The following is a 114,293-nucleotide window of genomic DNA, read 5'->3' as shown; positions in this document are numbered from 1 at the left end:
AGCGACGGCGTGTACCGGACCCGCCGGCCCGCCCTGGCCGTGGTCCTGGCGCTGCTCGCGGTGATCTTCGAGGTGCCGGCGGTACGGTTGCTTCTCGACGGCGCGCTCGGCGATCCGGTCCTGCCGGCGGCGGTGCTCTCCGGGACCTTCCTGGTGCTGGGGTTGCCGATCTTCGCCACTGGCCTGTACGGCCTCGCCACCAGCGCCGCCGCCCTGGCCGACCCGGCCCGGGCCTGGCTGCGCCCGCCGACCGGCTATCTCAGCATCGGCCTGGTGCTCTTCGTCGCGGCGGCACTCGCCGCCGGCTGACGCCTGCCGGACGGGACACCGGCGGGCTCCGCAGGACACCGACAACTGCTCGGTGGCCCGTCGCGTTGACGGCCGGTGGCAACCGGTGGCAGGTCGGTGGCAAAGGAACGGCCGGCGGCAAGGGACGACCGGCCGTAAGGGGACGGCCGGTGGCATCGAGACGGCCGGGTGGCCATCGAGACAGCCGGTGGCATCGGGACAGCCGGTGGCATCGAATCGAGACAGCCGGTGCCGACGGGCCGGGCGGCGAGCGACCGGCCAGGTGGTGAGCAACCCGACAGGCCGGGGCGCAACGGGAAGGCCGGCCGGGACGGGACTCCGCCGACAACCGACGGACACCGGAGGACCGCCCGGCTACGGGCAGGTCGGGTTGACCGGATGGGCGGGTCGGGTTGACCGGATCTGCCGGTGGACGGTGGTGGGTGGGGGTTTGTGTGCTGCTGGGCGCAGCGGGGCGTACACTTGGCGATTGGCGACCGCCTCGCGCGGTCGACCTCGCGTGCCCTCTCCACGGTCCGTCCGTGGGGCGACGGCCCCCTGGTCCCGATTCCCGTCGGGTCCGCCATGGCCGGCGATCAGGCGCCAGGACGCCAGGCCGCCGGCCCGGCGTGACAACCAGGGACAACTGAGGAGCACCCCACCATGGCCGTAGTGACCATGCGCCAGCTGCTGGAGAGCGGTGTCCACTTCGGGCACCAGACCCGGCGCTGGAACCCGAAGATGAAGCGCTTCATCTTCACGGAGCGTAACGGCATCTACATCATCGACCTGCGGCAGACTCTCGACTACATCGAGAAGGCCTACGAGTTCGTCCGCGGGACCGTCGCCGAGGGCGGCAGCATCCTCTTCGTGGGTACGAAGAAGCAGGCCCAGGAGGCGATTGCCGAGCAGGCGACCCGGGTCGGCCAGCCGTTCGTGAACCACCGCTGGCTGGGCGGCATGCTGACCAACTTCCAGACGGTCTACAAGCGGCTCCAGCGGATGAAGGAGCTGGAGGCCCTCGGCGACCTGTCGGGGACCGCGCAGGGCTACACCAAGAAGGAGACCCTGCAGCTCTCCCGCGAGAAGGACAAGCTGACCCGCACCCTCGGTGGCCTGCGGGACATGCAGAAGGTCCCGGCCGCGATCTGGGTGGTCGACACCAAGAAGGAGCACATCGCCGTCGACGAGGCCCGCAAGCTGGGCATCCCGGTGATCGCCGTGCTCGACACCAACTGCGACCCGGACGAGGTCGACTTCCCGATCCCGGGTAACGACGACGCGATCCGCTCCGCCGAGTTGCTGACCAAGGTCATCGCGGCGGCCGTCGGTGACGGTCTGATCGCCCGTTCCGGCAAGCGCCGTGGCACCGACGAGAAGCCCGAGCCGGGTGTGGTCGGCGCCGACGAGCCGCTCGCCGAGTGGGAGCGCGAGCTGATCGAGGACACCGAGAAGAAGGCGGCCGGCGAGGCGGAGCAGAAGGCTGGCGAGGCGGAGCAGAAGGCCGGCGAGCCGGCGGGCGTCGCCGCCGAGTGACCGCTGTGTCGGGTGCCGCCGGCTGGTCGTCGCAGCCGGCGGGCCCGATCCGGTACGAGGCAGGGCGGACCCCGACGGGTTGGTCCGCAGAAGACCACGAATCAGCCGCGTTACACACCGAAGAGAGAGTCATGTCCAACTTCACCGCCGCGGACGTCAAGAAGCTCCGGGACCTCACCGGCGCCGGCATGATGGACTGCAAGAAGGCCCTCACCGAGGCCGAGGGCGACTTCGACAAGGCTGTCGAGGTCCTGCGCGTCAAGGGCGTCAAGGACGTCGGCAAGCGGGCCGGCCGGACGGCCGCCAACGGCCTGGTGGCGCACTCCGGCAAGGCCCTGCTCGAACTCAACTGCGAGACGGACTTCGTCGCCAAGAACGCCGACTTCATCGCGTTCGCCCAGCTCCTCGTGGAGCACGGCGCGCAGGCCGGGGTCGCCGACGCCGAAGCGCTGCTCAGCAGCACGCTGCCGGACGGGCGGACCGTCGCGGACGCCGTACAGGAGCAGTCCGCCAAGATCGGCGAGAAGCTGGTGCTGAACCGCTTCGCCGCGGTGGACGGGACCGCCGCGGTCTACCTGCACCGCAAGGCGCAGGACCTGCCGCCGCAGGTCGGCGTGCTGGTGGAGTACACCGGCAAGGCCGACGAGGCGGGCGACGCCGACGCGCGTGCTGTCGCCATGCAGATCGCCGCGATGCGTCCGAAGTACCTGACCCGGGACGAGGTGCCGGCCGAGACCGTCGCCTCCGAGCGGCGCATCGCCGAGCAGACCGCCCGCGAGGAGGGGAAGCCGGAGGCCGCCCTGCCGAAGATCATCGAGGGTCGGGTCAACGCGTTCTTCAAGGACTACGTCCTGATCGAGCAGGCCTCGGTCGCCGACAACAAGAAGTCGGTCAAGCAGGTGCTGGCCGAGGCCGGCATCGAGGTGACCCGGTTCGTCCGGTTCGAGGTCGGCCAGGCCTGAGCCGTCGCCACGGGCCCGGATCGCCGCGACCCGGGCCCGCGGCGGAGTCGACACGGACGGGAGGCCGCAGGTGTACGTGACGGACACCGCGGCCTCCTCGTCACGTAGGGTCAGCAGCGGCAGGTTGGCTGAACTGGGCGCCGGCACACCGGCGCGGGAAAGGCGGGTCGGATGACGCAGGTTGTGAGTGACCGGACCCTGGCGGCGGACGATCCGACAGCACCGCCGCCCGGGCGGGCCCGCCGGGTGGTACTCAAGCTTTCCGGTGAGGTTTTCGGCGGTGGGGCGATCGGCGTCGATCCGGACGTCGTCCAGGCCATCGCCCGGCAGATCGCAACCGTGGTACGCCGGGGCGTGCAGGTCTCGGTCGTGGTGGGCGGCGGGAACTTCTTCCGTGGTGCCGAGTTGCAGAAGCGCGGCATGGACCGGGCCCGGGCCGACTACATGGGGATGCTCGGCACCGTGATGAACTGCCTCGCGCTCCAGGACTTCCTGGAGAAGGAGGGGATCGAGACCCGGGTGCAGAGTGCGATCACGATGGCCCAGGTGGCCGAGCCCTACATCCCGCTGCGGGCCATCCGGCACCTGGAGAAGGGCCGCGTGGTGATCTTCGGCGCGGGTGCCGGCATGCCGTACTTCTCCACCGACACCGTCGCCGCGCAGCGGGCCCTGGAGATCCGCGCCGACGTGGTGCTGATGAGCAAGAACGGGGTGGACGGCGTCTACACCGCCGATCCGCGTACCGACCCGGACGCCAGCAAGCTCGACAAGATCACCTTCTCCGAGGTGCTGCGTCGCGGCCTCCGGGTCGCCGACGCTGCCGCGTTCAGCCTCTGCGAGGAGAATGGCCTGCCGATGCTGGTGTTCGGCGCCGAGGGTGACGACACCATCATCCGGGCGGTGACCGGCGAGCCGATCGGCACATTGATCACGACGTGAGTCGGGCAGGGTCCCGGGCCGACGGGTGGGGGCCGGGTGGAGTATTCGGGAGCAGTAGCAGCAGAGGGAGGCGAAGGAGCAGGTGATCGACGACACCCTCCTCGAGGCCGAGGAGAAGATGGAGCGCGCGGTCGAGCACGCCAAGGAGGAGTTTGGCGCCATCCGTACCGGGCGGGCCACTCCGGCGATGTTCTCCAAGATCATAATTGACTACTACGGCAGTCCGACCCCGCTGACCCAGATGGCCTCCGTCGGGGTGCCCGAGCCGCGGATGGCGATCATCAAGCCGTACGACGCGTCGCAGCTGCACGCCATGGAGAAGGCGATCCGCGACTCCGACCTCGGCGTGAACCCCAACAACGAGGGCAACCAGCTACGCATCATGCTGCCGCAGATGACCGAGGAGCGGCGCCGGGACATGATCAAGGTGGCCCGGCACAAGGGCGAGGAAGCCAAGGTGGCGATCCGGAACATCCGTCGCCGTGGCAAGGAGGAACTCGACCGCATCGTCAAGGACGGCGAGGCGGGCGAGGACGACGGCCGGCGGGCCGAGAAGGAACTCGACGACCTCACCCACAGGTACGTCTCGCACGTCGACGAGTTGGTGAAACACAAGGAAACCGAGTTGCTCGAGGTCTGATGTCCCACGTCGACCCCTACGGCGGTACCACGGAGCCGCGTGGCCGGCAGCGGCCGGATCAACCACGTGGCCCGGAGTGGTCCCGTGGCCCGGGGTACCAGGACGGTCCCTCGGGCCGACAGCGGCCGGCCGGCGACGACGACGCCTGGGCTCGGGCGCGGCACGGCGGTGCCGCGCCCGACGCCTATTCGGCCCCGGACGCCTATTCGGCCCCGACGGACTCGTACCCGGTCGCCGCGGACTCCTATCCGGCCGCTTCGGCGGCGTACCCGTCCCCGGCGGAGACGCACCCGGCGGACGCGTACCGGGACGCACCGAACGGTTACCCGGGTACGGCGGCCGACGGCTTCTCCGGTCTCGACCGGCGGCCGGGCGGGACGACCGCGCAACGCAACGGCCAGCCCGCCGGGGACGTACCGGATCCGACGGCACAGTGGCGTTCTCCCGAGCCGGCCGGCGGTCCGGCGGGTCCCGAGGAGGACGCGGCGGCGTACCGCGATCGGCTCGACCACCCCGGCGGCGCGGCGGTCGGGGCCGGTGCCGAGCCGGCGGCGGACGCCCCGACCAACCCGGTCGGCTGGCCGCTCGTCGACCCGGATCCGCAACCGGGTCCCGATCCGGCGCCGCCGGCCCGCCCCGGCCGCGGCCGACGCCGGGCGACCCGGGCCGGCAAGCCGGCCGGGCAGTCCCGGGCCGGCCGGAACCTGCCGGCCGCCATCGGCGTCGGGCTCGGGCTCGGCGCGGCGATCGTCGTGCCGCTCTTCCTGCTCCGACCGGCGTTCCTGGTCGTGGTCGCCCTGGCGGTCAGCGTCGGCATCTGGGAGATGACCCGGGCGGTACGCCCCGCCGGGATGCGCCCGCCGCTCGTGCCGCTGATCGCCGGCGGACTCCTGATGGTCGGGCTGGCCTGGTGGGCCGGGCCGGACGCGCTCAGCCTGGGACTGCTGGTGACCGTGCTGGCCACCATGGTGTGGCGGCTCGGGGACGGGCCGGCCGGCTACCAGCGGGACATGACCGCCGCCGCCCTGATCGCTGTCTACGTGCCGTTCCTCGGCGGGTTCGCGGCGCTGCTCGCGGCCGAACCGGTCGACGGTGACCTGCGGGTGCTCGCCACCCTCGCCGCGGTGGTCCTCTCCGACACCGGCGGGTACGCCGCCGGGGTGGCCTTCGGCAAGCATCCGATGGCACCGTCGGTGAGCCCGAAGAAGTCCTGGGAGGGCTTTGCCGGCTCGGTACTGGCGGCCGCAGTCGGCAGCTCGCTGCTGCTGGCGTACCTGCTCGACGTGGAGTTCTGGTGGGGCGCCCTCTTCGGGGTGGCGGTCTCGATCGCGGCCGTCCTCGGCGACCTCGCCGAATCCATGATCAAGAGAGATCTCAAGATCAAGGACATGAGCAACCTGCTGCCGGGGCACGGTGGCCTGATGGACCGGCTGGACTCGGTCCTCTTCGCGGTGCCCACCGCCTACCTGCTGCTGGCGATCTTCGCCCCGGCCGGCTGAGAGGTGAGATGAGTCCGCACAACCGCGAGCCGCGTGCCTGGTCACGGCTTCGGCACCTCCGGCCAGGTGCGTTGTCGCGCCGACGTGGGAGACTGGACAGGCCATGACGAGCCTGCCCTTGATCCAGATCACGCCGGACGAATCGACCGGGTCACCAGCGCGTCGCGCGGCGATGCCGCCCCGACACCTCGCCGACCTCGACCTGCCCGCACGGCAGGCCGCCGTCACCGAGCTGGGTGAGCCGGCGTTCCGGGCCCGGCAGATCTCCACGCACTACTTCGGTCGGCTCGTCAGGGATCCGGCGCGGATGACCGACCTGCCGGCCGCCGCCCGGGACCGGATCGCTGCCGACCTGCTGCCGAGCCTGCTCACCCCGGTACGCGAGGTCGCCACCGACGACGGCGCGACCCGCAAGGCGTTGTGGCGGCTGCACGACGGGTCACTGGTGGAGAGCGTGCTGATGGGTTACCCGGACCGGGTGACCGTCTGCATCTCCAGTCAGGCCGGCTGCGGCATGGCCTGCCCGTTCTGCGCCACCGGTCAGGCCGGGCTGACCCGCAACCTCTCCACCGCCGAGATCGTCGACCAGGCCGTGTACCTCGCCGGGGTCGCCGCGTCCGGCGCCATTGCCGGGTCCCCGTCCCGGCTGTCCCACGTGGTCTTCATGGGCATGGGCGAGCCGCTGGCCAACTACACGCGGGTGGTCTCCGCCGTCCGGCGGTTGACCGCTCCGGCCCCGGAGGGGCTCGGTCTCTCGCAGCGGCACGTCACCGTCTCCACGGTCGGCCTGGTACCGGCGATGCGTCGGCTGGCAGACGAGGGACTCTCGGTGACTCTTGCGTTGTCGCTGCATGCGCCCGATGATGAGCTGCGCGACGAACTGGTTCCGGTCAACCAGCGGTGGAAGGTTGCCGAGGTGCTGGACGCCGCGTGGCACTACGCGGAGCGTACGGGGCGTCGCGTGTCCATTGAATACGCGATGATTCGAGATGTGAACGACCAGCCGTGGCGTGCCGACCTCCTCGGTCGGCTGCTGGCCGGTCGACTGACCCACGTGAACCTGATCCCGCTCAACCCGACTCCGGGGAGCCGCTGGGACGCGAGCCCGAAGCCGGTAGAGCGGGAGTTCGTCCGGCGGCTGCGCGCAGCCGGTGTCTCGACGACCGTTCGGGACACCCGGGGGCGCGAAATCGACGGTGCGTGCGGCCAGCTGGCCGCCGCGGCGGTGACGCGGTGAGCGACCGGGTCAACAGGCTTAGTAGTGCCGCTTGCGGCGCCGACGCGTGTGACGGGGCGGCGGCGTGAGCGAGCGAAGCGAGCGAGCGAACCAGGAGACATAGTGGCGAGTCAGGGTCAGCGTTTCCGGCGCAAGGCGCTCCGGCGGGGCTACAAGGTCGATGAGGTGGACACGTTCCTGGATCGTGTCGAGGCCACGCTCGCCGGTGAGCCGCTGGGCGCGCCCGTCGCCTCCCAGGAAGTGCACGACGTCGTCTTCCGGGTGCGCTTCGGCGGGTACGACGAGTGGCAGGTGGACCTGCACCTCGACCGGGTGGAGCGGCAGATCGCCGAGCTGGAGGAACGCGGCGGCGGTCGGGGCGGGAACCCGAGGCTGGCCGACCGGGGCGCACCCGACCGGATGGGTCCGCCCGACCGGATGGATCGCATGGGCCCCCCGGATCGGATGGGACCGCCCGACCGGATGGGTCCGCCGATGCGCGACGACCGGGGCCTTCCGCCCGGTCAGCTTCCGGCGCGGCCGATGCCGGCCCAGGCCGGTGCACCCAACGACCCCTACGGCCAGTACGACGAGCCCACCGGCACCTTCGGTGGCGGCTTCGGCGGCCAGCGGGGCGGCTTCGACCCGCAGCGCGGCGGAATGGAACCGCAGCGGGGTGGGATGGAACCTCAGCGCGGCGGGATGGAACCTCAGCGCGGTGGTTTCGACCCGCAGCGGGGTGGCTTCGAGCCTCAGCGCGGTGGTTTCGACCCGCAGCGGGGTGGCTTCGAGCCTCAGCGCGGTGGTTTCGACCCGCAGCGTGGCGGTTTCGACCCGCAGCGAGGTGGCTTCGACCCGCAGCGAGGCGGGATGGAACCGCAGCGCGGCGGGATGGAACCGCCCCAGCGGGGTGGGTTCGACCCCGAGCGTGGCGGACCGCCGGAGCCGCAGCGTGGCGGTTTCGAGCCTCAGCGCGGCGGGTTCGACCCGCAGCGCGGCGCGGCGGCGCCACTTCCGCCGCGTACGCCCAGCGGGCCGGGCGGACCGGGCGGTCCGCCCGGGGGATTCGGCGCGAACGAGCGCTTCGACGGGTTCGACGCGGGCCGGCCCAGCCGGGCGGACATGACGGCCGAGATCCGGATGCCGGACCGGGATCCTCGCGGCCCCGGACGCGGGATGGGCGACGCCCTCCCGCCGATGCCTGCCCCGGCCGGCGGGCCGCCGATGGGTGGGCCGCCGATGGGAGGCCCACCGGCGGGCGGCCCGGGGCTCGGCGGTCCGCCGTTGATGGGGCCGCCCGGAAGCGAGATGGCCCGGATCGACCACATCCGGCGCTCGTTCCAGGTCCGCCGCTTCGGCAGCGGCTACGACCCGGACCAGGTCGACCGGTTGTTCGAGGGGATCCTCGGCAGCATGGCGGGGCGGGGGCCGATGCCGGTCAACCCGTCCGACCTCGACACCACCCGGTTCGGACTGGTTCCCGGCGGCTACTTCGAGGCCGAGGTCGACGCCGCGCTCAAGGAGGTCAAGGACCTGCTGCTCGGCCAGTGACCCGAACCGGTCCGCCGCGCCGCCGACGCCCATCCGGCCCCGTCACGGGGCCGGATGACGGCTGCCATCTCGACTCGGCCTTACCGGCCCTGTCCCCGACCTGGCCCCACCGGCCGGGGGTGCGCACGAACGCCGGGACGCCGAAGCGCGCCGGGGGTGCCGCCCGGCGCCGCGTCGAGGGGCGGAAACGCTGTGGGTGAGGTCAGGAGCGCAGGCCGTTGCGACGCAGGATCACGTCACCGACGACCGCGAGCACCAGCACGGCGGCGATCGAACCGAGCCAGATCTTCGCGATGCCGCTGACCTCGTTGTTGTTGAACATCATCAGCACCAGCGCCGCGGCGGAGATGATCGCGCCGATCTGGCCCGCCCTGCGGTTTCCGGGCTTGCGTTGGTCGGGTGACGTCACCGGCTCGCTTCCAGCCACTTTCCGGTCCTTCCTCACGATCGGATGCTGGTAAGTCTGGCATGTGCCGCCCGGCGTACGGCGCCAGGGCCGGGGCTTCGGTCGCAGGCCGGCTCCGCCGCGGACCGGGCTGCGCTCCGTCGGGGGCCGCACCCCGGCTGGTCCCGCCCGGGGACGGCAGTCCGGCCGGTTCTGCCGCGTCGGTGGTGCGGGGGCGGACCACCCGGGCGAGGGGACGGGGCTCCGAGCGCCGCCGAAGGCCGCGCTCGGGGCGAACGGGGGCGCAACCCGGCGTCGCGGGTCGGCCGGTACGGGGCCTCCGGTAGCGTTTGGGGGTACGCCTTTGATCGCCTGTGGCGAGGGACGGGATTGGCTATGTGGAGGGGGACTGTGCGGTGCGTTTGACCGGTACGGGGCACGCGAGCATGCGGATCGACACCGGTGCGGGCAGCATCCTGTGCGACCCGTGGGTCAACCCGGCCTACTTCGCCTCATGGTTCCCTTTCCCGGACAATTCACAGCTCGACTGGGAGACCCTCGGCGACGTCGACTACCTCTACGTCTCCCACCTGCACCGGGACCACTTCGACGCGGCGCACCTCAAGCGCTTCATCTCGAAGAAGGCGACCGTGCTGCTGCCGGAGTACCCGACCTCGGAGCTGGAGGACGAGCTGCGGGAACTCGGCTTCACCAGCTTCCTGCGGACGAAGAGTGACGAGGTCGTCGAGTTGGACGGCGGCCTCAAGGTGATGATCCAGGCGCTGACCAGCCCCACCGACGGCCCGATCGGCGACTCCTCGCTCTGGGTGGAGTACGACGGCGTACGGCTGCTGAACCAGAACGACGCCCGCCCGACCGACCTCGGCGTCTTCGCCGAACTGGGGCACGTGCACGCGCACCTGCTCCAGTTCTCCGGCGCGATCTGGTACCCGATGGTCTACGAGCTGCCCAGCGCGGCGAAGACCGCGTTCGGCAAGCAGAAGCGGGACCGGCAGATGGACCGGACCATCCGCTACATCGACGACCTCAAGGCGTCCTGGGTCTTCCCGATCGCCGGCCCGCCGTGCTTCCTCGACGACGAGCTGTGGCAGCTCAACGACATCCACGGCGACGAGGGGAACATCTTCCCCGACCAGCAGGTCTTCCTCGACCACTACAACGGGCTCGGCTACGACAACGGGGTGATCCTGCTCCCCGGCAGCGTCTCCGAGATCGGCACGGACAGCGTGCACACCACCCACCCGGTGCCGGACGTGCGGGAGTTCTTCGCGCGCAAGGAGGAGCACCTGCGGGAGTACCAGGAGCGGGCGCGGCCGGTGATCGAGGCGGCGAAGGCGTCCTGGCGGCACCCGGAGATCGACGTACTGGCCGAGATGAAGCGCCGGATCGAGCCGCTGCTGGACGAGTCGATCTATCTCGCCAAGGGTGTCGGCGGACCGGTCCGGTTCGACCTGGTCGGCTACGACGGTGAGTCGGTCGAATCGATCCTGGTGGACTTCCCGGGTAAGGAGGTCCGGCCGTACGCGGACGAGAAGGTGCGCTACCGGTTCCGTACCGAGCGGGCGCTGGTCGAGCACCTGCTGCACATCGAGGAGGTGGACTGGGTCAACTCGCTCTTCCTCTCCTGCCGCTTCTCGGCGGCCCGGATCGGCCAGTACAACGAGTTCGTCTACGCCTTCTTCAAGTGCCTCTCCGAGGAGCGCCTCCAGTACGCCGAGGGCTGGTACGACGAGCACGAGCGGGCCACCGACGCCGAGGACATCACCCTGGGCGACTGGGTGGTGCAGCGGCGCTGCCCGCACCTGAAGGCGGACCTGACCCGGTTCGGCATCGTCGAGGACAACCAGCTCACCTGCCAGTTGCACGGCTGGCGCTTCGACCTGGCCAGCGGGCGCTGCCTGACCAGCGTCGGGCACTCGATCCGGGCGCACCGGGTCGACGACTGAGTCAGGTGTTAACAGGGGGCCCTTCTACAACGGAAAGCGATATGCGGGGGCCCTTCCTTACGCCGGGCCGAGTCGGCCGAGGTCGGTGAGGATGCGGCGGGCGGCGTTGTGGCCGGCGGCGCCGATCACGCTGCCGGCGGGGTGGCACCCCGCACCGCCGGCGTAGAGCCCGTCGACGCCGGTCGCGTACGGCACCCGGTCGGTGAACGAGACGGTGTTGTCGACGTGGTGGATGTGCCCGCCTGTGATCCCGAAGTGCGCCTCGATGCCGGGTGGGGTCAGTGGCACCGCGTCGGCGACCAGTTCGCTGGTGCCGGGGGCGTACCGGTCGCAGATCTCCAGCAGCCGGGTCACGTACCCGGGCAGCAGCTCGTCCCAGGAGCCGCCGGTCGGGGCGTACGGGACGGACTGCACGAAGAGCGCCGACGAGTGGTGTCCGGCCGGGTCGGACAGCGTCGGGTCGACCGTGGTGTGCAAATACCACTCGATGGTCGGCTCGTCCGGCAGCCGCCCGGCCTGGACATCCGCCCACATGCCGCGCAGCGCCGTCATCGGCGAGTCGCCGGCCGAGCTGGCTGAGCCGGCCGGGCCGGGCAGCAGCGCTGCCGAGCCGGGCAGCAGGTGGATGGTGGCGCCGAACGGGCTCGGCGCCCCCTCGGGCAGGCAGGAGAAGTCCGGCAGCCCGGCGAGTGCCAGGTTGACCTTGAGGGTGGTGCCGGTGCGCCGGACCGCCGCCATCCGCTCGGTGAGCGCGGCCGGCAGCGCGCCGTCGGGCAGCAGCTCCATCAGCCGGTACGGGTCACCGGCGCCGAGCACCACCTCGGCGGCGACCGTCCGCCCGTCGTCGAGTACGACCCCGCTGGCCGCGCCGCCGTCCAGGGTGATCGCGGCGACCGGGGTACCGGTGCACAGTTTCGCCCCGGCGGACCGGGCGGCGTCGGCGAAGGTACGGCTGACGGTGCCCATCCCACCGGCCACGATCATCCAGGTGCCGCCCGCCCCGGGCAGCCGGCACATGTTGTGGGCCAGGAAGTTGTAGCCGGTACCCGGGTCGTCCGGACCGGCGTTCAGTCCGGAGAGGCCGTCGGTGACCGCGTACATCGAGACCAGCAGCTCGGAGCGGAAGTCGAACCGGGCGAGGTAGTCGGCGACCGAGCCGCGTACCAGGTCGACGAAGACCTGGCGCAGCGCGGGCCGGACGTAGCGGTCGGCGGTCTCCGGCACCGACAGCGGCTCGGCCAGCCAGGCCGGCGCCAGGTCGTCGCGGAGCGCGGCGAGTTCGGCCTGCATCGCGTCGTCGGCCGTCACGTCGGCGCGGGAGAAGAACCGTTCCATCTGCTGCCGGGTCGTCTCCCGGTCGGCACCGAACAGCAGGTACGGCGAACCGGGGCCGCCCGGGGTGGGCAGGAAGTAGTGCGGGTCGCGGCGCAGCACCGGCAGCTTCACGTCGAGCAGCCGGATCAGCTCCGGCGGCATCAGGCCGAGCAGGTACGAGCCGGTGGAGTGCCGCAGCTCGGGGACCTTCGGGAACGGGTTCTCGGTGCGGGCGGCTCCGCCGAGCGTGTCGGCGGCCTCCAGCACCAGCACGTCGAGGCCGGCCCGGGCCAGCAGGATCGCGGAAACCAGGCCGTTGTGGCCGGCGCCGACGATCACGACGTCGGCCCGGGAGGGAAGCTCGGCGGTCATGCTCGGGAAGCCTAGTTCGATCGGGCCGCCCCCGGTGCGGCTTGGCGGGTGCCGGTGTGGGGTCTCCGGACCGGGGAAGTACCGCTGTTGCAATAGTGAATGATGTTCACCCGATCGAGGGCGTCGGTACGACCGAGACCCGGCCAGCTGACAGGGGAGCAGGCGATGTTCGCGTGGTGGGGTAGGGCGGTGGTCCGACTCCGGTGGGCGGTGCTCGCGGCCGGCCTGGTGCTGGTCGCGGTGGGCGTGACCTGGGGGACCGGGGTGTTCGGCTCGCTGACCGGCGGGGGCTTCGAGGACCCGGACAGCGAATCGGTCCGCACCGAGGAGCGGATCACCGCCGAACTCGGCAATCAGGGCGCCGACCTGCTCGTCCTCTACTCCAGCCCGACCAGCACCGTCGACCAGCCGGCGTTCCGGGAGCCGGTCACCGCCACCCTCGACCGGCTCCGCCAGCATCCCGAGGTCGCCAGCGTGACAAGCTGGTACGAGACCCAGGCCCCGGCTCTGCTCGCCACCGACCGGCACGCCACGTACGCCGCCGTGCAGTTGCGGGCGACCGACCCGGACGCGCAGGCCGAGGCGTACCAGGAACTGCGGCCGACCCTGGACGCGCCCGGCGTCACCACCGAGGCCGGCGGCACGGTGGCCTTCCTGGCCGAGGCGAACGAGCAGACCAAGAAGGACATCACCCGGGCGGAGACGCTCTCCCTGCCGGTCCTGCTGGTGCTGCTCATCCTGATCTTCCGTGGGCTGGCCGCCGCCGCGACGCCGCTGCTGGTCGGCGGGGTGGCGATCCTCGGCGCCTTCGTGGCAGTCCGGCTGATCGGCATGGTCACCGACGTCTCCATCTTCGCCATCAACGTCATCACGCTGATCGGCCTCGGCATGGCCGTCGACTACGCGCTCTTCATCGTCAGCCGGTTCCGGGAGGAACTCGCCGCCGGCCGTACGAGCCCGGAGGCGATCCGGCGCACCATGAGTACCGCCGGCCGGACCGTCATGGTCTCCGGGCTCACCATCGCGACCGCGCTGGCCAGCCTGCTCATCTTTCCGCAGGCGTTCCTCCGCTCGATGGGGCTGGGTGGCATCGCCGCCGTGCTGGTCGCGATGCTCGCCGCGCTGACCGTGCTGCCGGCCCTGCTCGCGGTGCTCGGACCGCGGATCAACTCCCTGGCCGTACGCCTGCCGTGGCGGCGCCGACCGGACCGAGCCGACCCGGCCGGTACGGCGGGCGTCGGCGGTTCCGGCGCGTGGGCCAGGCTGGCCCGCAGCGTGATGCGTCGACCGGTGCTCTATCTGCTGGGTGTGGTCGCGGTGCTGGCGGTCCTCGCCGTCCCCTCGGTACGGATGCAGGCCGGCGGTTTCGACGAGCGGATCCTGCCGGCCGACGCGGTGCCCCGGGTGGTGGCCGAGCGGATCGCGTCGGAATTCCCGGGCGGCAGCGTCGGCCCGGTCGAGGTACTCGTCTCCGGCGCCTCCGCCGCCGACACCCAGCGGTTCGCCGACGAGTTGACCCGGGTCTCCGGGGTGACCGGCGTGCAGGCGACCGCGAACCGGGGCGACTCCACGCTGCTCTCGGTGACCTATCCCGGCGAGCCGACCGGCCCGGTGGCGGAGCGGGTGGTCCGGCTGGTCCGGGACCTCCCGCCGCCGGCCGGCGCGGAGGTGCTCGTCGGCGGGCGGCCCGCGTTCGACGTGGACCTGTTGGAGAGTCTCACCTCGCGGCTGCCGCTGATGGCTGCGATCATGGCGTCGGCAACCCTGGTGCTGCTCTTTCTCGCCTTCGGATCGGTGCTGCTGCCGATCAAGGCGGTGCTGATGAACCTGATCTCGATCGGCGCGTCGTTCGGAGTGGTGGTCTGGATCTTCCAGGACGGGCACCTCGCCGACTGGCTCGACTTCACCCCGACCGGCTTCATCGAGCCGAGCAACCCGATCCTGATGCTGGCGGTGCTCTTCGGACTCGCCACCGACTACGAGGTCTTCCTGCTCTCCCGGGTACGCGAGGAGTGGGATCGGACCGGTGACAACACCGCCTCGGTGGCCGCCGGGCTCCAGCACACCGGCCGGATCATCACCGCCGCCGCGTTGCTGCTCATCGTCGTGGTCGCCGGCTTCGCCACCGGCGGCGTGGTCTTCGTCAAGCTGATCGGCATCGGGATGATCGTGGCGATCGTGGTCGACGCGACGCTGGTGCGGGCGCTGCTGGTACCGGCCACGATGCGGCTGCTGGGCCGGTGGAACTGGTGGGCGCCGGGCCCGCTGGCCGGGGTCTACCGCCGGTTCGGCATCCGCGAGTCGGCGGCGGGCCTCTCCGGCGGCCATTGACGGATGAGCCCGCTGGCCATGACGGATGGACAGGAGTCCTCGGTGCTCTATCAGGCCGCTGACGGCAGCAAGTTGCCCTTGCTGGTCTTCGAGCCGGACGACGGCACACGGCCGCGTGCTGGCATCGTCCTGTTCCATGGCGGCGCCTTGCGCGAGGGATCGGCCGACGGGCTCGCCCCGCACTGCCGGAAGTTGGCGCTGCGCGGAATCTTCGCGGTGTCAGCCGGGTATCGGCTGCTCGGTCGTGGCGCTGTCAGCATCGACGACTGCATCGCTGATGTTCGGCGCGCGGTCGGGCAGTTCCGCCGGCTGGCAGCGGTGCGCGGGCTCGAAGCGCCGCACCTGGCCTCGGGTGGCAGTTCAGCCGGTGCCCATCTCGCGATCGTCGCGGCGATGACCCCGGAGGCGTTCGCCACGGCACCGGAGCCCGGCATCGCAGCCGTGGTGGGCCTCAATCCCGCGGGTTCGAACCTGCGCTCCTGTGAGCCGGAAATGCAGCGCCGCCTCGAACAGCAGGTCGGCATCGCGGCGGGCAGATTGGTCGACTACTCGCTGATCGAGTTCGTGCGGCCGGGGAATCCGCCGATGCAGATCCACCACGGCACCCGCGACGAGGTCGAGCCGATCGACTCTGTGCGGCAGTTCCGGGACGCGATGGTGCGCTCCGGCAACGAGTGCACGCTACTCGAATACGAGGATGCCGAACACGGATTCCACTACCCCGGCGACAGCGGGCATTTCGACGACGTCATCGACGCCACGGCGCTGTTCCTCCTCGACCGGATCGCAACGAAGTGAACGGCAGAATTGCCCGCTCAGCCACCTTCACGATCAAGCTCCACCTCACACATCAGGTCCCGGGGTTTCGAGTTCTCCCTCGGGGGTACCAGCGCGAAGCCGAAGTTTGTGCCACTTGGCGGCTGATCCGGCGGGGAGGATCGAGTGTCAGCGCTACCGCCCGACGATCCGGCACGCGAACTCGTCCATGTGCGGCCCGATGATTCCGGCCTCGCGCACCTCGCCATCGCCGGTGGCACCTACACCGTGCTGGTGCGTGGCGACCAGACCGCCGGACGGTACTGCCTGATCGACATGCGGGTGCCACCGGGCGGTGGACCGCCGCCGCACCGCCACGACTTCGAGGAGATGTTCACCGTGCTCGACGGCGCGGTGGAGTTCACGTTCCGCGAGGAGAAGATCGTCGCGCGGGCGGGCGAGACGGTCAACGTACCGGCCAACGCGCCGCACTTCTTCCGCAACGCCACCGACCAGCCCGCCCGCCTGCTCTGCATGTGCAGCCCCGCCGGCCAGGACGAGTACTTCCGCAAGGTGGGTGACCCGGTCGACGGGCCCACTGCCGCGCCGCCGCTACTGAGTGCGGAGGAACAGGACGAGCGCCGACAGCGTGCGGCTCGGCTGGCCGCCGACTACCGGACGGAATTGCTGGTCTCGTGATGGTCTTCCTGCTCGGTGCTGTGCACCACGCCGATGCGAGCCCCTGAGCGCCAGGCAGGACAGGCGCTAGCATCGCCTCCGTGATCGAGGACTTCGCCGACCGGCTCCTGCGTGACGTGGCCCGCCTCGATCCTTGCACCGCAGTGGTCGAGGCCGGCGAACAGGAGGTCGACGGGCTCACCGACTACAGTCCGGACGGCCACCAGGCCCGCGCCGATCTCGCCACCCGCGCCCTGCGTGAGCTGGAGAGCCTGCCCGCGACGAGTCCGCTGCACGCTCACCTCGTCGAACGGCTGCGCGCCCGCATCGCCTTCCACGACGCCGGGGAGGACCTGCGCGAACTGCATGCGGCGGCGACCGGTCCGCTCCAGCTCATCCGCCAGTCCGTCGAGGCTGCGGTGCCCGCCCGCGACGCCGAGGGTGCGGACCACGAGGATGGCTGGGCCCGGGTAGGCGCGCGTCAGGCCGCGATCCCCGCGGCCCTGGACGGGTACGCCCGCAGCCTCCTGCTCGCCGCCGAGCGTGGTCACCTGCCGACGCGACGCCAGGTGGAACTCGTGTCGCAGCGCTGCCGCAACTGGGTCGACGACGACGTTGCCCTGGTGGAGCGCTACGGCGGCGGGCGGCAGCGGGCGTCGTTGCAGGCAGCGGCGCAGGGCGCGCGGGAGGCGTACCAGAGACTTGCCGCGATGCTGACCGCGGACCTGGCACCGCTGGCGCGCAGCGAGGAGGCTTTCGGGCCGCAGCGGTACCCACTCTGGGTACGGACCTTCCTCGCTGTCGAGCCGGATCTGCGCGAACTCCACGACTGGGGCTGGGACGAGTTCACCGCGATCGAGGCGGAGCTGGTCGCGGAGGCGAAGGCCCTGGGCGGGAGCGTGCCTGCGGTGCTCGACCGGCTCGAGAGCCCCGACGCGCCGGGCACGCTGCACAGCCGGGCCGAGTTCGGTGCGTGGCTGCAGGAACTGCTGGAGGCCACCATCGAGCAGCTGCACGGCGTGCACTTCGACATCCCCGCGCCGCTGCGGCGCATCGAGTCCCGGATGACCGTGTCCGGCGGCACCGCCTACATCGGACCGTCGCAGGATCTGACGCGGCCAGGCCGCGTCTGGTGGTTCCTCCCCGAGGGCCAGGCCAGCTTCCCCACCTGGTACGCCTACAGCACCGCGTACCACGAGGGCGTTCCCGGCCACCACCTCCAGATCGGCTACGAGGCGTGCCAGGGCGGCCTCGGGCAGCGGCTGAACCTGCTCGGCGGGCTCTCCGGCTGCCGGGAGGGCTGGGCTCTGTACGCCGAGCGGTTCATGGACGAACTCGGGTTCTACGGGCAGCCGGGTGCACGATTGGGGTACCTGTTCATGCAGCTGCTGCGGGCGGCGCGGGTCGTGCTCGACATCGGCCTGCACCTGCGGCTGCCGGTGCCGTTTGGCGACGGGGCACCGTGGACGCCGGATGCCGCGCTGCACCTGCTGCGGGACCGATGCCATCAGGGGCCGTACGCGTCCCTGGAGCTTGCGCGTTATCTGGGCAGGCCAGGACAGGCGTTGACCTACAAGGTAGGCGAGCGGGTGTGGCTGGAAGGCCGCTCGTCCTTTCCCGGCGACCGCCGGGCATTCCACGGTCGGGCGATGGAACTCGGCTCGCTGGGACTGGACCGGCTGCGGGGGGCGTTGACCGGGTGACCGCGCGGGGCGTTGACCGGGCGACGGCGCGCCAGTCGCCCAGGGGGTGAAGCAGATCCGTGGCGGGCGCAGGTTCGGTGCTCAGTCTCCGGCCAGGGTGATACGCAGTGCGACGAGATTCCCTGCGGCATCCCGGTCCGCATGTGCGGGGAACAACCCGTCACCCCAACTGGTCATGGCGAACAAGATCTGTGCGTCGCCGATCGTGATGGTGCCGGTCTCGTTGTCGCTGGCTCGGACCTGCCGCATCACCTGCCAGTGGTGGGAGTGGGGACGGAAGTCGAGCGCCATTCGCCGGGCGGGCTCGGCGTTCTTCCACGCTTCGATGGTCATCGCGCGGCGCAGTGCGGATCGGACGGGGAGGTCTGTCCAGCCGTAGCTGCCCCCGTCCCCGTCGGTGGTCAGGGGGTCGGCGCCGAACTCGGCGGAGGCGTTTCCCCGGCGGCTCGGACCGGACGGCGGACGGCGGATCGTACTCGACCTCGCTCCTGCGGCAGTGGAGGTTGTCGCAGTCGCGGGCTCTCAGACCTCTTTCAGCAGAGCCGGCAGTTTGCGCATGTCATCGAAGATCACCGTGGCGGCGCCCTCAGGTTGGCGGGCCGGAGTCAGTCCACCCGCATAGCCCAGGCAGCGCATGCCGGCGGCGCGGGCCCCCTGCATGCCGTACAGGCTGTCCTCGACCACGACGCACGCCGCAGGCGGTACACCCATGGTTGCCGCCGCGTGCAGGAACAGGTCGGGGGCGGGCTTGCCGCGGGCGACCTCGGTCGCACTGAAGATACGGCCCTCGAAGCGGCGATACAGTCCAGTGCGGCCCAGGGTGTGCCGCATCTTCTCGTGCGTACCACTGGAGGCCACGCACGTCGCCTGGCTGATCGCGTCGAGCGCGTCGGTGATCCCTTCGACCGGGGTCAGTCCGGCGTCGACCTCCTGGCGGTGCGCCAACTCAAACCGCTCCGCCCAGGTCGCGGCCACATCGTGCCCGAGGCGGGCGGCGATCAACTCCTGGATGGACGCGCTGGACCGGCCGATGAACCGCTCGACCACGTCCGCCTCCGTAAGTGGCCAGCCCAGGTCCGCGCCCATCGAGACATGGACGCGGACCGCGATGCGCTCGCTGTCGACCAGCACTCCGTCGCAGTCGAAGATGACAAGCTCGATCGGATCGATCATCCGCGGAGACTAGCCGGGGTGGATGGCGGACCCGGCGGCGCCCGCCTGTCCACGGAGGGGCGGGATCGCTGTCGCCACGGAGGTGACGGGCGGTCTGCTGGTCGGTTCGTCACTAACCGTAGTCGCCGATCGCGGTGCTGCCGAATAAGGCGGCCACACCGCGGTCCCAGCGGCACCGACAGGACCGGACGCCTAGCATCGTCCCGATGAGCACTCCCGGAATGCGACCCAACGACGTCCGCACCGACGAGGCCCGCGCCGCAGAGGCCCTGCGCCTGCTTTCCGGCACGCCGGTCGGACTCGACGTCGCCGTCAAGGCACTCAGCCGCGGCAGCGGTGTCTACGCCTGGTGGGCCGCTCCTTCGACCCTTCCCGACCTCCCCGGACCGCCGAACGGGAAGGTCCCGTCGCTACGGCTGCTCTACCTCGGCCGGGCGACCAGCCTGCGGGGCCGGATCCTGCGCAACCATCTCCGGCGCTCGGGCAGTTCGACGCTGCGTCGCACCCTGGCCGGGCTCCTCGTGTCCGAGGGCTACCGGACGACCTGGACCGACCGCGTTGTCCTGGTCCCCGAGGACGAGGCCCGGCTGACCGCGTGGATGTACGCGCACCTGCGTCTCACCTGGGCCGAGGACGCGGAGCCGGCGACCATCGAGGCCGAACTCGTCCGGCGCCTGCACCCACCACTCAACGTGCATGGTGTCGACCCCGAACACGTCCAGGCGGCCGTGGTCGCCGCGAAGAACGCCTACAACACCAGCAGCCGCCCGGCCGAGCCCGATCCGGCGCCGTCGCCGGCGCCGATTGTCCGGCGCGATTAGGTACCGATACGGTGCCCGTGTCGAATGGAGTGCGCCCCAGTCTCGGCGGGAAGCCGGGGTAGCCCAGGTCATGCCGGAGCCGCTGGTCCGCGTAAGCGCTGGGGCCCGCGCACGGCCTACCGTTCTCCGTGTCGGGTGGTCAGATCGCGTACGTGGCCGGCGGGAACGGTGCGCTGCCGTTGAACCCGGGCAGTGTGGCGATCACCGGCAGGCCGAGCCGGTGATCGGCCGGTACGGACCACCGAGGGGTGTCGCCGATCTCGGCGGCGATGGTGGGCGCCGGGAAGAAGTCGTAGAACGGGTCCGGCAGGTCGCTGTCGTCGAAATGGTCCTCGGGCCGGCCGGGCAGCCCGTTGGCGTCCATCCACTCTTGCTCGAACGCCAGCGGCTCGCCGGTGCAACCCTCGGCGTCATTGAGGTCGAAGGTGCGCACGGTCGCGCCGTCCCGGGCGACCAGCCACGTTGACCCGCCGTCCCGTTCGCCGTGGTAGAACGCGTGGGCCTCGCCGAACTCGGCACTCAACCGCTCGACCGTGGCGCGGGCCTCGGCCGGGCGGCCGGGGTGGTCCGGCAGTTCGTAGAAGACGTCGCACCAAGGCCCGGTGATCGTCGTCCATCCGTCGCTCGCCGGACTGACGTAGACCAGTGGTTGCCCTTCACGGCAGTGCTCGATCGTTTCCAGGACGGTGCTGGCGAGTTCGAAGGTCACCGGGCGAGCGTCGTGCAGGCCGATCGACGCCATCACGGCGGCCTGGTCGTCGCTGCGGACGGACCACCACCGCAGCCAGCAACCGGAGAGCAGTCTCGGGTCGTCCTGGTGCAGGCGGACGCGGACCAGTCGCTCGACGAGGGCTACGTCAGCCGGGTCGAGGCCGGGTTCGCCGGCCACGCGGGCGAGGGCTTGGAGCGCGTCGGCGCGGAGCCTGCCCGGGCCGTGCCGGCGTATCTCGGCCAGCGCTTTCCCTGTCGCGGGATCGTTCCGATCGAACCTCCACAGCACGTCGGTGCGCTCGTCCTGGCTGGCCGCCCGCAACTGCTCCAGCAACGCGCGCACATCACCGGTCATGACCGGGAATGTACGGCAAACGTGTGCTTCCGCAGGTGCCGCTGCCGGCCCGCCCCGTGGTCCCGGCATCCGGCGTCGGCCCGTCGACCGCAGGGCTCCGCCCGGCCTTGTCGGCCACCGTGAGAAGAACCACGACGAGGATCAGCAGCCCGGCAACCGCGCCGAAGTGGTTCTGCAGCGCCAGCACCCACGGCGGTTCCGGCGGCGGGAACTCCGGCGTCACCGCAAAGGAGAAGACCGCTTTCCACGACCCCCACGCGAATAGGAAACCGGAAGCCAGCCACGACAGCAGTAGGGGCGCCCGGCCGGTGTGCCGGGTCAACGTCCATGCGCCCCACGCGGCGCCCAACGCCCACACTCCGCTGTTCGCGGTGAGCAGGTGCCACTGCCCGTCGCGGCTGTCAAGCGTCGCCTCATTCAGGCCGAGCGTCCCGCCCAACGCCCAGCACAGTTGCGGCAGGCCGAGAGCAACGCAGAGCCCCGCCGCCAAGCGGGCCACGGTGACCCGCACGCCCGGCCGCTCAGCGCCACCCCTGCGCGAGAACGCCGCCGGCCACCGCCGTGCGGCGTAGACCGGAGCGGCGATCGCCACGCCGAGCGCGAACCCGGCGAACGACACCGACAGCAGACCGACTTCCCAGGCGGCCATCGGCGCTTCCGCAGCCGGGTCGCCGGTGCCCATGTTCACCAGCGCGAGAATCGGGATGAGCGGGATCATCGGCACCAGGAGACCCATCCCGATCCAGCCAGGCAGCAGCATCAGCCAGGCTGGCACGCGTACGCCCCATCGCTGCGCCAGCGCGAGGCCGAGCAGCATGGCCAGCCCCGACATCGCCACCGTCAACCCGTTGACGACCGCCCAATCCAAGTGGCTCCACGCACCTTCGTGCAGTCCTCCGCCACGCAGCCCGTCGATCGTCCAGAAGATCTTCATGACGAAGTACGGCGTCATCGCGAACACCGCGCCGTACGCGGCCACGCGCCCCACCCGCGACCAGGAACTCTCCGTCGTCGTGTCCGGGACGTGGGCGACCCGCGACACCTCGGCTGAACGCGATCCTCGTGTTTCGGCGGTCACCGCCAGCGGCGGCCCGGCACCGTCGAGCCGTTCATCTCTCTGCACCTCGCTCACGGTAGATCCGCGCGCGCCAGGCCCCTTCCCCCGGCGATGGGAGCGCCCTCCCGCTCAACGGTGACCCGGTGACCCGGCGGCCCGACTGGTCGAGTGAGGCCGTCGAGCGGCGGCTGCCGGTGCACGTTCGTGCCGTGACCCGAGCGCCACCCGGATGGCCAGCTGAGGCGCGCGCGGTCGTCCACCCAAGCCGATGAACGGATCTCTGATCCTCACTCCGCACCGCGTTCGGCGAGCTGCTTGAGGGTGAGTAGCTGCCGTCGGGCCATGACGAGGTCTCCGACGGACAACCCGAGAGCGACCACAGGGTTTGTCCGCATCACGACCTTGAGCAGCAGGCGTGTGGTGTCGTCCTCGTCGGGTGCCAGGACGTAGGACATGAAGGCATTCATGATCTTCCCCGTCAGTTGCTTCCCGGGCTCGACCGAGACGATTCTGCCCCACTTCCGTCCACCGGCGGTGGTGAACGCCTCTCCCACTCGGGGTTCGGGCAGGCCGACCAGTTGCCGAGGTGAGCGGCGGCCGAGATTGTCGAGCCAGTCATAGGAGTAGGGCGCCAGCCGCACCTGGGCGATCCACGGCCATACCACTGTGGCAGGCGCGTTCACTCGTACCCCTCGCCATGCCCGCAGTGTGGGTGAGAGGACGAAGTCGTCGCACGGATAGGCACGCAGGACGTCGCTCTCGGTTACGCCCCACCGGTCACCGAGCATGTCTCCGCCCTCCGGCCTGGCCCAGCACCAGCGTGGTGCGCAGGTCGAGTACGACGGTGCCGCCGAAGTCCTCGACCAGCCGGCCGAGGGCGGTCAGGGCGCGCTGTTGCTGCTCCGGTGCGCGGGACAGGTACGGCCCGAAGGTACGCACCAGGCCGAGATAACGGTCCTTGTCGAGTGGCAGGTCCCGCCGGAAGACCTCCTTGCGGACGTCGACGAACTGCCCGTGGTCGACGACGTCCTGGTGGAACCAGTCCGCGGGTCGCTCCGACGCGGTGGGGTCGATGGAGTGCAGCGCGGATCGGATCGCCGCCCGTTGGGCGGGGTCGGCGTAGTCGTAGCGATGCCCAAAGATCGCCAGTGTGCCGCCGGGCGCGAGTGCCCGCCGAGCGTACGTGTTGCGGGTGGCCGGGTTCAGCCAGTGCCACGCCATGGCGCAGGCCAGTACGCCGGCCCCGCCGGCGGGAGGCAGCCACCTTTCGAAGGTGCTGGCCTCGATGCGAACGTCGGGAAAGCGCGTGGCCAGCAACGCCGCCATCCGCGGATCGGGCTCGACGCAGGTCAAGGGTGCGCCGATCCGGGCGAGCACTTCGGTTCCCTTGCCGGTGCCGGCGCCGATCTCGACCACGGACGCTGGCGTGCTGCCGTGGTAGGTGACGATCTCGTCGGCGATCTCGGGCGGGTAGCCCGGCCGGGCGGTCTCGTACTGGTCGGCTACCGACCCGAAGACGTCCACCATCTCACTCCTCTCGGTCAGGGTCGATGTGCGCTGCCACCGCCCGGGCCCGGTGCCGGGATCCGGCCGCCAACAACGTCGCCTCCGCGCCCCGCAGGGAGTCGATCGCGGCCTGGCTGCCCTCGCTCAGGTCCATTCCCAACGCCTGCAGCATCACCACCAACGCGCCGAGCGCGAGCGTGCCCCGCAACTCCTGCGGTCCCGCCGTGGACAGCTGCTCGACCTCGTCCAGAACCCCGCCGACCACAGCCCGGCAGCGCGCTGCGACCGCCTCGTCGGAGCGGGCCGCCGCACAGGCCTGCAACCACATTCCGGTGACGACGCCGTCGGCGATCAGCGTCCGGAAGCCGGCGCGCATCGCGGGCAGCGGATCGTCCCGATTCTGGGTCGCCGCCTCTTGGAGCACCTGCCGGATACGGACCTCCATCCCATCCACACAGGCCAGGAAGAAGTCGCGCTTGCTGCCGAACAGTCGGAAGACGTACGGCTGTGACACACCCATCTGGTCGGCCACCTTCTGTACCGACGCCGTGGTCAGTCCGTGGTCGGCGAAGACCCGCATGCCGATGTCGACCGCGTCCGCACGTCGCCGCGGTGCCGTGCTGCGCTGCGTACCCATGCCCGCAGCCTTACACTAGTAACCACTTACAAACAAGACGCGTGCGTGACGTACCGGCCATCCCCGTGCCACTCCTGATCGGGTGCGCACATCCGCCGCTGCCCGTGCCGACGTGTGCTGACGTGCTGTGAGCGCCGGTTGGAAACAGTGAAACAGGAGGTCGCCGCCGTGATCCCGCTACTGATCCTGTTCGGCCTCCTGTTCGGGCGCTGGTGGCGGTTGTCACTGATCGCCGCCGGTCTGGGATGGCCGGTCCTCTTGGTCGCAAGCGACGTGCTGAGCGTCGGGCCGGGCCTGCTCGGCGCGTCCGGGCTCGCCATAGCGAACACCGGTCTCGGCGTGTCGGTTCATCAGGGCATCCTGCTCATGGTCCGGCAACGACGAGGTTCTTCTTCGCCGGATCCGAGCGCATGACCGGTGCGTCCGGCGGTGACTACAGGCGGGAACAACCGGAGTGACGCTCAGCCCGTGCTAGGGGCCGCAAATGGCTGGCCGACCCGGTAGCGGGTAACTAGCATCCGGGCACGTGACGATCTACGAGACCGAGCGGCTGGTGGTCCGGGACTGGACCCTGGAGCCGGACGACCTGGCCCGGGTCTTCGACACGTACTCCCGGCCGGCAGTGGTGCGGTTCCTCGGCGCGCCCACTCTCCCGCTCCGCGAGCCGGCCGACGCCGCCGAGACGGTACGCCGGTGGCACGCCCGCAACGCCGAGTTCGACGCTGGGTACGGCATCTGGGCGATGCAGCGCCGGGACGACGGCCTGGTGGTCGGCACGGTGATGTTGAAGCCGCTGCCCGGACGCGACGAGACGAAGCTGACCGACGACATCGAGGTCGGCTGGCACCTGCACCCCGACTCGTGGGGGCACGGCTACGCCACCGAGGCGGGCCGGGGCGCGGTCGAGCGGGGTTTCGCCGCTGGCGTTCCGGAGATCTACGCCGTGGTCTCCCCGGGCAACGAGGCGTCGATGGCGGTCGCCCGGCGGATCGGCCTGACCCCGATCGGCCGGCGCACCGACTGGTACGGCGGCGAGGAGTTGGAGACCTTCCGGATCAGCCGGCCGTGACCGGTTCCGGCTGAGGGCTCCGGGTCTGCGGGGGAGCGGTCGGAGTCAGGTTCGGCGTGGCCGGTCCAGCCGAGGCACCGGGCGAACAGGGCTGCCGGATCGGGGCCGGGGTGCGGGTTGAGCCGGTACAGGTCGGCGGTGGCGGCAAAGAGCGCCGCACCGAGGTACACATGCAGCCCGACCCGGTCGTCGCGGTAGTCCGCCAGCAGCGTCAGCCGTGCCACCGCACACGGCCATGGTCGGCCGCAGATCCGGCATATCCACAGTGGACGTGGCGGCAGATGCGGCCGGGGTGACGGCGGGCTGGTCGCCGGGTTCATTCCGGGAACTGCTCTGGCTGGGCCGACGCCTGGCCGACGCCGGCCTGGTGAGGCTCCGACGTCGGTGACGTTCCGGACCCGATCGGACTTCGCGATCGGTCCCCGGTTCGTCGGGCGCTCGCGGGGACGCGAGGGCGGCAGGTCCGCGCCGATCCGAGGCCCAGAGGGGTACGTCCGAGGCTCCGACGGGTGCGTTCGAGGCCCCGACGGGTACGGCGGGACCGGCGGTGGCGGGTTGAACCGGTCCGGGCACGGCCACCGGTCACCACAACGGCAGTGCCGCCACCAGAGGCGGCGCCAGTTCCGCCGGTGCACCGGGGCGTACCGGACGGGTTGGGGTTGGCATCGGAACGGTGACCACATCGGCGTGGCCGGGCTCTCCCAGGACGGCCTGGCACACCGGATCAACTTCTCCTCGGCGCTGGTGGCGAAGATCGAGCTGTGTCAGCGCCGCCCGACCCGTGAGTTCGCCAAGCGCTGCGACGGCGTACTCGGCACCGGTGGCCTGCTGGAACGCCTCCAGGCGGTGCTCGGCCCGGGGCCGGTGATGCCGTGGTTCCGGCACTTCGTGATCGCCGAGCAGGAGGCCACCGACATCCGCTGCTTCCAACTGTCGGTGGTGCCGGGTCTGTTGCGGACCGAGGCGTACGCCCGGGCGCTGCTGGCCAGCGGCGGGCTGCTCACCGCCGAACAGGTGGAGGAGCAGGTGGCGACGAGGCTGGCCCGGCAGGAGATCCTGACCCGGCCGGACCCGCCGATGTTCACCGCCGTGATGGACGAACGGGTGCTGCACCAACCGGTCGGCGGCGCCGAGGTGATGCGCGACCCGCTCGACGGACGGTTCGTCGAGCGGGTCGAGGACGTCAAGACCGTCCAGCAGTTCTGGGACTCGGTCCGGGCCGAGGCACTGTCCCACCAGCAGTCGATCGAGATGATCCGGGAAGTGGCGGAGTCATGGAACTGAACGGTGCCCCCTGGCGCAAGAGCAGCCGCAGCAACGGCCACGGCGGCGAGTGCGTGGAGGTGGCGGGGAACCTGCCGGGCGTGGTCGGGGTGCGGGACAGCAAGGACCCGGCCGGTCCGGTGCTGGCCTTCTCGCCGCCGGCCTGGCGCTCCTTCGTGCGTACCCTCCGGGCCCGCTGACCGGGTGATCACGGCGTGATGCCGCCGAGTCAGCTCGGTGACTCGGCGGCATCACCACCGCTACAGGTATGTCCGCTGGACCAGCCGGGTTCTACGGCGCGCGGATCTCAGGAGTCGACGCCGGCCTGGGCCTTGCTGCACGCGGTGTCGGCCTGGCGCAGTGCCGAGCTGAGCCTGCTTTCGTTTCTGTCCCGGGCAGCGTCGAACATGTCCTGTGCCCGCCGCATGCACGGCAGCAGGACGTCGCGTTCCTTGGTGACGTCGGACAGGTTCTCCTTGGTGGTGTTCAGTTCCGTGCTGAGATCGCTGACCTTCTGCTCGGTCTCGGCGATCTTCTTGTCCCGCTGCGTCACGGTGTCGCGCTGCTCCTGTAGCTGGTTGTTGAGGTCGGATCGGGTCTCGCGCAGTTCGCCGCGCTCGTTGAGGTACAGGCCGAAACCGACACCGCCGAGGGCGAGGAGCAGGACCGACAGGATCGCCAGAAGCAGGGTGGTACGCCCGCCGAGCGCGGGTGGCGGCCCCGGCGCGTTGGCCGGCGCCTGGGTCTCCGCGGCTGCCATGCCGGGGGCGTACGGCAGAGCCGGGGCATACGGCTGCTGGGCGGGAAAGGCCTGCGTCGGCGGTGCGGACGTGGGCGGGCCGGACGTGGGCGGCGCGGAGGTCGGCGGTGCCGACGCGGGCGGTGCCGACGACGCGGCCGGGGCCGGGGGTGGGAGTGGGGCCGTGGGCGCCTGCGGGTAGGCGGTGACCGGGTAGGGCTGGTGGGGCGCGGCTGGAGGGCGGTACTGGGTGTCCTCCGGCCCGTACGACGGGTAAGACATGGGATCCTCCGCAGTTTGATCAGCAGACGTGGAAGGTTGCGCAGGCGGTCTGGATCGGAATGGCGAGCCCGATGCCCTCCGCGTCCCGGGCCTTCGCGTCCGCGATCCCCACGACCTCCCTGAGCGTGTTGACGACGGGGCCCCCGGAGTTGCCGGGGTTGACGGGCGCATCGAACTGGATCATCGACCCGGGTCCGTCGGTGCGGTCACGAACCGCGCTGACCACGCCGGTCGTGACGGTGTGGCTGAGGCCGAGCGGCGCACCGACGACCAGGACGTTCTCGCCGGGATCCGGATCCTCGCCGGCAGCGGGCAGGCCGGTGAACACGGTGTCGACCCTCAGCAGGGCGATGTCCCGGGACTGATCGACGTCAGCGATCAGGGCGGTGTACCGCTTGCCGTCCCGCTCGAGCCTCACCGATTTGCCGTTCCGCGACCAGACCGCTTCGATCACGTGGAAGGCGGTCAACACGTTGGTGCGGCCGGTCGCGCTGGCCTTCCCGACGGCGAACGCGCTGCCGGTGAAATCGTCCGCGATCACCTGGAAGACGCTGGGCAACACGGCGGCCGCGACTCCCTGCGGGTCGAAGGCCTTCTGGTTCTGCTTCTCGATCGCGGCGAGCCGCCCGTCCAAACTGTCCAGTCGCTGGTCGGTCCCGTCCGCCGCATCCCCCGCGTCGCGTTGCGCCCTGGCCACGTCGCTCCGCAACTGGTCGATCTGTCCCGCCTGCACGACGACAGTTGCCGTGAGCGCGATCAGGAGGGCGGTCGCTCCCACCGCGCCGGCCCAGCGCAGCCCGCTCGCCCAACGGAACCGCTCCGACGGCCGGGGCGGAACCGGGGCGGCCGGGTACGGCACTCCTCCCACCATGGCACCCCCATTTGGTTACACACCGCTTTGCCTGCGTCATGCAGCGTATCGATCGTGGTGGGTGGGTGGTGGTGGTTGTTCGACCCCCACCGGTACCCGAAACGTGGCATCGCGGCGCTACCGTGAGCCCTGTGCCGGGCGCGGTCGAACAGAGGCTTCTTCGTCAGGGGCTCAGCTACGCACTCGGTCTTCGCATCGTCGTGACCGGTCTGTCCGGTGCGGCCTACCTCGCGCTCGCTCCGGTGCCTGAGCGGGCGGTTGCCGTGGCGGTGGTGGTCGCCTTCAACGGCTGGAGCCTCTGCTACGCCGCCGCCATGCTGCGGGGCTCTCGGTCGGTCCGGCGCTGGCTGCCGCTCGCCGACGTCGCGGCGGTCTGCGGAGCCTGCCTGACGCAGTCCTGGACCGTCACCTCCGACCCGCGCGGAGGTGCGACATGGCTCTTCGTCGCCGTGAACCTGGTCGTCGTCACCTACCCCTGGCAGGTCGACTGGCGGCTGCTCGCCGGGGGCACGCTCACGATCGTGACCGCCTACTACGTCGGCGCGACGATGGCCGATCCGGGCGGCTGGCTGGTCGACGCGTCGATCGGGCCATGGACGGCCGCGGAGGCAGCGCTCTCGTGGGGGCTCTACCGATTCGTCCGGCGTGGTGCCCGCGCCGCGGACCGGACGATCGCACGTGCCGCGGAGCTGCGGCACGCCGCCGCGATCGCGGCGGCGCGGCGGCGCGACGAGCGGGAGTACCTCGCGGCACTGCACGACACCGCGGCCGCCACGCTGTTGATGGTGGGCAGCGGTGTGGTCGACCGGACCGAGCCGTGGCTCGTCGAGCAGGCACGCCGCGACCTGCGGGAACTACAGCGCTCCGAGGATGTGCTCCACGGCGAGGCAGACCTGGTCCCGATGCTGCACGAGGTCGCCGACAACGCTCTGGCGCACATCGCCTGGCAGACTCCCGATTCCCTGCCACTGCCGGCCGCGGACGCCGTCGCGCTCAGCCGCGGCGTGCGCGAGGCGTTGACCAACGTCGTCAGGCACGCGGGAACTGACCGGGCCGAGATCCGGGTGGAGTACGACACCGAGCAGGTCACCGTGCAGATCATCGACAGCGGCCTCGGCTTCGACCCGACCCGCGTCGGTAGCCAGCGGTACGGGCTGACCCGATCGCTGGTGGAACGGATGATCAGGATCGGCGGTGCGGCGCGCATCCAGAGCCGTACCGGGCACGGCACCACCGTCACCCTCAGCTGTCCCCGTACCGTCCCCGAGGTCAGCGGCAACGACCAGGAGATCATCGCCACCTCGTTCCAGCGCGGGCTGCGCTGGGCCGTCGTCGTCATGAGCCTGGCGATCCTCCTGTTTCTCGATCTGCCGCGACTGCTGTCCAGCCGCGAGGCGTACGCCGTGCTCTGGCCCCAGATCGTCACCTGGGCCGGCCTGGTCGCGGTGACCCTGGCCGTGGCAGTCGCCACCTGGCGCGACCGCCCGCTCGCCCGGTGGCGCCCGCCACTGCTCGTGTTGGTCTTCGCGCTCTCCGCCCTGGCGACCGCGTCGGTGCGGCCGGAGTACCTGCTCGGCGCCGCGCACTGGTCGGAGGGGGACGCGGGCTGGCAGGTCGTACTGCTCATGATGGACACCCGGATTCCCGCCTTCGTCGCTGTGCTCGCCGCCCATTACCTCATGACGTTCGGGCAGGCCGCCGTCGCCGGCCAGGCTGCCCTGAGTGTCGCCGGCGCGGTCAGCGCGACCTGGGCCGTGCTCGCCTTCCAGCTCGCGATCGCGATGATCGCCGCCGTTCTGCGGGGGATGGCGACCTCGTCCGCCCAGGCGCTGCGGGCCGCCGAACGGGTGCGGACCTCGGAGGCGGTGGCCCGGCACCTGCACGCGGACCGGACCAGCAGGCTCTCCGGGCTGGGGGCCGGCACCGTACCCCTGCTGGCGGGCCTGGCCTCCGGCGAGCTGGATCCGGGCGACGAGTCCGTGCGCAGGATGTGCGCGGCCGAGGCCGCCCGGATGCGCCGGCTGATCGCCGCCGAGGACACCGCCGCCGACTCGTTGGCGCACGAGCTACGGGCCTGCATCGAGCTGGCCGAGCGCAACGGCGTCGCGGTCTCCTTCGCGGAGTGCGGCGACCGCCCCGAACTGCCACCACTGGTCTGCCAGCGACTCATCGAGCCGGCCATAGCCGCCCTCGCCACCGCTCGCGGCAAGGCCCGGCTCACGGTCGCCAGCACCCGCGAGTCGGTGACCGTCAGCGTCGTCGCCACCTGCCCGCCCCCGCCACCGATGCTCGACGGCGGCGGGGTCCGGCAGTCCATCACGGTCGTCGGAGATCGCCTGTGGATTCAGGCCGCCTGGCAGGGAGAACGATGATCACTGCGGTAGTCGTCGACGACCACCCCGTCGTCATCGCCGGGGTGCGCGCCTGGTGTGCCCTGGCTGAACCGCCCATCGACGTCGTCGCCGCCGGTCCGACCGTCTCCGTCGCCTGGCTCGACCCGGGTGACAGGGCCGACGTCGTCGTCCTGGACCTCCAGCTCGACATCACCGGCCCCGCATATGGTGACCTCAAGAGACTCGTCGACGCGGGTCGCCAGGTCGTCGTCTACAGCATGCGGAGCGACCGCGACAGCGTCCTCGCCGCCCTCGACATCGGCGCCTTCACCTATCTCACCAAGGCCGAGGGCGATGAGCACCTGGTGGCCGCCATCACGGCCGCCGCGGCCGGGACCCCGTACACCCCACCCGCCCTTGCCGGTGCCTTCGGCACCGACGAGCGTCCCCACCGCCCACGGCTCTCTCCCCGCGAGCAGCAGGTGCTGATCGAGTGGTTCCACTCCGAGTCGAAGGAGATGGTCGCCCGCCGCCTCAACCTCACCGTCCATCGGGTCAACTCCTGCCTCGAACGGGTACGCATCAAGTACGCCAACCTCGGCCGCGAGGCACCGACGAAGGCCGCCCTCGTCGCCCGGGCACTACAGGACGGCCTGATCACCACCGACGAGCTCTGACCCGAACGTGATCGGCCCCGTCGTCCGACGAAGCCGGCGGCGGCACCTCGGGGGTGAAGGGTCGAGGCTCCCGGCGGAGGCTCGGAGCCGGTCAGGGAGAATGGCGGGGTGAGTTCTCCCCGCGAGATCGTCCTGCTCGGTTCGACCGGCTCGATCGGTACCCAGGCGATCGACATTGTCCGGCGCAACCCGGACCGCTTCCGGGTGGTCGCGCTCGGCGCCGGTGGCGGCAACGTCGCCCAGCTCGCCGCCCAGGCGCTGGAACTCGGGGTGGAGGCGGTCGGGGTCGCCAAGGCCTCCGCCGCGCAGGACCTGCAACTCGCCTTCTACGCCGAGGCCGGCAAGCGCGGCTGGGCCAGCGGCGACTTCAAGCTTCCCAAGATCGTCGCCGGTCCGGCCGCGATGACCGAGCTGGCCGAGTGGCCGTGTGACATCGTGCTCAACGGCGTCGTCGGCTCGCTGGGGCTGGCGCCCACCCTGGCGGCGCTGCGCGCCGGGCGCACCCTCGCGCTGGCCAACAAGGAGTCGCTGGTGGCCGGGGGGCCGGTGGTCCGCGCCGCCCTCCAGCGACCGGACCAGATCGTGCCGGTCGACTCCGAGCACTCGGCGCTGGCCCAGTGCCTGCGCGGCGGCGGCCGGGCCGAGGTGCGCCGGCTGATCCTCACCGCCAGCGGCGGCCCGTTCCGGGGCCGGGCACGGGACGAGCTGACCGCCGTCACCCCCGAGCAGGCGCTCGCGCACCCCACCTGGAACATGGGACCGGTCGTCACGATCAACTGCGCCAACCTGGTGAACAAGGCGCTGGAGGTTATCGAGACCCACGAGCTGTTCGGCGTGCCGTACGACCGGATCGACGTGGTGGTGCACCCCCAGTCGATCATCCACTCGATGGTCGAGTTCGTCGACGGCTCGACGCTGGCCCAGGCCAGCCCGCCGGACATGCGGCTGCCGATCGCGCTCGCCCTCGGCTGGCCGGACCGGGTCGCCGGGGCCGCCCCGGCGGTCGACTGGACGGCGGCGCAGAGCTGGCTCTTCGAGCCGCTGGACGAGGCGGCGTTCCCGGCGGTACGCCTGGCGAAGCAGGCCGGTGCGGCCGGCCGCTGCCGCCCGGCGATCTACAACGCGGCGAACGAGGAGTGCGTCGCCGCCTTCCTCGCCGGCCGGTTACCGTTCCTCGGCATCGTCGACACGCTGGAGCGGGTGTTGGAGGCGGCCCCGGATTTTGCCGAACCGGGTAACGTCGAGGAGGTGCTCGCCGCCGAGTCCTGGGCGCGGGCGCACGCCCAGGAGATCATCGCGGAAGCGGTGGAAGGAGCCTGATGCTGTATCTGCTCGGGGTGGTGGCGTTCGCCCTGGGGATCCTGATCTCGGTGAGCCTGCACGAGGCCGGGCACATGCTCGTGGCCAAGCGGTTCGGGATGAAGGTCACCCGCTACTTCGTCGGCTTCGGCCCCACCGTCTGGTCTTTCCGACGCGGTGAGACCGAGTACGGCCTCAAGGCGATCCCGCTGGGCGGCTTCTGCAAGATCGTCGGCATGACGCCGCAGGACGACGACGTCGACCCGGCGGACGAGCCCCGGGTGATGTGGCGGTACCCGCTCTGGAAGCGGACCGCGGTGATGGCCGCCGGCTCGGTGGCGCACTTCACTCTCGCCATCGTCACCCTCTGGTTCGCCGCCATCTTCATGGGACTGCCCAACCCCGACTACCCGACCAGCACCGCCGAGATCCGCAACGAGCCGGCCCGGATCGAGCTTGCGCCCTGCGTGGTCCAGGAGAACGCGGCCCGGGCCTGCCAGCCCGGCGACCCGGCGAGCCCGGCGGCCCAGGCCAGCCTGCGCGACGGCGACGTGATCACCGGCATCGGCACCATCCCGGTGGCCAACTGGGGCCAGATGCTGGACGCCATCCGGGCGACCAAGCCCGGCCCCGTCGAGGTGACCTACCTGCGGGACGGCGCGACCCAGACCGCCCAGGTCAACCTGGCCGAGGTGCAGCGCCCGCCGCAGGACCAGGCGGACGGCCCGGTGGGCCCGGTCGCGGCCCTCGGTGTCGGACTCGGCACCCCGCCGACGATCACCTACAGCCCGATCGGTGCCTTCGGCGCCACCGCCGACTTCACCGGCGACATGGCGGTCAACACCGTCAAGGCGCTCCAGCGGATCCCGCAGAAGGTCCCGGCCCTCTGGGCGTCGATCACCGGTGAGGAGCGGGACATCGACACCCCGATCAGCGTGGTCGGGGCTAGCCGGCTCGGCGGCGAGGCGGTCCAGCACGGACTCTGGGAGGTCTTCGTCCTCCTCTTCATCTCGCTGAACTTCTTCATCGGCGTCTTCAACCTGCTCCCGCTGCTGCCGATGGACGGCGGGCACATCGCCATCGCCTGGTTCGAACGGGTCCGGTCCTGGCTCTTCGCCCGGCTCGGCAAGCCCGACCCCGGGCGGGTCGACTACTTCAAGCTGATGCCCGTAACGTACGCTTTGATCCTGATCGGCGGCGCGTTCACGCTGCTCACCATCACCGCCGACGTGGTCAATCCGATAACCCTGATCCAGAGGTGAAGACAGAGTGACCGCCGTCAGCCTCGGCATGCCCGCCGTACCGCCGCCACCGCTGGCGACCCGGCGTGCCAGCCGGCAGATCAAGGTCGGTTCGGTGCTGGTCGGCGGCGGCGCACCGGTCTCGGTGCAGTCGATGACCACCACGCTGACCGCCGACGTCAACTCGACGCTCCAGCAGATCGCCGAGCTGACCGCCTCCGGCTGCCAGATCGTCCGGGTGGCGGTGCCGTCCCAGGACGACGTGGAGGCGCTGCCGGCGATCGCCAAGAAGTCGCAGATCCCGGTGATCGCCGACATCCACTTCCAGCCGAAGTACGTCTTCGCGGCGATCGACGCCGGCTGCGCGGCGGTCCGGGTGAACCCGGGCAACATCCGGCAGTTCGACGACAAGGTCAAGGAGATCGCGGCGGCGGCCTCGGCGGCCGGGATCCCGATCCGGATCGGGGTCAACGCCGGCTCGCTGGACAAGCGCCTGCTGGCCAAGTACGGCAAGGCCACCGCCGAGGCGCTGGTCGAGTCGGCGCTCTGGGAGTGCTCGCTCTTCGAGGAGCACGGCTTCCAGGACATCAAGATCTCGGTCAAGCACAACGACCCGGTGGTGATGATCCGGGCGTACCGGCAGTTGGCCGAGCGGTGCGACTATCCGCTGCACCTCGGGGTGACCGAGGCGGGTCCGGCGTTCCAGGGCACCGTCAAGTCGGCGGTCGCCTTCGGGGCGCTGCTCGCGGAGGGGATCGGCGACACCATCCGGGTCTCGCTCTCCGCGCCGCCGGTCGAGGAGATCAAGGTCGGCGCCGCCATCCTGGAGTCGCTGGGGCTGCGCGAGCGCGGCCTGGAGATCGTCTCGTGTCCGTCCTGCGGCCGGGCCCAGGTCGACGTCTACAAGCTGGCCGAGGAGGTCACCGCCGGCCTGGAAGGGCTGCCGGTGCCGTTGCGGGTGGCGGTGATGGGCTGTGTGGTCAACGGTCCCGGTGAGGCGCGGGAAGCGGATCTCGGGGTGGCCTCCGGCAACGGCAAGGGGCAGATCTTCGTCAAGGGCCAGGTCATCAAGACGGTGCCCGAGGGTCAGATCGTGGAGACCCTGATCGAGGAGGCCGTCCGGCTCGCCGACGAGATGGGTGCCGAACTGCCCGAGGAACTGCGCGACCTGGTCGCCAAGCCCATCGTGACGGTGCACTGACCGTCGATGAGCCCGTCGTGACGGTGCACTGACCGTCGATGAGCCCGTCGTGACGGTGCGCTGACCGTCGCGCTCGGCCGGGCGCGGCGTAGCACCGCCGGCCCGGCCGAGCGTCGGCTTACTCTGCCGACTCCGAATCCGACTCGGCGAGGATCGCGTAGAGCTTGCGCCGGGTCTCGTCGAGCACCTGCGCGGCCCGTTCGCGCTGGTCGTCGGTGCCGGTCATCATCACCTGGCGCAGCGCGTTCATCGCCTGGAAGCCGGCTTCCCGGATGTCGTGCCAACTGTTGATGGTGTCCTGGGCGAACTCGGCCCACGGCGGCTGCGCGGCCGCCTGGGTGGCCTCCGCCTGCCCGGCCTCGGTGAGCCCGAAGCGGCGTCGGCCGCCGCTCGACTCGGTGCTGGCCGCGATCAGGCCCTCGTCCTCCAGCAGTTGCAGGGTCGGGTAGATCGACCCCGGGCTCGGCCGCCAGGCGCCGCCGGTACGCGAGTCCAGCTCCTGGATCATCTCGTAGCCGTGCATCGGCCGCTCGGTCAGCAGGGCGAGTACGGCGGCACGGACGTTCGGCCGCCGTCCCCGGCCACCGCCGCGTCCCCGGCCGCCACCCCGGCCATGGCCGTGGCCGCCACCGTGACCGTAGCCGCCGGGCGGGAAGCCGAAGCCGCGCATCCGGGCCTCGTGCATCGCGTGGAACCCTCGGTGAAAACCCACGTGGGCCTCCTTGAGACTGTCGTTGATAGCTCAACGATATATCGGGAAACTATCGACGACAACACGTCCGCAGATCCGAACGATTCCTCCGGGAGACCCGGATCACACTGCCGGCGCCGGCCCAGGGGCCGACGCCGGCAGGAGTACCGCTACGGACGACGGGCGGTCAGGACGCCGTACAGGTGGGTGTGGGCAGGCTGTTGGTGCCGTTCCAGGTGCCGAGGAACCCGAAGGTGGTGCTCGCCCCGGCCCCGAGCGCCCCGTTGTGCGCGGCGTTGGTCGCGGTCACCGCCGTACCGCTGCTGGTCACGGTCGCCTCCCAGGACTGGCTGACCGTCTGCCCGTTGGCGTACGTCCAGTTGACCCGCCAGCCGGTGATCGCGGCCGAACCGGCGGTGACCCGTACGCTGGCCTGGAAGCCGCCGGTCCACTGGCCGGTGACGCTGTAGGCAGCCGTACACGTCCGGCCGGTGGCCGGCGGGGTGGTGGCCGGCGGGGTCGGCGGCCTGGTGGTCGGCGGAGTGGTCGGGTTGGTCCCGCCCGATCCCCAGCCGCCGGTGGTGTCCAGCCACGCCGCCCGCTGGAACATCCAGTCCCGCATGAACTGCACCTGTCCCTGCCAGGTCGGCGAGGTCGGCGTGATGAACGGGCCGACCATCCGGGTGCTGAGGTTCGGCCAGCGTTGGAAGTTCCGCTGCGCGGCGGCGGTCAGCGGGGCGGTCAACCGGTCGATCCGGGCCTGGAGCTGGGCGTTGGACAGCACCCCCTGGCGGAGCTGCTGCCAGCGGACCTTGACCCGGTTGACGAAGGCCGGATCCTGGAGCAGCCGCTGGAACCAGTCGTTCGCGCTCGGGGTACGGGTCTGCTGGTGCTGCCAGCCGGCGATCTGGTCGTTCTGGAAGAAGCCGCCCACCCCGAAGGTCAGGTCGAAGTCCCAGAGCGGACCGGCGACGATCTTGCTGTCCCGGTCCTTGTGGAAGTACGCGCTCCGCAGGTAGGCGTCCATCCCCCGGCCGAACTCGTTGATGATGAGCTGGTCGACGAAGGAGTCGACGTCGATGAAGGACGAATAGCCGGTCACCGGATCGGCGAACCCGGGACTGCGCATCAGATCGTGGAACTGCTGGATGTGCTGGCGCAGCCACTCAGCCTGCGCGGGTTGCAGCGGATCGGGGTCGACCACCTCCAGGTAGTGCCAGCAGGTCGCGTCCGCACCCTGGCAGGGCAGGGTCGGCTCCTCCGCCGCCATCCACTCGAACTTGAAGATGTATCCGCCGGTCAGCTTCGGCAGCGTGACGTCGTCCTCGTCGAGCTGCTTCAGGTCGAGCCGGTTCTTCGAGTTCTTGATGGTCTCGACGATCAGGTAGACCCCGAGGTAGTCGTTCGCGGCGACCGGGTTCGCGTCGGTGTTCACGTACACCTCGGCGAAGGCGTAGCGCGGGGCGTACAGGCCCATGTCCTGGCCCAGGCCGTGCATGAAGGCGTCCCGGATCAGCGCCTTGTCGCTGTACGGGCCGCGCAGCACCCAGTCGGAGTCGGCCGGCATGCCAAGCAGCGGCAGGTCGGCGTCGTCGTCGGCGTTGTCCCGCAACTCCAGCCGGTACGGCGTCTTCGGGAACATCGCGCTGGACTGTCCGCGCAGGTGGAAGCCGCCCCGGCTGACCAGGCTGGGTGCGGCGGAGAGCGAGGTCGTCCCGTTCACCGGGGAGAACTGCATGACGGCGGTGTCGATGTAGTCCCGCCCCGGTGCGCCCCGCCCGTACGCGTCGAGCAGCAGCACCGGCAGGTCGTGCGCGGTGTTCACCGCGCGGGCGACGTACATGGCGGTGCCGGGCGCACCGGTCGGGGCGCCGTTCAGGTACGCCTGGGCCCGCACCTGGGTGGTACGGGTGAACCGCAGTGCGGTGCCGGAGTAGACCGGCGAACTGGCACTGGGCGGTTGGCCGTCGGTGGTGTACCGAACCTCCGCCCCGCTCACCGTGCTGCCCAGGGTGACCGTGACCTCGCCCTGGAAGGTGCCGCTCGGCACCGAGAACGTGATGTCGCCTGTCGGGTCCGCCTGAGCCTCCGCCGCCGCGTCGGTACTGCTGTCCGCCGGTCCGGCGGCGGCCCCGCCGCCGCTCTGCGTCGCCGCGTCGTGCGCGACCGACACCGGACGGTCGGAGCCGTCACCCCGATCCGGAGCGGGTCCTGCCGCCGGGCCCATCGCCGCGGCGACCAGGACCCCCGCCAGGTAGTAACTGAGTGTGCGCATCTTCCCTACTCCGTTCCAGAGCTGTTCGCGGGACGGACCGCACTCGCCACGAGGCTGAGGCCGGACCGGTCGACGTCGAGGTGAGACCGGTGGCCGTCGGTGGCCCCGATGAAGGTGAAGTGGCGGCGCAGGGTGCGGCGCCAGGGTGCGGACGGCAGGTCCGGCCGGAGCGCGGCCAGCCCGGTGGCGTACTTGGAGATCCGCGCCGGCCGGTGGCCCCGGGCCCAGAGCAGCCGGTCCACGCAGGACGCGGTCGACCCCGTCTTGGTCTCCACCACCGCGAGTCCCGGCAACCGGAGCGGCCCGTCGTCGCTCTCCCAGGTCAGCTCGGTGTCGATGGTCACCCGGCTCACCGTGGCGGCCAGGAAGAGGGTGCTGCGCCGGTACCTGGTGACGAGGACGGGGGCGAAGACTCCGTCGCCGACCTCGATGGACTCCCTCGCGAGTACGCCGTCCACGAACTGCCGGCCGGGGGAGAGGGTCGTCTCGTGGTCCGCCCGGTACGGCAGCCGGTCCTTCACGGTGTTGCCCCGGGGACCCTGCGTCTTGACCTCCAGCCAGCACTCCGCCGAGTCGAGATAGGTCCGGGTGCGCACCTTGAACCGGCGACGCCGACGCTGGGCGGTGAGCAGATAGCTGGTCAGTTCCGGGGTGTCGAAGTAGACCGACCGGTACTCGAAGGAGCGGCGTCCGTCGATCTCCAGGGCCATGGTGTCCGGACCCACCTGCGCGACGACGGCCCGCGCCTCGCTGACCGGCAGCACGTACTTGCGGTCCACCCGGGTCTGCAACGCGGCGCGTTCGGTGAGTTCGTCCAGCCCGATCGGTTCCAGGTGCGCGGGCAGGGCGCAGTCGACGGCGGTGCTGGTCATCGGGGCACCCCACCGGTGGAGACCGTGACGTTGCGGACCGCCCGCTGCACCGACGGGTGCGAGTAGCGCACGTCGACCAGGGTGGTGTCGTTGACCAGGTCGAGACGCTGGACGCTGGCCGAGTGCACCCGGGCGCCGAGCTTCTGTTCGAGGTAGGCGACCAGTGCGACGTGGTCGGTGAAGGCCGAGTCGAGGAACATGCTCTGCCGCTGGTAGCTGCGGAACAGCCGGGGATGGTCGCCGACGAACATCACCACCAGGATCAGGGTCATCATGGCCGGTACCTGCCAGGCCGGACCGCCGCCGAGGGCGGAGAGGATGCCGAGGGCCAGCGCCGAGAAGTAGTACGCCACCTCGTGCTGGTCGAGCTCGGTGGAACGGAGCCGGATGATGGAGAGCACCCCGAAGAGCGCCAGACCGAGACCCAGGCCGGTGCCGGCGCTGCTGGTGCCGAGCGAACTCGCCACCGCCATCACCCCGATGTTGACGCCGAGGTACGCGGCGACCAGGTCTCGGCGCCGGTGGCGTGGAAAGTAGAGCCCGAACACGAGCAGGGTCACTGCGACGATATCCGCCGCAAAGAGGGCGAGTTGGGGCATGGGTCCTGTCCTCCTGGTTACATCCGGTGGCCGGTGGGTAAACGGACGCCGACTACCAGATTACATTGAAGGACATCGATCCTGAGTCATGCCTGTCGCTAACAGCTTGTAACAGGTTTTATTTACGGCTGCCAATCTTATGCGGGTGCTGTCGATCGGCCGGGGGGGGTTGGGTGGGGTGGGGGGGGGGGGGGGGGGGGGGGCCCGCGGGGGGGGGGGGCGCCCCCCCCCCCCCCCCCGCGGCTGTGGCACACCGGCCGGTATGCCACCTCGGGCGGTTCAGCCCCGGGTCACACCGAACCGAAAACCGCCAGGCCCGGCAGCGCCCGGTCGCCGTAGTCGAAGAGCGCCTGGTTCTCCCAGCCGTTGCCTGAGGAGGGGTTGGTCGGATCCCAGCCGTTGCCGGGCACCGCCGTCCAGGTGGGCTCCCAGTAGAAGACGCCCAGGCCCCGACCGTTCGGCACCGACCGGACGACGTTGAAGACCGCCCGCAGCGCGTCGGCCTGGCCCTGCGGGGTGGCCGGGTACCCGCCGGCGGACTGCAACGAGGAGTTGAAGATGTTCGGCTCGCTGTCGTCGGCGTTCAGGGTGAAGCCGTACGCGGTCTCGGCGACCACCACCGGCCGGCCGTACCGGGAGGCGAGGTCGTTCAGGTTCGCCTGGAGACTGCCCAGCGAGCCGTGCCAGTAGAGGTAGTGCGACACCCCGATCACGTCGAACGGCACGCCCCGGGAGGTGGCCTGGTCGAACCACCACCGGTGCTGCGAGTTGTTGCCGCCCTCGGCCAGGTGCAGCATCACCTGGGTCGAGCTGTTCACCGCCTTCACCGCGTTGCTGCCGGCGGTGAGCAGGGTGGCCAGGTTCGCCCAGTTGTTGCTGCGCCCGTCCGGCCAGAGCATGCCGTCGTTGATCTCGTTGCCGACCTGCACCATGTCGGCCGTCGTACCCTGCGCCTTGAGGGCGTTCAGCACGTCGTACGTGTGGTTGTAGACCGCGTCCCGGAGCTGGTTGAAGTTGTAGCCGCTCCAGGCGGCGGGCTTGTTCTGCTTGCCCGGGTCGGCCCAGCTGTCCGAGTAGTGGAAGTCGACCAGCAGCCGCATCCCCTGCGCCTTGATCCGGCTGGCCATGGTCAGCACCCGGGCCTTGTTGTTGTAGCCGTCGGCCGGGTTGACCCAGACCTTCAGCCGGGCGTAGTTGACCCCGCCCGCGGTGAGCAGTTGCAACGGGTCCCGCTGGGTGCCGGCCGCGTCCCGGTAGACGCCGCCCCGGTCCTGGCTCTTGAGCAGGGTGGAGATGTCGACACCGCGGATCGGGACGGCCGCGCCCGGATTGGTGCCGCCGCCGGTGAACTCGACGTCGTCGACGTTGATCCAGTTACCGGCCTGGGCGTCGGAGACCACCGCGACCGTGCACTGCCCACCGGTCACCTGGGCGGTCACCGACACCTGGGTCCAGCTCGACGCGGTCGGGATGCTGGCCCGCTGCTCGGCGCCACCGCAGCCGCGCAGCGCCAGGTACGCGGCGACCTGGCCGCCGCCGGAGCGGACCCAGGCCCGCAACGTGTACGCCCCGGCGGCCAGCCCGGTGAGCTGCTGGTAGGTCTCCACCCGGTAGGCGCCGGAGGCCCAGTGCGACAGGCGGTAGTTGCCGGACCGCCCGCCGGCCTCGGTGAAGCTGGCACTCTGCTGTCCCGAGCTGGACGACTCGGACCAGCCCGTCGGGCTCTGGCTGGCGCCGGAGGACTCGAAGCCCGGGTTGGTGACGGTGGCGGCGGCGCGGACCGCACTCGGTGCGGGGCCGGCGACCAGGCCGGCGGCGAGCAGTACGGCGCCGAGAGCGGCGGCGGCCGTACGGAGCGGATGGGACGGACCGCTCATGGGGGTTCCTTCCGTCGAGGGGGATGGGTGGCCGGCGTACCCGCGCTGGTACGCCGGCCAGCCAGGTCGGCCGTCGTCCCCTCCTCCGGCACGCCGGCCCACCTGGAGCTATCGGGCGGCGCCGCCGAGTACCCGCAGTCCGGGCAGGGCCCGTCCGGAGTAGTCGAAGAGCGCCTGGTTCTCCCAGCCGTCCCCGGAGGTCGGGTCGGCCGGATCCCAGCCGGCCCCGTCGACCGCGGTCCAGGTCGGTTCCCAGTAGAAGATCCCGAGCGCACCGGGTACGGCGGAGACGGTGGTGACCATGTCGCGGATCGCCTCGGCCTGACCCGCCGGGGTGGCCGGATAGCCGGCGACCTGTTGCAGCGAGGCGTTGAAGATGTTGGCCTCGTGGTCCTGCTCGGCCAGCGTGAAGCCGTACCCGGTCTCCACCACCATCACCGGCTTGCCGTACCGGGCGGTCAGGTCGAGGAGGTTGGCCTGGAGCGAGCCGAGCGGGCCGTGCCAGTACGTGTAGTGCGAGACGGCGATGAGGTCGAACGGCACGCCCCGGCTGACCGCGTTGTCGAACCACCACCGGTGGCCGCCGTTGTCGCCGCCCTCGGCCAGGTGCAGCGCGACCCTGCTGCGCGGCGAGGCGTCGGTGACCGCGGTACTGGCGGCGGTGAGCAGCGCGGCCAGCCCGTCCCAGTTGTCCCAACGCCCGTCCGGCCAGAGCATCCCGCCGTTGATCTCGTTGCCGACCTGCACCATGTCGGCCGGGGTGCCCTGCCGGCGCAGGCTCGCCACCACGTCGTAGGTGTGGTCGTAGAGCGCCTGCCGGAGCTGGTCGAAGGGGAGTTCGGCCCAGGCGGCCGGCTTGAACTGCTTGCCCGGGTCGGCCCAGGTGTCGGAGTAGTGGAAGTCGACCAGCAGGCCCATGCCGAGCGCTTTGGCCCGGCGCGCCTTGGCCAGTACGTCCGCCTTGTCGCTGAAGCCGTCGGCCGGGTCGACCCAGACCTTCACCCGGGCGTAGTTGACGCCGTTGTCGGCGAGGATGCGCAGCGCGTCGCCGGGCCGTCCGCCGCGGTCGCGGTAGACCGCGCCGTGGTGCTCGTTCTTGGTCAGGTGCGAGACGTCGGCTCCGGCGATCCGCAGCGCGGGGGCGCCGGCCGGCCGGGTGGCCGGGCGCAGCGTGAGGTCGTCGAAGTGTGCCCAGTCCCCGGCGTTGCCGTCCGAGACCAACTCGACGGTGCAGTGCCCGGAGCCGACCCTCGTGGTCAGCGCGACCTCGACCCACCACTGCGGGCCGGTCCGGGGCAGTTCGACCCGTCGGGTCGGCCCACCGCAGCCGCTGAGCGCCACGTACGCGTCCCGCTGGCCGCCGCTGGCGCGTACCGCCACCCGCAGGGTGTGGTCGCCGGGGCGCAGCCCGGTGAGTCGCTGGACGGTCGCCACCCGGTACGGGTGGTCGGCCGAGTGGGTGAGCCGGTTCCCGCCGGACCGGCCGCCCGGCTCGACGTAGCTGGCGGACCGCTGACCGCGCTCGGACCAGCCGGCGGGTGAGCCGTCCGGGCCGGCGGTCTCGAAACCGGGGTTCCGCAGGTCGGCGGCCAAGCCCCCGGCGGTCACGGTGCCGGTCGACACCGGGATCCCGCCGTCGGTCCCGGCGACCGCCGGCGTCGGCTGGGCCACGACGACGGCGGCGACCAGCGCGACGGCCCCGGACCCGAGTCTTCTCTGCTGCATCGACAAACGCTCCTCGGTGGACTCGTGCAAGGCGCCCGGGCGGAGCCGCCAGGGCACCAACCTCGCCCACCGGCAGCGGATCTGGGAGCGCTCACAACTCGAATCGGACCGGTGCTAGCTGCGATAACGCTTGAGCCAGGCGTTTGGTGAGCGAATGGTGCTGTGAGCGCTCACAGAACCATCCGCGTCCGACGATGTCAAGAGGTCCCCGCCGTTCGGCGCCGTCACCCGGGTCGGGGCCCGCTTCGGCCGGTCAGGTGGTGCGCAGCACCCGTACGCCGCCGGCCGGCAGCCGGAGCACGCCATCGTGGACGGTGCCGTCGACCAGGTCGGTGCCGGTGGCCGGCAGCTCCGCGTCCCGGTCGGCGTGGTTGACCGCGATCAGGAACCGGCTGCCGTCCGCACCCGCCCGCCGGACCAGCTCGACCCCGTCCGGCACCCCGTCCGGCGGGACCAGGCCCGCGTCCCGGTACGCCGCCCGGAGCACCGGGCCCAGCCCGGCCGCGTCCAGCCGGGTGGAGACGTACCAGGCGTGGCCGGCACCGAGGGAGTGCCGGGTGACGGCGGGACCACCCGCGGCCGGGCCGTCCAGATAGCGCAGCACCGGCTCCGCCCCGTGCGGCACCACCGCCTCGGCCCAGACGTCCCCGGTCAGCGGGGCGCCCCCGGCCCCGGGACCGTCCCCGGTGGCCGGACCGAGGCGCAGCGTCTCGCCGGAGCGCAGCGGCAGGAACTCCTCGACGGTCAGGCCGAGCAGGTCCCGCAGCGCCCCCGGATAACCCCCCGGATGTACGGCGTCGTCGGCGTCCGCGATCCCGGAGAAGTACGAGACCAGCAGCGTGCCGCCCCCGGCGACGTACCGGCGCAGGTTCTCGGCGGCGGCCGGGGTGGTCAGGTACAGGCTCGGCACCACGACCAGCCGGTAGTCGTCCAGCGGCCGTTCCGGATGGGCGAAGTCGACGGTGAGCCGGTCCCGCCAGAGTCGTTCGTAGTACGCCGCCATCCGCTCCCGGTAGTCGAGGTCGACCGAGGGGCGCCAGTCCAGCTCGACGGCCCACCAGGACTCCCAGTCCCAGAGCACCGCGACGTCGGCGACCACCCGGGTCCCGCGCAGCGGTTCGAGGGCGGGCAGCTCGGCGCCGAGCGCCACCACCTCGCGCCAGATCCGGGTCTCGGTGCCGCCGTGCGGCAGCATCGCGGAGTGGAACTTCTCCGCACCGAACCGGGCGGCCCGCCACTGGAAGAAGAGCACCGACTCGGCGCCCCGGGCCAGGTGGATCAGGCTGTTGCGGCGCAGCTCGCCGGGGCGTTTGGCGATGTTGCGCGGCTGCCAGTTCACCGCCGAGGTGGAGTGTTCCATCAGCAGCCAGGGCCGGCCCCGGGCCACCGCCCGGGTCAGGTCGGCGCACATCGCCAGCTCGATGTGGTTGTCCGGCTCCTCGGCCCGCAGGTAGTGGTCGTTGGAGACCACGTCCACCTCGTCGGCCCAGCGCCAGTAGTCGATGGTCTTGCAGTTGGCCAGCATGAAGTTGGTGGTCACCGGTACGCCGGGGCAGAGGCGGTGCAGGATGTCCCGTTCCCGGCGGAAGTTGGCCAGGTGCGCGTCGGAGGAGAAGCGCAGGAAGTCGAGCTGCTGGGCCGGGTTGACCGCGGTGGGCGCGGCGAGCGGCGGCTCGATCTCGGCCCAGTCGCCGTACCGCTGGCCCCAGAAGGTGGTGCCCCAGGCGTCGTTGAGGCGGGTCAGGTCGCCGTACCGGTCGCGCAGCCAGTCCCGGAACGAGGCCGCCGAGGTGGCGCAGTAGCAGAGTGCGTTGACCCCGCCGTACTCGTTGTGCGAGTGCCACAGCACCAGCGCCGGGTGCTCGGCGTAGCGCCGGGCCAGCGCCTCGGTGATCCGGGCGCTCGCCTGGGCGTACGCGGGTGAGCTGGGGCAGAAGGACTGCCGCGCTCCGCCGCCCAGCGGTACGCCGTGCCGGTCGACCAACCGGGCCTCCGGGTGGCGCCGGCGGAACCAGGCCGGGGGTACGGCGGTAGGGGTGGCCAGGTCGACGGCGATCCCGCCGGCGTGCAGCCGGTCGAGGAGCCGGTCGAGCCAGCCGAAGTCGAAGCTGCCCTCGGCGGGCTCCAGCAGAGCCCAGGAGAAGATCCCGACGCTGACCAGGTTCACCCCGGCGGTACGCATCAGCTCGACGTCCTCGACCCAGACGTGCTCCGGCCACTGCTCGGGGTTGTAGTCGCCGCCGTACGCCAGCCGGTCGAGCCGGGGCAGCGGCCCGGCCTGTGCGTTCGTCGCGGTTACCACCAGATGCGGGGTCTGACTCATGCGGGATCTCCGAACTGTGCGCGCTCCCAACGGTAGTGCGCATGATTGCACACGGATCTACAAGGAGAACAAGCCTTAATGAGTCCCTTGACATGATCGATCGCGGGTTCAAGACTGTGAGCGCTCCCAGTTGTTTCTGTCCGATCAACAGCAGATGACACAGCGAAAACTGTGAGGTTGAGATGACCCGTTCGCTCGGCGCGAAGGTCCTGGCGTTGGTGCTCGGCGCCAGTCTCCTCGCCGCCTGCACCTCGAACTCGGACGACGAACCGGAGGCCAGCGGGCCGGTCGAGCTTTCCTTCTGGTCCTGGGCTCCCAAGATCGAGACGCTCGTCGACCGGTGGAACGCCGACAACCCGGACATCAAGGTGACGCTGAGCCGGCAGGCCGGGGGCGCGGACATCATCACCAAGCTGCTCACCGCGGCCAAGGCGGGCAACCCGCCGGACCTGGCCCAGGTGGAATACCAGGCCCTGCCGACGCTGGTCAGCAACGACGTGCTCGCCGACATCGCCGAGCAGGCCAAACCGCTGAAGGACAGGTTCGCCGAGGGCACCTGGCAGCAGGTCACCCTCGGCACCGACGCCGTCTACGCGATCCCGCAGGACGCCGCGCCGATGATGCTCTACTACCGCACCGACCTGTTCCGGCAGTTCGGCCTGACCGTGCCGAAGACCTGGGAGGAGTTCGCCCAGACCGCGCGTACGCTGCGGAGCAAGAGCAGCAAACACCACCTGACCACGTTCTCCGCCACCGACCCCGGATGGTTTGCCGGCCTCGCCCAGCAGGCCGGAGCCTCCTGGTGGGGGATCGACGGCGAGTCCTGGCGGGTCACCGTCAACGACGCGGCGACGAAGAAGGTCGCGGACTACTGGAGCGGCCTGGTCGCCGAGGGTGTCGTCGACGGCAGGCCGATGTACACCCCGGAGTGGAACAAGTCGCTCAACGACGGCACCCTGCTGGCCTGGCCGGGAGCGGTCTGGGGACCCGGCGTGCTGAGCGGCAACGCGCCGGACACCAAGGGCAAGTGGGCGATGGCCCCGCTGCCACAGTGGAGTGCCGGCGAGAACAAGACCGGCAACTGGGGCGGCTCCTCCACCGGGGTGACCGCCGCGTCGAAGCACAAGGCGGCGGCGGTCAAGTTCGCGAGCTGGCTGAACACCGACCCGGCCGCCACCACCCTGCTGGTCCGGGAGTGCGCGGTCTACCCGGCGGCCCGGGACGCCCAGGCCGGCCCGGCCCTGGCCCAACCGCCGGACTTCTTCGCCGGACAGGCCGACTTCTACCCGGTGGCCAAGCAGATCGCCGAGACCGCCGCCGGGGTCACCTGGGGGCCGAACGTGAACGTCACCTACCAGACCTACCAGGACGAGTTCGCCAAGGCGATCACGGCGCGGGCACCGTTCAGCACCGCCGTCGAGGCGATGCAGGCGGCGACGGTGGCCGACATGCGCAAGAACGGCTTCACCGTCGCCGGCTGACCGGAGGGCACCGGCTCGTTCGTCGGGCCGGTGCGGTGCAATGACGACAACCGGCCGACCGAACGGAGCGTCGATGTCCACGGCCACCACCCGGGTCGGCCGCCGGGGAAGGCGTACGGCAGCCCCGTACGCCTTCCTCGCCCCGGCGGTGATCCTCTTCGTCCTCTTCGTCATCCTGCCGATCGGCTACGCGGGATACCTGAGCCTGCGAAAGGTGCAGGTGAGCGGCCTCGGGCTCGGCAGGGGCGCCCGGCGGGAGATCTTCGCCGGCCTGGAGAACTACCGCGAGGCGATCGGCGACCCGGAACTCTGGTCCGGCGGGTTGCGGGTGCTCGGCTACGGGGCACTGCTGGTGCCGACCATGCTCGGCCTGGCCCTGCTCTTCGCCCTGCTGCTGGACCGGCCCCGGGTCCGCTTCGGCCGGTTCTCCCGGACCGCCATCTTCCTCCCGTACGCGGTACCGGCGATCATCGCCAGCCTGCTCTGGGGGTTCCTCTACCTGCCGGCGACCAGCCCGGTCAACGACCTGCTGGCCTGGGTCGGGCTGCCCGAACCGGACCTGCTCGGCCGGGACTCCGTCTTCTTCGCGGTGGTCAACATCGCGCTCTGGGGCGGCGTCGGCTTCAACATGATCGTGCTGTACACCGCGCTCCGGGCGATCCCGCTGGAGCTGTACGAGTCGGCCCGGCTCGACGGCTGCTCCGAGGTGCAGATCGCGCTGCGGATCAAGATTCCGCTGCTGGTACCGGCGCTCGTGATGACCACGGTGTTCAGCATGATCGCCACCCTTCAGGTCTTCATCGAACCGATGGCGCTCCGCCCGCTGACCAACTCGATCTCGTCCACCTGGACGCCGCTGATGAAGGTCTACCGGGACGCCTTCGCCACCGACGACCCGTACGCCGCCGCAGCCACCTCGGTGCTGATCGCGGCCGTCACCCTGGTGCTCTCCTTCGGCTTCCTGCGGCTGGTGCAGAACCGGGCATTCGGACAGGAGCGCTGAGATGGCGACCAGAACCGCCGAGATCGTCACCCCGGGCCGGGCGCCCGCCACCCCGAGCGGACCGGCCGACGGGCCGGACCGGTCCCGCTGGTCGCAACTGGTGCCCACCGCCGTACTGCTGATCGGGGCGGTGTACTGCCTGCTGCCGGTGGTCTGGGTGCTGGTGGCGTCGACGAAGAGCGGGTCGACGCTCTTCACCAGTTTCACCTTCGCCCCGAGCACCTCGATGCTGGCGAACCTGACCGACCTGTCGACGTACGCGGACGGGATCTTCTGGCGGTGGATGCTCAACACCGCGTTCTACGCCGGGGTCGGCGGGGTGCTCTCCGCGCTGGTCTCCGGGCTGACCGGCTACACGCTGGCCAAGTACCGGTTCGCCGGCCGGTCGACGGTGTTCAACGTACTGCTCGCCGGAGTGCTGGTGCCGGGGATCATCCTGGCCGTCCCGCAGTACCTGCTGCTGGCGAAGGTCGGGCTCACCGACACGTACTGGTCGGTGCTGCTGCCGAGCATCGTCAGCCCGTACGGCATCTACCTGGCCCGGATCTACGCCGCCTCGGCGGTGCCGGACTCGGTGATCGAGGCTGCCCGGGTGGACGGCGCGAGCGAGTTCGGGATCTTCCGCCGGGTGGCGATGCCGATGATGGTGCCCGGACTGATCACCGTGTTCCTCTTCCAGTTCGTGGCCATCTGGAACAACTTCCTGCTGCCGTTCATCATGCTCGCCGACGACGACCGGTTCCCGGTCACGCTCGGGCTCTACACGTTGCTCAACCGGGGCTCGACCGAACCCGCGCTGTACCGGCTGGTGATCATCGGATCGCTGCTGTCGATCATTCCGCTGGTGGCCCTCTTCCTCTCCTTGCAGCGGTACTGGCGGGTGGACCTGATCTCCGGCTCGGTCAAGGCGTAGGCGAGGTGTGTCACAAGCTCCGGTGCCGCCGCCGGCTGCCGACCCGGGGACAATGACAGCGTGACCGCGCCCGACCGCAGCCGTAGCCGTACCCGCCGGACGAGGCCCCGCCCGACCATGGACGACGTGGCGGCGGTGGCCGGCGTCTCCCGGGGCACCGTCTCCCGGGTGCTCAACGGCGGGCACAACGTCAGCGGCCCGGCGCTGGAAGCCGTCCGGCGGGCGATCCGCAAGACCGGGTACGTGCTCAACCAGCACGCCCGGAGCCTGGTCACCCAGCGGTCGGACTCGGTCGCCTTCATCCTCTCCGAGCCGCAGGACCGGCTCTTCGAGGACCCGAACTTCAACATCCTGCTCCGGTGCTGCACCCAGGAGCTGGCCGAGCACGACATCACCCTGCTGCTGACGATCGCCGGTACCCAGGAGGACCGCAAGCGGGTCGGCCGGTACGTCACCGCCGGGCACGTGGACGGCGCGCTGGTGATCTCCAGCCACGCCGGCAGCCCGCTGCTGGACGAACTCGACTCCCGGGGCCTGCCCTTCGTCGCCGTCGGCCGCCCGCTCGGCCGGGACCGCGACGTCAGCTACGTCGCCGCCGACGACCGGGGCGGCGCCCGGCAGATGGTCAGCTACCTGCGCTCGCGGGGGCACCGGAGCATCGGCACCATCACCGGCCCGCTGGACACCTCCGGCGGGGTGGACCGGCTCGCCGGCTACCACGACGTGCTGGGCGAGGTCGACCCCCGGCTGGTGGTGACCGGCGACTACACGCACGACGCCGGCGAGGCGGCGATGGAGCGGCTGCTGCGCCAGGTTCCGGAGCTGGACGCCGTCTTCGTCAGCTCCGACCTGATGGCCACCGGCGCGATGGCCGCGCTGCGCCGGGCCGGCAAGCGGATCCCGGACGACGTCGCGGTCGGCGGCTTCGACGACTCCAAGGTCGCCACCACCTCCGTACCGCGACTGACCACCATCCGGCAGCCGTGGGCCCGGATCAGCGCCGAGATGGTCCGGCTGCTCCTCGGGCACCTGGCCGGCGACTCGCACGCGGCGGTCATCCTCCCCACCGAGCTGGTGATCCGGGAGTCCGCGTAACGGGCGGGATGTCCGGACCCGCCCGGGGCCGGCGCGGTGATCCGGCCCGTCCCCCGGCCGATGATCTGGCACGCTGGTAGGCGTGCTGATGGTGCCGGTACGCCAGCTCGGAGAGGCCGAACGCGGCGCGGTGGAGCGGATCCTCGACCTCGACCCCTACGCCGCCGCGCAGGTGGCCGAGCGGGTCGCCGCGAACGGCCTGTCCTGGTGGCGGGCGGACGGTCGGGTGCTCGGCTACGGCACCCGGGACAACCTCGAGTCGCTCTGCTGGCTGGGCGGCCAGGTCACCCCGGTCTGCGCCGGCCGGCCCGCGATCGCCGCCTTCGCCGAGGCGCTCGGTGCCGAGGAGCGCACCTGCTCGTCGATCGTCGGCCGGGCGGACGGGGTGCTCGGGCTCTGGGAGCGGCTCTCCGGCCGGTGGGGACCGGCCCGGGACGTACGCCCGAACCAGCCGCTGCTGGCGACCGGGACGGCGCCGCAGGTGGCGCCCGACCCGGACGTGCACCCGGTGCGGGCGGGTGAGATCGACGCGCTCTTTCCGGCGGCGGTGGCGATGTACACCGAGGAGGTGGGCGTGTCGCCGCTGGCCGAGGATGGCGGGCGGGCCTACCGGCAGCGGGTGGCCGAACTGGTCCGGGCCCGCCGGGCGTACGCCCGGATCGTCGACGGTCAGGTGATCTTCAAGGCCGAGCTGGCGGTCGTCACCCGGCGCACCGCGCAGATCCAGGGGGTCTGGGTCGACCCGGCCTGGCGGGGGCGGGGGATCGGCGTCGCCGCCATGGCCGCGGTGGTCCGGGACGCGCTGGCCCGGGTCGCCCCCACGGTGAGCCTCTACGTCAACGACTACAACGCCCCGGCCCGCCGGGTCTACGAGCGCTGCGGGTTCCGCTCGGTAGGCACCTTCGCCACCGTGCTCTTCTGACGCTGGTCACCAGGCCCGAAGGTACTGGTCCGGGGTGTGCACGGCGGCGCCGAGCCGGTCCGCCGCCCGGCGCGGCCAGTACGGGTCGCGCAGCAGCTCCCGGCCGAGCAGCACCAGATCGGCGTCGCCGCTCGCGACGATCGCCTCGGCGTGTTCCGGCTCGCTGATCAACCCGACCGCCCCGGTCCGCACCCCGGCATCCCGGCGCACCTGCGCGGCGAGCGGCACCTGGTAACCGGGGCCGAGCGGGATCTCGGCGTCGGGCACGTTGCCGCCGGAGGAGCAGTCCACCAGGTCGGCGCCGGCCTCGACGAGCAGCTTGGCCAGCAGCACGCTGTCGGCCGGGGTCCAGCCGCCCGGCACCCAGTCGGTGGCCGAGATCCGGACCAGCACCGGTACGTCCTCGCCGACGGCCGCCCGGACCGTACGCGTCACCTCCAGGGCGAGCCGGCTGCGCCCGGCAAGGTCGCCGCCGTACGGGTCGGTGCGGGTGTTGACCAGCGGGGAGAGGAACTCGTGCAGCAGGTAGCCGTGCGCGGCGTGGATCTCGACCGCCCGGAAACCGGCGTCCAGGGCCCGCGCGGCGGCCCGCCCGAACGCCTCGACCACCCGGTCGATCCCGGCCCGGTCCAGGGCGGCCGGGGTCCGGTACGCCGGGACGAACGGCTCGGTGCCCGGACCGACCGGGGTCCAGCCGCCCTCCTCGTCCGGCACCCCGCCCTTCAGCTTCGACCAGGGCCAGTAGGTCGACGCCTTGCGGCCGGCGTGCGCGAGCTGCACCGCCGGCACCGCACCCGCCCCGGCGACGAACGACGTGATCGGCCGCCAGGCGTCGACATGGGCGTCCGACCAGAGCCCGGTGTCCCGGGGGCTGATCCGGCCCTCGGGTACGACCGCGGTCGCCTCGCTGATCACCAACCCGACCCCGCCCACCGCCCGGGAACCGAGGTGGACCCGGTGCCAGTCGGTGGGCAGCCCGTCCGGCCCCGCCGAGTACTGGCACATCGGGGACATCACGATCCGGTTCGGCAGCGTCACACCGCGCAGCGTCAACGGGCTGAACAGCTCACTCATCCTCGCCTCTCTCCTTGCTGCCCGTCCGGGGCGCCGGAAACGGATCGTGGCCCCCCACCGCCTGCCAAGGGCGGGTGGGGGACCACGATCACCGTAACGTCAGGCCGGTTGCGGGGCCGGGTCCCGGTCCCGGACCGGCTGTTCGGCCGGAGGCTCCTCGTCGAGGATCTCCCGCCGGCCGGCCGAGTCGTACGCGGCCCGGTCCAGTACGCCCTCCCGGGCGGCGACCACGGTCGGCACCAGTGCCTGCCCGGCGACGTTGGTGGCGGTGCGGATCATGTCCAGGATCGGGTCGATGGCGAGCAGCAGACCCGCCCCGGCCAGCGGCAGGCCCAGCGTGCTCAGGGTCAGGGTGAGCATCACCAGCGCGCCGGTCAGCCCGGCGGTGGCGGCCGAGCCGACCACCGAGACGAAGGCGATCAGCAGGTAGTCCAGCGGGCTCAGGCTGACCCCGAAGACCTGGGCGACGAAGATCGCGGCGAGCGCCGGGTAGATCGCGGCGCAACCGTCCATCTTGGTGGTCGCGCCGAACGGCACCGCGAACGAGGCGTACTCGCGGGGCACGCCGATCTGCTCCACCGAGCGCTGGGTCACCGGCATGGTGCCGACCGACGAGCGGGAGACGAAGGCCAGCTCGATCGCCGGCCAGGTGCCGGCGTAGAAACGCAGCGGGTTCAGCCTGCCGGCGACGAGCAGCACCAGCGGGTAGACCACCAGCAGCACGATCGCGCAGCCGACGTAGACCGCGGTGGTGAACTTGGCCAGCGGCGCCAGCAGGTCCCACCCGTACGCCTCGACGGCGTGGCCGATCAGGCCCAGCGTGCCGATCGGGGCGAGCCGGATCAGCCACCACAGCGCCTTCTGGGTGATCGCCAGCAGTGCCCGGTTGAAGTTGACGAACGGTTCGGCGGCGGCGCCGACCAGCAGCGACGCGATCCCGGCGACGACGGCCAGGAAGACGATCTGGAGCACGTTGTTCTCGACGAAGGCACCGACCGGGTTCTCCGGGATGATGCCGGTGAGGAAGTCGGTCCACGAGCCGGTCCGCTCGGGCGCCTTGGCCCCGGCGACGTCCAGGGTGACGCCCCGGCCGGGGTCGACCAGCAGGCCGAGCCCGATGCCGACGCCGACCGCGATCAGCGCGGTGATGCCGAACCAGAGCAGGGTCTTCAGCGCCAGCCGGGCGGCGTTCGCCACCCCGCGCAGGCTGACCACGCTGACCACCAGGGCGGTGAAGACCAGTGGGGGTACGGCGAGCCGCAGCAGCTGGACGAAGATGCTGCCGATCTGGTCGAGGGTGGTGCCGAGCCAGGAGAGATCGGCGGCCCGGGCCAGGTAGCCCAGCGCGATGCCGAGAACCAGGCCGGCGAGGATCTGTGCCGAGAAGGGAATTTTGCGAAGAGCCGATGTCATAGGGAAGTCCCAGGGGTCTGGATCCGGCGGGGCGGTCGACGGCCGGGTACGCCGGATTGGCGGTCTGTAGGTCGGCGGAGAACGCGTCAGCCGCGACAGCAGCCGCTGGCCTGTAGTCGGAGGTCGACATACAGGCGCACGGTCAGGAACCAGACATTGGTCATCGTCAGGAGACGATACGACGCCCGAGCCGGTAATGAAAGGACGGACCGTCGTGAGGCGCCTTACAGCCGGCCCGGGCCTCCCCGGCCGGGTGGCCCGGCACGCCGGCCCCGGGCCGGGGCGCCCGCCGGTCGGCGCGGTGGCGCCACCCCGGCCGGTCTCCGGGACAGCCCGAGGGCGAACGCGGTCGCGACCCCCCAGGCGGCCAGGTCGAGCAGGAGGAGCCGCTCGACCGTGCCCATCAGGACGCTCCGGCCGACCAGCAGCAGGGTGAGGCCGGCGACGGCCGCCAGCGGCAGCGCGACCGCGGCGGCGGCCATCGAGATCCCGCGCAGCGGCCGGGTCGCGCCGGCCGTCCCGGCCACCGTCAGCATCGCGAAGACCGTGCCGGCCACCGCCGCGATGCTGGCGCCGCCGTGCACCACGTCGGCCAGGGTCACCCGGTCGAAGGGCGGCAGCGGGCAGGCGGACCGGCAGCTCACCCCGGCCGAGAGGACCGTGGCAACCGCGCTCGCCACCAGCAGCCCGGTCGCCAGCCGCGACACGGTGGGCAGGGCCGCGCCGAGCAGTATCTGCCCGGCGGCGGTGGCCAGCAGGCCGATCCGGTACGTCCAGACGGTCGTACTGCCCGAGGCGCCGGCCTCGCTGACGTACGCGGCGAGTTCCGGGGCCGGGCCGCCGAGCACGGCGACGGCGACGGCGACCGTACCGGGCAGCGTGCAGGCCGCCGCGGCGAGCGCGGCGGCAGAGGGCCGGGCCGGGCGGGCGATCCGGTGCGGTGACCGGCCGCCCGGTCGGACGACCGGGCCATCGATACCGGTCTCCCGGACGACCTCTGCCTGCGCCATGCGGCCAAACCTATCCCGGCGCCGTACGGCCGGTAGAAGATCCGCTGGGCAGGCCCTAAAGTGTGGGTCGATCACCACGACCCCGCCGGGTTCGTCGGCGCTTCCTCCGGGTGGAGGTCGTGGCCGACAGCCCCTGCACGGGCCGGAGTGACGAGCTGAGGCGGACATGCGACTTCCGGACGGGCTACCCGCGGACATCGACCTGACCAGGCCCAGCGCCGCCCGGGTCTACGACTACTTCCTCGGCGGCGCGCACAACTTCGAGATCGACCGGCAGCTCGCCGAGCAGATCGCCGGGATGACACCGAACCTGGCCGAGACGATGCGGGCCGGCCGGGCGTTCCTGCGCCGGGGCGTACGGATGCTGGTCGGCGAGGGCATCGACCAGTTCCTCGACATCGGCTCGGGCATCCCGACCGTCGGAAACGTCCACGAGGTCGCCCAGGCGCTCAACCCGACCGCCCGGATCGCCTACGTCGACATCGACCCGGTGGCGGTGGCGCACAGCCGGTCGATCCTGGCCGGCAACGAGTACACCGGGGTGATCCACGCCGACCTGCGGGAGCCGGAGCGGATCCTCGCCGAGGCCGAGAAACTCGGGGTGATCGACTTCAGTCGCCCGGTCGCCGTACTGCTGGCCGGGGTGGTGCACTTCATCCCGGACTCGGACCATCCGCAGGAGATCCTGGCCACCCTGCGCGCCGCCACGGTCCCCGGCAGCTACCTGCTGCTCTCGCACTCCACCCACGAGGACCAGCCCAGGGAGATGCTCGACGCACAGCGGCTCTCCGCCCGCACGTCGACCGAGATCACACTCCGCTCCCGGGCCGAGATCACCGCCTTCTTCGGCGACTTCACCATCCTCGAACCGGGCGTGGTGCACATGCCGCTGTGGCGACCCGACGAACCCACCGACCCGGGGGAGCATCCGGAGCGGCTCGGCGCGTTCGGCGGGGTGGGCCGGCACGACCACGGCGCGGGTTAGTAGTGGCCGCCTCCGTCGCCGACCCGGGGTTCGACCCGTCCGGCGCGCGGCTGTACGCGCAACGCTGGGCCCGGGAGGTGGCCCGGTGCGGTTTCGTGGCGACGAGTACGCCGGAGAACGAGCGGCTGCTGCTGGCCCAGGGCGTACGACTCGCCGAGGCGGTACTGGCCGAACCGTTCACCGCGCAGCCGGGGTACGACGTCGGCCGAGCCCTGGTCGACGCCCACCTCACCGAGCCGGGCGTGCTGGACTGGTCGGTACGCGCCCTCGGCGAGCAGTTCCGGGCCGTCGTCCTGCCCGGCCTGCCCGAGCCGACGGCGGCACCCCGGGTCGCCGCCCTCCAGGGTGCCCTGTCGGCGGGTTTCGCCGCCGCGCTGCGCCAGCGCACACTGCGCGAGCAGGAGCGGATCGGCCAGGCCGCCTGGGAGGCCCGGGACAGGGTCGAGCAGGCGCTGCGGGACAGCGAGGCGCGATTCCGGGCGGTCTTCGTCGACGCCGCGATCGGGATCGGCATCGCCGACCTCGACGGGCAGATCATCGACGTCAACCGGGCCTTCGCCGAACTGCTCGGCTATTCCGTGGCCGAGCTGCGGAAGATCAACGTGGCCGCGCTGTTCCACCAGGATGACGCGGCCGGGATGTGGGAGCTGTACCAGGAACTGATCGAGGGCAAGCAGGACGCCGTACGGGTCGAGAAGCGCTACTACCGCAAGGACGGCAGCGCGGTCTGGACCGATCTCGCGGTCTCGCTGATCCGGCACGACGACGGGCGGCCCCGGTTCACCGTGGCGATGGTGGAGGACATCACCGAACGGCACCAGCTCCAGCAGCGGCTGCGCTACCAGGCGTCACACGACCCGCTGACCGGGCTGCCGAACCGTACCCTCTTCTTCGAGCGCCTCGGGGAGGTCTTCGCCACCGGCGGACCGGACGACCGGGTCGGGATCTGCTTCCTCGACCTGGACGGCTTCAAGGCGGTCAACGACAGCCTCGGGCACGACCTCGGCGACAACCTGCTGGTCACGGTGGCCCGGCGGCTCGCCGACTGCGTGGCCGGGCAGGGGCATCTGGTCGCCCGGATGGGCGGCGACGAGTTCGTGATCCTGATCGACCACAACGCCGGCTGCCGGGCGGTCAAGGCGGTGGCCGACCTCGCGCTGGCGGCGGTCGCCGAGCCGGTGCAGATCGGCGAGCACCGGCTGTCGGTGTCGGCCAGCATCGGCGTGGTCTCCGGACCGCTCGCCACCACCTCGGTCGCCGAGTTGATGAAGGCCGCGGACGTCACCCTCTACTGGGCCAAGGCGGAGGGCCGGAGCCGGTGGGTGAGCTACGACCCGGCGCGGCGGGCTCGGGAGCAGACCCGGTCGTCCCTGGTCGCCGGCATGTCGGCGGGGCTCGCCCGGGGCGAGTTCACGGTGGACTACCAGCCGATCGTGACCCTTGCCGACGAGTCGATCTGCGCGGTGGAGGCGCTGGTCCGGTGGCGGCATCCGGAGCTGGGACTGCTCGGCCCGGACGAGTTCATCGGCCTGGCCGAGGAGACCGGTCTGATCGTCGAACTCGGCCGCTGGGTGCTGACCCGGGCCTGCGAGGCGGCCAGCCGGTGGCACCGGGAGTTCGCCGACGCCCGGCTGGTGGTCAGCGTGAACCTGGCCGCCCGGCAGGCCCGCGACCCGGTGATCGTCGGCACGGTCTCGGAGGTGCTGCGCCAGACGGAACTCCCGGCCGACCTGCTGCAACTCGAACTCACCGAGAGCGCGATGATGGCCACCGCCGGCGAGCCGCTGCCCGCGCTGCGCCGGCTGGCCGCTCTCGGGGTACGGCTGGCGATCGACGACTTCGGCACCGGCTACTCCAACCTGGCGTACCTGCGCCGGCTGCCGATCCACAATCTCAAGCTCGCCGGCCCGTTCGTCGAGGGGATCCGGTCCAGCGACCGGCAGGGCCTGGTGGACGGCCGCATCGTCGACGCGCTGGTGCGGCTGGCCCACGCCCTCGGGTTGACCGTCACCGCCGAGGCGGTGGAGACGCTCGGCCAGGCGGACCAGCTCCGGGCGCTGGGCTGCGACGCCGCCCAGGGCCGCTACTTCGCCGCGCCGGCCCCGGAGGACGAGATCACCAGGTGGCTGACCGCCCGCGCCGAGCGGCGCCGGGAGGATGCCGTCTGAGGCCGGGAGGATGCCGTCGTGGGCCGGGGTGGCGGATCGGTGTGGATCGAGCCGGTAGGGCACCCTGGGAAGGGTGGATATGACCGACACCGAGTCAGTGGTGACCCTCCTGTGTGGCGTGACGATCGTGATCGGCGTTTGCGGGGTGATCGTGCCGATCATCCCCGGGCTGATCCTGTGCTGGCTGGGCGTGGTGGTCTGGTCGTTCTTCGGCGACGGCGAGGGCTTCGGCCGCTGGGTGGTGCTCGGTCTGGCCACCGTGATCGCGGTACTCGGCACGACGATCAAGTATCTCTGGCCGGGGCGGAACCTCAAGCGCAGCGGGGTGCCGACGATGTCGTTGCTGGCCGGGGGCGTACTCGGGCTGGTCGGGTTCTTCGTGGTGCCGGTGGTCGGGTTGGTGCTCGGCTTCGTACTCGGGCTATGGCTCGCCGAACTGGCCCGGCTCGGGGACGCGAAGCAGGCGTGGCCGTCCACCCGGCACGCGCTCTCGGCGGTCGGGCTCGCCCTGCTGGTCGAGTTGGCGGCGGCGCTCGGCATCACCGGCGTCTGGCTGGTCGGCCTCGTCCTCACCTGAGCGCGGCCGGACGGGCAGGATCGTCGCGGTCGGTCGGTCGGCCCGGGTGCGGTGCTGTGCGGTGCGGCGGCGCGGGGCGGGCGCTGGCACGACCTGCGTCGTACCCGATGAGAGAGGTGACCGCGCCCCGCGCCGCCGCGGGAGGCCGGGTTGTCCGAGAACCCGGCGTCGGGCCCCGGGCGGGGCCCTTCGGGTCCGGCGGTCGCCGGACCGGCGCGCCGAGATCGCGCGCGATGTCGTCCGGTCAGGCCAGGGACCCGGCACGCCGACATCGGCGGCGTGCGGTGTGTGCTTCCTGCCATGTCACGCCTTGAATCATGCGACCGAAAGGGCAGCTGGGCAACGCAATTACCGGCGTCGACGCCCTCGGCGCGGCGGCTCCGACCGGCTCAGGTGGCGGCGATCTCCAGCTCGGGGACGTGCTCGGTGCCGGCGGCCAGCACCGCTGCGGCGAGCACCGGCGGCAGCCCGGCCCGGGCCGCCAGCCGGTCCACGGTGACCTGCTGCCGGCCGAGGAGTTCGACCGCCTTGCCGAGCAGGGACGGTTGCTCGCGGGGCCCGAGGTCGCCCGGCTCCGGGAAGCCCCACTGGGCGAGCAGCGCCATCCCGCGCCGATAGGTGTGCTCCCGGTAGACGCCGAGTTCGTGGCCCCGGTAGACCAGCGCCTTCAGGCTGATCCCCCAGCGGCGCTTGAGTTCGTGCAGCCGGTCGAAGTCGAGCCGGGGCGGCAGTTCGTCGCGCAGTGCCGTGCTCGGGGCCAGGAACTCCGAGGCGAAGGCGGTGGCCTGCCGTTCCAGGAGCTGGCTGCCCGGTTCGGCGTCGTGGTGCATCAGCAGGTGGCCCAGCTCGTGCGCGGCGTCCATCCGGGACCGGGCGTGGTCGTCCTTGCCCGGGTTGAGGAAGACGAACGGACGCTGGCCGTACCAGTGCGAGAAGGCGTCGACCCGCTCGGAGACGTCCGGCAGGGCGAGCACGATCACTCCGGCCGACTCCAGCAGCCGCACCATGTGTGGCACCGGGGCGGCCCCGAGCGCGAACGCGTCCCGGGCGGTGACGGCGGCGGCGCGTACGTCCTCCGGGCCGGTCGGCTCGGCCAGCTCCAGGTGCGGCAACCGGAGCCGGGGCAGCCGGAGCTGCCGCTCGACCACCTCCACCACCCGCCAGGCGAGTTCGCCGAACGCCTCCGCCTGGTCCCGTTCGGCCTGGCTGGTGGTGCGCAGGCTGCGGAAGTGCGCCTGTCCGGAGGTGACCGGCACGCCGAAGCCGGCGGCGAAGAACTCGACCGGCATGGAGAGCGCCAGGGCCAGCCGGGCCAGCGTCGCCGCCGACGGGCGGGCCTGGCCCAGCTCGTACTGGCTGACCGCAGCGGCGGTGACCCCGACCTGCCGGGCCAGCTCGTTCTTGCGCATCCGTCGCCACCGGCGGGCCAGGGCGAAGGCGTGCGGCGCGAATGCGGCGGCGGCTGCGGCGGCGGGTACCGGCGGTCGGGGCCGGCCCGTCACGCGGACCGCTCGGCCGGACGGCCGAACAACCCGGAGCCGGACGACCGGGACCCGGCGGCGCCGAACCCGCTGCCCGGGTCACCGGGCTGGAGGGCCAGCAGGTCCAGTTCGGGGATCGGCAGCTCGTCGGTGCGGGGCTGCGGCACCGCCCCCTCGACGATCGGCAGCGGCGCCCCGGCGGTGGCCGGCTCACCGAACCAGAGGCGCACCTCGAACCAGGGCGAGCCGCTGTCCCGGTTGTCCCGGGGCAGCCCGATGTAGGCGACCGCCTCGCCGGTGACGATGTCGCCGGTGTGCGCGATCCGGATGTGCCGTTTCGGCGGCACCACCTCGGCGAAGACCTCGGGGAACTGCCCCTCGTCGTCGAAGGCGAGCTGCCCGTCGCGGCTGTTCTCCACCGCGCCGCCGAGCCGGGCCTCGCTGCCCTCCCAGCGGATCGACTCGATCCCGCCCTGCAAGGAGTAGAGCCGGACGACGTAGCCGGCGCAGAGGACCTCCAGCGAGTTGTCCTCCAGCCGGACCCGGATGCCGTCCAGCCCTTCGAACTCGGCCTTGCCGAGGTTGGTCAGGTTGCGCCAGACGGTGGTGCCGAAGCTCATCGCGTCGTCGCCGAGTTCCGGCTCGTGCCGGTCGGCGGCGCGCCGGTAGACCTGCTGGATGAGTCGACCCAGCCGGTCCAGCACGCCCCGCTCGTCCAGCACCGCCACCGCGTCACCCAGCAAGCTCATGTGGGAAAACCTAGCCGAAACCCCGGATGATATTGCCGAAATCAAGTGCCGACACGCCACGGCGCTGCCGGGACGGCCGGTCGCCGGGCCGGTGCCGGGCCTGGAGGACGATCTGGTCGACCGGCGGTGGTCAGCCGGACTTCACGGCGGCGATCGCGGCCGGGGCGTCGGCGTGCACCCGTTCCCGCAGCAGGGCCAGCACGCCCAGCGCGGCCAGGGCCCGCCGATGCTCGGGCCGGATTCCGGAGAGGTGCACGGTGATGTTCCGGTCGTGCAGGTCCTCGACCGCCTCGCGCAGCGCCAGCGCGCCGGAGGCGTCGATGGCGGTGACCCGGGAGAGCCGCAACAGCACCACGTCGACCCCGTCGATCCGGGCGAGCGCCTGTCGCAGGTGGTGCGCGGCGGCGAAGAAGAGCGGTCCGCTCGGCCGGTACACGGCGAAGTGCGGCAGGTGCTCGTCGTGCGGTACCCGGTCGACCCGCATCGAGCCGGCGACCTTGCGCAGGGCCAGGCCACCGGCGACGACCAGGCCGAGGAGTACGGCGGCCACCAGGTCCAGCAGCACCGTGGCGCCGGCGGTGAGCGCCAGGACGAGCGCGTCGGACCGGCCGGCCCGGGCCAGCGCGCGCAAGGTACCCAGGTGCACCATCCGGACGGCGGTCGCCAGCAGTACCCCGGCGAGCGCCGCGATCGGGATGCCGGCGACCAGTGGGGCGGCCGCGAGCATGATCACCGCGAGGACGAGCGCGTGTGACAGCGCGGCGAGCCGGGACACCGCTCCGGCCCGTACGTTGACGGCGGTCCGGGCGATGGCCGCGGTGGCCGGTACCCCGCCGAAGAGCGGCGTGACGATGTTGGCGATGCCCTGCCCGAAGAGTTCCCGGTCGGGGTGGTGCCGCTCGCCGCGCCGCATCCCGTCGGCGACGGTGGCGGAGAGCAGCGATTCCAGGGCCGCCAGCGCCGCGACGGCGACCGCCGAGGTGAGCAGCGCGCCGACGGCGTCGAGCCGGAGGAACGCCAGCGAGGGCTGGGGCAGGGTTGCCGGCAGCGCACCGATCCGGGCGAGGTCGACGTGCCAGACCTGGGCGCAGACGGTCGCCGCCCCGACCGCGAGCAGGGCGGCCGGCACCTGGGGCCACCGCTTCAGCACGATCAGGACCAGGGCCGCGACGCCGGCCGAGAAGGCCACCGACGGCCAGTGCGGCTGCGCGGCGAACGCCGCCACCGCGCGTACCGCGACCGTCAGGACCTGCTCGCCGTGTGCCGGCACCCCGAGCGCGGACGGAACCTGCTGGAGAAAGATGATCACCGCGATGCCGGCGGTGAAGCCCTCCACCACCGGCGCGGGGACGAACCGCGCGTACCGCCCGGCGCGGGCGATGGCGAGGCCGACCAGGATCAGGCCGGCGAGCAGCCCGACGGTGAGCACCCCGCCGGGCCCGTACCGCGCGACGATCGGCACGAGTACGACGGTCATCGCCCCGGTCGGCCCGGAGACCTGGAGGTTGGAGCCGCCGAAGACGGCGGCCAGCGAGCCGGCCACGATGGCGGTGGCCAGTCCGGCCGCGGCGCCGAGTCCGGAGGCGACGCCGAAGCCGAGCGCCAGGGGGAGCGCGACCACCGCGACGGTGAGCCCGGCCAGCAGGTCGGCGCGGGGATTTCGGCGTACGGCGGCCAGGTCGGCCCGGCCGGGCAGCAGGCCGAGGAGTCCGGCCCGGCCGCCACCGTCACCGCTCACTCGGTTTCCACCGTCAGTGAGGCCAGCAGTTCGGCCTGGCCCTGCAACATCTCGGTGAGGATCCGCCGGGCGGCTCGCATCAGGTCCGCCACGTCCGGGCCGGCGAGGGCGTAGACGACGGTCGCACCCTCCCGGCTGGAGACGACGATTCCGGCCCGGCGCAGCACCGCGAGCTGCTGGGAGAGGTTGGAGGCCTCCACCTGGGTCTCGGCGAGCAGCTCGCGGACCGGTCGGGGGCCGTCGCCGAGGAGTTCGAGTACCCGGATCCGGATCGGATGCCCCAGCATCCGGAAGAACTCGGCCTTGGCCTGGTACAGCGGAACCTGCATGTGAGCAATTGAAGACTTCTTCAAATGGTCGGATCGATGCCCCCGGCGGAATCGTGATCCCGCTCACTCGGCCGGCATCGGTTGACGTGGATCTTCGGTAGGCGGACGATCTCGGACAGAGGCGTGACGCCGGTCACACTCTGCGTCCACCCCGGAGCCGGACCAAGGAGACGCCGATGAGCACAGCTGTCCCACCGCCCCGTACGCCGGTGGACCCCGGGGTCGACCTCGACGAGCAGCGCCTCGCCGAACTCGGCTACCAGCAGGAACTGCGCCGGAAGCTCTCCGGCTTCTCCAACTTCGCGGTCTCGTTCTCGATCATCTCGATCCTGGCCGGCGCGATCACCTCGTACGGGATCGCGATGAACTCCGGCGGCCCGCTGGCGATCACCCTCGGCTGGCTCTTCGTCGGCGGCATGGTGACCCTGGTCGCGCTCGCGATGGCGGAGATCTGCTCGGTCTACCCGACCGCCGGGGCGCTCTACTGGTGGGCGGCGGCGTTGGCCCGCCGGAACAAGGCGGCCTGGGCCTGGTTCATCGGCTGGTTCAACTTCCTCGGCGAGGTGGCGGTCACCGCCGCCATCGACTTCGGCGCGGCGATCACCACCTCGGCCTTCCTCAGCCTCGCCTTCGACCTGGAGGTCACCCCGGAACGCACCTTCGTGGTCTTCCTGGTGATCATCGTCGCGCACGGCCTGCTGAACACCTTCGGGGTCAACCTGGTCCGGCTGCTCTCCGACGTCAGCGCCTGGTGGCACCTGGTCGGGGTGGCGGTCATCGTCGGGGTGCTGGCGGTCGTGCCCGACCAGCACAAGCCGATCTCCGAGGTCTTCTTCGAGGTACGCAACGCCACCGGTTTCGACTTCACCGGCGCGGCGGTCTACGCCGTACTGATCGGGCTGCTGATGGCGCAGTACACGTACACCGGTTACGACGCGAGCGCGCACGTGGCCGAGGAGACCCACGACGCGGCCCGGGCGGCTCCCCGGGGCATCGTGATGTCGGTGGTGGTCTCGGTGGTCGCCGGCTTCTTCCTGCTGGTCGCGATCACCTGGTCGATCCGGGACTACGACGCCCAGCGGCAGACCGAACTCGGGCTTCCGCCGGCCCAGATCTTCATCGACGCCACCGGCCACACCACGGGCACCTTCCTGCTCTTCATCTGCGTGGTGGCGCAGTTCTTCTGCGGGATGGCCTCGGTCACCGCCAACTCCCGGATGGCGTACGCGTTCAGCCGGGACGGCGCGCTGCCCGGCTCGGCGATCTGGCGCCGGGTCAACCCGCGCACCGGTACCCCGACCAACTCGATCTGGCTCTGCGTCGCCTGCTCCAGCCTGCTGGTGCTGCCGTCGCTGTGGAACACCACCGCCTACCTGGCGGCCACCTCGATCGCGGTGATCGGCCTCTACATCGCGTACGTCGGGCCGGTCTTCCTGCGCCGCCGCAGCCCGGACTTCCGGCCCGGCCCGTGGAACCTCGGCCGGTGGAGCCCGCTGGTCGGCTGGCTGGCGATCGGCTGGGTGGCGGTGATCTGCGTACTCTTCGTGCTCCCCACCACCGCGCCGATCACCGCGACGACCTTCAACTACACGATCGTGGCGGTCGCGGTGGTGCTCGGCGCGGCCGGGCTCTGGTGGCTGCTCGGCGCCCGGCACTGGTTCACCGGCCCCCGGCAGAACGTGGTGCCGACCGTCGCCCAGCCCGACCCGGAGGTCCCCGACCCGGCCCCGGACGGTCCGGCCCCCGGCGCCCCGGCTCGGGACCGGGCGGTCGCGGCGGACGGGGACGGGGCATGAGGGCCCGGGTCCCGTCGCTGAGCCTGGAGGCGCTCCGGGTGGCGGTCGACAGCGGCGACATCGACACCGTGGTGCTGGCCCTGGTCGACATGCAGGGGCGGCTCCAGGGCAAGCGGTTCCACGCGCCGTACTTCCTCGCCGAGGTGCTCCGGCACGGCAGCGAGGGCTGCGACTACCTGCTCGCGGTGGACGTGGAGATGAACACCGTCGACGGGTACGCGATGTCGAGCTGGGAACGCGGCTACGGCGACCTGGCGATGGTCCCCGACCTGAGTACGCTGCGCCGGGTCCCCTGGCAGCCCGGCACCGCGATGCTGCTGGCCGACCTGCGCTGGCCGGACGGCAGCGGCGAGGTGCCCGCCTCGCCCCGGCAGATCCTGCGCCGCCAACTCGACCGGCTCGCCGCGCACGGGCTGACCGCGTACGCCGGCACCGAGCTGGAGTTCGTGCTCTACCGCGACTCGTACGAGGACGCCTGGCAGCGGGGGTACCGGGACCTCACCCCGGCGAACCTCTACAACGTGGACTACTCGCTGCTCGGTACCGCCCGGGTGGAGCCGCTGCTGCGGCGGATCCGCACCGAGATGGCCGGCGCCGGGCTGACCCCGGAGAGCGCCAAGGGCGAGTGCAACCTCGGCCAGCACGAGATCGCCTTCCGGTACGCCGACGCGTTGACCTGCGCCGACAACCACGTCGTCTACAAGAACGGGGCCAAGGAGATCGCCGCCCAGGAGGGCATGTCGATCACCTTCATGGCGAAGCCGAACGAGCGGGAGGGCAACTCCTGCCACATCCACTTCTCGCTGCGCGGCACCGACGGACGCTCGGCGATGCTCGGCGACGGCCCGGCCCGGCTGTCGCCGACCGGCACCCGGACGCTGGCCGGGCTGCTGGCGACGATCCCGGACTTCAGCCTGCTGCTGGCGCCGAACGTCAACTCCTACAAGCGCTACCAGCCCGGCTCGTTCGCCCCGACCGCGCTGCGCTGGGGCACCGACAACCGCACCTGCGCGCTGCGGCTGGTCGGGCACGGCCAGGGGATGCGGGTGGAGAACCGGCTGCCCGGGGCGGACGTCAACCCGTACCTGGCGATCGCGGCGCTGGTCGCCGGGGCGGTACACGGGATCGAGGCGGAGCTGGAGCTGGAGCCGGAGTGCGCCGGCAACGCGTACGCCGACGAGTCCGCGCCCCGGGTGCCGGGCACGCTGCGGGACGCCCTCGACCGCTGGACCGATTCGCCGCTGGCCACCGAGGCGTTCGGGGCCGAGGTGGTGGCGCACTACGCCAACCAGGCGCGGGTGGAGTTGGCCGCCTTCGACGCGGCGGTGACGGACTGGGAGCTGCGGCGTGGCTTCGAACGACTCTGACGCCACCGGTCCCGGCACCGAGGTGGGCAACCCTTCCGGCACCGAGGTGGTCAATCCGGCGACCGGGTTGGTGGTGGCCACGGTGCCGCAGACGAGCGCGGCCGAGACGGCGGCGGCGATCGACCGCGCGGCCCGGGCGTTCGGTTCCTGGCGGCAGGTGTCGCCCGGAGACCGGGCCCGGCTGCTGCGCCGGTTCGCCGCCGTCGTCGACGCGCACGTCGAGGAGCTGGCCGAACTGGAGGTGCGCAACGCGGGGCACACCGTCGGCAACGCCCGCTGGGAGGCGGGCAACGTCCGGGACGTGCTCGACTACTACGCCGGGGCGCCGGAGCGGCTGACCGGGGCGCAGATCCCGGTACCGGGCGGGCTGGACGTCACCTTCCACGAGCCGCTCGGCGTGGTCGGGGTGATCGTGCCGTGGAACTTCCCGATGCCGATCGCCGGCTGGGGCTTCGCCCCGGCGCTCGCGGCCGGCAACACGGTGCTGCTCAAGCCGGCCGAGCTGACCCCGCTGACCGCGCTCCGCCTCGGCGAGCTGGCGCTCGACGCCGGGCTGCCACCGGACGTGCTCACCGTGCTGCCGGGCCGGGGGAGTGTGGTGGGTGAGGCGTTCGTGGCGCATCCGGCGGTCCGGAAGATCTGCTTCACCGGGTCGACCGAGGTGGGCACCCGGATCATGGCCGGCTGTGCCGCGCAGGTGAAGCGGCTGACCCTGGAGCTAGGCGGCAAGAGCGCCAACCTGGTCTTCGCCGACGCGGACCTGGAGCGGGCGGCGGCGACCGCGCCGTACGCGGTCTTCGACAACGCCGGCCAGGACTGCTGCGCGCGGTCCCGGATCCTGGTGCAACGCCAGGTGTACGACCGCTTCCTCGAGCTGCTGGAGCCGGTGGTCAAGGCGTTCCGGGTCGAGGATCCGGCGCTGGAGACGGCGGAGATGGGCCCGCTCATCTCGGCCGGGCAACGCCGATCCGTCTCCTCCTACGTCGACGGTGCCGAGGTCGCCTTCACCGGCGGCTGCCCCGAGGGGCCCGGCTTCTGGTACGCCCCGACGGTCCTGCTGGCCCGGTCGCCGGCCGAGCGGCACTGGCGGGAGGAGATCTTCGGGCCGGTCGTCTCGGTACTTCCCTTCGACGACGAGGCCGAGGCGGTGGCGCTGGCCAACGACACCGAGTACGGCCTCTCCGGCTCGATCTGGACCCGGGACCTGGGCCGGGCGATCCGGGTGGCCCGGGGTGTCGAGTCCGGCAACCTCAGCGTCAACTCGCACTCGTCGGTGCGCTACTGGACGCCGTTCGGCGGGATGAAACGCTCCGGCCTGGGTCGGGAGCTGGGCCCGGACGCCCTGCACGCGTTCACCGACGTCAAGAACGTCTTCCTCGCCACTGACGGGTAGCCGTGCGGGTCACGGCGGCGTCGTCGCGCTCAACGGCCCTTCGCCAGCCCGACGAACGCCCGCCACGCGTCGGCGTCGAAGGTGAGCCTGCCACCGTCGCGGTTCTTGCTGTCCCGGACGAGTACGACCCCCGGCAGGTTGTCGGCCACCTCGACGCAGTTGCCGCCGCTGGCCCCACTGCGGGTGGACTTTCGCCAGATGGCTGCGTTCAAATCCATGGCTGCGCGATCTCCTTGATCAGGTCAAGTGACTGCCCAGTCGGCAGCGCGACGTTACGGACACTTTCCCACCTTGCGAGCAGGATCTCTACGTCCTCGGTCCGGTCCACCACGGTGCCACCGAGCTGGTTCTCCAAATGCCCGACCCAGCCGCCGTCCGTGGAACGGGCCAGCACGAACGGCCCGCTCAATCCGAGGTGGAGCCCGACGGAGGCGGGCACGACATGCACGTGAACGTGCGGTCGCTCCGCCAGCGTCACCAGATGCAGGAGCTGTTCGGCCATGATCTTCTCGTAGCCGTTGACGAACCGACGCAGTGCGTTCTCCTCTATCACGGCGACGAGTTGCGGCGGGCGTTCCTGGGTCAGGATCGCCTGTCGAGTCATCCGAGCAGTGACGAGCTGCTCCACCTCGTCTTCGGTGAGAGTGTCGTCTCCGCGCAGGATCGCCCGTGCGTAGGCGGGGGTCTGGAGGAGGCCGGGGATCAGGTTGGGCTCGAAGCAGCGCAGTTGTTTCGCCACTCGTTCCGCGTCGAGCCAGGGGCGGAACCAGATCGGCTCGCCGTCCCGCTCGGCCAGCAGCAACAGCGACACGAACAGGTTTCCGGTCTTGAAGATCTTGTCCGCTCGGGCCAGGTAGTCGGCGTCCAGCGGGCGCTGGCCGAGTTCGACCGCCGAGACCATCGAGGCGGAGAAGTGCGCAAGCTTGCCGTACTCGTCCTGACTCAGTCCGGCGTTGCCGCGCATCAGCCGCAACTGGGTCCGGATGAGGTCTGCGGTGAGGATGAGCTTTTTCGACATGCTTCCTCCACGGTGCTCCGGGTAGCACCGGAAATGACCGTGCCGAGAGTAGTCCCGTGGAAGCCGAGTGTCACCGGCAGAAGTGGCGGTGGAACCGGCAGAACCTCAGGTGGGCCGGGACAGCAGGTGCGGGGCGTGCTCGCGTACCGCCGTCAGGAGTTGGCGCCGGGACGGGTTGACCATCGCGTGCCCGGCGACGCGTACCGTCGGCACGGTCTCGTTGCCGTCCGCCACCGAGCGGACGAAGGCCGCCGCGTCCGGGTCCCGCCAGATGTTCACCTTCCTGACCGGCAGCCGGGTGAAGAGCAGTTGGAACCGCAACCTCATGCAGTACGGGCAGCCCGGCCGCCAGTAGAGGACGACCTCGCCCCGATCCTCGCTCATCCGCACCGCCCCGCTCTCGTGCCCCTGCTGGGCAGCGTAGCGGCCGAACGGTACTCGACCAGGGGCCGTCGTTCGGCGAGGATGCCGGAACGGGCCAGCGACGGAAGGACGGGCCGCGATGGTGATCAGTGACCGACTGGCCGGGCGGGTGGCGGTGGTGACCGGCGCCGGCAGCGGGATCGGACTGGCCACGGTGCGCCGGCTCGCCGCCGAGGGCGCGTACGTGGTCTGCGTCGACGTCGCCGCCGACGCCGGGCGGGCCGCCGCCGACGAGGTGGGCGGCGAGTTCGTGGCCTGCGACGTGGCCGACGAGGCACAGGTACGCGATCTCTTCGACCAGGTCGCGGCCCGGCGCGGCCGGATCGACGTCGCGTTCAACAACGCCGGCATCTCCCCGCCGGACGACGACTCGATCCTGACCACCGGCCTGGACGCCTGGGAGCGGGTGCTCCGGGTCAACACCACCAGCGTCTATCTCTGCTGCAAGTACGTCATCCCGCACATGCTGCGCCAGGGCGGGGGCTCGATCGTCAACACCGCCTCCTTCGTGGCGCTGATGGGGGCGGCCACCTCGCAGATCGCCTACACGGCGAGCAAGGGCGGGGTGCTGGCGCTGACCCGGGAGCTGGGCGTGCAGTTCGCCCGGCAGGGGATCCGGGTCAACGCGCTCTGCCCCGGGCCGATCGGCACCCCGCTGCTGCGGGAACTCTTCGCCAAGGACCCGGAGCGGGCCGCCCGGCGGCTGGTGCACGTGCCGATGGGGCGGTTCGGCGAACCCGAGGAGATCGCCGCGGCGGTCGCCTTCCTGGCCAGCGACGACGCCTCGTTCATGACTGCCGCCCAGTTCGTCGTCGACGGGGGGATCACCGGCGCCTACGTCACCCCGCTGTGAACGTCGGCGACGTGCCGGCTGTCGTCCGGGCCACCGAAGCGTGAGTGCTTCCGGGCGGCGACGTTAGGGTGGAAGTCATGACCGTCCGTGCGCCGTTGACCCCCGGCACGCTCTCCCCGTGGCGCCAGGTGCCGCCCCACATCGTCCGCCCCGAGTACGTCGGCAAGAAGCGGCCGAAGGAGTGGCGCGGTTCACACGTGCAGTCCGCCGAGACGATCGAGAAGATGCGGGTCGCCGGCCGGATCGCCGCCCAGGCCACCCAGCTCGCCGGTGAGCACTGCAAGCCCGGCGTCACCACCGACGAGATCGACCGGGTGGTGCACGAGTTCCTCGTCGACCACAACGCCTACCCCTCCACCCTCGGCTACAAGGGCTTTCCGAAGTCGTGCTGCACGAGCCTCAACGAGGTGATCTGCCACGGCATCCCGGACTCGACGGTGCTGATGGACGGCGACATCATCAACGTCGACGTGACGGCGTACCTCGACGGGGTGCACGGGGACACCGACGCCACCTTCTGCGTCGGCGAGGTGGCCGAGCCGGCCCGGCTGCTGGTGGAGCGGACGCACGAGGCGATGATGCGCGGCATCCGGGCGGTCGCACCGGGCCGGCAGATCAACGTGATCGGCCGGGTGATCGAGTCGTACGCCAAGCGGTTCGGCTACGGGGTGGTCCGGGACTTCACCGGGCACGGCATCGGCGAGGCGTTCCACAGCGGGCTCTACGTGCCGCACTACGACAGCCCCCGGCCGACCGACGTGATGGAGCCGGGCATGACGTTCACGATCGAGCCGATGATCACCCTCGGCACCCACGAGTACGACGTGTGGGACGACGGCTGGACCGTGGTGACCAAGGACCGGCGCTGGACGGCGCAGTTCGAGCACACCATCGTGGTCACCGAGGACGGCCACGAGATCCTCACCCTGCCGTGACGGACGGGCACCCGTGACGGACGCGGCCACCCCGGTCAGCGAGCACCACCACGCCGACGTCTCCGGCGGCTGGCTGCGCCCCGCCGTCTTCGGCGCGATGGACGGCCTGGTCACCAACATCGCGTTGATCGCCGGTGTCGGCGGTGGCGGGGTCGCGCCCCGCAACATCGTGCTGACCGGCTTCGCCGGGCTGGTCGCCGGGGCGATCTCGATGGGGCTCGGCGAGTACACCAGCGTGCAGTCGCAGAACGAGCAGGTGGCCGCCGAGGTCGCCAAGGAGCGCCGCGAGCTGGAGCGGAACCCGGCCGGTGAGGCCCGGGAACTCGCCGAGGCGTGGATGCAGCGAGGGCTGCCCCGGGACCTGGCCGAGCAGGTCGCGGAGGTGCTTCGGCACAACCCGGAGGAGGCACTGCGGGTGCACGTCCAGGAGGAGTTGGGCGTCGACGCCGACGAGCGGCCCAGCCCGTGGACCGCCGCCTTCTCGTCGTTCCTCTGCTTCTCCGTCGGTGCCGTGGTGCCGTTGATCACCTATCTGCTCGGCTTCTCCAGCCTGTGGCTGGCACTCGGCGTGGGCGGCCTCGGCCTCTTCGTCGCGGGCGCGGTCGTCGCCCGGTTCACCAAGCGGCGGTGGTGGGTCAGCGGTAGCCGGCAACTGCTGCTCGGCGCGGCGGCCACCGCCGCGACGTACCTGGTCGGCCGGCTCATCGGTGTCGGCGTGAGCTGACGGCCACCTCCGGAGCCGAGCTACCCCTCCGTGGACGGGTTCCGTTCGAGTCGGAAGACGCGGATGTCCCGGCCGCCGGCCCGGCGTACGTAGGTCCGGTACGCCGGCCACTCGGCCACCAGCAGCGCCCAGAGCCGCTCCCGTTCGGCGCCCCGGGCCAGCCGGGCCCGGACCGGTATCCGGGTGCCGTCCACGGTGACCGTGGCGGTCGGGTCGGCGAGCAGGTTGAGCGCCCAGGCGGGCTGCTCGGGGCGACCCCAGTTCGAGCCGGTCACCACGAAGGCGTCGCCGTCGGGCACGTAGAGCAGCGGGTTGCTGCGTGGCCGCCCGGACCGCCGCCCGGTGGTGGTGATCAGCAGTGACGGCACCAGCCCGAGTGCCACCACCCGGCCCCGGGTCAGCTTGGCGACCAGCCGGTCGGCCGGGACCAGCAACGGGGTGCAGGCGGCGAACCAGCGCGAGTGGCCGAGCCGGCGTACGGCCCGGCCGAGGGCGGAGACCGGTCTTCCCAGAGCGGACATCGGTACAGTGTGCCGGCTGGGGCGCCGCCGCCGTCCGCCGACACCACGATTCGGGGCGGGTCGGGCGTGCGGGTCAGGTCGGGCGGCCCGGGAAGGGCACGGTGGCCGGGCCGACCCCGGCCGTTCCGCGCCACCGGGTGGCCCGGACCGCCGCGTCGGTCAGCCCGTCCAGCGCCCGGCTCCGCTCGGCGCCCTCGGTCGCCGGCAGCGCGGCCCGCCAGACCGCCGCGGTCCGCTCCTCGACCTCGACCGCCAGCCGCAGCGCGCCCGCCTCGTCGGTGACGGCGAACGGCAGCGCGTACGCCGGCTCGGCCACCGGTACCGGGCCGCCCCGCTCGGTGAGGAGCAGCACCAGCCCGTCCCGCCGGCCGCGATGCGCCGCCTCGGCGGAGCGGGCCTGCTCGGCGGCGGCGCCGGAGAGGCGTACCCCGATCAGCCCGTACGCGTAGACCGCCGCGTGCTCGGCGGCCAGGGCGGCCGCCAGTGCCTCGGACATCAGGTCACCCCTTCCCGCGCCCCGCCGCGCCCGGTCACCGCAGTACCTCCAGATGAGTCGCCCGGGCCGCGGTGACCGAACCGACCAGCGCGGCACGGTTGGCGGGCGCCTCGAGGCAGGCCTTCGCGGCGGCGTCCCGGCCCTGCTGCTCGGCCTCCCGCAGTTGCCTCAGCGTCTCGGACATGACGCCGGCACCGGCGCCGGGGGGCGGGGCGGTGGCGGTGGCGGTCGGCAGCGCGGTGCCGGTCACCCGGGACAGTTCGGCGGCGTGCGCGCGATGCGCCTCGGCGACCGGCCGGAGCCGGTCGGCCAGCTCCGGAAAGGCGGCGATCGCGGCCTCGTGCCGGGCGGCGAGGTCGAGAGCGCCGCTGATCAACGGCGCCAGTGGGTCCGGCTCGGGCGGCGGGTCGGGCTCGCCGCCGAAGAGGCCGCAGCCGGCGAGTGGGCCGGTGGCACCGACCAGCGCCGCCAGGCCGACCGCCCGGATCATCTCGCGCCGGGACCGCCCCGCCGCGCCGATCGTCTGGTTCGTGTTGCCGGTCCGCACCCGGCAAGTCAACACCATCGGTGCGGCCGACGGGGTCGGCACGGTCACCACGGCCGGTCGTCGGTGCGCCGATCGGGCTCTCGGGCGGCCAGCGCGTTACGCTCTGCGCAGCCGCCGGACGCTTCAGTCCGGTGGCACGCCGGTATGGCTGCCGGGCGCAGCCGGCGATCACGAGAGAGGGGCGGAGATGACGCAGCGTGGCCGGAACACCGGTCGGCCCAGGGCGGGCCACCGGGCTCCGGACCGTCCCCGCGAGGACCCGTCCGCGCGTCGGCTCCGGCTCCGTGCCGTGATCGAGCCAGTGGTCACCACCGCCGGCTACGACCTGGAGGACCTCTCGGTGTCCCGGGCCGGCCGGCGGTACGTCGTCCGGGTGATCGTGGACGGCGACGGCGGGGTCAGCCTCGATACCGTGGCGGACGTCTCCCGCCTCCTCTCCAAGGCGCTCGACCAGGCGGAGGAGACCGGTGGTGACCTGGTCGCCGGGGAATACCAGCTCGAGGTGAGTTCGCCCGGCGTGGACCGCCCGCTGACCCAGCCCCGGCACTGGCGGCGCAACGTGGGCCGGCTGGTGAAGGTGACCGTACGCGGCCCGGGTGAGCGCACCGAGCAGGGCGGCGCCGAGGAGCGGCCGCCGGCACCCGCGGACCGGCAACTGACCGCCCGGGTGGTCGCCGCCGACGACGAGCGGGTGGTGCTGGAGACCGACGCCGGACCGGTCGGGTGGGCGTACCCCGACCTCGGGCCGGGGCGGGTCCAGGTGGAGTTCAGCCGGCTGGACGAGATCGCCGACGACGATCCGACCGGTGCCGGCGATGATGACTATGACGACGTCGACAACGGCGACGACGAAGATGTGGAGGGCGAGGAGAGGTGAACATCGACCTCGCGGCGTTGCGCGCCCTGGAGCGCGAGCGGGAGATCCCGTTCGACACGATTCTCGCGGCGATCGAGACCGCGTTGCTGACGGCGTACCGGCACACCGAGGGGGCCCAGGCGCACGCCCGGGTCGAGATCGACCGCAAGACCGGGGCCGCCCTGGTCTACGCTCAGGAGCAGGACGCCGAGGGTGCGGTGGTCCGGGAGTTCGACGACACCCCGCACGACTTCGGCCGGATCGCCGCGATGACCGCCAAACAGGTCATCCTGCAACGGCTCCGGGAGGCCACCGACGAGGTGCACTTCGGCGAGTACGCCGGCCGGGACGGCGACCTGGTCACCGGGGTGGTGCAGGCGCACGAGGCGCGCAGCGAGAAGGGCATCGTCTCGGTCGACCTCGGCAAGGTCGAGGCGGTACTGCCCCAGGCCGAGCAGGTCCCCGGTGAACTGTACGAGCACGGCCAGCGGATCCGCTGCGTCGTCGTACACGTGGTCAAGGGCTTCCGTGGCCCGCAGATCACCCTCTCCCGGTCGCACCCGAACCTGGTGAAGAAGCTCTTCGCCCTGGAGGTGCCGGAGATCGCCGACGGCACCGTGGAGATCGCCGCGATCGCCCGCGAGGCCGGCCACCGGACCAAGATCGCGGTTCGTTCCACCGTGTCCGGGGTGAACGCCAAGGGCGCCTGCATCGGCCCGATGGGGCAGCGGGTCCGGGCGGTGATGAGCGAGCTGCACGGTGAGAAGATCGACATCATCGACTGGTCGGACGATCCGGCCCAGTTCGTCGGCAACGCCCTCTCGCCGGCCAAGGCGCTCCGGGTCGAGGTGGTCGACGCGGCGACCCGGACGGCACGGGTGACCGTGCCGGACTTCCAGCTGTCGCTGGCGATCGGCCGAGAGGGGCAGAATGCCCGGCTCGCGGCCCGGTTGACCGGTTGGCGGATCGACATCCGGCCCGATACCGAGCAGATGCCGACCCAGGCATCGGCCGGTCGGCAGGGCGGTCCTGATCACGCAGCCGAGGCGGACGGAGCGATCTCGGCCGGGTAGGGGTAGACTTTCCCAGTGGTACGACGCGCGGAGCCGGAGCGCACCTGTGTGGGCTGTCGGCAACGGGCGCCGGCCGGCCAGCTGCTGCGGATTGTCGCGGTCGGCAATGAGACTGGTCACAGCCTCCGACCCGATCCGACCCGTAAGCTGCCGGGTAGGGGAGCGCACCTGCATCCCGACCCGGCCTGCTTCACGCTGGCAGTGCGGCGACGCGCCTTCGGGCGGGCGCTGCGTATCGCTGGCGTACCTGACGCGAGTGAGTTGGCCGAGCACGTCCAAGGCGTCGACGACCATGACCGGCTATCCGGCCGGGCGGGATCGACGCGACGGAACCCGAGCAAGGTAGGACGACCGACATGAGCACACGATGAAGTCCCAGAAATGACCAGGCTTCAAGTGCACGAGTGAGGTCGCTGCGGGTGCTGCCCGCACGACCTCGGAGTGAGGAGTGCAGTGGCAGGCAAGGCCCGCGTACACGAGCTGGCTAAGGAGCTCGGGGTCGAAAGCAAGACCGTTCTCGCCAAGTTGAAGGAAATGGGCGAGTTCGTCAAATCAGCGTCGAGCACCGTCGAGGCCCCGGCGGCCCGTCGGCTGCGCGGCGCCTTCGTCGCGTCTCCGGAACCGGCGGCACCCGCCGCCGCCCCGACGCCACCGCCGGCTCCGAAGGCGGCTCCGGCGGCGGGTCCGGGAGAACCCAGGGTCGCCGCGAAGCCCGGACCGCCGCGTCGGCCGACGCCGCCGGCGAAGCCCAAGGGCCCGGTGCCCGGTCCGCCGCAGCCGGCGGCTCCGGTCGCCAAGCCGGCGAGCGCGCACGACATCGAACTGGCCGCCGCCGAGGCGCGTGCGGCCGCGCTCAAGGCCGAGCAGGAGGCGACCGTCAAGGCCGCCCAGGCGGCTCGGCAGCAGCGCAACGACACCGTACGGCGGGAACCGCCGGCCGACGGCGGCCCGACGAACCGGCCGAAGCCGGGTCCGAACGCCGTACCGCCGCGTCCGGGCGCCCCGTCGGGTGCCCGTCCCGCGCCGCCCGGCGCACCGACGCCCGGCCCCGGCCGGCCCGGTGGCCGTCCGCCGGCGCGCAGCGGCGGTAACAACCCGTTCGGCATCACTCCGGGCGGGCAGCGTCCGGCTGCCGCGGGTGGGCCCCGGCCCAACCCGGCCAACATGCCGCCGAGGCCGAGTCCGGCCTCGATGCCGCCCCGGCCGAGCCCGGCGTCCATGCCGACGCAGCGGCCGGGTCGTCCCGGTGGCGGCCCCGGCCGTCCCGGCGGCGGTGGCGGTGCCGGTCGTCCCGGTGGCGGCGGCGGCGGATTCCGTGGCGGCCCCGGTGGCGGTGGCGGCGGCGGATTCCGTGGCGGCCCCGGTGGCGGTGGCGGCGGTGCCGGTGGTGGCTACCGAGGCGGTCCCGGTGGTGGCGGCGGTGCCGGTGGCGGCTACCGCGGTGGCCCCGGTGGCGGTGCTCCGGCCGGTGGCGCCGGTCGCCCCGGTGGTGGCGGTCGTGGCCGTGGCGGCGGTGCCGCGGGTGCCTTCGGGCGTCCGGGCGGCAAGCCGACCCGTGGTCGCAAGTCGAAGAAGCAGCGCAGACAGGAGTTCGACAACCTGTCGGCGCCGACCATGAGCTCGGGCGCCCCGCGCGGCCAGGGTCAGGTCATTCGGCTGCCTCGCGGTGCGTCGCTGTCGGACTTCGCGGACAAGATCAACGCGAACCCCGGTTCGCTGGTCCAGGAGATGTTCAACCTGGGCGAGATGGTCACCGCGACCCAGTCCGTCTCCGACGACACGCTCCTGCTGCTCGGCGAGCACCTCGGCTTCGAGGTCTCGATCGTCAGCCCGGAGGACGAGGACCGCGAGCTGCTCGCCCAGTTCAACATCGACCTTGACGCCGAGGTCGCCACGGACCGGCTGGTCAGCCGGCCGCCGGTGGTGACCGTCATGGGTCACGTCGACCACGGTAAGACCAAGCTGCTCGACGCGATCCGCAAGGCGAACGTGGTCGAGGGCGAGGCCGGCGGCATCACCCAGCACATCGGCGCCTACCAGGTGCACGTGCCGCACGAGGGTGAGGACCGGGCGCTGACCGTCATCGACACCCCGGGTCACGAGGCGTTCACCGCCATGCGTGCCCGTGGTGCCCAGGTCACCGACATCGTGGTGCTGGTGGTCGCCGCCGACGACGGCGTCATGCCGCAGACGATCGAGGCGCTCAACCACGCCAAGGCGGCGGACGTGCCGATCGTGGTGGCGGTCAACAAGATCGACAAGCCGGAGGCCAACCCGGACAAGGTACGTCAGCAGTTGACCGAATACGGTCTGGTCGCCGAGGAGTACGGCGGCGACACCATGTTCGTCAACGTGGCGGCCAAGCCGGGCATCGGCATCGAGGAACTGCTCGAGGCGGTCCTGCTCACCGCCGACGCGTCGCTGGAGCTGACCGCTCCGATCGACGGGCCGGCCCAGGGTGTGGCGATCGAGGCGCACCTGGACAAGGGTCGCGGTGCGGTGGCCACGGTGCTGGTGCAGAAGGGCACCCTGCGGGCCGGCGACTCGATCGTCGCCGGTGGGGCGCACGGCCGGGTCCGGGCCATGCTGGACGAGAACGGCAAGCCGGTCACCGAGGCCGGTCCCGCGCGTCCGGTCATGGTGCTCGGTCTGACCGCGGTACCAGGAGCGGGTGACACCTTCCTGGCGGCCGAGGACGACCGTACGGTCCGGCAGATCGCCGAGCAGCGGCAGGCGCGGCGGCGGGCGGCGAGCTTCGCCAACTCGCAGCGGCGGCCGAGCCTCGAGACGATCATGGAGCAGCTCAAGGAGGGCGAGAAGACCTCGCTCAACCTGGTGCTCAAGGGCGACGGTTCCGGCTCGGTGGAAGCGCTGGAGGACGCGCTCTTCAAGCTCGACATTCCGGCGGAGGTCCAACTGCGGATCATCCACCGGGGCGTCGGTGCCATCACGGAGAGCGACGTCATGCTGGCCAGCGCCTCGTCCGAGGCGGTCACGATCATCGGCTTCAACGTCCGGGCCTCGAACAAGGTCCGGGAGATCGCCGACCGCGAGGGCGTGGAGATCCGGTACTACACCGTCATCTACCAGGCCATCGAGGAGATCGACGCCGCGCTCAAGGGTCTGCTCAAGCCGGAGTTCGAAGAGGTCGAGCTGGGCAGCGCGGAGGTCCGCGACGTCTTCCGCTCGTCCAAGATCGGCAACATCGCCGGTTGTATCGTCCGGTCCGGTGTCATCCGCCGCAACGCCAAGGCGCGGCTGCTGCGTGACGGGACGGTCGTGGCCGACAACGTCACGATCAGCTCGCTCAAGCGGTTCAAGGACGACGCCACCGAGGTCCGCGAGGGCTTCGAGTGCGGTCTGACGTTGAGCAACTTCAACAACGTCCAGGTCGGGGACATCATCGAGACGTTCGAGATGCGCGAGAAGCCGCGCGTCTGAGCGAGTTCCATACCGGTGGCCGGAACCCCCTGGGGCTCCGGCCACCGGCCTGTCCGGGGCCGCCCGTGAAAGGCGGTGAGCGGCGGGGGTGCGATGGCGTACCCTTCCCGCCGTGTATACCGGAACCGCCCTGTTCGACCTGCTGCTGCCCGGAGACTCGCGCTCCCTGAAGGCGAAGCGGTCCTACGTCCGCCCCATCGTCGCCGCGCTCCGCAAGTTCGAGGTCTCCGCCGCCGAGGTCGGCGCGCTCGACCTGCACGGGCGGGCCCAGATCGCGGTCGCCCTGGTCGCCTCCGAACCCGAGCACGTCGGTACGGTGCTGGATGCCTGCGAGCGCCTGGTCGCCGGTCGACCGGAGGTCGAGTTGCTCTCCGTACGGCGCCGGTTGCACGGCGCGGATGACTGAATTGGCCGACGGCCAGGGGGTAATCAGCCGGTACGGCCAATGGCGACGGCGGCGGCGAGGCCGCAAGATGCGCGGGTAGTGTTTCCCAGGTCGGCCGGTCCGGCCGCGGCGCCCAGCGCCGCCGGTCCGGCCCGGAAGCAGATGGGCGTGGAGGTGCGGAGATGACGGACCAGGCCAAGGTGCGTCGGCATGCGGAGCGGGTGCGGGAACTGGTGGCGTCGGTGGTGCGTACCCAGATCAAGGACCCCCGGCTCGGCATGATCACCATTACCGACGCCCGGATCACCCCGGACCTGCGCGACGCCACCGTCTTCTACACGGTGCTCGGCGACGCCTCCGACCAGGCGGCCACCGGTGCCGCGCTGGAGAGCGCCAAGGGACTGCTGCGGAGCACCGTCGGCAAGGCCCTCGGGCTGCGGCACTCGCCGAGCCTGACCTTCGTCCTCGACGACGTGCAGGACCAGGTCAAGCAGATCGACGAGCTGCTGGCGGCGGCGCGTACCGCCGACGCGGAGGTGCAGCGGCTGGCCGCCCAGGCCGAGTACGCGGGCGAACCGCAGCCGTACAAGCTCGACGCCGACGAGGACGACGAGGTCGACGCCGACGAGGATCAGGACGAGGACCGGCCGCCGGCCGGGGACGGCGGAGACCGGCGGTGAGCGGGGCACTGCTCGCCGACGTCTCCCAGCCGGCCGCCGGAGGGCCGACCGAGGCGGAGTGGGCGGCGGCGGTCTCCGCCATCACCCGACTCCCCGCCGACGGCCGGATCCTGCTGATCTGCCACGTGAACCCCGACGGGGACGCGCTGGGCAGCATGCTCGGCTTCGGGCTCGGGCTGCGCCGGCTCGGCGTACGGCAGTTCCAGGCCACCTTCCCCGGGCGCCCGGAGGTGCCGGAGCCGCTCCAGGCGATGCCCGGCCTCGACCTGCTGGTCCCGGCGACCGCCGCCGACCCGGATCCGGACCTGGTGATCTGCTTCGACGTCGCCGCCGTCTCCCGGCTCGGCGACCTGGCCGACCGGCTGGACCGGGCCGAGACCGCCGTCGTGCTGGACCACCATGCCTCGAACACCCGGTTCGGCGGGATCCACCTGGTCGACCCGGACGCCGCCGCCACCTCCGTGGTGGTGGAGAAGCTGCTGGTCCGGCTCGGTGTGCCGCTGGACGCGGGGATCGCCGAGTGCCTCTACATCGCGCTGGCCACCGACACCGGCTCGTTCCGGTTCGACATGACCACCCCGGCGGTGCACGAGATGGCCGCCCGGCTGCTGGCCACCGGCATCCGCCCCGGGGAGATCTCCCGGCGGATCTTCGACACCCGGCCGTTCGGCGCGGTCCGGCTCTACGGCGACGTGCTCGGGCGTACCCGGTTGGAGCCGTTGGCCGCTGGTGGGCTGGGGCTGGTCTGGACGTACGCGACCCTCGACGACCTGGAGCGGCACGGGCAGCGCCCGTACACCCTGGAGCCGCTGATCGACTCGGTGCGCTGCACCGCCGAGGCGGATGTGAGCTGCGTGCTCAAGCAGGTCGCCGAGGGGGAGTGGGCGGTCTCCATGCGCAGCAAGGGCGCCAGCGACGTGAGCCGGGTGGCGGTGGCCCTGGGCGGCGGCGGGCACCGGCTGGCGGCCGGGTTCACCGGGCACGGCTCGGCGCCCGAGGTGGTCGACGCGATCCGGGCCGAGTTGGCCCGGGGTGCGGCCGAGGGCGGGCACCCCTCCGCCGGGCCGGGAGATCTCGAGTAACGGGAAGGGCGTCGTGCTTTCCGCCGGGGGGTGGCCCGGGGACAATCGGTTCATGGAACAGCAGCCGGAGCTCTCTGCGGATGTGCCCCGGGCTTGGGACCGACCGGTCGTCACGGTTCCGACCCTCACCGTTCTGTCCCTGATCGGCGGTCAGTTCCCGTCGTTCTCGACGCAGGCGAACATCTACGCCATCGGCACCGGCGGTGCGCTGGTGTGGCTCGGGCTCTCCAACCGGGTGCCCCGGCGACCCGTACCGCATCGGCTGCGGTCCGGCGCGGCCTGGTGGCTGCTGCCCGTACTCGTCTTCGGGGTCTTCGAGGCCAGCACCTTCATGCTCGGGTCCCGGGACGACTTCCCGACCTTCTCCAAGATCGCCGACCCGCTGCTGGACGACTCGCTGGTCCGCTCGGTCGGCTACTTCGCGTGGCTCTCCGCGTTCTGGGGGTTGGTGCGTCGATGAGATACGTCGCGATCGCCGGGTTCACCGTGGCGCTGCTGCTCTTCGTGCTGGTCGAGTGGGCCGCCCGCCGGGAGGGGTCCCGGATCCCCACCTTCGGCGACGTCTGCGCCTACGTCATGCGTTACGAGGTCGGCCCGGTACCGGTCGGCCGGATCGCCCTGTTCGGCTTCTGGTGGTGGATGGGCTGGCACTTCTTCGCCCGCTGAGCACTTCTTCGCCCGTTGAGCACTGCCGCCGCCCGACCCTCACCGACCCCACCGAGCACCGCCCCGCCGAGCCGGCCGGATCCGTGCCGACCAGGGGTGTAGCCAAGATCTGACGGTTCTCGCTGTCCCGAATGACGGGAATGCTGCGCAGGATATGGACCTGAACGATAACTTGGGTAACGGAACTGAACGATACCTAGGGTTGTGGTCGCACCCGTCCCACCCGTGCCCGGGTGTGGCAACCCGTCGCAGATCGCCTGCCTCCCAGGGTCAACCGACCCGGGGCGTCACGCCGTCCCGGCCACCTCGTCCGGAAGATCCCGGACCCGCCGTCCCGGCCGATCAGCAGGACCCCTGTCGGGGTGACCCGCGCCGTGCGGTGCCACCCGCCCTGGAAGGAGCCACGCCATGGCCAGCAAGCCGACCAAGCCCAAGCCGGAGAACACCGACGAGGCCCGCGAGCAGGCTCGCCGCGCGCTCCAGACGTCGATGGACACCCGCCAGTGACCCAGCGCGGAGCCGCGTGAGCGGCCAGCTCCCGGCCACCGGCCGGACCGCCCGTACCGCTTCCGATCGTCCCTCCTGCCGGCCGCCGAGCCGCACCGTTCCGCCCGCACCGGTCTGCCGGACGGCCTCGATCCGTCCGGGACAGCCGGTGCGGTCGCATGTCGGGTGTGGACAGCCGACACCGAGTGTCTGCGAGACCGATCCCGCCTTCACTGAGGCCGGTGCGCACCGCGACGACCACGAGCGTGGGCAACCGACGACCACCAGGTGTGGGGGGATCCAGGGCGCCGGAAAGGGCCCGCTGACGGCCCGCTGACGGGTCGCCGCCGGGGCCGGGCGTGCACGCTCGGGAAGGTCCGCCGGGAGGGCTCGACGTTGGTATATTGCTTCCCCAACGGGGCCCGGTCGGCCGGGTGGTAGCCCCCTAGCGGTGACGGGGAGGCGTGATGACGCAGCCGGTGCGGGTGAACGTGCCCGGGTTGCGGACGTTGGGTGGCGAGATCGTCGGCCACGGCGCCGAACTCAAACGCAACGTCACGGCGGTCGAGGGGCAGCTTGTGCCGCCGGGCGGGCCCGGGGTGAACGGCTGGACCACTCTGGACGCGACGACCAGGGCCTCCGACGGCTGGGAGGCATATCTCAACGGCCTCGGCGGCCGGACGGAGGCGGCCGGACAGTCGTTGATCGACTCCGCCAACAACTACCAGGGCTCGGACCAGCGCGCCGGGCAGCGGCACGGCGGGCTGCGCGCGGAATGAGCGGGCGAACCGACTGGCGCGCGGCTCCGGCCGGGTGCGGCGAGGGGGCGTCGTGCCGGGGCTGACCTTCGAGATGGTGCTGAAGGCCGATCCGGAGGCGTGGCGGAAGGCCGCCGCCGGCTGGGACCGGCTCGGCAGGTCGACCGACGAGCGGGCGGACGCGCTGGCGCTCTCGACACGGCGGCTGCCGGACGTCTGGGAGTCCGGCTCGGCGTCCCAGGCGGCGGGTGCGCACTGCGACGCGCTGCGCAAGGAACTCGACTCCGCGTTCCCGCCGATCCTGCTGATCGCCCAGGCGCTCGCCCAGCACGGCAACGACGTCGCGGAGCTGCGCGTCCGGGCCGAGGAGTTGGTCGAGCAGGGCCGGGCCGCGCACGTCACCATCAACCCGGACGGGTCGATGACGATGGACCCGGCGCACGCCAACGAGTGGACCGCGCGCTCCATGTCCAGCCTGGTGTGGCAGCGGGACGCGCTGCTCAGGGAGGCCGCCGAACTGGACGCCCGGACCGCCAAGGCGATAGCGGAAAACACCGCGACCGCTTCCGGGACTCCGTCGGCCAAGGTGGACAGGGCGAGCGTGCCGGCCAAGGGCACCGATCCGGCCGAGGTGAAGAAGTGGTGGGACTCGCTCTCCCCGGCACAGCGCCGGTACGTCATGTCGGAGTATCCCGAGCTGATCGGCTCGCTTGACGGGGTGCCGGTGGCGAGCCGGGACATCGCCAACCGGATCGTGCTGGACCGCGAGCTGGACGGGCTGACCCAGCGCCGGTCCGACCTGGACGCCCGGGAGGCGCACATCCGGGCCATGGTCGAGCAGGGGCGCGGCGCGGAACTCTATCCCGACGCCGGCAACCCGGCCGGGGCCGCGCTGGCGGAACTCGAGAAGATCAAGGAAGAGCGGGAGCGGATCGACGGCAACCTGCGCGGGCTCAACAAGATCGACGACCGGCTGGAGGATCCGGGCAAGCCGCGGGCGTACCTGATCGGGCTCTCCACCGCCGACGACGGCCGGGCGATCGTCTCGGTCGGCAACCCGGACGCCGCCGACAACGTCCTGACCTACGTCCCCGGCACCGGCGCCGAGCTCTCCAAGGTCGGCGGCGACATCGACCGGGCCGACCGGATGGCCTTGGACGCCAAGGAGGTCGACCCGAGCCAGGAGACCGCCTCGCTGCTCTGGCTCGGCTACGACGCGCCGGACTCGATCGCCTGGAACGCGCCCTTCGACGGCTCCGCCGAGAGCGGTGGGCCGGAACTCAACCAGTTCCAGAACGGCCTGCGGGCCACCCACGACGGAGAACCCTCCCGCAACGTCGTGCTCGGACACAGCTACGGTTCTACGGTGATCGGTCATGCCGCCACCGGCGCCGGTATCAACGCCGACGCGGTGGTCTTCGTCGGCTCGCCCGGGGTGGACACCAACTCGGCGACCGAGCTGAAGGGCGTCTCCCCGCACGAGGTGTGGGCCAGCCGGGCCGAGCACGACGTCATCAAGCGGGTGCCGGACTGGGACATCGCGCACGGCAACGATCCGACCCGGGAGGACTTCGGCGGGCAGGTGTTCCGCAGTTCCCCCGGCAACCCCGACGACGAGGCCGGGACCCACTCGGCGTACTGGGACGACGGCAACGAGGCCCGGCGCAACATCGCGTACATCGCGACCGGGCAGACAGACAAGGTCAGATGATGGATGCGCGTCGTCGCCGGAGCGTCGTACTCGCGGCGGTGGTCCTGGTCGCGGGACTGATGACCGGAGCATGTGGAGAGGACAAGGACGTGCAGCCCACCGTCACCGCCGTACAGGCCGCCCAGCGGGTGGAGGAGCTGCTGCGGGAGACTCACGCGCAACTTCCGCCCGGCGCGGAGTTGAAGCCGTTCGGTCCCAGCGGCACGCTGCCGTGCGACGACCCGACCGACGGCGGGCCGGCCGGCCGGATCTTCGTCGAGCAACAGTACGAGGTGGTGTTCCCGGCCGACTGGCCCACCGACCAGGCGATGCCGAGGCTGGCCGACTACTGGCAGCAGCGTGACTATCGGATCGTCAACGACCTGCGGGACCACAGCGACCCCAAGTTGACCGTCGAGGAGCGTGCCGAGGGCTACCGGGTCAGCATCACCGTCTACAACCGGGGACCGGGCTCCGTCGACATCTATCTGACCGGCAGCTCGCCGTGCGTCTGGGAGCACGGCACCCCCGACCCAGAGTGATCTAGGAGTTGGCCCGCCAGCGGTCGGCGGGGCTGCTCTGCGCCCGCTGTAAAAATTTCCTTCATTGCGCGCTGCGCGCCTGCAAGGTCTCGACATAGACGATCGTCGGCGGATACCGTACGGCCACCAACCCCCGCCCCGGGACATTTCGTTCACTCTGGGAAGGAGTGACCGTGACTGCTCGGACCCGTCGAAGCCGACTCGCCCCGCTACTCGGTGCCGCCAGCCTCGCACTCGCCGTTGGCCTGACCGGCCAGCCCGGCTACGCCGCCCCGGACACCGCCCCCTCGACCAGCGCAATCCCGCAGTCCAGCCCGCTCGCGGCCGCCTTCGCCACCGCGGCAGCCCGCTACGACGTCCCCAGGGACCTGCTCGCCGCCCTCGGCCAGGCCGAGACCCGCCTCGACGACCACGCCGGAGCGCCGAGCGCCTCCGGCGGCTACGGCGTCATGCACCTGACCAGCAACCCGACCGTACGCACCCTCGACGAGGCCGCCCGGCTCACCGGGCTCGACCGCGCCGTCCTGCGTACCGACTCCGCCGCCAACGTCGTCGGCGCGGCGGCGGTGCTGCGGTCGTACGCCGACGACGCCGGTCTGACCGCGACCCAGCGCGCCGACCTCGCCTCCTGGTGGGCCCCGGTGGTCCGGTACGGCGGTGCCACCGACCCGCGCGTCGCCCGACTCTACGGCGACACCGTCTACGAACTGCTCGCCGCCGGCCTCAGCTCACCCGCCGGAGTCGTCGTCGCCGGCCGACCGGTGGCACCGCGACGGGGGCCGCTGGACCGAGTGCCGGCGCTCGGCACGTCCGACCCGACCAGCGGTGACGTCGGCACGATGAGCACCGACTACGGGCCGGCCGCCTGGGTGCCGGCCTACTCCGGCAACTACACGGTGGCCAACCGGCCCACCCAGTACCGGATCAACTACGTGGTCATCCACGTCACCCAGGGTTCCTACGCGGGCTCGATCAGCTGGTACCAGAACCCGGCGTCGCGGGTGAGCGCCCACTACACGTTCCGGTCCTCCGACGGCGCCGTCACCCAGTCGGTCCGGGAGAAGGACGTCGGCTGGCACGCCGGCAACTGGACCTACAACACCGAGTCGATCGGGATCGAGCACGAGGGGTACGTCGACAACCCGAGCTGGTTCACCGACAGCATGTACCGGGCGTCGGCGGCGCTGACCCGCAACCTGACCAGCAAGTACGGCATCCCCAGGGACCGGTCGCACATCATCGCGCACTCCGAGGTGCCCGGCGCCACCCACACCGACCCCGGGGTGAACTGGAACTGGACCTACTACATGCAACTGGTCAACGGGGTGACCGGGACCGCCCCGGGCACCGTCCGCACCTCCAGCGGCTCGCTCAACGTCCGCTCCGGCCCCGGCTCCGGTTACGCCGTCGTCGGCTCGCTGGCCAGCGGCGCCGCCGTCACCGTCTACTGCCAGACGAACGGTACGACGGTGACCGGGTACTACGGCACGAGCAGCGTCTGGAACCGGATCGGCACCGGCCGCTGGGTCTCCGACACGTACGTCAACACCGGGCACAGCGGATTCGTCCCGGGCGTACCCCGCTGCTGACCGGCACGCTGCCCGACAGCACCCCGGTGGCCGGCCACTGCCGCGCCGGCCACCGGGGCCTGGGCGGGAGGAGCTTGACGGTGGGCGGTGGTGCTGCGCAGACTGTCGACGTCGGGTCGAGAGGCGCTGCGACGGACCGGTGTCCGCCACGCTCGACCGGCATCCCATCGGGAAAGGGCGCCTCCGCGAGGAGGAGCTGCCGATGTCCGACCCCGTCGCGTCCCGCGCCCCGCACGGCGTCGTCCGAGAACTGGTCACGTACCCGATCAAGGGTTGCGCCGGGATGCGGGTCGCCCGCAGCCAGGTGACCCCGGCCGGCCTGGCCCACGACCGGAGCTTCATGGTCGTCGACCCGGACGGCGTCTTCCGCAGCCAGCGCCGCGACCCCCGGCTGGCGCTGGTCCGCCCGGCGATCACCACGGACGGTACCCGGCTGACGCTGCGCACGCCCGGCACCGATCCGGTGGAGCTGGCGGTGGACCTCGACGCGGCCCGCCGCGACGTGCTGCTCTTCGGCGCCCGTTTCCAGGGCATCGACCAGGGGGAGACGGCCGCCGGTTGGCTGTCGGAGGTACTCGGCGCGCCGAGCCGGCTGGTCCGGGTACCGCCCGAGCACGACCGGGTCACCGACGGCGAGGTCGCCGGCACCTCCGGGTACGCCGACAGTTGCGCCGTGCACCTGCTGTCCCGGTCCACGTTGGATCTGCTCAACGAACGGCTGCTCGGCCGGGGTGCCGTACCGGTGCCGATGAGCAGGTTCCGGCCGAACATCGTGGTCGACGGCTGGGACGTGCCGCACACCGAGGACCTGGCCCGGCGGATCTCGGTGGGCAGCGTCGGGCTGGCCTACGCCAAGCTCGCCACCCGCTGCGCGGTGACCACGGTCGAGCAGCGCAGCGGGCGGAAGGCCGGCCCGGAACCGCTGCGCACCCTTGCCGACTACCGCCGGATCGACGGTGCGACCGCGTTCGGCGTCAAGTACGCCGTGCCGGAGCCGGGGGTGCTCGGCGTCGGTGACGAGGTCGTCGTCGACCAGTGGCAGCGGCCGCCCCGGCTGGACCGGGTCGAGCCGACCACTCCGGCGGTCGCCGCCCCGGCCGCTGGCGCGACATTGGATCCGCTTGGTTCGCGACCGACGCCGTCGGCCGAGGGATAACCTCCCGCGGACACTGTCGAGCTGGGTGCGGAGACGGGGCACGACACCAGGACATTGCTTGCCTCGGCATCGGACTCACGAATGGGCCAGCTCGGCAGTCTCCGCGCGGACAACTGTCTCTGCGGACCGCCGTGGACCGCCGCCGTCGACCCGGGCCAGCGCCAACGAAGCTATGCGGCCGTCAACGGGCCAGGCCGGGAGAATGCGGCGAGCCGATCGAGATCGACGTGCCGGCTCCGCGCGCGAGATGACACCCGCAACTGGTCCAGGGCCCCTGCTCGGTCGTTGCGAGGGCGGTCCGACCTCTCGTGACCGAGTCAGGATCTGTCACGATCCGCTCGGCTGCTCCTCTGCAATCTCCTTGGCCTCGGCGAGGAGACTGTCAATCTCCTTGTCGGTCAGGTTCCCGTTAGCGAGGATCTTGTATGCCGTCAAGGTCTGTATCCGGCCCATCGCTTCCGGTGCCACCCTGAGTTGTACCGACTCGTCGAAGACCGCCCTGATCATTGATTCTGCACTGGATGCGTCAATCGGTGCTGCGCCATCAACAGTGTCAGCCCGAAGGTCGGCGACGAAGCGGATAACCTCGGCTTCGTCGTACCTGCCCTGAAAACGTCGTTCGACAGCGAGGAAGAAGAGTGCGCTGAGGAAGGGAGGCCAGCCGTCCCAGCCCTCCGCGTCAAGCTTTTCTTCGTAGCGGTCGTTGGCCTCGAAGTCTCCTCGAATCAGAGTCCGGGCGAACTCGACGACATCACTTTTGATTGCCATCCTGTTTCCTTCTGTTGAGCCGTTTCTTGATGTAGTCGACGCCAGCCCGCCCGACCAGCGCGGCCCCGAGGGCAGTGACCACGAGCGCGGAGATCGCCTCGTGTGCGGGTGGGGATGAGCCAGCAGCGTGCTGAGGGGCGGACGTGGTGGCTGTCGACGAAGGGGTGCCGCCGGTGGGCGGACGATCGCCCTTGATCTGCTTCAAAGCGACCTTAGTGCCTTCCTCGACCGCTTTGGTGATCTCGGCAACGGTATCCTTGACGTCATCGGCCCGACTTGCCGTTCTATCCAGGAAGCCGCTCGCCCGCCTGCGTCGGGCCATCGCATCCGAAACCACACGTTCGCCTTCCGGCATTGCCTCGGGCGCTGACGACCGGGGCGGCACGGTGCCTGGCGCGATGATGTTTACGTATGTGGTGAAGTGCTCGGCAGCCTCCGACAACAGCCGTGCAGTCTTGCCGGCCTTCTCGGCAGCGGTCCGGGAATCTTCGACGGCCTTGCGCATCAACCGGTCCGCTGTGCCCTGGGACACCTCTGCGTACGCGGCTCGGCTCTGCTCGGCTTCCTCCTGGGCTCGGGCGGCGCCTACGGCAGCTTCGTCGATAATCCCCAGAATGGCGCGAAACTGGGCGACGACACTCGCCACGGATACGTCGGTCATCAGAGCTTGGATGCGTACTCGTCGGCAACAGATGCGCCCGAGTGGAGCAGAGCGACGACCCTAGAGGACTCTTTTGTGGCTTCCTTGAGCTTGCCCAGACCCGCTTCAATCTCGACATGCGCACTGTCGTGGGCTGTCGCGGCGGCCGACGTCCGAGCTTGCTCGATTCGGGCCTGCACCTCCTGCATGAGATCAATGCCATCCTTGGCGGCCTGGCCACCTTGGCTGATGGTCGCTCTGACCTGCCTGATGTCCATGGAGGCCTCCCTCAGACGCAGATCAGCCGAGGGTGCTGACATATTCGCGGGCGGCGGCACCGTCCTGACTGGACGCGGCTGCCTCGTCGAGGCGCTGCTTGCCCTGCCTGGCGGTCTGCTGAAGCGCTGTCTTGACCTCGTTGACGTTGGCCATCGGGTCCTCCCCAACCACCGGGTGTCCTGATGCGGCAGAGTTGCGCGGCGTGTCTCTGCATCACGCCTTCGTAGCCGCTCGAACACTATCGGAGATAGTCGAGGCGTACAGCCCGGAAGCATGCAGTGAGGTGTGTGGGGAGCCCGAGGGTTAGATTTCGATGATCGGCTCGTCTTCGTCCTCGGGAAGCAGCCACTTCTCGGGTGGCTCGACGAACGTTCCCTTGCCCTGGTGACGGCGGACAAGCCGGCGGGCCTCAAGGCGTACGAGCACCATCTTTATGGTTGTCGCGCCGACGCCGTAGCGCTTCGTCATCTCGGCGATCGACGGCAGCTTGTCTCCAGGCTTCAGCTTCCCTTCGACGATAGCTGACGCGTAGGCGTCCGAGATCCGAACGTAGTCCGGCTGTGTCGGCATGGGGCACTCCTTGCATGGCACCCCGATTTGATCACGAAGAGCGAGACCTCGACAAGCTTTCGTTGACATAGGCGCCTATCGCGCCTATGTTTTGTTTCCGAGCGCTCCTTGCATGGCACGCGGGACGTTCACTTCCCGGTCGGGGCGGCTGGCCTGCGGGTTGTCCGCCCCGGCCCCGAGTCACGCCCTGCTGCCGTACGGCGCCTCCGGCTGCGTCGGCGGGGCGGGGTGGTGCCGGCCCGGGGGAGCGACAGGGAACCGGGCCGGCGCCACCCATCCACGTTCTGAACTGCTCCGGAAAGGTTGGTGGTGTCGTGCGGGTTCTGCTTCGGCGGCTGTTCCGGCGGGACAGGCGGCCGCCCCGGCGACTCGGCCAGGCCTACCGGTCGACGACATACCGGCCGCTCCTGCCGTCGCAGGTCAGGCTGCGCCGGTTCACCCCGGTCGGCCTCGCCCGGCGGGGAGTCGATCCGATCGAGGTGGCAGCCTTCCTCGACCAGGTCGCCGGTGACCTGGCCCGGGCCTACAACGAGCTGGCGACCGTGCGTGAGCAGAACGCGCGGATCAAGGACGCGCTGCGCCGCTGGCAGTCCCGACAGGTGACGACGGCACGCGAGCTGGCGGACCGCTGATGGACGACCGCTACGTCGTACACGTGCCCTTCACCGCGCCGGACCGGGATGCGGCCCGGCAGGCGGCCAGGATGCTGGCCCGGACGCTCGGCCGGCAGCCCCAGGTCGACCAGGCCGAGGCGACCGTCTCGGCCGAGGACGACCAGACGGTACAGTCGCGGCTCTTCTGCGACCGGCTCCTCGCCCCCGGGCGACGCTGTGCGCTGCGCGCCGAACACGAGGTGCCGTGCGCGAGTGTGGAGCTGGACGCGAGTGTGGAGCTGGACCGGTGACCGGGGCGGCCGTTCCGCACGCCGGCCCGCCGGTGCTCGACTGTCCCGCCTGTGACCGGCTCACCTTCACCCTCGACGTCTGCCCCTGCACCAACGGCGGCGACCGGGTGCTCGTCGACGTCGGACAGCGGGGGAGCGGGGAGGCATACCAGGACTGCCAGCTCTGCCGGGGTGTCGGCACGGTGCCGCGACCCTGCCACCGCTGCCGACAAACCGGCCGGCTGCGCGCCCAGCTCGTGCTGACGTTGGCGAACGTCGACACCGGGGCGGTGGCCTCGGCGAACGTCGTACCCGGAGTGGTGGAACCGGCGCGCTGGCCGGGCGACGGGGGAAGCTGGTACCTGCCGCTGACGCCGCTGCTGCGCGAGCTGGCCGCCAGCGTCGGCGCCGCCTCCTGGACCGAGGCGCGCAACCCACCCGGGTCGCCGGACGGGCCGGTGCTGATCCTGCCGTCCCGCTGGCGTCCGGAGCTGCCGCCGGACATCCGGACCGCGCTGGAGGCGGCGGTGATCGCGTCGCACGGCCACGACGCCTGGCAACTCTTCCTCGGACGTACCGTCGTCGCCCCGCCCCCCGACCCCGCCCGGGACCTGGCCCGGCGCTGCCGGCTCGCCGCCCTGCTCCGCCTGGACCTGGTGCTGGAGGCCCGCCGCCGGCACCCCGCCGCCGACCTCAGCTGGCATCTCCGGTACGAGGTGCCGGGCGGGCCGGTGCCGACCGACGCGAGCGGCGGAGCCGACGACCTGGCCGGGGCTGTCGTCGGCACCAGCGACCTCGAAGCGCTCTACGACCTCCAGGCGCGCGGTCGGGCCGCCCCGGCCCACTACCTGACCGGCGGTGACCAGCCGCCGCCGGATCTCCCAGCCGTCGACCTGGAGCAGGTCGAACGGCGGATGCTCGCCGACTGTATCGACCTGCGCACCTGCGCACCGACTGCCGGGGCACAGGCGATCTGGCGCGACGGGCGCTGGTGGCACACCAGCCTGCGGATCGCCGACACCACCGAAACCTTCACCGAATCGGACACCGGGCAGATCCACCGCCGCGAGACCAGCATCCTGCGACGGGGCTGGCAGCCGCCGGCACCGTCGTGGCAGGGAGCACCCGTCCCGTACGTCGACTGCCCCGACTGTGACCCGCACAGTCGACTTCGCCGCTGCGAATGCCTCCTGCTCGCCGGACGTGCCGACCCTGACTGCCCGAAGTGCTCCGGTGCCGGCCTCAGCCCGTCGGCGCTGCCCTGCGACACCTGCCGGGACACCCACCGCGTCTACCGGAGCGTGACCGTCACCCTCACCGACCTGGTCGGCCGGGTCGTCCACCTCGACTGGCGGGTCGACCGGCACGGCTGGCGGGCCGGCGACCTCGGCTGGCACGGCGACGTGCACACCTGGCAGGCCGGTCAGCAGGGCTGGCACACCGGCGAACGGGTGCCGGCGCCGCAGGTGGCAACCCAACCCGGCGGCAAACCGGTGCACCAGCTCCCCGATCCGTTCCGGCTGGCGACCTGGGCCGGCCGGTTCGGCGTACGCCCGGACGACCTCACCGAACTCGACGGCGGCGGCGAAGTCCGGCACGACCTGCGCAAGGGCGTCGTCACCCTGCCGTATCCCGGCGCCGATCCACTCGCCGAACACCTGCACCAGGCGTCCCGGGGCAGGCCCGGCGCCCGGCTGTTCGTGCTGGCCCGCCGGCCCGACGTGCCGCCCCTGGCCGACCTGGTCCGGCTCGTCCTCGGGATACGACTCACCGTCACGGTCACCCTCACCGACCACATCGACAACGCCGGAGACCTCCGGCTCGTCCAGGGCGAGGGCTGGGACGTCGGCGTCGAACCGCCAGGGCTGCCGGTCGCCCCGCACAGCCTGCCCACCCGGCCCACCCCGGAGGCCGCGATCGCGAACTGCCTCGAATATCTCGAACTCGCCGTGGCCCAGCGGGTTCCCGAGGATCCCACTCGACCGATCCCGGTGCCACAGACCCCGGTTCCGGTCGCGGTCGACGATCCCGTACCCCTGATCCGCCGGCTCGCCCGGCACCACGCCGGCCAGCCCGTCGCCGTGCACTACGACGGCGTCACCTGCCAGCTCCAGGTGCGGGAGCGCGACGGCGTACGCCAGCTCTGCACCGCACCGACCCTCCCGGCCGCCCTCACCGCCCTCGGCCTCGACCGGAACTGACCCGTTAGGAAGGGCCCCCTCATCTACCGAAAACGATAAGAAGGGGCCCTTCCTTACAGGTCAAACCCGGGGGTGCGGACTGATTTCCGACCTTGTGACGGGTGGCACCGATCCGACACATGCGAATAACGTTGCCGTGTGTCGCATTCGGGCAGCGCACAGTGGCGGGCGTGCATCCGGGACGATCGCGCCGCGATCCGTGGCGCCGGCATCGTCCTCGGTGACCGGCACGTGCTGACCTGTGCGCACATTCTGCTGCCGCAGATCCCCGGCGCGGAGGTCGGGCGGCCGGAGCAGGACTTCCAGGTGGACCTGGTCGGACGTCGTGCCGCCGGCCCGCCGGCCCGGGGCTGGGTGGTCGACGGCTGCTGGAAACCGCCGCAGGACGACCAACGGGCCGATCTGGCCCTGCTCGGGCTCGCCGAGCCGCTGCCGTACGGCACCGGTCCGGTACTGCGCCGGCTGCCGTCGGGGGCGCGTCGCACGGTACGGATGTTCGGGTTCCCCTCGACGGTCCCGACCGGCGTCTGGGCCCGGGCCCGGCTCGCCGGGGACGGTGGTCCCGGCGGTGAGTGGATCCAACTCGACTCCGAGCCGACCGGCCCCGCCGTGGAGCCCGGGTTCAGCGGCACGGCGGTCTTCGACGAGGAGACCGATCACGTGCTGGGGATCGTGGTCAGCTATCTCGCCGGCCGGGGTTCCGCACTCTCCTGGATGATCCCGGTCGAGACGATCATCAGATACCTGCCCGTGGTGCGCGACTGGGTCAGCGGCGACTCGGCCGTCGACGCGAGTTTCGCCGTGCCGATCGGGCCGGTGGCCACCGACGAGTCGGTGGTCCGGCAGCTCACCGACTTCCTCGCCCCCGGCGCCCCGCCGGATTCCCGGATCATCGTCACCGCACCGGGCTCGGCCGCACACGCCGCCCTGCGCGACGTCGTCCTGCGGACCAGCCGCGAGTTCCGGCCCGCCGGCACCGACCGGGGCGGGCCGGCGCCGGCCGCCGCCGGGGAGTCACCGCCGGGCCGGATCGACCTGGCGCTCGACGTGGCGGGCCGGACGGTGGCGGAGGTGGCCAGCCGGATCGTCAACTGGATGAGCGTGGGTGCCGACCCGGAGAAGTCGCTGGCCGACAGCATGGCCGGCGAGCCGCCGCCGATGAACCTGGTCCTCGACGGCGTGGACCGGGCGGTCGATCCGGCGGCGCTGGTCGCCGAGGTGGTGCGACCCATCGCCGAGCGGGTGGCCGGACGCGACCTCCGGCTGCTGCTCGCCTTCCACGACGACCGGGCGCCGAGCCTCGGCTACGCCGCGCTCGAACTGCTGGCCGCCCGGATCACCGAGGTACGGGCCGCGGAACAGGCCGCCCGGGAGCGGTACGCGTACGTCGCCGCCCGGGTCAGGCCGGTGCCGGCCCCGACCCCGCACGAACCGGGGCTGCGGCTCCGGCTGACCGCGCTGCGGGCCGCCGCCGCGCAGCCCGGCGACAGCCCGCTGCTGCCCGCCGTCGAGTCGTGCCGGCGGAAGGCGGACCGGGCGCTCGACGCCGCCAGGCAGGTGCGCCGGGAACTGGGGGCGCTCCTCGACGAACGCGACCGGATGCGGGACCGGCTCGACGGCTACCGGGCGGGCGTGCCGGCGCCGCTGCGGGAGGACCCGGAGCTGACCGCGCTGTACCGCGAGGCCCACGAGGCGCTCTGGCGCGGCCCGGCCGACCTGGCGGCCTGCGCGGTGCTGGTCGACCGGTACGCCACGACGATCCGGCGGCGGGCCGGCGGGGTGCACGACCGCCCCGTCGCAGGGATGGACGATCGCGTCGTCGGGGTGCACGACCGCCCCGTCACTGGGATGGATGATCGCGTCGTCGGGGTGGACGACGCCGTCGGGGTGGACGAGCCGGGATCACGCGGTGGTCGGGGCGATGGACCGGGGGCGGCGCGGTGACGATCGACTGCAACCGCCCGGGCTGCACCGGGACGGTGGACGAGACCGGATTCTGCGACCGCTGCGACCTCCGGCCCCTGCCGACCCCGACCGCCGCGCCGCCGCCCGTCGTCCCCGGCTCGACAGTCTCCAGCGGCTCGTCCTGGCTGGTCGGCGGCCTGGTGCCGATGCCGGAGATGGAGCCAGCCGACCCGGTCAGCAGGCTGCGCGGCGACACCGAGGTGCCGGAGTCGAGCCGGTTCTGCGGCAACTGCGGGGCCCAGGTCGGCCGCAGCTACGCCGGCCAGCCCGCACTGCCGAAGGGATTCTGCGGCTGGTGCCGCAGCCCGTACTCCTTCGTGCCCGAGCTGCGTCGGGGCGACCTGGTGGCCGACCAGTACGAGGTCGACGGCTGCCTGGCCCGAGGCGGTCTCGGCTGGGTCTACCTGGCCCGGGACACCCACCTCGACGGCAACCCGGTCGTCCTCAAGGGACTGATCAGCAACGACGAGGCGGCGCTGCGGCTCGCGGTCGCCGAACGCCGATTCCTGACCACCCTCGACCACCCCAACATCGTCCGGATCTTCAACTCGGTCACCCACCGCGATCCGCGTACCGGCGAGCAGGCCGGTTACATCGTGATGGAGTACCTCAACGGGCAGTCGTTGCAGGACGTGCAGGAGGCCGCGGCCCGGCGTACCGCCCCGCTGCCGATCGAGCACGTGCTCGCGTACGGGCACGAGATCCTCGCGGCGATGGAGTACCTGCACGGCCGGGGCCTGCTCTACTGCGACATGAAGCCGGCGAACGTGATCCGCTGCGCCGACCGGATCAAGGTGATCGACATCGGCGGCGTACGCCGGATCGACGACGACAAGAGCCCGAGGGTCGGTACCGACTTCTTCCAGGTGCCGCCGGACGAGATCGGCCGGCACGGCCTGACCGTCCGGTCCGACATCCACACCGTCGGCCGGACCCTCCAGGTGCTCTTCGAGGTCAGCGACGAGGGACGCCGGGCGGCCCCGGCCGGCGCCGACGGGATCGCCTTCGGCGTGGAGTCGTTCGTCCGGCTGGTCAACCGGGCCGTTGCCGGGCACGACCGCCGGTTCGCCACCGCCGCCGAGATGTCCCAGCAGCTCAAGGGAGTACTCCGGGAGCTGCTGGCGCTGCGCACCGGCCGGCCGCACCCGGTACGGTCCACGGTCTTCGCCCCGACCCCGGTACTGCTCGACGGCGGGCTCGGCGCCGTACCCGGGTTGGACGCCTGGATCAGGGGTGCGACAGACGTGCTCGACGTCGCGCCGCCCTCGCCGGTCTGGGCGACCGGCGGGCTGCCACTGCCGATCGTGGACCCGGACGACGAGGCGGTGGAACTGCTCGCCACCGCCGGGGCGGCGGACCCGCGGGGACTGATCGAGAAGCTGGCCAACTCCGGTCTGCGTTCGGTCGAGGTCCGGCTCGCGCTCTGCCGGGCGTACCTGGAAGCGGGTGATCCGGACAGCGCGGCCGGCACCCTGGACGCGGCGGGCTCCGACCTCGGCGTCCGGGCCCGGCACGACTGGCGGATCCGCTGGCACCGGGGCCTGCTCGGGCTGGCCCGCGCGGACGTGCCAACGGCCGAGGCCGAGTTCAACGCCGTCTACGCCGACTGCCCCGGTGAGATCGCCCCGAAGCTCGCCATCGGCTTCTGCGCCGAGCACCTCGCCGATTACGACTGGGCGGGTCGCTGCTACCAGGCGATCTGGCGGCGCGACCGGAGTGAGGGCAGTGCCGCGTTCGGGCTGGCCCGGCTGCGGCTGCGCGACGGCGACCGGGCCGGGGCGGTGCGGATCCTGGACGAGGTGCCGAGAGAGACCCTGCACTACGAGCGGGCCCGGGTCGCGGCGGTCCGCATCCTCTGCGGCCGGCTGCCGGCGGGCGGCCCGAGCCGGGCCGACGTCGCCGAGGCGGTACGCCGGCTGCCCGCGCTGCACCTCGACGGCGGCAACCAGACCGGGGAGGCCAGGGACCGGCTGACCGCGCTGGTCCAGGCGGCAGCGCTCGGCCTGCTCCGCACCGGTACCCGCACGGGGAACGGGTTCGGCGGCGGCGCGGACGAGGCGGGTGACGCTTCCCGCGGCGCGGACGCGTTCGGCGACGGCGGGGGCGGCGGCGCGGACGGGTTCGGCGACGGCGGCGAGGTGCTCGGGCCGGAGCCGACCGAGGACGACCTCCGGCGGCGGCTGGAGCGCTCCATGCGGGTGCTCGCCGCGCAGGCCCGGACGCTCGACGACCACGGCGCGCTGGTGGACCTCGCCAACGCGGTACGGCCGAGGACCCCGTGGTGATGGCCGAAGATCCCGTGGTGACGGCCGAGGACCCCGTGGTGACGGCCGAGGACCCCGTGGTGACGGCCCGACGGCCCGTTCCGAGGGCCGGACGGGAGGCGGTGACGATCCGATGGGAGATGCCGGCGTGACACCAGGACCGGGCGGAAGTGGCCCGCCACACCCCTTCGGGCTGGAGATCGTGCAGAACCCGTACCGGTCGACCTCGGACACCGGGATGGCGGTCGTGCTCAGGGTGACGGCGCGGTCCCCGGCCCAGGCGGTGATGCCGGCGCCGACCACGGCCGGCGTGGTGGTGCTGGTCGACTGCTCCAGCTCGATGGGATACCCGCAGGCGAAGATAACGGCGGCGAAGCAGGCCACCCGGGCCGCGATCGACGCCATCCGGGACGGCAGCAGCTTCGCCATCGTCGCCGGCACCGACACCGCCCGGATGGTCTATCCGGACCGGGCGACCACGGCGGTGGCCAGCGACAGCACCCGGGCGGAGGCGAAGCGGGCCACCGGACACCTCTACGCCGGCGGCGGCACCGCGATGGGCCGCTGGCTGCGGCTGGCGGACCAACTGCTGCGACCGCACCCCGACCTGGTACGGCACGTGATCCTGCTGACCGACGGCCGCAACGAGCACGAGACACCGGAACAGCTCGAAGAGGTGCTGACCGGTTGCGCGGGCACCTTCGTCTGCGACGCCCGGGGCATCGGCGAGGACTGGGACCACCGACAGCTGTTGCGGATCACCTCCGTGCTGCGCGGCACGGCCGAGGCGATCGGGAACGTCGACGAGCTGGTCGCCGACTTCGAGTCCATCATGGCCAGGACGATGGGCAAGCAGGTGCCCGACCTGCGGATCCGGCTCACCACCGCCCCCGGCGTACGGGTCCGGTCGGTACGCCAGGAGACGCCGACGCTGGCCGACCTCACCGAGCACGCGACCGTGCTGGACGACCGGACCACCGAGTTCTACACCGGTTCCTGGACCGGCGACGAGAGCCGCGACTTCCTGGTGGATCTGGCGATCGGCTACGGGTCGAACGGTGACCGCCCGCCGCTGGAGGAGGAGATCCGGGCCGCCCGGGTGGACCTGCTGATGGCGGGCGAGCGGTGCGCCGATCCACGGCCGATCCTGCTCTGCTGGACCGACGACCCGGTGGCACCGACCCGGATCGAGCCGGTGCTCGCCCGGCACCTCGGCCAGGAGGAGCTGGGCGACGCCATCGCCGCCGGCTGCGACGCCCTGGAGACCGGAGACCGCAGGACCGCCGAGGCGCAGCTCGGCATCGCCGTCGTGCTGGCGGAGCGGCTCGGCAACACCGAGGTCCTGCACCGGCTGGCCGGGCTGGTGGAGGTCACCGGTGACGCCGACCGGCCGGTACGGCTCAAGGAGAGCTGGACCCGGAGCGCGCTGCTGCGGGTCGCGGTCAGCTCGGTGATGGTCGGCGGCGCGGAGTCGCCGGGGGAGGCACCCCAGCCCCCGCGCCCGCCCCGGTTCCCGCGTCCGCCGTCGCCGGAGCCGGGGACGGACGGCGTCGACCAGGTCTGTCCGTGCGGGCGGATCTCGCCGCCCCAAGCGGCGGCGTGCGACGCCTGCCGCCGCCCGTTCGGCGAGGCGGCGGCCGTTGGCGAGGGGGCCTGATGGCGGAGTCGGCGGCCGGCGGTGCGGCGCGGCCGAGCACCACCCGGCGTACCCTGCTGCGCCTGCTCGGCTGCCTGCTCGGCGCCACCGTGCTGGTGCTGACCAGCTCGCTCGCGGTGATCTGGGGCACCCATCGCACCGCCGAGACGGTACGCACCCGCAGCCTGCCCTCGGTGATGGAGTTGGCGGCGGTGCGTACCGCCCTGGTCCGGGCCGACACGGCGGCGATCACCAGATTCCAGACCCGGCAGGCCGAACTGGTCGGGCCCGGCGAGGAATACCAGAACCAGATCGCCGCCGCCAGCCAGAGCCTGGCACAGGCCGCCGAGGACATCGGGTCGGGTGACACCAGCAGCCGGCAGATCCAGGTCGTGGAAGGGCTGCTGGTCACGTACATCGGCCTGATGGGGCAGGCACACGCGCACTACCGGCAGAGCGGGCCGGGTGGTCTCGCCACCGCCTATGCCTGGTACGCCTCCCGGCTGCTGCACTCCGACGGCGGGATCCTCGCCCAGATCGACACGATGCTGGCGGCGGAGGTCGAGACGCTGGAGTCGAGACTCTCGGCCGGGTGGCTCAACCCCGGGCTGACCGTGGTCTGGGCGGTGCCGGTACTCCTCCTGCTCCTCCTGCTCGTCGGCACGCAACTCTTCCTGCGCCGGCGGTTCCGCCGGGCGGTCAACTGGGGCCTCGCCGCCAGCACCCTGCTGCTCGTCGTGCTCGCCGCCGGCACGTCGTTCGTGCTGGTCGCCAAGGAGCAGTTGGCCGACGCCCACGCGGAACTGTCGGAGGTCCGCCGGCTGTCGGCGGAACAGTCCTCCGACGCCGACCGCGAGGGCATCGCCGCACTCGACAAACTCCTCGCGGACTTCTGTCCCCGGCAGGACGGCTGCCAGGTGAGCAGCGACGTGTTCCGGACCAGTTCCGAAGCCGGGACGCCGGCCGCGTCCCCGTCCGCGATTCCGGTGGCCGACCGCGACGTACTCCGGCACGCGGCGGAGGTCGACGAGCAGGCAGCCCTGGCCACCGGTGCGACGTCCGGCGCGTTCGTCGTGCTGCTCCTGGCCTCGCCGATCGCACTCCTGGTCTGGCTGGGGCTGCGCCCGCGCATCGAGGAATACCGGTACGGGTCGAGATGAGACTTTCCATGCGACGCAAGCTTGCCCACCTGGCCCTGCTGCCGGTGCTGGCCGTCGGGTTGGGCCTGGGCGGCTGCCTGGGTCAGCGCGACGCGGAGACGGTGACCGTGCTCGCCTCCTGGACCGGTGCCGAGGAGGCGAGCTTCAGGCAGGTGCTGGACGCCTTCGAGGAGCAGTACGACGTCGAGGTCGACTACCGGGGCACCCGGGCCGTACGGCAGATCCTCCTCGCCGAGGTGCAGAAGGGCAGCGCGCCGGACGTCGCGGTACTGCCGACCCTGAGCGAGATGGCGGCCTACCTGCGACGGGGCGTACTCCGACCGCTGGACGGCGACCCCAGGTCGTCGATGAGCCCGCAGTGGCGCCGGCTGGCCCAGCTCAACGAGGGCGACGGACTGGACGTGGTGCCGATCAAGGCAGACCTGAAGAGCCTCGTCTGGTACGTACCGGGGCGGGTGCCGTTCGGTGCGGCGGGACCGCCGCGGAGCTGGGAGGCGCTGGTCGAGACCAGTGAGTCTCTGGCGCAGGCCGGCAGGACGCCGTGGTGCCTGGGGATGAGCGCCACCCCGGGCTCCGGCTGGCCGGGAACGGACTGGATAGAGGACATCCTGCTGCACCGCTCCGGAGTGGACACCTACGACGCCTGGTCGGCCGGCCGTCTGGGCTGGACCTCGCCCGAGGTGCGGGCGGCCTGGGACGCCTGGGGCAAGCTGGTCGGCTCCAAGGGGATGGTCCGGGGCGGCAGCCCCGCCGCCCTGCTGACCGAGTTCACCGACGCCGGCAAGCCGATGTTCACCAACCAGCCCGGCTGCTTCTTCGAACACCAGGCGTCGTTCGTGATCGGGATGCGGGCCGGCTATCTCGAAGACGAGCCGGGCGGCGCCATCCGGGCGGCGGATGTCCTCGGCGCGGACTACTTCCCCTTCCCGACCTTCGACGGCGCCGGTAATGACGGCGGCGGCGGACGACGGGACGGCTCGATGGCGTCGGCCGACTTCGCCGGGCTGTTCAGCGACAAGCCGGCCGCTCGCCGCCTGATCGAGTTCCTCGCCACCGACGAGGCCCAGCGGATCTGGCAGGAGAGCAGCGCCGGCAGCTTCTTCTCGGTCAACCGGGACGTCCGGCCCGGTGACGGGGGCGAGCCGGGCAGCGCTGACAAACGGCCCGAGGTGACCAGGAGAATCGCGGAGACGCTGACGGCGAGCCCGAGCCCACTGTGTCTCGACGCCTCGGACGTGATGCCGGCGGAGATGGCGAACGCCTTCCAGCACGCGGTGCTGGAGTACCTGCAAAACCCGGAGCGGCTCGATCCGCTGTTGGGGCACCTCGAACAGGTGCGGGCCGACACCGGGCCGGACGAGTGGCTGCCGGGCGCGTGCGGCGGCGGCCCGGAGTAGCCAGGTGGTCAGCCGAGGACGCTGGCGTATTCGCGGGCTGCGACGGCGCTGCCCTGGATCATGGTCGCGGCTTCGGTGAGGCGCTGCTTCGTCTGCTCGGCGCGGTTGATGGCTTCGGCGATCTTCGGGTGGCCGGTGCCGGCGGCGACCGCCCGGAGCCGGGCGAGGACCTGTTCGGTGTTCTCGATGGCCGACCGAATCTGGTTGAGGGTGCTGTTGCCCTGGTCAGCAGCCTGAGCAAGTGCGGCTTTGACTTCCTCGATGCTGGCCATGCGATCCTCCCGACTACCGGCTGGGGCGGGATGGCGTAGAGCCGGATCGGCGTAGCGGAAGTAGTGCCGGCCATCACGCCCGCGTGGTCGATCGAACACTATCCGAGGCAGGCAGTGTGTGCAGCCCTGCACGATCGCGTCCTGCGGGTGGTCCGGCAGCTTTCGGCCCGGGGGCTGAGGCACCCGCGCCGCGCCCCACCCGGCGGTACCCTGTGGCCCGTGATCGGCACCTCGGACGTGACGGCGGTGGCTCTACGGACGGGGACCCGGGTGCCACGCCGACGCCGTACGCTCGGCGCGGCGCTGCTGGAAGCCCTCGCCGTGCTCGGCACCTCGCTGCGGCTGCTGGTCCGGCACTGGCCGGTGCTGTTCGCGCTCTACTTCGCCGGAGCGGCGGCCCGGGAGTTCGTCGTACTCGGCGCGGTGCAGGTCAGCAAGATCAATGGCGTACTGGGGCTGCTGGTCGTCGTCCTGGGGCCGATCGCCACCCTGACCGCACTGGTACTCATGCTGCGCGCCCTCCGCCCCTCCCTGCCCTGGCTCGCTGCCGCCACAACGGAGCCGGCGGATTCCGGTGCGGCCGGGCCGGCGGAGCCCGGTGCGGCCGGGCTGGCGGAGGACGGGGCATCTCGGCCGCCGCGCCGCAGGACGCTTCTCGACCACCTGGGCAGCGCGCTCGTGCCGTTCCTCGCGGTCTACGCCTCCTGGGGATATCTCCAGGAGGATTTCACCGACTACTTCTACCAGCTCTTCGTCGACATCTACCTCTCCGACGCCGCCATCTTCACCGATCCGGGACAGGTCACCGAGAACGCGGAGCGCCGGATGCCGCTCGACATCACCGGCACCATCGTGGCGGTGGTGGCCGTCGCGGTGGTGCTGCGCTGGCTGTTGGGCAGGTGGCAGGAACGGTCCCGGATGGGCTGGCTCGGCATCCCCGGCGCGTACGTCGAGGTCATCTGGATCTCCGTCGTCGCCGCCACGGTCGCTCAGGCACAGGATCCGCTGCTGCGATGGCTCCAGGAGCGCCGGGTCGTCGCCTGGCTGCTGGACTCCTGGCACGGGCTGGTCGACCGGCTCGGCCCGCTGTCCGGGCCGGTGCGTGCCACGACCGAGTTCCTGCTCGGTGCGGCCGGTTCGGTGCAGGTGGCCGTCGTCGTACCGCTGGCGTGGCTGGCGGTCGGCGCGGTCGTCTACGGCCACCGGCTCACCCCGCCGCCGCCGTCCGAGGCCGACCTGGTGGAACGGGCCGCCCGACGGTGGCGGGCGCTGCCCCGACCGGTACGCGTCGTCGGCGCGAACCTCGGTGCCGACCTCCGTGAGCGGTTCGCGCCGATGGTGCACAGCCTGCGGCTGATGGTACGGGCCGGCCTGGCTCCGATGCTCTTCTTCTGCCTGGCCTTCCTGCTGGCCCAGAGCGCCCGGGAGTGGCTCTGGGAGGCGGAGCGGCTGATCATCGGCGGGCAGGACCTCGAGTCGGTCTGGATGCCGCTCTCCGGGCGACTGACCATGCTCAACGACGCGGTCGGTACGGTGCTGCTGGCCTGCCTGCTCGGTGCCGCCGTCGACCGGGTCCTGCGGATCCAGCCACCCTCGGCAGCCGCCGCCGGAACGTCGGCGACCGGCACACCGGCCGGGAGCGGCCAGCCGGGGGACCGGCCGGTGGATCAGCCGGGGATCAGCCGACCGGCAGCCGGGCGTAGCGCGGCCGCTGGGTCGCCTTGACGATCCGCAGCGCCACCGGGGTGGCCGGGCGGGGCAACAGGAAATAGGCGTCCACCCGCAACGTCCGCTGTGCGGGGTCGTCCGCGACGCATCCCGGGCTCGGCAGCCGCGCGCCGGTCAACTCCGGCGGGTTCGCGCTGAAGAGCCGACCCTCCCGGTCCTCCAGATAGGGCAGACAGCCGATCAGCGCCTCCGGCGCGGGAAGCTCGAACGCCAGCTCCGCCCGCCAGAGGCGTACGCCCTCGGGCAGTGGGACGGGTCGATCGTCCCGCCCGGGTAGGGACGGCAGCTCGACCAGTTCCACCAGACGGATCCGGGCACCGGCGAAGGTCGCCCAGCCGTCGGCTCCGACACCGACCGGTTCGAGGTACTCCGCCCGGGAGTACCGCTCGTAGCCGTCCTTCACCCCCGGGGTGAGGGCGAGCACGAGGGCCGGCAGCAGGGCCAGCAGCCCCCACCGGTTACGCCGCCACCAGCCGACCTGCCGGGTGCCCGCGCCTGCGGAAGCAGCCGGAGCGGTCGGCGCAGGCTCCGCGGGCGGTGTGCTGGACGCCGGGGTACCGGAGGAGTGGTCTGCCGAGGCGGTGGGTGCGGCGGCGGGTTGTGCGGCCGGGGCGGCGGGCGGCGGCGGGCCGGATTCGACCACGGGAATCACGGCGGTGTCGACCTCGGCGTACCGCAGGATCACCGTCGGCGGGCCGGTCCACGGTGGTGGCGGCTGGGTCACGGCGTCACCGCCCGCGCGCTGGCCAGCGGTACCGGTGCCGAGGCGCTCGCCCACTCGTCGATCCGGGCCCGGTCGAGTGTGGGCAGCGGCACCTCGGCCAGGTCGTCCATCCGGATGTCGACCTGCTGCTGCCCGAAGTACGCGGTGAGGCGGGTCGCCGCGTCCCGGGGCACCTCGAAGGCCAGGTCACCCTCGACGGGTATCCCCGGCTGGAGGACCCGGCCCGCACCGACCAGCGACTGGGTGAACCGGGTCGTGGCCCGGAACGTCCGGTCCCGCTGGTCGCGCAGGGCCGCGTACCCGACGCTGGTCGCCTCGTCCCGGGTCGTGAGGCGGACCCGCAGGACGATCCAGATCCCGGCGGTGTCGTACGCCTCGCCGCCACTGGCCACCCTGGCGGCGCCCCGGACGTCCAACACCGTCGCGTCGAAGACCCGGGTCGACACCGTCTCGCCGAATCGGCCCGGCTGGACGAACGGCCGCTCCCGGGCCTCCGCGCCCCCGCCGTTGACCGGACGCCAGTTGGCGATGGCGCCGCCGACGGCCAGCGCCGCGACGATCAGGGTGCCGGCGCCGGCGCGCAGGCCCATCCGCCGTACCGGGCCGGGCGGGGCCCGGTGACTGGTGACGGAATCGGGGTCCGGGTGCTCGGCCGGTACGCTCATCCGGCCCTCCGGTCCTGCACCGGCACCTCGACCTCGGCCCGCCGCTCGGGGTCGAGCCACTCCCAGGTGTCGCTGACGGTGTCGAGGCGCCGCGTCGTACCCCAGACCTGCACCGTCGCGCTCTGCGGCACCGGGGTGCTGTCGTCCTGCTGCCACAGGAAGGCGAGCTTTTCGGGGAGGCCGGGATTGAGATAGTTCGGTCTGCTGCCGTCGCGTACCAGCACGACCTGGCTCGCCCGCTCCTCCGTGACTCCGGCGACACCGCTCAGCCGGATGACGTCCCGGAAGTCGGTACGGCTCTCGTCGGCAGTGTTCTCGACCGTCACCAGTACGGTGAACCAGCGGCTGCCGTCCCGCAGGTAGAGCGTCGGCAGCTTGCCGACCAGCCTGCTGCCGGTGACGGTGACGTTCCAGGGCCCGCCGTCGACCACCTCGCCGACCGCGACCGTCGGCACCTCGGGCTTCGTCACCGTGTCCAGGCCGCCGAAGAGGCCGGACGCGGCGAGTCCGGCCACGCCGGTGCCGATCCCGAGCCAGCGCAGTGGCACCGCCAACAGCCGGGCGCCCAGCCCCGATCGGCCCGCTCCCGGCCCCCCGCCGTGGTTCGACACGGTTCCGGAGCATAGGCACTGGTCGCTGTTCGGGCCAGTGCGGCAACCGCCCGGTCCACGAAATGGGCGCCGGGTCGGGATTCCTCGACAACGCGCCGTCGAAGGGTCTCGATTGGTTCGGTAAGCGATGAGATGCCTTGCGTTCCTTACAACTGTCGTGCAGGATCGTTCCCGATGAACCAGCCCGCCGCCCCGCCCCCGGGAACCGCACCGCCGTCGCCGGAAGCCGCACCGGCAATGCCGGAAGCCGCACCGGCGTCGAGGGCGGTCGACGCGTCCGCGCGGCGGATCCTGGGACTCGCCCTGCCCGCCCTGGTGGTGCTGGCCGCCGAACCGCTCTACGTGCTGGTCGACACCGCCGTGCTCGGGCACCTCGGGTCGGTGCCGCTGGCCGCGCTAGCCGTCGGCGGGCCGGTGATGACCCTGGTCGTCTGGATCGGCACCGTCACCGCGTACGGCACCACGGGGCGGGCGGCCCGCCGCTTCGGGTACGGCGACCGCGCCGCCGCCGTGGCCGAGGGAGTCCAGTCGTCCTGGCTCGCCCTCGGCGCCGGCCTGCTGCTGGCGGTCGCCATGCAGTTCGCGGCCGGCCCGCTGGCGCGTACCGTCGCCGGAGGCGGATCCCCCGAGGTGGCCGACGGCGCGGCACTCTGGCTGCGGATCGCGGCGATCGGCGCCCCCGGCCTGCTGCTGGCGGCGGCCGGCAACGGCTGGATGCGCGGCGTCCAGGACACCCGACGACCGCTCTGGTTCGTGCTCGGGCCCAACCTGCTCTCCGCGCTGCTCTGCCCGCTGCTGGTCTATCCGGCCGGTCTCGGCCTGCCCGGCTCGGCGATCGCGAACGCGGTCGCGCAGACCCTCTCCGGGCTGCTCTTCGCGGCCGCGCTGGTCGCCGAGCGGGTGCCGCTGGCGCCCCGGCCCCGGGTGATCGGCCGGCAGCTCGTGCTCAGCCGGGACCTGCTGATCCGCGGCGCCGCCTTCCAGGCCAGCTTCCTCTCCGCGACCACCGTGGCGGCCCGGTTCGGGGTGGCCGCCGTCGGCGCGCACCAGATCGCCCTGCAACTCTGGTTCTTCACCGCGCTGCTGCTCGACGCGCTCGCCATCGCGGCACAGGCGCTGGTCGGGGCGGCGCTCGGGGCCGGCGACGCGGCCAGCGCCCGGCTGCTGGGCCGGCGGATCGCGATCTACGGCGGCATCTGCGGCGTCGCCTTCGCGATCATCATCGGCGCCGGCGCCCAGGTGGTGCCGAGCTGGTTCAGCGACGATCCCCAGGTACGCGAGCAGGCCATGGTCGCCTGGCCGTGGTTCGTCGGGATGCAGCCGCTGGCCGGGGTGGTCTTCGCCCTAGACGGAGTGCTGATCGGCGCCGGTGACGTCCGTTTCCTGCGGAACCTGACCGTGGTCAGCGGCTTCGGCGTCTTCCTGCCGGCGATCTGGCTCACCTTCGCCCTCGACCTCGGCCTCGGCGGCATCTGGGCCGGACTCACCCTCTTCATCGTGGCCCGGCTGGTCGGACTGCTGCTCCGGATGCGCTCCGGCCGCTGGGCCGTGCTCGGCGCCACCCGCTGACGCCCGGCCCGGCCGTGGTTGATCACGCCGGGCGCGCCGAGCCGGCTACCGACACACCTCGACGGCCGATCCGGTCGCCGGTGAAATGCGCCCGTCCCGGAACGGCTCGCAGGCGACGTTCTCGGCCGCCGCCGTACCGTCGTGCAGGTGCAGGCCCCGGGACCCGACGTCGGCGGCCGTCTCCGGTACGACGTGCCAGACCAGTTCGTCGGTCACCGTCACCAGGCTCCGGCCGGCGGTCACGGTCGACACGTCGAACGGGTAGACCCAGGTGTAGGCGGTGGTGATCTCCAGCCGGTGCGCCCCGTCGACCCTGATCTCCCGGTACGTCATCTCCCCGTCGACGCGCGGCTCGAACTGGGCCAACGGGATCCGATCGTGCGCCTGCGTCACGTAGTACGGCGCCGACCGGGCGGTGAAGTCGGGCCGTAGCCGGGACCGGCTGGCGGGGGCGAGGAGCGTCAGGAAGGCGCTCGGGTCCCGGTCCGACACCATCGCCGGGTCCAGCCGGGCGGCGGCCAGCGCCCGGCGGACGGACTCCAGCGCCGCCCGGACCTCGTCGGCGGTGAACGTGTCGGTCGCCCGGGGCTCCGGTGGATCGATCCCGGCGATGCCCTCCCGGTACCTGGCGGCCTCGGTGCCGACGAACGCGTTCACCTCGCGCAGCTGGCCGGGCGTGCCGGGCGGGGCGGTAGCGACGTCCCAGATCATCATCCCGAAAGGTACGAAGATCGCGCCGACGATCGCCAGGGCCAGCGTCTTGAGCCCGTGCTCCTGGAGCCAGTCCCGCAACCGGCGGGGTGGTGGTGCCTCGGGACTGGCCACCCGCATCCAGTCGGGGAGCGTCACTCCCTCGTCAGCCGTTGAGGTTTGCGGGGAGGAGGAGGTCGGCTTTTGCTGTGTCGGTGCGGCTTCGGGCACGACTCCTCCGGGAGTGGTCTGGACGGTCGCGGCAGCTTCCCACACCCGCCGCCCCGGGCGGGGACCGCCGCTGGGCGCTGCGGTGTGGGCACCTGCCGGTGCGTCGCCGCCCTCTGGCACGCTGGTATCCCGTGAGCAGTGACGGTCTGATCGTGGTCGACAAGCCCGGCGGCATGACGTCGCACGACGTGGTGGCCCGGATCCGCCGGCTGGCCCGGACCCGCCGGGTCGGGCACGGCGGGACGCTGGATCCGATGGCCACCGGAGTGTTGGTGATCGGGGTGGGCAGGGCGACCCGGCTGCTGACGTACGTGATCGGGGCCGGCAAGAGCTACACCGCGACGATCCGGCTCGGCCAGTCGACGGTGACCGACGACGCCGAGGGCGAGGTGGTCGGCACCGCCGACGCCGCCGGGGTCACCGAGGAGGCGGTACGCGCCGCCGTGCTGCCGCTGACCGGCGAGATCGACCAGGTGCCGAGCGCGGTCAGCGCGATCAAGATCGACGGGCAGCGGGCCTACAAGCGGGTACGCGACGGCGAGGCGGTCGAGCTGACCGCGCGTCGGGTCACCGTCTTCCGCTTCGACGTGCTCGACTTTCGTCGCGACACCGTCGACGGGGCGGCCGTGCTGGACGTGGACGTGGCGGTGGACTGCTCGTCCGGGACGTACATCCGGGCACTGGCCCGGGACCTCGGCGCCGTGCTCGGCGTCGGCGGGCACCTGACCGCGCTGCGGCGTACCGCCGTGGGCGGCTTCACCCTGGCCGAGGCGGCGACCCTGCCGGAGCTGGAGGAACGGTCCCCGGACGTGGTGAACCTGACCGTCGAGGCGGCGGCCCGGCGGTTCTTCCCGCAGCGCCAGGCCAGCGCCGACGAGGCGAAGGTGCTCTCGCACGGCGGTCCGCTCGACCCGGCCGGCATCACCGGGCCGTACGCGGTCTTCGATCCGGCGGGCGGCCTGATCGCTATCGTCAGCGACCGGGACGGCCGGGCCCGGGCGGAGATCGTGCTCGCCCCGGCCTGAGCGCGCGACTCGGGCCCGGGAAGGCGCACGGAAGGGGAAGGGATCAGGGATGCAGCGGTGGCGGGGGTACCACGGGGCGCCGGTCGGCTGGGGCCGGTCGGTGGTCACCATCGGGGTCTTCGACGGAATTCACCAGGGACACCAGGCGATCATCGGGCACGCGGTGAAGCGCGCCCGGGACATGGGTGTGCAGTCGGTGGTGGTCACCTTCGACCCGCACCCCGCCGAGGTGGTCCGGGCCGGTTCCCATCCGGCGGTACTGACCGAGCCGGCCCGCAAGGCGGAGCTGATCGAGGCGCTCGGGGTGGACGTACTCTGCGTGGTGCCGTTCACCCCCGACTTCTCCCGGCTCTCGCCGGAGGCGTTCGTGCACGACGTACTGGTGGAGCAGTTGCACGCCGCGCTCGTGGTGGTGGGGGAGAACTTCCGGTTCGGCCACCGGGCGGCCGGTGACGTGGCGCTGCTGGAGCGGCTCGGTCGCACCTTCGGCTTCGGCGTGGAGGGGGCGCCGCTGGTCGCCGACGCCGACACGGTCTTCTCGTCCACCTACATCCGGGCCTGCGTCGCCGCCGGTGACGTGAGCGCGGCGGCGGCGGCGCTGGGCCGGCCGCACCGGCTGGAGGGTGTGGTGGTCCGGGGTGACCAGCGGGGGCGGGAGATCGGCTTCCCGACCGCCAACCTGCTCTGCCACCGCTACGCGGCGGTGCCGGCGGACGGGATCTACGCGGCCTGGCTGATCCGGCGGGGCGGCCGGGCGGGTCAGGGCGCCGAGCGGCTCCCCGCCGCCGTGTCGATCGGCACAAACCCGACGTTCTCCGGCCGGGAGCGCCGGGTCGAGGCGTACGTGCTGGATTTCTCGGGCGATCTCTACGGGGAACGGCTCGCCCTGGACTTCGTGGCGTACCTGCGGGAGATGCGCAGCTACGACGGCATCGAGCCGCTGATCGCGCAGATCGAGGCCGACGTCGAGCAGACCCGCCGGGTGCTCCGCTGACGGGCTGCGGTCAGACCCGCGCTGACCAGGTAAAACCCGCCCAACCGGAGCGATCCGGCCAGGTCGGGCGTGCCCTTGACTCGGCCGTACCGGAGCAGGCTGGTAATCTGACGGGGACGTCGGGTTACCGGCGTGGCCTCGCGTGCCTGCACGACGCCGCGGGTGCGAGGTCGCCCCGACCCGGTCCACCGACCGGCCGAGGGCGGACACGACAATCCAGGAACAGGGAGACATGGCGCTCGACCAGGAAAGCAAGGCCAAGATCCGCCAGGAGTACGCGACCGCCGAGGGTGACACCGGTTCGCCCGAGGTGCAGGTGGCGGTGCTGACCAAGCGGATCGCCGACCTCACCGAGCACCTCAAGGTGCACAAGCACGACCACCACAGCCGTCGTGGTCTGCTGCTGCTGGTGGGTCGCCGTCGACGGCTGCTCAACTACATGCAGAAGAAGGACATCAGCCGCTACCGGTCGCTCATCGAGCGACTCGGTCTGCGGCGGTGAACTGAGCGGGGGAGCGGCCGCCCCGGCGGCGGCCCGGCGACACGAGGTCGCCGACGACGCCGACGGGCAGCCGCTCCACCCGCCCACCTCGCCACACCCGTAACCAGGGGCCAGCGCGACCACCCGATGGGGAGCCGGTCGACGCACCGGTCCTCGGTAGTGGCCCCCGGGCCGGCCGGCACACCCGGCGCCCCGGGCGCTTCGATCGAAGACCGGTTGTCTGGGCAGCTCCTCTGGCCACGGTCTCGTACCGGTGGATACCGGCACGGAGGGCAGCCGCGGGCCCCCGATCGAAGGAGTGCTACCGCACTATGACCGAAACGTCCAACCCCAACAGCAGCACGCTGGGCACCCAGCACCGCACCGCCGTGATCGACAACGGGTCCTTCGGCACCCGTGAGATCACCTTCTCCACCGGGCGGCTCGCCCGGCAGGCCGCCGGCTCCGTCCTCGCCCAGCTCGGCGAGACCGTGGTCCTCTCCGCGACCACCGCGAGCAAGCAGCCGAAGGAGCAGTTCGACTTCTTCCCGCTCACCGTCGACGTCGAGGAGCGGATGTACGCGGCGGGCCGGATCCCCGGCTCGTTCTTCCGGCGTGAGGGTCGGCCCAGCGAGGACGCCATCCTCACCTGCCGGCTGATCGACCGGCCGCTGCGCCCCTCCTTCGTCAAGGGCCTGCGCAACGAGGTACAGGTCGTCGAGACCGTGCTGGCGCTCGACCCGCAGCACCCGTACGACGTCGTGGCGATCAACGCCGCCTCGCTCTCCACCAAGCTCTCCGGCCTGCCGTTCTCCGGCCCGATCGGGGCGACCCGGATGGCGCACGTCGACGGCCAGTGGATCGCCTTCCCGACCATCGAGGAGCTGTCCCGGGCCACCTTCGACATGGTGGTCGCCGGCCGCACCCTGCCGGACGGCGACGTCGCGATCATGATGGTCGAGGCCGAGGCGACCGAGCACACCGTGGCGCTGGTCGCCGGTGGCGCCCCGGCGCCGACCGAGGAGGTCGTGGCGAGCGGCCTGGAGGCCGCCAAGCCGGCCATCCGGGAGCTGTGCCGGGCGCAGAGCGAGCTGGCCGAGGTCTCCGCCAAGCCGGTCGCCGACTTCCCGGTCTTCCTCGACTACTCCGACGACGTCTACGAGGCGGTCGCCGGTGCGGCGCGCGGCGAGGTCGCCGAGGCGCTGAAGATCGCCGGCAAGGCGGACCGCGAAGAGGCCCTGGACCGGATCAAGGAGCGGGTCGTCGAGCAACTCGCCGGCAGCTTCGAGGGCCGGGAGAAGGAGCTCGGCGCGGCCTTCCGCTCGCTGAACAAGTCCGAGGTACGCGCCCGGGTGCTGCGCGAGCAGGTCCGGATGGACGGTCGTGGGCCGCGCGACATCCGGCCGCTGACCGCCGAGATCGCGGTGCTGCCCCGGGTGCACGGCTCGGCGCTCTTCGAGCGCGGCGAGACGCAGATCCTCGGCGTCACCACGCTGAACATGCTCCGGATGGAGCAGGCGCTGGACACCCTCTCCCCGGAGAAGACCAAGCGCTACATGCACAACTACAACTTCCCGCCGTACTCGACCGGTGAGACCGGCCGGGTCGGTGCGCCGAAGCGGCGCGAGATCGGACACGGCGCGCTGGCCGAGCGGGCACTGATCCCGGTGCTGCCCAGCCGCGAGGAGTTCCCGTACGCGATCCGCCAGGTTTCCGAGGCGCTCGGCTCGAACGGCTCCACCTCGATGGGTTCGGTCTGCGCCTCCACGCTGGCCCTGCTCAGCGCCGGTGTGCCGCTGAAGGCGCCGGTCGCCGGAATCGCGATGGGCCTGATCTCGGACGAGGTCGACGGCAAGACGCAGTACGTGACGCTGACCGACATCCTCGGCGCCGAGGACGCCTTCGGCGACATGGACTTCAAGGTCGCCGGCACCAGGGAGTTCGTCACCGCGCTCCAGCTCGACACCAAGCTCGACGGCATCCCGTCCGACGTGCTGGCGGCGGCGCTCGCGCAGGCGTACGAGGCGCGGCAGGTCATCCTGGGCGTGATGCAGGAGGCGATCGAGGGTCCGGCCACGATGTCGGACTACGCGCCGCGGGTGACCACGGTGAAGATCCCGGTCGACAAGATCGGCATGGTGATCGGGCCGAAGGGCCAGACCATCAACGCGATCCAGGACGAGACCGGCGCCGAGATCTCGATCGAGGACGACGGCACCATCTACGTCGGCGCGACCAACGGCCCGTCGGCCGAGGCCGCGGTCGAGCGGATCAACGCGATCGCGAACCCGACGCTGCCGAAGATCGGCGACAAGTTCCTCGGCACGGTGGTGAAGACCGCCGCCTTCGGGGCGTTCATCTCGCTGCTGCCCGGCCGGGACGGCCTGCTGCACATCTCCAAGGTGGGCGACGGCAAGCGGGTCGAGCGGGTCGAGGACTTCCTCAACGTCGGTGACAAGGTCGAGGTGTCGATCGCCGACATCGACGCCCGGGGCAAGATCTACCTGGACAAGGTGCGGCCCGAGGGCGAGGAGGCACCGGCCCAACCGGCCGGTGGCGAGCGTCCGGCCGGCCGGGACCGCGGCGACCGTGGCCCGCGCGACCGCAGTGACCGGGACCGGGCCGACCGTGGCCCGAGCCGGGGCGACCGCGAGGGTGGCGAAGGCGGCGGCGAGGGCGGCGGCGGAGAGCCGCGTCGCCGGCGCAACCGGCACAGCTGATCGACCAGGCCGCGCTGGCCCGGGGCCACACCTGACGGGTGGCCCCGGCCGGCGCGGCGCGTGCGGCACGCCGTACCCGACGAGGTGCGGGTGCCGCACTGTTCAAGGGGCGGCGTCCGCTGTCGGGGGTTTCCACCGGCGGTGTCCGCCGCGCCGTCGGCGTACAGGCAGGAGCCAGGTTCCTTGAGTCGGGCGAAACGAGTGTCGGGCGCCGGTGGCGTTCGCGGTACGGCCGGTCCGGCCCGGGCGGTGACCCGGGTGGTGGACAGCGACCCGCTCGGCGGCACCGTACGCCGTACCGTGCTGCCCAGCGGGCTGCGGGTGCTGACCGAGGCGATACCGACGATGCGCAGCGTCTCGTTCGGCATCTGGGTGGCGGTCGGCTCCCGGGACGAGACCGGTCCGCAGTCCGGGGTCTCGCACTTCCTGGAGCACCTGCTCTTCAAGGGCACCCGCAAGCGCAGCGCGCTGGACATCTCGGCGGCGATCGAGGCGGTGGGCGGCGAGACGAACGCCTTCACCACCAAGGAATACACCTGCTACTACGCGCGGGTGCTCGACCAGGACCTGCCGCTGGCGATCGACGTGATGTGCGACCTGGTCGCCGACTCGGTGCTGGCCGCCGCCGACGTGGAGACCGAGCGCGGGGTGATCCTCGAAGAGATCGCCATGCACGACGACGAGCCCGGCGACGAGGTGCACGACCTGCTGGCCAGGGCGATCTACGGCGACCATCCGCTGGGCCGGCTGATCTCCGGCACCGAGGAGACCGTCTCCGCGATGTCCCGGCGGCAGATCCAGAGCTTCTACCGGCGTCGCTACACGGCGCCGTCGATCGTGATCGCCGCCGCCGGCAACCTGGAACACGCCGAGGTGGTCAAGCTGGTCCGGCAGGCGCTGGACGGCACCGTACTCGACGGCGAGCCGGCCCCGCCGGCTCCGCTGCGTCCGGCCGAGACCCGGGTACGCACCAGCCGGCCCGGCAGCGTGGTCGAGCACAAGGAGACCGAGCAGGCGCACGTGGTGATCGGCTGTCCCGGCATCGGCCGGCTCGACGACCGGCGGTTCGCGCTCGGGGTGCTCAACAACGTGCTGGGCGGCGGCATGTCCAGCCGGCTCTTCCAGGAGATCCGCGAACGGCGCGGCCTGGCCTACTCGGTCTACTCCTACTCCAGCCAGTACGCCGACACCGGCCTCTTCGCCGTCTACGCCGGCTGCGCGCCGGGCAAGGTCGACGAGGTGCTGGAGCTGGTCCGGGCCGAGCTGGCCGAGGTCGCCGCGCACGGCGTCACCGAGGCCGAGCTGGCCCGGGGCAAGGGCATGGCGAAGGGCTCCTACGTGCTCAACCTGGAGGACACCGGGTCCCGGATGAGCCGGCTGGCAAAGGGCGAGCTGCTCTTCGGTGACCTGCTGCCGGTCGACGAGCTGCTGGCCCGGGTCGACGCGGTCAGCGCGGACGAGGTGAACGTGCTCGCCGCCGACCTGCTGGCCCGGCCGATGTCGCTGGCCGTGGTGGGCCCGTTCAACGCCGACGACTTCTCCATCGATCTGCGGTAGGACCTCGTCCGGTTAGGGTCTGGTGACCGTAGGCGGGCCGCGGCGAGGGGAGAGAGATCGGTATGAGCATGCCGCTGCGGCCGGGGGAACGGACCCGGCTCGGCAGGTACGAGC

The 114,293-nt window shown here is 71.9% G+C and carries 108 protein-coding genes (2 of these 108 only partly in view); 67 read left to right on the top strand and 41 right to left on the bottom strand.

What is annotated here, in order from left to right; all coding sequences use genetic code 11:
• The 8 genes from V1634_RS08000 to V1634_RS07965 form a co-directional block, all read left to right on the top strand.
• Positions 1-309, top strand: partial view of a hypothetical protein gene (locus V1634_RS08000; RefSeq protein ID WP_331207101.1) — the end only. Its footprint begins 954 nt before the window's first position; 309 of the gene's 1,263 nt are visible here — the last part of the coding sequence; its start codon lies off the left edge, out of view; it ends in the stop codon at positions 307-309.
• Positions 310-951: 642 nt separating this feature from the next.
• A complete protein-coding gene (rpsB, locus tag V1634_RS07995) occupies positions 952-1,824 on the top strand; it encodes a 30S ribosomal protein S2 (protein ID WP_331207100.1) in 873 nt (290 codons plus the stop codon).
• A gap of 131 nt (positions 1,825-1,955) precedes the next feature.
• Complete coding sequence (gene tsf / locus V1634_RS07990) at positions 1,956-2,786, top strand: translation elongation factor Ts (RefSeq protein ID WP_331207099.1); 831 nt, start codon at positions 1,956-1,958, stop codon at positions 2,784-2,786.
• Positions 2,787-2,957: 171 nt separating this feature from the next.
• Positions 2,958-3,725, top strand: coding sequence for a UMP kinase (gene pyrH, locus V1634_RS07985; protein ID WP_331207098.1), 768 nt, complete (start codon positions 2,958-2,960; stop codon positions 3,723-3,725).
• A gap of 82 nt (positions 3,726-3,807) precedes the next feature.
• A complete protein-coding gene (gene frr, locus V1634_RS07980; protein WP_331207097.1) occupies positions 3,808-4,365 on the top strand; it encodes a ribosome recycling factor in 558 nt (185 codons plus the stop codon).
• On the top strand, positions 4,365-5,864 hold the full coding sequence (locus tag V1634_RS07975) for a phosphatidate cytidylyltransferase (RefSeq protein ID WP_331207096.1): 1,500 nt from the start codon (positions 4,365-4,367) through the stop codon (positions 5,862-5,864). The genes frr and V1634_RS07975 overlap by 1 nt, the downstream gene beginning before the upstream one ends.
• 103 nt (positions 5,865-5,967) lie before the next feature.
• On the top strand, positions 5,968-7,101 hold the full coding sequence (gene rlmN / locus V1634_RS07970; protein ID WP_331207095.1) for a 23S rRNA (adenine(2503)-C(2))-methyltransferase RlmN: 1,134 nt from the start codon (positions 5,968-5,970) through the stop codon (positions 7,099-7,101).
• Positions 7,102-7,203: 102 nt separating this feature from the next.
• Positions 7,204-8,631, top strand: coding sequence for a DivIVA domain-containing protein (locus tag V1634_RS07965; protein ID WP_331207094.1), 1,428 nt, complete (start codon positions 7,204-7,206; stop codon positions 8,629-8,631).
• A gap of 202 nt (positions 8,632-8,833) precedes the next feature.
• On the opposite strand, the gene V1634_RS07960 is transcribed toward V1634_RS07965, so the two are convergent.
• Positions 8,834-9,058, bottom strand: coding sequence for a hypothetical protein (locus tag V1634_RS07960; RefSeq protein ID WP_331207093.1), 225 nt, complete (start codon positions 9,056-9,058; stop codon positions 8,834-8,836).
• A gap of 374 nt (positions 9,059-9,432) precedes the next feature.
• On the opposite strand from V1634_RS07960, the gene V1634_RS07955 reads away from it, so the two are divergent.
• Positions 9,433-10,983 (top strand): Rieske 2Fe-2S domain-containing protein, encoded by a 1,551-nt coding sequence (locus tag V1634_RS07955; RefSeq protein WP_331207092.1) that lies wholly within the window; start codon positions 9,433-9,435, stop codon positions 10,981-10,983.
• Between the two features lie 57 nt (positions 10,984-11,040).
• Here V1634_RS07955 and V1634_RS07950 read toward each other — a convergent pair whose 3' ends face one another.
• Positions 11,041-12,669, bottom strand: a complete 1,629-nt coding sequence (locus tag V1634_RS07950) for a phytoene desaturase family protein (protein WP_331207091.1) — start codon at positions 12,667-12,669, stop codon at positions 11,041-11,043.
• A 165-nt stretch (positions 12,670-12,834) separates the two neighbouring features.
• Between V1634_RS07950 and V1634_RS07945 the strand changes: the two genes are divergently transcribed.
• The 4 genes from V1634_RS07945 to V1634_RS07930 all read left to right on the top strand — a co-directional run bounded on the left by V1634_RS07945 (position 12,835) and on the right by V1634_RS07930 (position 18,137).
• The gene (locus V1634_RS07945; RefSeq protein WP_331207090.1) at positions 12,835-15,000 is read left to right on the top strand and encodes an MMPL family transporter; all 2,166 of its coding nucleotides are present in this window, start codon (positions 12,835-12,837) and stop codon (positions 14,998-15,000) included.
• A 3-nt stretch (positions 15,001-15,003) separates the two neighbouring features.
• Positions 15,004-15,798, top strand: a complete 795-nt coding sequence (locus V1634_RS07940; protein WP_331207089.1) for an alpha/beta hydrolase — start codon at positions 15,004-15,006, stop codon at positions 15,796-15,798.
• A gap of 144 nt (positions 15,799-15,942) precedes the next feature.
• Complete coding sequence (locus V1634_RS07935; RefSeq protein ID WP_331207088.1) at positions 15,943-16,455, top strand: cupin domain-containing protein; 513 nt, start codon at positions 15,943-15,945, stop codon at positions 16,453-16,455.
• An 80-nt stretch (positions 16,456-16,535) separates the two neighbouring features.
• Complete coding sequence (locus tag V1634_RS07930) at positions 16,536-18,137, top strand: DUF885 domain-containing protein (protein WP_331207087.1); 1,602 nt, start codon at positions 16,536-16,538, stop codon at positions 18,135-18,137.
• 81 nt (positions 18,138-18,218) lie between these two features.
• Here V1634_RS07930 and V1634_RS07925 read toward each other — a convergent pair whose 3' ends face one another.
• Together V1634_RS07925 and V1634_RS07920 are read right to left on the bottom strand one after the other, a co-directional pair.
• Positions 18,219-18,470, bottom strand: coding sequence for a hypothetical protein (locus V1634_RS07925; RefSeq protein ID WP_331207086.1), 252 nt, complete (start codon positions 18,468-18,470; stop codon positions 18,219-18,221).
• 189 nt (positions 18,471-18,659) lie between these two features.
• Positions 18,660-19,310, bottom strand: coding sequence for an HAD family hydrolase (locus V1634_RS07920; RefSeq protein WP_331207085.1), 651 nt, complete (start codon positions 19,308-19,310; stop codon positions 18,660-18,662).
• 206 nt (positions 19,311-19,516) lie between these two features.
• On the opposite strand from V1634_RS07920, the gene V1634_RS07915 reads away from it, so the two are divergent.
• A complete protein-coding gene (locus V1634_RS07915) occupies positions 19,517-20,131 on the top strand; it encodes a GIY-YIG nuclease family protein (RefSeq protein ID WP_331207084.1) in 615 nt (204 codons plus the stop codon).
• 139 nt (positions 20,132-20,270) lie between these two features.
• Here the strand turns inward: V1634_RS07915 and V1634_RS07910 are convergent, their stop codons facing one another.
• The 5 genes from V1634_RS07910 to V1634_RS07890 all read right to left on the bottom strand — a co-directional run bounded on the left by V1634_RS07910 (position 20,271) and on the right by V1634_RS07890 (position 24,397).
• Positions 20,271-21,197, bottom strand: a complete 927-nt coding sequence (locus V1634_RS07910; RefSeq protein ID WP_331207083.1) for a hypothetical protein — start codon at positions 21,195-21,197, stop codon at positions 20,271-20,273.
• Positions 21,187-22,329 (bottom strand): hypothetical protein, encoded by a 1,143-nt coding sequence (locus V1634_RS07905; protein ID WP_331207082.1) that lies wholly within the window; start codon positions 22,327-22,329, stop codon positions 21,187-21,189. The genes V1634_RS07910 and V1634_RS07905 overlap by 11 nt, the downstream gene beginning before the upstream one ends.
• Positions 22,330-22,541: 212 nt before the next feature.
• Positions 22,542-22,937, bottom strand: a complete 396-nt coding sequence (locus tag V1634_RS07900) for a polyketide cyclase (RefSeq protein ID WP_331207081.1) — start codon at positions 22,935-22,937, stop codon at positions 22,542-22,544.
• Between the two features lie 94 nt (positions 22,938-23,031).
• Positions 23,032-23,781, bottom strand: a complete 750-nt coding sequence (locus V1634_RS07895; RefSeq protein ID WP_331207080.1) for a class I SAM-dependent methyltransferase — start codon at positions 23,779-23,781, stop codon at positions 23,032-23,034.
• A 1-nt stretch (position 23,782) separates the two neighbouring features.
• Positions 23,783-24,397 (bottom strand): TetR/AcrR family transcriptional regulator, encoded by a 615-nt coding sequence (locus tag V1634_RS07890; protein WP_331207079.1) that lies wholly within the window; start codon positions 24,395-24,397, stop codon positions 23,783-23,785.
• Positions 24,398-24,544: 147 nt separating this feature from the next.
• On the opposite strand from V1634_RS07890, the gene V1634_RS07885 reads away from it, so the two are divergent.
• From V1634_RS07885 to V1634_RS07865, 4 genes are all read left to right on the top strand, one after another.
• The gene (locus V1634_RS07885) at positions 24,545-24,811 is read left to right on the top strand and encodes a hypothetical protein (protein ID WP_331207078.1); all 267 of its coding nucleotides are present in this window, start codon (positions 24,545-24,547) and stop codon (positions 24,809-24,811) included.
• Between the two features lie 112 nt (positions 24,812-24,923).
• Positions 24,924-25,466, top strand: a complete 543-nt coding sequence (locus tag V1634_RS07880) for a GNAT family N-acetyltransferase (RefSeq protein WP_331207077.1) — start codon at positions 24,924-24,926, stop codon at positions 25,464-25,466.
• A 687-nt stretch (positions 25,467-26,153) separates the two neighbouring features.
• Positions 26,154-26,750: a helix-turn-helix domain-containing protein gene (locus V1634_RS07870; protein ID WP_331207076.1), complete on the top strand. Its 597-nt coding sequence runs from the start codon at positions 26,154-26,156 to the stop codon at positions 26,748-26,750.
• Entirely contained in the window at positions 26,741-26,929 is a 189-nt protein-coding gene (locus V1634_RS07865; RefSeq protein ID WP_331207075.1) for a DUF397 domain-containing protein, read from the top strand. The genes V1634_RS07870 and V1634_RS07865 overlap by 10 nt, the downstream gene beginning before the upstream one ends.
• Before the next feature lie 107 nt (positions 26,930-27,036).
• On the opposite strand, the gene V1634_RS07860 is transcribed toward V1634_RS07865, so the two are convergent.
• Both V1634_RS07860 and V1634_RS07855 read right to left on the bottom strand, forming a co-directional pair.
• Positions 27,037-27,489: a hypothetical protein gene (locus V1634_RS07860; protein WP_331207074.1), complete on the bottom strand. Its 453-nt coding sequence runs from the start codon at positions 27,487-27,489 to the stop codon at positions 27,037-27,039.
• A 280-nt stretch (positions 27,490-27,769) separates the two neighbouring features.
• Positions 27,770-28,528 carry a S1C family serine protease gene (locus V1634_RS07855; protein ID WP_331207073.1) on the bottom strand — a complete coding sequence of 253 codons (759 nt, stop codon included), beginning with the start codon at positions 28,526-28,528 and terminating at the stop codon, positions 27,770-27,772.
• Between the two features lie 293 nt (positions 28,529-28,821).
• On the opposite strand from V1634_RS07855, the gene V1634_RS07850 reads away from it, so the two are divergent.
• The 5 genes from V1634_RS07850 to ispG all read left to right on the top strand — a co-directional run bounded on the left by V1634_RS07850 (position 28,822) and on the right by ispG (position 35,372).
• Positions 28,822-30,993: a sensor histidine kinase gene (locus V1634_RS07850; protein WP_331207072.1), complete on the top strand. Its 2,172-nt coding sequence runs from the start codon at positions 28,822-28,824 to the stop codon at positions 30,991-30,993.
• Positions 30,990-31,631, top strand: a complete 642-nt coding sequence (locus V1634_RS07845) for a response regulator (RefSeq protein ID WP_331207071.1) — start codon at positions 30,990-30,992, stop codon at positions 31,629-31,631. The genes V1634_RS07850 and V1634_RS07845 overlap by 4 nt, the downstream gene beginning before the upstream one ends.
• 108 nt (positions 31,632-31,739) lie before the next feature.
• Entirely contained in the window at positions 31,740-32,951 is a 1,212-nt protein-coding gene (gene dxr, locus V1634_RS07840) for a 1-deoxy-D-xylulose-5-phosphate reductoisomerase (RefSeq protein WP_331207070.1), read from the top strand.
• Positions 32,951-34,192 carry a M50 family metallopeptidase gene (locus V1634_RS07835; RefSeq protein WP_331207069.1) on the top strand — a complete coding sequence of 414 codons (1,242 nt, stop codon included), beginning with the start codon at positions 32,951-32,953 and terminating at the stop codon, positions 34,190-34,192. Before dxr ends, V1634_RS07835 begins: the two co-directional genes overlap by 1 nt.
• Positions 34,193-34,199: 7 nt before the next feature.
• Complete coding sequence (gene ispG, locus V1634_RS07830; protein WP_331207068.1) at positions 34,200-35,372, top strand: flavodoxin-dependent (E)-4-hydroxy-3-methylbut-2-enyl-diphosphate synthase; 1,173 nt, start codon at positions 34,200-34,202, stop codon at positions 35,370-35,372.
• 118 nt (positions 35,373-35,490) lie between these two features.
• Here the strand turns inward: ispG and V1634_RS07825 are convergent, their stop codons facing one another.
• The 7 genes from V1634_RS07825 to V1634_RS07795 form a co-directional block, all read right to left on the bottom strand.
• Positions 35,491-36,084: a PadR family transcriptional regulator gene (locus V1634_RS07825; RefSeq protein ID WP_331207067.1), complete on the bottom strand. Its 594-nt coding sequence runs from the start codon at positions 36,082-36,084 to the stop codon at positions 35,491-35,493.
• A gap of 166 nt (positions 36,085-36,250) precedes the next feature.
• Positions 36,251-38,338: a CotH kinase family protein gene (locus V1634_RS07820; protein ID WP_331207066.1), complete on the bottom strand. Its 2,088-nt coding sequence runs from the start codon at positions 38,336-38,338 to the stop codon at positions 36,251-36,253.
• 5 nt (positions 38,339-38,343) lie between these two features.
• On the bottom strand, positions 38,344-39,210 hold the full coding sequence (locus V1634_RS07815) for a polyphosphate polymerase domain-containing protein (RefSeq protein WP_331207065.1): 867 nt from the start codon (positions 39,208-39,210) through the stop codon (positions 38,344-38,346).
• A complete protein-coding gene (locus V1634_RS07810) occupies positions 39,207-39,770 on the bottom strand; it encodes a DUF4956 domain-containing protein (protein ID WP_331207064.1) in 564 nt (187 codons plus the stop codon). Before V1634_RS07810 ends, V1634_RS07815 begins: the two co-directional genes overlap by 4 nt.
• A gap of 329 nt (positions 39,771-40,099) precedes the next feature.
• The gene (locus V1634_RS07805) at positions 40,100-41,686 is read right to left on the bottom strand and encodes a glycoside hydrolase family 53 protein (protein WP_331207063.1); all 1,587 of its coding nucleotides are present in this window, start codon (positions 41,684-41,686) and stop codon (positions 40,100-40,102) included.
• A 108-nt stretch (positions 41,687-41,794) separates the two neighbouring features.
• The gene (locus V1634_RS07800; protein WP_331207062.1) at positions 41,795-43,411 is read right to left on the bottom strand and encodes a glycoside hydrolase family 53 protein; all 1,617 of its coding nucleotides are present in this window, start codon (positions 43,409-43,411) and stop codon (positions 41,795-41,797) included.
• Positions 43,412-43,664: 253 nt separating this feature from the next.
• On the bottom strand, positions 43,665-45,734 hold the full coding sequence (locus tag V1634_RS07795) for a beta-galactosidase (RefSeq protein WP_331207061.1): 2,070 nt from the start codon (positions 45,732-45,734) through the stop codon (positions 43,665-43,667).
• Positions 45,735-45,916: 182 nt separating this feature from the next.
• Here V1634_RS07795 and V1634_RS07790 point away from each other — a divergent pair, with 182 nt between their 5' ends.
• The 5 genes from V1634_RS07790 (at position 45,917) to V1634_RS07770 (ending at position 51,148) form a co-directional block, all read left to right on the top strand.
• Positions 45,917-47,215, top strand: a complete 1,299-nt coding sequence (locus V1634_RS07790; protein ID WP_331207060.1) for an ABC transporter substrate-binding protein — start codon at positions 45,917-45,919, stop codon at positions 47,213-47,215.
• Between the two features lie 73 nt (positions 47,216-47,288).
• Positions 47,289-48,218 carry a carbohydrate ABC transporter permease gene (locus V1634_RS07785; RefSeq protein WP_331207059.1) on the top strand — a complete coding sequence of 310 codons (930 nt, stop codon included), beginning with the start codon at positions 47,289-47,291 and terminating at the stop codon, positions 48,216-48,218.
• A 1-nt stretch (position 48,219) separates the two neighbouring features.
• Entirely contained in the window at positions 48,220-49,131 is a 912-nt protein-coding gene (locus tag V1634_RS07780; RefSeq protein ID WP_331207058.1) for a carbohydrate ABC transporter permease, read from the top strand.
• Positions 49,132-49,191: 60 nt separating this feature from the next.
• Entirely contained in the window at positions 49,192-50,226 is a 1,035-nt protein-coding gene (locus V1634_RS07775) for a LacI family DNA-binding transcriptional regulator (RefSeq protein WP_331207057.1), read from the top strand.
• An 82-nt stretch (positions 50,227-50,308) separates the two neighbouring features.
• Positions 50,309-51,148 (top strand): GNAT family N-acetyltransferase, encoded by an 840-nt coding sequence (locus V1634_RS07770; protein WP_331207056.1) that lies wholly within the window; start codon positions 50,309-50,311, stop codon positions 51,146-51,148.
• Between the two features lie 6 nt (positions 51,149-51,154).
• Here the strand turns inward: V1634_RS07770 and V1634_RS07765 are convergent, their stop codons facing one another.
• From V1634_RS07765 to V1634_RS07755, 3 genes are all read right to left on the bottom strand, one after another.
• Complete coding sequence (locus V1634_RS07765) at positions 51,155-52,222, bottom strand: NADH:flavin oxidoreductase/NADH oxidase (protein WP_331207055.1); 1,068 nt, start codon at positions 52,220-52,222, stop codon at positions 51,155-51,157.
• 99 nt (positions 52,223-52,321) lie between these two features.
• The gene (locus V1634_RS07760) at positions 52,322-53,635 is read right to left on the bottom strand and encodes a dicarboxylate/amino acid:cation symporter (RefSeq protein ID WP_331207054.1); all 1,314 of its coding nucleotides are present in this window, start codon (positions 53,633-53,635) and stop codon (positions 52,322-52,324) included.
• A 224-nt stretch (positions 53,636-53,859) separates the two neighbouring features.
• Positions 53,860-54,645 carry a DUF998 domain-containing protein gene (locus tag V1634_RS07755; protein WP_331207053.1) on the bottom strand — a complete coding sequence of 262 codons (786 nt, stop codon included), beginning with the start codon at positions 54,643-54,645 and terminating at the stop codon, positions 53,860-53,862.
• A 166-nt stretch (positions 54,646-54,811) separates the two neighbouring features.
• Between V1634_RS07755 and V1634_RS07750 the strand changes: the two genes are divergently transcribed.
• The 3 genes from V1634_RS07750 (at position 54,812) to V1634_RS07740 (ending at position 58,375) form a co-directional block, all read left to right on the top strand.
• Entirely contained in the window at positions 54,812-55,630 is an 819-nt protein-coding gene (locus V1634_RS07750) for an SAM-dependent methyltransferase (protein WP_331207052.1), read from the top strand.
• Positions 55,631-55,632: 2 nt separating this feature from the next.
• Entirely contained in the window at positions 55,633-57,798 is a 2,166-nt protein-coding gene (locus V1634_RS07745) for a putative bifunctional diguanylate cyclase/phosphodiesterase (RefSeq protein WP_331207051.1), read from the top strand.
• A gap of 73 nt (positions 57,799-57,871) precedes the next feature.
• Positions 57,872-58,375, top strand: coding sequence for a DUF456 domain-containing protein (locus V1634_RS07740; RefSeq protein WP_107258509.1), 504 nt, complete (start codon positions 57,872-57,874; stop codon positions 58,373-58,375).
• Positions 58,376-58,764: 389 nt separating this feature from the next.
• On the opposite strand, the gene V1634_RS07735 is transcribed toward V1634_RS07740, so the two are convergent.
• The 4 genes from V1634_RS07735 to V1634_RS07720 form a co-directional block, all read right to left on the bottom strand.
• The gene (locus tag V1634_RS07735; protein ID WP_331207049.1) at positions 58,765-59,877 is read right to left on the bottom strand and encodes an XRE family transcriptional regulator; all 1,113 of its coding nucleotides are present in this window, start codon (positions 59,875-59,877) and stop codon (positions 58,765-58,767) included.
• A complete protein-coding gene (locus tag V1634_RS07730; RefSeq protein ID WP_331207048.1) occupies positions 59,874-60,605 on the bottom strand; it encodes a hypothetical protein in 732 nt (243 codons plus the stop codon). Before V1634_RS07730 ends, V1634_RS07735 begins: the two co-directional genes overlap by 4 nt.
• A gap of 130 nt (positions 60,606-60,735) precedes the next feature.
• The gene (locus tag V1634_RS07725) at positions 60,736-62,343 is read right to left on the bottom strand and encodes a SulP family inorganic anion transporter (RefSeq protein ID WP_331207047.1); all 1,608 of its coding nucleotides are present in this window, start codon (positions 62,341-62,343) and stop codon (positions 60,736-60,738) included.
• Complete coding sequence (locus V1634_RS07720) at positions 62,340-62,672, bottom strand: ArsR/SmtB family transcription factor (protein WP_331207046.1); 333 nt, start codon at positions 62,670-62,672, stop codon at positions 62,340-62,342. The genes V1634_RS07725 and V1634_RS07720 overlap by 4 nt, the downstream gene beginning before the upstream one ends.
• A 176-nt stretch (positions 62,673-62,848) precedes the next feature.
• Here V1634_RS07720 and V1634_RS07715 point away from each other — a divergent pair, with 176 nt between their 5' ends.
• From V1634_RS07715 to V1634_RS07705, 3 genes are read left to right on the top strand one after another with little or no spacing between them, the layout of a single operon-like run.
• Positions 62,849-64,468, top strand: a complete 1,620-nt coding sequence (locus V1634_RS07715) for an amino acid permease (RefSeq protein ID WP_331207045.1) — start codon at positions 62,849-62,851, stop codon at positions 64,466-64,468.
• Positions 64,465-65,835 carry a glutamine synthetase family protein gene (locus V1634_RS07710; RefSeq protein ID WP_331207044.1) on the top strand — a complete coding sequence of 457 codons (1,371 nt, stop codon included), beginning with the start codon at positions 64,465-64,467 and terminating at the stop codon, positions 65,833-65,835. Before V1634_RS07715 ends, V1634_RS07710 begins: the two co-directional genes overlap by 4 nt.
• Positions 65,836-65,857: 22 nt before the next feature.
• A complete protein-coding gene (locus tag V1634_RS07705; RefSeq protein ID WP_331207358.1) occupies positions 65,858-67,228 on the top strand; it encodes an aldehyde dehydrogenase family protein in 1,371 nt (456 codons plus the stop codon).
• 29 nt (positions 67,229-67,257) lie between these two features.
• Here V1634_RS07705 and V1634_RS07700 read toward each other — a convergent pair whose 3' ends face one another.
• From V1634_RS07700 to V1634_RS07690, 3 genes are all read right to left on the bottom strand, one after another.
• Positions 67,258-67,446: a DUF397 domain-containing protein gene (locus V1634_RS07700; RefSeq protein ID WP_331207043.1), complete on the bottom strand. Its 189-nt coding sequence runs from the start codon at positions 67,444-67,446 to the stop codon at positions 67,258-67,260.
• Positions 67,437-68,246: a helix-turn-helix domain-containing protein gene (locus V1634_RS07695; protein WP_331207042.1), complete on the bottom strand. Its 810-nt coding sequence runs from the start codon at positions 68,244-68,246 to the stop codon at positions 67,437-67,439. The genes V1634_RS07700 and V1634_RS07695 overlap by 10 nt, the downstream gene beginning before the upstream one ends.
• Before the next feature lie 105 nt (positions 68,247-68,351).
• On the bottom strand, positions 68,352-68,630 hold the full coding sequence (locus V1634_RS07690) for a glutaredoxin domain-containing protein (protein ID WP_331207041.1): 279 nt from the start codon (positions 68,628-68,630) through the stop codon (positions 68,352-68,354).
• Positions 68,631-68,748: 118 nt separating this feature from the next.
• On the opposite strand from V1634_RS07690, the gene V1634_RS07685 reads away from it, so the two are divergent.
• From V1634_RS07685 to V1634_RS07675, 3 genes are all read left to right on the top strand, one after another.
• Positions 68,749-69,522 (top strand): 3-oxoacyl-ACP reductase, encoded by a 774-nt coding sequence (locus tag V1634_RS07685; protein ID WP_331207040.1) that lies wholly within the window; start codon positions 68,749-68,751, stop codon positions 69,520-69,522.
• Between the two features lie 77 nt (positions 69,523-69,599).
• Positions 69,600-70,457: a type I methionyl aminopeptidase gene (gene map, locus V1634_RS07680; protein WP_331207039.1), complete on the top strand. Its 858-nt coding sequence runs from the start codon at positions 69,600-69,602 to the stop codon at positions 70,455-70,457.
• 13 nt (positions 70,458-70,470) lie between these two features.
• The gene (locus tag V1634_RS07675) at positions 70,471-71,181 is read left to right on the top strand and encodes a VIT1/CCC1 transporter family protein (protein ID WP_331207038.1); all 711 of its coding nucleotides are present in this window, start codon (positions 70,471-70,473) and stop codon (positions 71,179-71,181) included.
• 20 nt (positions 71,182-71,201) lie between these two features.
• Here V1634_RS07675 and V1634_RS07670 read toward each other — a convergent pair whose 3' ends face one another.
• The 3 genes from V1634_RS07670 to V1634_RS07660 all read right to left on the bottom strand — a co-directional run bounded on the left by V1634_RS07670 (position 71,202) and on the right by V1634_RS07660 (position 72,745).
• A complete protein-coding gene (locus V1634_RS07670) occupies positions 71,202-71,702 on the bottom strand; it encodes a nitroreductase/quinone reductase family protein (RefSeq protein ID WP_331207037.1) in 501 nt (166 codons plus the stop codon).
• Positions 71,703-71,775: 73 nt separating this feature from the next.
• Entirely contained in the window at positions 71,776-72,198 is a 423-nt protein-coding gene (locus V1634_RS07665; protein ID WP_331207036.1) for a ferritin-like domain-containing protein, read from the bottom strand.
• 34 nt (positions 72,199-72,232) lie between these two features.
• A complete protein-coding gene (locus V1634_RS07660) occupies positions 72,233-72,745 on the bottom strand; it encodes a hypothetical protein (RefSeq protein ID WP_331207035.1) in 513 nt (170 codons plus the stop codon).
• Positions 72,746-72,932: 187 nt separating this feature from the next.
• On the opposite strand from V1634_RS07660, the gene rimP reads away from it, so the two are divergent.
• The 14 genes from rimP to V1634_RS07590 all read left to right on the top strand — a co-directional run bounded on the left by rimP (position 72,933) and on the right by V1634_RS07590 (position 87,149).
• Positions 72,933-73,622, top strand: a complete 690-nt coding sequence (gene rimP, locus V1634_RS07655) for a ribosome maturation factor RimP (protein WP_331207034.1) — start codon at positions 72,933-72,935, stop codon at positions 73,620-73,622.
• Positions 73,619-74,674, top strand: a complete 1,056-nt coding sequence (nusA, locus tag V1634_RS07650; RefSeq protein WP_331207033.1) for a transcription termination factor NusA — start codon at positions 73,619-73,621, stop codon at positions 74,672-74,674. Before rimP ends, nusA begins: the two co-directional genes overlap by 4 nt.
• 15 nt (positions 74,675-74,689) lie before the next feature.
• Complete coding sequence (locus tag V1634_RS07645; RefSeq protein WP_331207032.1) at positions 74,690-75,034, top strand: YlxR family protein; 345 nt, start codon at positions 74,690-74,692, stop codon at positions 75,032-75,034.
• A 93-nt stretch (positions 75,035-75,127) separates the two neighbouring features.
• Positions 75,128-78,115, top strand: coding sequence for a translation initiation factor IF-2 (infB, locus tag V1634_RS07640; RefSeq protein WP_407951735.1), 2,988 nt, complete (start codon positions 75,128-75,130; stop codon positions 78,113-78,115).
• A gap of 112 nt (positions 78,116-78,227) precedes the next feature.
• Complete coding sequence (locus tag V1634_RS07635; RefSeq protein ID WP_101370373.1) at positions 78,228-78,521, top strand: DUF503 domain-containing protein; 294 nt, start codon at positions 78,228-78,230, stop codon at positions 78,519-78,521.
• 161 nt (positions 78,522-78,682) lie between these two features.
• Complete coding sequence (gene rbfA, locus V1634_RS07630; protein WP_331207030.1) at positions 78,683-79,180, top strand: 30S ribosome-binding factor RbfA; 498 nt, start codon at positions 78,683-78,685, stop codon at positions 79,178-79,180.
• Positions 79,177-80,262: a DHH family phosphoesterase gene (locus tag V1634_RS07625; protein ID WP_331207029.1), complete on the top strand. Its 1,086-nt coding sequence runs from the start codon at positions 79,177-79,179 to the stop codon at positions 80,260-80,262. Before rbfA ends, V1634_RS07625 begins: the two co-directional genes overlap by 4 nt.
• 52 nt (positions 80,263-80,314) lie before the next feature.
• Complete coding sequence (locus tag V1634_RS07620) at positions 80,315-80,722, top strand: hypothetical protein (RefSeq protein WP_107258527.1); 408 nt, start codon at positions 80,315-80,317, stop codon at positions 80,720-80,722.
• Positions 80,719-80,928: a DUF6186 family protein gene (locus tag V1634_RS07615; protein WP_331207028.1), complete on the top strand. Its 210-nt coding sequence runs from the start codon at positions 80,719-80,721 to the stop codon at positions 80,926-80,928. Before V1634_RS07620 ends, V1634_RS07615 begins: the two co-directional genes overlap by 4 nt.
• Before the next feature lie 953 nt (positions 80,929-81,881).
• The gene (locus V1634_RS07610) at positions 81,882-82,193 is read left to right on the top strand and encodes a hypothetical protein (RefSeq protein ID WP_331207027.1); all 312 of its coding nucleotides are present in this window, start codon (positions 81,882-81,884) and stop codon (positions 82,191-82,193) included.
• Between the two features lie 52 nt (positions 82,194-82,245).
• A complete protein-coding gene (locus V1634_RS07605; protein WP_331207026.1) occupies positions 82,246-83,883 on the top strand; it encodes an alpha/beta hydrolase in 1,638 nt (545 codons plus the stop codon).
• Entirely contained in the window at positions 83,883-84,404 is a 522-nt protein-coding gene (locus tag V1634_RS07600) for a hypothetical protein (protein WP_331207025.1), read from the top strand. Before V1634_RS07605 ends, V1634_RS07600 begins: the two co-directional genes overlap by 1 nt.
• Before the next feature lie 173 nt (positions 84,405-84,577).
• Positions 84,578-85,993 (top strand): N-acetylmuramoyl-L-alanine amidase, encoded by a 1,416-nt coding sequence (locus V1634_RS07595; RefSeq protein WP_331207024.1) that lies wholly within the window; start codon positions 84,578-84,580, stop codon positions 85,991-85,993.
• Between the two features lie 202 nt (positions 85,994-86,195).
• Complete coding sequence (locus V1634_RS07590) at positions 86,196-87,149, top strand: MOSC domain-containing protein (RefSeq protein ID WP_331207023.1); 954 nt, start codon at positions 86,196-86,198, stop codon at positions 87,147-87,149.
• Positions 87,150-87,476: 327 nt separating this feature from the next.
• On the opposite strand, the gene V1634_RS07585 is transcribed toward V1634_RS07590, so the two are convergent.
• From V1634_RS07585 to V1634_RS07565, 5 genes are all read right to left on the bottom strand, one after another.
• Positions 87,477-87,917: a hypothetical protein gene (locus tag V1634_RS07585; RefSeq protein ID WP_331207022.1), complete on the bottom strand. Its 441-nt coding sequence runs from the start codon at positions 87,915-87,917 to the stop codon at positions 87,477-87,479.
• Positions 87,901-88,578, bottom strand: a complete 678-nt coding sequence (locus V1634_RS07580; RefSeq protein ID WP_331207021.1) for a hypothetical protein — start codon at positions 88,576-88,578, stop codon at positions 87,901-87,903. The genes V1634_RS07585 and V1634_RS07580 overlap by 17 nt, the downstream gene beginning before the upstream one ends.
• On the bottom strand, positions 88,578-88,835 hold the full coding sequence (locus tag V1634_RS07575; RefSeq protein ID WP_331207020.1) for a hypothetical protein: 258 nt from the start codon (positions 88,833-88,835) through the stop codon (positions 88,578-88,580). Before V1634_RS07575 ends, V1634_RS07580 begins: the two co-directional genes overlap by 1 nt.
• Positions 88,836-88,857: 22 nt before the next feature.
• Positions 88,858-88,989, bottom strand: coding sequence for a hypothetical protein (locus tag V1634_RS07570; protein WP_331207019.1), 132 nt, complete (start codon positions 88,987-88,989; stop codon positions 88,858-88,860).
• A gap of 150 nt (positions 88,990-89,139) precedes the next feature.
• Positions 89,140-89,406, bottom strand: coding sequence for a winged helix-turn-helix domain-containing protein (locus tag V1634_RS07565; RefSeq protein WP_331207018.1), 267 nt, complete (start codon positions 89,404-89,406; stop codon positions 89,140-89,142).
• A gap of 314 nt (positions 89,407-89,720) precedes the next feature.
• On the opposite strand from V1634_RS07565, the gene V1634_RS07560 reads away from it, so the two are divergent.
• The 8 genes from V1634_RS07560 (at position 89,721) to V1634_RS07525 (ending at position 100,912) form a co-directional block, all read left to right on the top strand.
• Entirely contained in the window at positions 89,721-90,038 is a 318-nt protein-coding gene (locus V1634_RS07560) for a DivIVA domain-containing protein (RefSeq protein WP_331207016.1), read from the top strand.
• The gene (locus tag V1634_RS07555; protein WP_331207015.1) at positions 90,038-90,310 is read left to right on the top strand and encodes a hypothetical protein; all 273 of its coding nucleotides are present in this window, start codon (positions 90,038-90,040) and stop codon (positions 90,308-90,310) included. Before V1634_RS07560 ends, V1634_RS07555 begins: the two co-directional genes overlap by 1 nt.
• Positions 90,307-92,490: a hypothetical protein gene (locus tag V1634_RS07550; protein ID WP_331207014.1), complete on the top strand. Its 2,184-nt coding sequence runs from the start codon at positions 90,307-90,309 to the stop codon at positions 92,488-92,490. The genes V1634_RS07555 and V1634_RS07550 overlap by 4 nt, the downstream gene beginning before the upstream one ends.
• Before the next feature lie 138 nt (positions 92,491-92,628).
• A complete protein-coding gene (locus V1634_RS07545; protein ID WP_331207013.1) occupies positions 92,629-94,434 on the top strand; it encodes a serine protease in 1,806 nt (601 codons plus the stop codon).
• Positions 94,431-96,740 (top strand): serine/threonine-protein kinase, encoded by a 2,310-nt coding sequence (locus V1634_RS07540; protein ID WP_331207012.1) that lies wholly within the window; start codon positions 94,431-94,433, stop codon positions 96,738-96,740. The genes V1634_RS07545 and V1634_RS07540 overlap by 4 nt, the downstream gene beginning before the upstream one ends.
• Positions 96,741-96,867: 127 nt before the next feature.
• Positions 96,868-98,376: a vWA domain-containing protein gene (locus tag V1634_RS07535; RefSeq protein WP_331207011.1), complete on the top strand. Its 1,509-nt coding sequence runs from the start codon at positions 96,868-96,870 to the stop codon at positions 98,374-98,376.
• Positions 98,376-99,515, top strand: coding sequence for a hypothetical protein (locus V1634_RS07530; protein ID WP_331207010.1), 1,140 nt, complete (start codon positions 98,376-98,378; stop codon positions 99,513-99,515). The genes V1634_RS07535 and V1634_RS07530 overlap by 1 nt, the downstream gene beginning before the upstream one ends.
• A gap of 8 nt (positions 99,516-99,523) precedes the next feature.
• Positions 99,524-100,912, top strand: a complete 1,389-nt coding sequence (locus V1634_RS07525; RefSeq protein WP_331207009.1) for an ABC transporter substrate-binding protein — start codon at positions 99,524-99,526, stop codon at positions 100,910-100,912.
• 8 nt (positions 100,913-100,920) lie between these two features.
• Here the strand turns inward: V1634_RS07525 and V1634_RS07520 are convergent, their stop codons facing one another.
• Positions 100,921-101,184, bottom strand: coding sequence for a hypothetical protein (locus tag V1634_RS07520; protein ID WP_331207008.1), 264 nt, complete (start codon positions 101,182-101,184; stop codon positions 100,921-100,923).
• A 219-nt stretch (positions 101,185-101,403) separates the two neighbouring features.
• Here V1634_RS07520 and V1634_RS07515 point away from each other — a divergent pair, with 219 nt between their 5' ends.
• Positions 101,404-102,909 (top strand): hypothetical protein, encoded by a 1,506-nt coding sequence (locus tag V1634_RS07515; RefSeq protein ID WP_331207007.1) that lies wholly within the window; start codon positions 101,404-101,406, stop codon positions 102,907-102,909.
• Here the strand turns inward: V1634_RS07515 and V1634_RS07510 are convergent.
• Genes V1634_RS07510 through V1634_RS07500 form a run of 3 tightly spaced genes read right to left on the bottom strand, consistent with a single transcriptional unit; the run spans position 102,863 to position 104,912 of the window.
• Entirely contained in the window at positions 102,863-103,636 is a 774-nt protein-coding gene (locus tag V1634_RS07510; protein WP_331207006.1) for a hypothetical protein, read from the bottom strand. The genes V1634_RS07515 and V1634_RS07510 overlap by 47 nt on opposite strands.
• Positions 103,633-104,301 carry a DUF4352 domain-containing protein gene (locus V1634_RS07505; protein WP_331207005.1) on the bottom strand — a complete coding sequence of 223 codons (669 nt, stop codon included), beginning with the start codon at positions 104,299-104,301 and terminating at the stop codon, positions 103,633-103,635. Before V1634_RS07505 ends, V1634_RS07510 begins: the two co-directional genes overlap by 4 nt.
• The gene (locus tag V1634_RS07500) at positions 104,298-104,912 is read right to left on the bottom strand and encodes a DUF4352 domain-containing protein (RefSeq protein ID WP_331207004.1); all 615 of its coding nucleotides are present in this window, start codon (positions 104,910-104,912) and stop codon (positions 104,298-104,300) included. The genes V1634_RS07505 and V1634_RS07500 overlap by 4 nt, the downstream gene beginning before the upstream one ends.
• A 237-nt stretch (positions 104,913-105,149) precedes the next feature.
• On the opposite strand from V1634_RS07500, the gene V1634_RS07495 reads away from it, so the two are divergent.
• On the top strand, positions 105,150-106,481 hold the full coding sequence (locus V1634_RS07495) for an MATE family efflux transporter (protein WP_331207357.1): 1,332 nt from the start codon (positions 105,150-105,152) through the stop codon (positions 106,479-106,481).
• Positions 106,482-106,526: 45 nt separating this feature from the next.
• On the opposite strand, the gene V1634_RS07490 is transcribed toward V1634_RS07495, so the two are convergent.
• On the bottom strand, positions 106,527-107,330 hold the full coding sequence (locus V1634_RS07490) for a hypothetical protein (protein WP_331207003.1): 804 nt from the start codon (positions 107,328-107,330) through the stop codon (positions 106,527-106,529).
• Between the two features lie 164 nt (positions 107,331-107,494).
• Here V1634_RS07490 and truB point away from each other — a divergent pair, with 164 nt between their 5' ends.
• The 6 genes from truB to V1634_RS07460 all read left to right on the top strand — a co-directional run.
• Entirely contained in the window at positions 107,495-108,427 is a 933-nt protein-coding gene (gene truB, locus V1634_RS07485; RefSeq protein ID WP_407951739.1) for a tRNA pseudouridine(55) synthase TruB, read from the top strand.
• Between the two features lie 49 nt (positions 108,428-108,476).
• Positions 108,477-109,421, top strand: a complete 945-nt coding sequence (locus V1634_RS07480; RefSeq protein ID WP_107258542.1) for a bifunctional riboflavin kinase/FAD synthetase — start codon at positions 108,477-108,479, stop codon at positions 109,419-109,421.
• A gap of 232 nt (positions 109,422-109,653) precedes the next feature.
• A complete protein-coding gene (gene rpsO, locus V1634_RS07475; RefSeq protein WP_101370399.1) occupies positions 109,654-109,923 on the top strand; it encodes a 30S ribosomal protein S15 in 270 nt (89 codons plus the stop codon).
• A gap of 311 nt (positions 109,924-110,234) precedes the next feature.
• The gene (locus V1634_RS07470; protein ID WP_331207001.1) at positions 110,235-112,622 is read left to right on the top strand and encodes a polyribonucleotide nucleotidyltransferase; all 2,388 of its coding nucleotides are present in this window, start codon (positions 110,235-110,237) and stop codon (positions 112,620-112,622) included.
• A gap of 183 nt (positions 112,623-112,805) precedes the next feature.
• On the top strand, positions 112,806-114,179 hold the full coding sequence (locus V1634_RS07465; RefSeq protein WP_331207000.1) for a M16 family metallopeptidase: 1,374 nt from the start codon (positions 112,806-112,808) through the stop codon (positions 114,177-114,179).
• Between the two features lie 62 nt (positions 114,180-114,241).
• Positions 114,242-114,293: the beginning of a serine/threonine-protein kinase gene (locus tag V1634_RS07460; protein ID WP_331206999.1), read on the top strand. The gene runs 1,529 nt beyond the window's last position; only the first 52 of its 1,581 coding nucleotides appear in the window; it begins with the start codon at positions 114,242-114,244; the stop codon falls past the right edge of the window.

Source organism: Plantactinospora veratri, from assembly GCF_036421995.1.
GTDB classification, from domain to species: domain Bacteria; phylum Actinomycetota; class Actinomycetes; order Mycobacteriales; family Micromonosporaceae; genus Plantactinospora; species Plantactinospora veratri.
The sequence above is the reverse complement of the archived record's forward strand: the minus strand, read 5'-3'. Positions and strand labels throughout refer to the sequence as shown.

Excerpts from the sequence above, each read along its gene's own strand:
- rlmN (WP_331207095.1), top strand. The coding sequence starts at position 5,968 with ATGACGAGCCTGCCCTTGATCCAGATCACGCCGGACGAATCGACCGGG.
- V1634_RS07910 (WP_331207083.1), bottom strand. The coding sequence starts at position 21,197 with ATGACCGGTGATGTGCGCGCGTTGCTGGAGCAGTTGCGGGCGGCCAGC.
- V1634_RS07915 (WP_331207084.1), top strand. The coding sequence starts at position 19,517 with ATGAGCACTCCCGGAATGCGACCCAACGACGTCCGCACCGACGAGGCC.
- V1634_RS07470 (WP_331207001.1), top strand. The coding sequence starts at position 110,235 with ATGACCGAAACGTCCAACCCCAACAGCAGCACGCTGGGCACCCAGCAC.
- V1634_RS07815 (WP_331207065.1), bottom strand. The coding sequence starts at position 39,210 with ATGACCAGCACCGCCGTCGACTGCGCCCTGCCCGCGCACCTGGAACCG.
- V1634_RS07845 (WP_331207071.1), top strand. The coding sequence starts at position 30,990 with ATGATCACTGCGGTAGTCGTCGACGACCACCCCGTCGTCATCGCCGGG.
- V1634_RS07950 (WP_331207091.1), bottom strand. The coding sequence starts at position 12,669 with ATGACCGCCGAGCTTCCCTCCCGGGCCGACGTCGTGATCGTCGGCGCC.
- V1634_RS07780 (WP_331207058.1), top strand. The coding sequence starts at position 48,220 with ATGGCGACCAGAACCGCCGAGATCGTCACCCCGGGCCGGGCGCCCGCC.
- V1634_RS07820 (WP_331207066.1), bottom strand. The coding sequence starts at position 38,338 with ATGCGCACACTCAGTTACTACCTGGCGGGGGTCCTGGTCGCCGCGGCG.
- V1634_RS07945 (WP_331207090.1), top strand. The coding sequence starts at position 12,835 with ATGTTCGCGTGGTGGGGTAGGGCGGTGGTCCGACTCCGGTGGGCGGTG.
- rpsO (WP_101370399.1), top strand. The coding sequence starts at position 109,654 with ATGGCGCTCGACCAGGAAAGCAAGGCCAAGATCCGCCAGGAGTACGCG.
- V1634_RS07790 (WP_331207060.1), top strand. The coding sequence starts at position 45,917 with ATGACCCGTTCGCTCGGCGCGAAGGTCCTGGCGTTGGTGCTCGGCGCC.
- V1634_RS07495 (WP_331207357.1), top strand. The coding sequence starts at position 105,150 with ATGCCGGAAGCCGCACCGGCGTCGAGGGCGGTCGACGCGTCCGCGCGG.
- tsf (WP_331207099.1), top strand. The coding sequence starts at position 1,956 with ATGTCCAACTTCACCGCCGCGGACGTCAAGAAGCTCCGGGACCTCACC.
- rpsB (WP_331207100.1), top strand. The coding sequence starts at position 952 with ATGGCCGTAGTGACCATGCGCCAGCTGCTGGAGAGCGGTGTCCACTTC.
- V1634_RS07505 (WP_331207005.1), bottom strand. The coding sequence starts at position 104,301 with ATGAGCGTACCGGCCGAGCACCCGGACCCCGATTCCGTCACCAGTCAC.
- V1634_RS07590 (WP_331207023.1), top strand. The coding sequence starts at position 86,196 with ATGTCCGACCCCGTCGCGTCCCGCGCCCCGCACGGCGTCGTCCGAGAA.
- V1634_RS07805 (WP_331207063.1), bottom strand. The coding sequence starts at position 41,686 with ATGAGCGGTCCGTCCCATCCGCTCCGTACGGCCGCCGCCGCTCTCGGC.
- V1634_RS07860 (WP_331207074.1), bottom strand. The coding sequence starts at position 27,489 with ATGGCAGCCGCGGAGACCCAGGCGCCGGCCAACGCGCCGGGGCCGCCA.
- V1634_RS07750 (WP_331207052.1), top strand. The coding sequence starts at position 54,812 with ATGCGACTTCCGGACGGGCTACCCGCGGACATCGACCTGACCAGGCCC.
- V1634_RS07760 (WP_331207054.1), bottom strand. The coding sequence starts at position 53,635 with ATGACATCGGCTCTTCGCAAAATTCCCTTCTCGGCACAGATCCTCGCC.
- V1634_RS07685 (WP_331207040.1), top strand. The coding sequence starts at position 68,749 with ATGGTGATCAGTGACCGACTGGCCGGGCGGGTGGCGGTGGTGACCGGC.
- rbfA (WP_331207030.1), top strand. The coding sequence starts at position 78,683 with ATGACGGACCAGGCCAAGGTGCGTCGGCATGCGGAGCGGGTGCGGGAA.
- V1634_RS07800 (WP_331207062.1), bottom strand. The coding sequence starts at position 43,411 with ATGCAGCAGAGAAGACTCGGGTCCGGGGCCGTCGCGCTGGTCGCCGCC.
- V1634_RS07795 (WP_331207061.1), bottom strand. The coding sequence starts at position 45,734 with ATGAGTCAGACCCCGCATCTGGTGGTAACCGCGACGAACGCACAGGCC.
- V1634_RS07600 (WP_331207025.1), top strand. The coding sequence starts at position 83,883 with ATGGATGCGCGTCGTCGCCGGAGCGTCGTACTCGCGGCGGTGGTCCTG.
- V1634_RS07835 (WP_331207069.1), top strand. The coding sequence starts at position 32,951 with ATGCTGTATCTGCTCGGGGTGGTGGCGTTCGCCCTGGGGATCCTGATC.
- V1634_RS07525 (WP_331207009.1), top strand. The coding sequence starts at position 99,524 with ATGCGACGCAAGCTTGCCCACCTGGCCCTGCTGCCGGTGCTGGCCGTC.
- V1634_RS07610 (WP_331207027.1), top strand. The coding sequence starts at position 81,882 with ATGACGCAGCCGGTGCGGGTGAACGTGCCCGGGTTGCGGACGTTGGGT.
- V1634_RS07925 (WP_331207086.1), bottom strand. The coding sequence starts at position 18,470 with ATGACCATCGAAGCGTGGAAGAACGCCGAGCCCGCCCGGCGAATGGCG.
- V1634_RS07890 (WP_331207079.1), bottom strand. The coding sequence starts at position 24,397 with ATGGGTACGCAGCGCAGCACGGCACCGCGGCGACGTGCGGACGCGGTC.
- V1634_RS07975 (WP_331207096.1), top strand. The coding sequence starts at position 4,365 with ATGTCCCACGTCGACCCCTACGGCGGTACCACGGAGCCGCGTGGCCGG.
- V1634_RS07555 (WP_331207015.1), top strand. The coding sequence starts at position 90,038 with ATGGACGACCGCTACGTCGTACACGTGCCCTTCACCGCGCCGGACCGG.
- V1634_RS07690 (WP_331207041.1), bottom strand. The coding sequence starts at position 68,630 with ATGAGCGAGGATCGGGGCGAGGTCGTCCTCTACTGGCGGCCGGGCTGC.
- V1634_RS07785 (WP_331207059.1), top strand. The coding sequence starts at position 47,289 with ATGTCCACGGCCACCACCCGGGTCGGCCGCCGGGGAAGGCGTACGGCA.
- V1634_RS07765 (WP_331207055.1), bottom strand. The coding sequence starts at position 52,222 with ATGAGTGAGCTGTTCAGCCCGTTGACGCTGCGCGGTGTGACGCTGCCG.
- V1634_RS07710 (WP_331207044.1), top strand. The coding sequence starts at position 64,465 with ATGAGGGCCCGGGTCCCGTCGCTGAGCCTGGAGGCGCTCCGGGTGGCG.
- V1634_RS07665 (WP_331207036.1), bottom strand. The coding sequence starts at position 72,198 with ATGTCCGAGGCACTGGCGGCCGCCCTGGCCGCCGAGCACGCGGCGGTC.
- V1634_RS07720 (WP_331207046.1), bottom strand. The coding sequence starts at position 62,672 with ATGCAGGTTCCGCTGTACCAGGCCAAGGCCGAGTTCTTCCGGATGCTG.
- V1634_RS07570 (WP_331207019.1), bottom strand. The coding sequence starts at position 88,989 with ATGGCCAACGTCAACGAGGTCAAGACAGCGCTTCAGCAGACCGCCAGG.
- V1634_RS07670 (WP_331207037.1), bottom strand. The coding sequence starts at position 71,702 with ATGTCCGCTCTGGGAAGACCGGTCTCCGCCCTCGGCCGGGCCGTACGC.
- V1634_RS07580 (WP_331207021.1), bottom strand. The coding sequence starts at position 88,578 with ATGACCGACGTATCCGTGGCGAGTGTCGTCGCCCAGTTTCGCGCCATT.
- V1634_RS07755 (WP_331207053.1), bottom strand. The coding sequence starts at position 54,645 with ATGGCGCAGGCAGAGGTCGTCCGGGAGACCGGTATCGATGGCCCGGTC.
- V1634_RS07940 (WP_331207089.1), top strand. The coding sequence starts at position 15,004 with ATGAGCCCGCTGGCCATGACGGATGGACAGGAGTCCTCGGTGCTCTAT.
- V1634_RS07565 (WP_331207018.1), bottom strand. The coding sequence starts at position 89,406 with ATGCCGACACAGCCGGACTACGTTCGGATCTCGGACGCCTACGCGTCA.
- pyrH (WP_331207098.1), top strand. The coding sequence starts at position 2,958 with ATGACGCAGGTTGTGAGTGACCGGACCCTGGCGGCGGACGATCCGACA.
- V1634_RS07480 (WP_107258542.1), top strand. The coding sequence starts at position 108,477 with ATGCAGCGGTGGCGGGGGTACCACGGGGCGCCGGTCGGCTGGGGCCGG.
- V1634_RS07585 (WP_331207022.1), bottom strand. The coding sequence starts at position 87,917 with ATGGCAATCAAAAGTGATGTCGTCGAGTTCGCCCGGACTCTGATTCGA.
- map (WP_331207039.1), top strand. The coding sequence starts at position 69,600 with ATGACCGTCCGTGCGCCGTTGACCCCCGGCACGCTCTCCCCGTGGCGC.
- V1634_RS07530 (WP_331207010.1), top strand. The coding sequence starts at position 98,376 with ATGGCGGAGTCGGCGGCCGGCGGTGCGGCGCGGCCGAGCACCACCCGG.
- V1634_RS07895 (WP_331207080.1), bottom strand. The coding sequence starts at position 23,781 with ATGGTGGACGTCTTCGGGTCGGTAGCCGACCAGTACGAGACCGCCCGG.
- rimP (WP_331207034.1), top strand. The coding sequence starts at position 72,933 with ATGACGCAGCGTGGCCGGAACACCGGTCGGCCCAGGGCGGGCCACCGG.
- V1634_RS07700 (WP_331207043.1), bottom strand. The coding sequence starts at position 67,446 with ATGGATTTGAACGCAGCCATCTGGCGAAAGTCCACCCGCAGTGGGGCC.
- V1634_RS07730 (WP_331207048.1), bottom strand. The coding sequence starts at position 60,605 with ATGAGCTTGCTGGGTGACGCGGTGGCGGTGCTGGACGAGCGGGGCGTG.
- V1634_RS07865 (WP_331207075.1), top strand. The coding sequence starts at position 26,741 with ATGGAACTGAACGGTGCCCCCTGGCGCAAGAGCAGCCGCAGCAACGGC.
- V1634_RS07920 (WP_331207085.1), bottom strand. The coding sequence starts at position 19,310 with ATGATCGATCCGATCGAGCTTGTCATCTTCGACTGCGACGGAGTGCTG.
- V1634_RS07520 (WP_331207008.1), bottom strand. The coding sequence starts at position 101,184 with ATGGCCAGCATCGAGGAAGTCAAAGCCGCACTTGCTCAGGCTGCTGAC.
- V1634_RS07620 (WP_107258527.1), top strand. The coding sequence starts at position 80,315 with ATGGAACAGCAGCCGGAGCTCTCTGCGGATGTGCCCCGGGCTTGGGAC.
- V1634_RS07715 (WP_331207045.1), top strand. The coding sequence starts at position 62,849 with ATGAGCACAGCTGTCCCACCGCCCCGTACGCCGGTGGACCCCGGGGTC.
- V1634_RS07695 (WP_331207042.1), bottom strand. The coding sequence starts at position 68,246 with ATGTCGAAAAAGCTCATCCTCACCGCAGACCTCATCCGGACCCAGTTG.
- V1634_RS07575 (WP_331207020.1), bottom strand. The coding sequence starts at position 88,835 with ATGGACATCAGGCAGGTCAGAGCGACCATCAGCCAAGGTGGCCAGGCC.
- V1634_RS07615 (WP_331207028.1), top strand. The coding sequence starts at position 80,719 with ATGAGATACGTCGCGATCGCCGGGTTCACCGTGGCGCTGCTGCTCTTC.